General features: G+C 31.4%; 118 protein-coding genes, 4 tRNA genes and 5 pseudogenes (1 of these 127 running past the window's edge). 67 read left to right on the forward strand and 60 right to left on the reverse strand.

All coding sequences use genetic code 11. From position 1 onward, the window contains the following. Positions 1 to 90: DUF2920 family protein (locus KAR88_RS08850; protein ID WP_148562784.1), on the forward strand; the 90-nt coding region annotated here is incomplete at its 5' end. A 12-nt stretch (positions 91 to 102) separates the two neighbouring features. Beyond that, positions 103 to 1316, forward strand: a pseudogene (locus tag KAR88_RS04450) (DUF2920 family protein). A gap of 13 nt (positions 1317 to 1329) precedes the next feature. On the opposite strand, the gene KAR88_RS04455 reads toward KAR88_RS04450, so the two are convergent. From KAR88_RS04455 to KAR88_RS04480, 6 genes are read right to left on the reverse strand one after another with little or no spacing between them, the layout of a single operon-like run. Next, positions 1330 to 1551 carry an acyl carrier protein gene (locus tag KAR88_RS04455; protein WP_002777644.1) on the reverse strand — a complete coding sequence of 74 codons (222 nt, stop codon included), beginning with the start codon at positions 1549 to 1551 and terminating at the stop codon, positions 1330 to 1332. Then, positions 1551 to 2612: a beta-ketoacyl-ACP synthase III gene (locus tag KAR88_RS04460; protein ID WP_002777640.1), complete on the reverse strand. Its 1062-nt coding sequence runs from the start codon at positions 2610 to 2612 to the stop codon at positions 1551 to 1553. Before KAR88_RS04460 ends, KAR88_RS04455 begins: the two co-directional genes overlap by 1 nt. Then, entirely contained in the window at positions 2602 to 4164 is a 1563-nt protein-coding gene (locus tag KAR88_RS04465) for an HAD family hydrolase (protein ID WP_002791671.1), read from the reverse strand. Before KAR88_RS04465 ends, KAR88_RS04460 begins: the two co-directional genes overlap by 11 nt. Beyond that, on the reverse strand, positions 4161 to 4577 hold the full coding sequence (locus KAR88_RS04470; RefSeq protein WP_002791673.1) for a VOC family protein: 417 nt from the start codon (positions 4575 to 4577) through the stop codon (positions 4161 to 4163). The genes KAR88_RS04465 and KAR88_RS04470 overlap by 4 nt, the downstream gene beginning before the upstream one ends. After that, positions 4570 to 5463 carry a class I SAM-dependent methyltransferase gene (locus KAR88_RS04475; protein ID WP_002786084.1) on the reverse strand — a complete coding sequence of 298 codons (894 nt, stop codon included), beginning with the start codon at positions 5461 to 5463 and terminating at the stop codon, positions 4570 to 4572. The genes KAR88_RS04470 and KAR88_RS04475 overlap by 8 nt, the downstream gene beginning before the upstream one ends. Further along, entirely contained in the window at positions 5460 to 5690 is a 231-nt protein-coding gene (locus KAR88_RS04480) for an acyl carrier protein (protein ID WP_002781997.1), read from the reverse strand. Before KAR88_RS04480 ends, KAR88_RS04475 begins: the two co-directional genes overlap by 4 nt. A gap of 90 nt (positions 5691 to 5780) precedes the next feature. On the opposite strand from KAR88_RS04480, the gene KAR88_RS04485 reads away from it, so the two are divergent. Continuing rightward, positions 5781 to 6524: an AAC(3) family N-acetyltransferase gene (locus KAR88_RS04485; protein WP_002786088.1), complete on the forward strand. Its 744-nt coding sequence runs from the start codon at positions 5781 to 5783 to the stop codon at positions 6522 to 6524. Here KAR88_RS04485 and KAR88_RS04490 read toward each other — a convergent pair. The 4 genes and pseudogenes from KAR88_RS04490 to dcd all read right to left on the reverse strand — a co-directional run bounded on the left by KAR88_RS04490 (position 6507) and on the right by dcd (position 10561). After that, a pseudogene (locus tag KAR88_RS04490) lies at positions 6507 to 7822 on the reverse strand (DUF4910 domain-containing protein). The gene KAR88_RS04485 and the pseudogene KAR88_RS04490 sit on opposite strands and share 18 nt — an antisense overlap. Then, on the reverse strand, positions 7815 to 8945 hold the full coding sequence (pseC, locus tag KAR88_RS04495; protein WP_002831276.1) for a UDP-4-amino-4,6-dideoxy-N-acetyl-beta-L-altrosamine transaminase: 1131 nt from the start codon (positions 8943 to 8945) through the stop codon (positions 7815 to 7817). Before pseC ends, KAR88_RS04490 begins: the two are co-directional and overlap by 8 nt. 1 nt (position 8946) lies before the next feature. Then, a complete protein-coding gene (pseB, locus tag KAR88_RS04500; protein ID WP_192801879.1) occupies positions 8947 to 9951 on the reverse strand; it encodes a UDP-N-acetylglucosamine 4,6-dehydratase (inverting) in 1005 nt (334 codons plus the stop codon). Positions 9952 to 10000: 49 nt separating this feature from the next. Next, on the reverse strand, positions 10001 to 10561 hold the full coding sequence (dcd, locus tag KAR88_RS04505) for a dCTP deaminase (RefSeq protein WP_002788404.1): 561 nt from the start codon (positions 10559 to 10561) through the stop codon (positions 10001 to 10003). A gap of 158 nt (positions 10562 to 10719) precedes the next feature. Between dcd and accB the strand changes: the two genes are divergently transcribed. Further along, positions 10720 to 11175 carry an acetyl-CoA carboxylase biotin carboxyl carrier protein gene (gene accB / locus KAR88_RS04510; protein ID WP_002777628.1) on the forward strand — a complete coding sequence of 152 codons (456 nt, stop codon included), beginning with the start codon at positions 10720 to 10722 and terminating at the stop codon, positions 11173 to 11175. Position 11176: 1 nt separating this feature from the next. Next, entirely contained in the window at positions 11177 to 12508 is a 1332-nt protein-coding gene (locus KAR88_RS04515; protein ID WP_192801310.1) for an acetyl-CoA carboxylase biotin carboxylase subunit, read from the forward strand. Between the two features lie 27 nt (positions 12509 to 12535). Here KAR88_RS04515 and KAR88_RS04520 read toward each other — a convergent pair whose 3' ends face one another. Beyond that, positions 12536 to 13351: a hypothetical protein gene (locus KAR88_RS04520; protein ID WP_002777626.1), complete on the reverse strand. Its 816-nt coding sequence runs from the start codon at positions 13349 to 13351 to the stop codon at positions 12536 to 12538. Between the two features lie 64 nt (positions 13352 to 13415). Between KAR88_RS04520 and gltX the strand changes: the two genes are divergently transcribed. From gltX to KAR88_RS04540, 4 genes are read left to right on the forward strand one after another with little or no spacing between them, the layout of a single operon-like run. Beyond that, the gene (gltX, locus tag KAR88_RS04525; RefSeq protein WP_002777625.1) at positions 13416 to 14807 is read left to right on the forward strand and encodes a glutamate--tRNA ligase; all 1392 of its coding nucleotides are present in this window, start codon (positions 13416 to 13418) and stop codon (positions 14805 to 14807) included. Continuing rightward, entirely contained in the window at positions 14807 to 16042 is a 1236-nt protein-coding gene (locus tag KAR88_RS04530) for a malic enzyme-like NAD(P)-binding protein (protein WP_002782010.1), read from the forward strand. Before gltX ends, KAR88_RS04530 begins: the two co-directional genes overlap by 1 nt. After that, the gene (upp, locus tag KAR88_RS04535; protein WP_002788402.1) at positions 16039 to 16665 is read left to right on the forward strand and encodes a uracil phosphoribosyltransferase; all 627 of its coding nucleotides are present in this window, start codon (positions 16039 to 16041) and stop codon (positions 16663 to 16665) included. The genes KAR88_RS04530 and upp overlap by 4 nt, the downstream gene beginning before the upstream one ends. Positions 16666 to 16670: 5 nt before the next feature. Continuing rightward, positions 16671 to 17342, forward strand: a complete 672-nt coding sequence (locus KAR88_RS04540; RefSeq protein ID WP_002788400.1) for a menaquinone biosynthetic enzyme MqnA/MqnD family protein — start codon at positions 16671 to 16673, stop codon at positions 17340 to 17342. Here the strand turns inward: KAR88_RS04540 and KAR88_RS04545 are convergent, their stop codons facing one another. Continuing rightward, on the reverse strand, positions 17343 to 17993 hold the full coding sequence (locus KAR88_RS04545; protein WP_002777618.1) for a TrkA family potassium uptake protein: 651 nt from the start codon (positions 17991 to 17993) through the stop codon (positions 17343 to 17345). Between the two features lie 12 nt (positions 17994 to 18005). Beyond that, the gene (locus KAR88_RS04550) at positions 18006 to 19349 is read right to left on the reverse strand and encodes a TrkH family potassium uptake protein (RefSeq protein ID WP_002786100.1); all 1344 of its coding nucleotides are present in this window, start codon (positions 19347 to 19349) and stop codon (positions 18006 to 18008) included. A 140-nt stretch (positions 19350 to 19489) separates the two neighbouring features. On the opposite strand from KAR88_RS04550, the gene KAR88_RS04555 reads away from it, so the two are divergent. Next, positions 19490 to 19565: transfer RNA gene (locus tag KAR88_RS04555), tRNA-Phe, on the forward strand. 217 nt (positions 19566 to 19782) lie between these two features. Here KAR88_RS04555 and KAR88_RS04560 read toward each other — a convergent pair. After that, positions 19783 to 19858, reverse strand: a tRNA-Met gene (locus KAR88_RS04560). Between the two features lie 31 nt (positions 19859 to 19889). Next, a tRNA-Gln gene (locus KAR88_RS04565) sits at positions 19890 to 19964 on the reverse strand. 106 nt (positions 19965 to 20070) lie between these two features. On the opposite strand from KAR88_RS04565, the gene KAR88_RS04570 reads away from it, so the two are divergent. The 5 genes from KAR88_RS04570 (at position 20071) to lpxD (ending at position 24739) form a co-directional block, all read left to right on the forward strand. Then, positions 20071 to 21090 (forward strand): bifunctional 3,4-dihydroxy-2-butanone 4-phosphate synthase/GTP cyclohydrolase II, encoded by a 1020-nt coding sequence (locus KAR88_RS04570; protein ID WP_002777613.1) that lies wholly within the window; start codon positions 20071 to 20073, stop codon positions 21088 to 21090. Between the two features lie 16 nt (positions 21091 to 21106). Further along, positions 21107 to 21550 carry a GatB/YqeY domain-containing protein gene (locus KAR88_RS04575; RefSeq protein ID WP_002777611.1) on the forward strand — a complete coding sequence of 148 codons (444 nt, stop codon included), beginning with the start codon at positions 21107 to 21109 and terminating at the stop codon, positions 21548 to 21550. Between the two features lie 77 nt (positions 21551 to 21627). After that, positions 21628 to 23328, forward strand: coding sequence for an acetolactate synthase large subunit (locus KAR88_RS04580; RefSeq protein ID WP_002777609.1), 1701 nt, complete (start codon positions 21628 to 21630; stop codon positions 23326 to 23328). Beyond that, positions 23325 to 23789, forward strand: a complete 465-nt coding sequence (ilvN, locus tag KAR88_RS04585; protein WP_002782017.1) for an acetolactate synthase small subunit — start codon at positions 23325 to 23327, stop codon at positions 23787 to 23789. The genes KAR88_RS04580 and ilvN overlap by 4 nt, the downstream gene beginning before the upstream one ends. Then, positions 23786 to 24739, forward strand: coding sequence for a UDP-3-O-(3-hydroxymyristoyl)glucosamine N-acyltransferase (lpxD, locus tag KAR88_RS04590; RefSeq protein WP_002777599.1), 954 nt, complete (start codon positions 23786 to 23788; stop codon positions 24737 to 24739). The genes ilvN and lpxD overlap by 4 nt, the downstream gene beginning before the upstream one ends. A 2-nt stretch (positions 24740 to 24741) precedes the next feature. Here lpxD and queA read toward each other — a convergent pair whose 3' ends face one another. The 4 genes from queA to hemW all read right to left on the reverse strand — a co-directional run bounded on the left by queA (position 24742) and on the right by hemW (position 28045). Next, positions 24742 to 25767, reverse strand: coding sequence for a tRNA preQ1(34) S-adenosylmethionine ribosyltransferase-isomerase QueA (gene queA / locus KAR88_RS04595; protein WP_002782020.1), 1026 nt, complete (start codon positions 25765 to 25767; stop codon positions 24742 to 24744). After that, the gene (gene tatC, locus KAR88_RS04600) at positions 25764 to 26510 is read right to left on the reverse strand and encodes a twin-arginine translocase subunit TatC (RefSeq protein WP_002777595.1); all 747 of its coding nucleotides are present in this window, start codon (positions 26508 to 26510) and stop codon (positions 25764 to 25766) included. The genes queA and tatC overlap by 4 nt, the downstream gene beginning before the upstream one ends. After that, positions 26511 to 26915 (reverse strand): Sec-independent protein translocase protein TatB, encoded by a 405-nt coding sequence (tatB, locus tag KAR88_RS04605; RefSeq protein ID WP_002782021.1) that lies wholly within the window; start codon positions 26913 to 26915, stop codon positions 26511 to 26513. A gap of 62 nt (positions 26916 to 26977) precedes the next feature. After that, the gene (hemW, locus tag KAR88_RS04610) at positions 26978 to 28045 is read right to left on the reverse strand and encodes a radical SAM family heme chaperone HemW (RefSeq protein WP_002789856.1); all 1068 of its coding nucleotides are present in this window, start codon (positions 28043 to 28045) and stop codon (positions 26978 to 26980) included. Between the two features lie 94 nt (positions 28046 to 28139). Between hemW and KAR88_RS04615 the strand changes: the two genes are divergently transcribed. Genes KAR88_RS04615 through cmoA form a run of 10 tightly spaced genes read left to right on the forward strand, consistent with a single transcriptional unit; the run spans position 28140 to position 37308 of the window. Next, entirely contained in the window at positions 28140 to 28610 is a 471-nt protein-coding gene (locus KAR88_RS04615) for an RNA pyrophosphohydrolase (RefSeq protein WP_002777589.1), read from the forward strand. After that, positions 28610 to 29812, forward strand: coding sequence for an aspartate kinase (locus KAR88_RS04620; RefSeq protein WP_002777587.1), 1203 nt, complete (start codon positions 28610 to 28612; stop codon positions 29810 to 29812). Before KAR88_RS04615 ends, KAR88_RS04620 begins: the two co-directional genes overlap by 1 nt. Beyond that, a complete protein-coding gene (locus tag KAR88_RS04625) occupies positions 29813 to 30346 on the forward strand; it encodes a HobA family DNA replication regulator (RefSeq protein WP_002777585.1) in 534 nt (177 codons plus the stop codon). After that, positions 30346 to 30957 carry a DNA polymerase III subunit delta' gene (locus KAR88_RS04630; RefSeq protein ID WP_192801311.1) on the forward strand — a complete coding sequence of 204 codons (612 nt, stop codon included), beginning with the start codon at positions 30346 to 30348 and terminating at the stop codon, positions 30955 to 30957. The genes KAR88_RS04625 and KAR88_RS04630 overlap by 1 nt, the downstream gene beginning before the upstream one ends. Then, positions 30954 to 32123, forward strand: a complete 1170-nt coding sequence (folP, locus tag KAR88_RS04635; protein ID WP_002777574.1) for a dihydropteroate synthase — start codon at positions 30954 to 30956, stop codon at positions 32121 to 32123. Before KAR88_RS04630 ends, folP begins: the two co-directional genes overlap by 4 nt. Further along, positions 32124 to 34064, forward strand: a complete 1941-nt coding sequence (ligA, locus tag KAR88_RS04640) for an NAD-dependent DNA ligase LigA (protein WP_002789859.1) — start codon at positions 32124 to 32126, stop codon at positions 34062 to 34064. Beyond that, a complete protein-coding gene (locus tag KAR88_RS04645; RefSeq protein WP_002786117.1) occupies positions 34045 to 35049 on the forward strand; it encodes a hypothetical protein in 1005 nt (334 codons plus the stop codon). The genes ligA and KAR88_RS04645 overlap by 20 nt, the downstream gene beginning before the upstream one ends. Then, positions 35046 to 35795, forward strand: coding sequence for a TlyA family RNA methyltransferase (locus KAR88_RS04650; RefSeq protein ID WP_002777566.1), 750 nt, complete (start codon positions 35046 to 35048; stop codon positions 35793 to 35795). Before KAR88_RS04645 ends, KAR88_RS04650 begins: the two co-directional genes overlap by 4 nt. Next, the gene (locus KAR88_RS04655) at positions 35764 to 36600 is read left to right on the forward strand and encodes a bifunctional riboflavin kinase/FAD synthetase (RefSeq protein ID WP_002780161.1); all 837 of its coding nucleotides are present in this window, start codon (positions 35764 to 35766) and stop codon (positions 36598 to 36600) included. The genes KAR88_RS04650 and KAR88_RS04655 overlap by 32 nt, the downstream gene beginning before the upstream one ends. Positions 36601 to 36603: 3 nt before the next feature. Continuing rightward, the gene (cmoA, locus tag KAR88_RS04660; RefSeq protein WP_002780163.1) at positions 36604 to 37308 is read left to right on the forward strand and encodes a carboxy-S-adenosyl-L-methionine synthase CmoA; all 705 of its coding nucleotides are present in this window, start codon (positions 36604 to 36606) and stop codon (positions 37306 to 37308) included. 3 nt (positions 37309 to 37311) lie between these two features. On the opposite strand, the gene KAR88_RS04665 is transcribed toward cmoA, so the two are convergent. From KAR88_RS04665 to nth, 4 genes are all read right to left on the reverse strand, one after another. Beyond that, entirely contained in the window at positions 37312 to 37530 is a 219-nt protein-coding gene (locus KAR88_RS04665) for an EexN family lipoprotein (RefSeq protein ID WP_002780165.1), read from the reverse strand. A 78-nt stretch (positions 37531 to 37608) separates the two neighbouring features. Next, positions 37609 to 38241 carry a trimeric intracellular cation channel family protein gene (locus KAR88_RS04670; protein WP_002780167.1) on the reverse strand — a complete coding sequence of 211 codons (633 nt, stop codon included), beginning with the start codon at positions 38239 to 38241 and terminating at the stop codon, positions 37609 to 37611. A gap of 9 nt (positions 38242 to 38250) precedes the next feature. After that, the gene (locus tag KAR88_RS04675) at positions 38251 to 38901 is read right to left on the reverse strand and encodes a DNA/RNA non-specific endonuclease (RefSeq protein WP_192801252.1); all 651 of its coding nucleotides are present in this window, start codon (positions 38899 to 38901) and stop codon (positions 38251 to 38253) included. Beyond that, positions 38898 to 39524 carry an endonuclease III gene (gene nth / locus KAR88_RS04680; protein ID WP_002777553.1) on the reverse strand — a complete coding sequence of 209 codons (627 nt, stop codon included), beginning with the start codon at positions 39522 to 39524 and terminating at the stop codon, positions 38898 to 38900. Before nth ends, KAR88_RS04675 begins: the two co-directional genes overlap by 4 nt. Positions 39525 to 39606: 82 nt before the next feature. Between nth and KAR88_RS04685 the strand changes: the two genes are divergently transcribed. From KAR88_RS04685 to KAR88_RS04705, 5 genes are all read left to right on the forward strand, one after another. Next, a complete protein-coding gene (locus tag KAR88_RS04685; RefSeq protein ID WP_002777551.1) occupies positions 39607 to 40428 on the forward strand; it encodes a peptidylprolyl isomerase in 822 nt (273 codons plus the stop codon). Continuing rightward, positions 40428 to 41492, forward strand: a complete 1065-nt coding sequence (fbaA, locus tag KAR88_RS04690) for a class II fructose-bisphosphate aldolase (protein WP_002777549.1) — start codon at positions 40428 to 40430, stop codon at positions 41490 to 41492. Before KAR88_RS04685 ends, fbaA begins: the two co-directional genes overlap by 1 nt. Positions 41493 to 41590: 98 nt before the next feature. Further along, complete coding sequence (locus KAR88_RS04695) at positions 41591 to 43045, forward strand: MotA/TolQ/ExbB proton channel family protein (protein ID WP_002780172.1); 1455 nt, start codon at positions 41591 to 41593, stop codon at positions 43043 to 43045. Beyond that, positions 43042 to 43992: an OmpA family protein gene (locus KAR88_RS04700; protein WP_002789860.1), complete on the forward strand. Its 951-nt coding sequence runs from the start codon at positions 43042 to 43044 to the stop codon at positions 43990 to 43992. The genes KAR88_RS04695 and KAR88_RS04700 overlap by 4 nt, the downstream gene beginning before the upstream one ends. A 9-nt stretch (positions 43993 to 44001) precedes the next feature. Next, positions 44002 to 44871 (forward strand): 1-aminocyclopropane-1-carboxylate deaminase/D-cysteine desulfhydrase, encoded by an 870-nt coding sequence (locus tag KAR88_RS04705; protein ID WP_002780176.1) that lies wholly within the window; start codon positions 44002 to 44004, stop codon positions 44869 to 44871. Between the two features lies 1 nt (position 44872). Here KAR88_RS04705 and KAR88_RS04710 read toward each other — a convergent pair whose 3' ends face one another. After that, positions 44873 to 45328, reverse strand: coding sequence for a low molecular weight protein-tyrosine-phosphatase (locus tag KAR88_RS04710; protein ID WP_002777540.1), 456 nt, complete (start codon positions 45326 to 45328; stop codon positions 44873 to 44875). Between the two features lie 53 nt (positions 45329 to 45381). On the opposite strand from KAR88_RS04710, the gene KAR88_RS04715 reads away from it, so the two are divergent. Further along, positions 45382 to 46566 (forward strand): MFS transporter, encoded by a 1185-nt coding sequence (locus KAR88_RS04715; protein ID WP_025431504.1) that lies wholly within the window; start codon positions 45382 to 45384, stop codon positions 46564 to 46566. A 20-nt stretch (positions 46567 to 46586) separates the two neighbouring features. After that, the gene (locus tag KAR88_RS04720; RefSeq protein WP_002777536.1) at positions 46587 to 47243 is read left to right on the forward strand and encodes a DUF4230 domain-containing protein; all 657 of its coding nucleotides are present in this window, start codon (positions 46587 to 46589) and stop codon (positions 47241 to 47243) included. Here KAR88_RS04720 and KAR88_RS04725 read toward each other — a convergent pair. The 7 genes from KAR88_RS04725 to KAR88_RS04755 all read right to left on the reverse strand — a co-directional run bounded on the left by KAR88_RS04725 (position 47240) and on the right by KAR88_RS04755 (position 56053). Further along, positions 47240 to 47449 carry a 4-oxalocrotonate tautomerase family protein gene (locus KAR88_RS04725; protein WP_002777534.1) on the reverse strand — a complete coding sequence of 70 codons (210 nt, stop codon included), beginning with the start codon at positions 47447 to 47449 and terminating at the stop codon, positions 47240 to 47242. The two genes, KAR88_RS04720 and KAR88_RS04725, sit on opposite strands and share 4 nt — an antisense overlap. Before the next feature lie 453 nt (positions 47450 to 47902). Further along, on the reverse strand, positions 47903 to 48385 hold the full coding sequence (locus KAR88_RS04730) for a DNA-deoxyinosine glycosylase (RefSeq protein WP_002780181.1): 483 nt from the start codon (positions 48383 to 48385) through the stop codon (positions 47903 to 47905). Continuing rightward, positions 48382 to 50541 (reverse strand): polyribonucleotide nucleotidyltransferase, encoded by a 2160-nt coding sequence (locus tag KAR88_RS04735; protein WP_002841888.1) that lies wholly within the window; start codon positions 50539 to 50541, stop codon positions 48382 to 48384. Before KAR88_RS04735 ends, KAR88_RS04730 begins: the two co-directional genes overlap by 4 nt. Before the next feature lie 73 nt (positions 50542 to 50614). Continuing rightward, positions 50615 to 52663, reverse strand: coding sequence for an LPS-assembly protein LptD (locus KAR88_RS04740; protein WP_002777523.1), 2049 nt, complete (start codon positions 52661 to 52663; stop codon positions 50615 to 50617). Further along, a complete protein-coding gene (locus tag KAR88_RS04745) occupies positions 52653 to 53105 on the reverse strand; it encodes an RDD family protein (protein ID WP_002777521.1) in 453 nt (150 codons plus the stop codon). Before KAR88_RS04745 ends, KAR88_RS04740 begins: the two co-directional genes overlap by 11 nt. Continuing rightward, entirely contained in the window at positions 53102 to 54352 is a 1251-nt protein-coding gene (gene purD / locus KAR88_RS04750) for a phosphoribosylamine--glycine ligase (RefSeq protein WP_002777514.1), read from the reverse strand. Before purD ends, KAR88_RS04745 begins: the two co-directional genes overlap by 4 nt. A 240-nt stretch (positions 54353 to 54592) precedes the next feature. Next, positions 54593 to 56053, reverse strand: a complete 1461-nt coding sequence (locus KAR88_RS04755; RefSeq protein WP_002777512.1) for a hypothetical protein — start codon at positions 56051 to 56053, stop codon at positions 54593 to 54595. A 135-nt stretch (positions 56054 to 56188) separates the two neighbouring features. On the opposite strand from KAR88_RS04755, the gene KAR88_RS04760 reads away from it, so the two are divergent. Beyond that, entirely contained in the window at positions 56189 to 56746 is a 558-nt protein-coding gene (locus tag KAR88_RS04760; protein WP_002787933.1) for a methyltransferase domain-containing protein, read from the forward strand. Positions 56747 to 56868: 122 nt separating this feature from the next. On the opposite strand, the gene KAR88_RS04765 is transcribed toward KAR88_RS04760, so the two are convergent. Both KAR88_RS04765 and guaA read right to left on the reverse strand, forming a co-directional pair. Continuing rightward, a complete protein-coding gene (locus tag KAR88_RS04765) occupies positions 56869 to 57477 on the reverse strand; it encodes a class I SAM-dependent methyltransferase (protein ID WP_002777505.1) in 609 nt (202 codons plus the stop codon). Between the two features lie 174 nt (positions 57478 to 57651). Beyond that, a complete protein-coding gene (gene guaA / locus KAR88_RS04770) occupies positions 57652 to 59187 on the reverse strand; it encodes a glutamine-hydrolyzing GMP synthase (RefSeq protein ID WP_002777501.1) in 1536 nt (511 codons plus the stop codon). A gap of 136 nt (positions 59188 to 59323) precedes the next feature. Here guaA and KAR88_RS04775 point away from each other — a divergent pair, with 136 nt between their 5' ends. From KAR88_RS04775 to KAR88_RS04785, 3 genes are read left to right on the forward strand one after another with little or no spacing between them, the layout of a single operon-like run. Continuing rightward, on the forward strand, positions 59324 to 59800 hold the full coding sequence (locus KAR88_RS04775; protein ID WP_002777499.1) for a hypothetical protein: 477 nt from the start codon (positions 59324 to 59326) through the stop codon (positions 59798 to 59800). Further along, entirely contained in the window at positions 59793 to 61607 is a 1815-nt protein-coding gene (gene uvrC / locus KAR88_RS04780; RefSeq protein WP_002786130.1) for an excinuclease ABC subunit UvrC, read from the forward strand. Before KAR88_RS04775 ends, uvrC begins: the two co-directional genes overlap by 8 nt. 1 nt (position 61608) lies before the next feature. Next, complete coding sequence (locus KAR88_RS04785) at positions 61609 to 62802, forward strand: hypothetical protein (protein ID WP_002777493.1); 1194 nt, start codon at positions 61609 to 61611, stop codon at positions 62800 to 62802. Here the strand turns inward: KAR88_RS04785 and KAR88_RS04790 are convergent. The 3 genes from KAR88_RS04790 to KAR88_RS04800 form a co-directional block, all read right to left on the reverse strand. Then, the gene (locus KAR88_RS04790) at positions 62799 to 63701 is read right to left on the reverse strand and encodes a radical SAM protein (protein ID WP_002777490.1); all 903 of its coding nucleotides are present in this window, start codon (positions 63699 to 63701) and stop codon (positions 62799 to 62801) included. The genes KAR88_RS04785 and KAR88_RS04790 overlap by 4 nt on opposite strands. Beyond that, on the reverse strand, positions 63698 to 64720 hold the full coding sequence (gene hemE / locus KAR88_RS04795; RefSeq protein WP_002783662.1) for a uroporphyrinogen decarboxylase: 1023 nt from the start codon (positions 64718 to 64720) through the stop codon (positions 63698 to 63700). Before hemE ends, KAR88_RS04790 begins: the two co-directional genes overlap by 4 nt. A gap of 147 nt (positions 64721 to 64867) precedes the next feature. Beyond that, positions 64868 to 65179, reverse strand: a complete 312-nt coding sequence (locus tag KAR88_RS04800) for a hypothetical protein (protein ID WP_002777486.1) — start codon at positions 65177 to 65179, stop codon at positions 64868 to 64870. A 242-nt stretch (positions 65180 to 65421) separates the two neighbouring features. Between KAR88_RS04800 and KAR88_RS04805 the strand changes: the two genes are divergently transcribed. Next, on the forward strand, positions 65422 to 66027 hold the full coding sequence (locus tag KAR88_RS04805; protein ID WP_002792278.1) for a hypothetical protein: 606 nt from the start codon (positions 65422 to 65424) through the stop codon (positions 66025 to 66027). Here KAR88_RS04805 and pdxA read toward each other — a convergent pair. Together pdxA and KAR88_RS04815 are read right to left on the reverse strand one after the other, a co-directional pair. Then, complete coding sequence (pdxA, locus tag KAR88_RS04810) at positions 66011 to 67111, reverse strand: 4-hydroxythreonine-4-phosphate dehydrogenase (protein WP_002777479.1); 1101 nt, start codon at positions 67109 to 67111, stop codon at positions 66011 to 66013. The two genes, KAR88_RS04805 and pdxA, sit on opposite strands and share 17 nt — an antisense overlap. Before the next feature lie 2 nt (positions 67112 to 67113). Further along, on the reverse strand, positions 67114 to 67881 hold the full coding sequence (locus KAR88_RS04815; protein ID WP_002783656.1) for a pyridoxine 5'-phosphate synthase: 768 nt from the start codon (positions 67879 to 67881) through the stop codon (positions 67114 to 67116). A 55-nt stretch (positions 67882 to 67936) separates the two neighbouring features. On the opposite strand from KAR88_RS04815, the gene KAR88_RS04820 reads away from it, so the two are divergent. Both KAR88_RS04820 and KAR88_RS04825 read left to right on the forward strand, forming a co-directional pair. Next, positions 67937 to 68914 carry a Ppx/GppA family phosphatase gene (locus tag KAR88_RS04820; protein WP_192801253.1) on the forward strand — a complete coding sequence of 326 codons (978 nt, stop codon included), beginning with the start codon at positions 67937 to 67939 and terminating at the stop codon, positions 68912 to 68914. A gap of 209 nt (positions 68915 to 69123) precedes the next feature. Next, complete coding sequence (locus tag KAR88_RS04825; RefSeq protein WP_023890836.1) at positions 69124 to 69543, forward strand: hypothetical protein; 420 nt, start codon at positions 69124 to 69126, stop codon at positions 69541 to 69543. A 99-nt stretch (positions 69544 to 69642) separates the two neighbouring features. On the opposite strand, the gene KAR88_RS04830 is transcribed toward KAR88_RS04825, so the two are convergent. Genes KAR88_RS04830 through KAR88_RS04865 form a run of 8 tightly spaced genes read right to left on the reverse strand, consistent with a single transcriptional unit; the run spans position 69643 to position 77323 of the window. Further along, a complete protein-coding gene (locus tag KAR88_RS04830; protein ID WP_002781910.1) occupies positions 69643 to 70593 on the reverse strand; it encodes an SAM-dependent methyltransferase in 951 nt (316 codons plus the stop codon). After that, positions 70590 to 71411 carry a M23 family metallopeptidase gene (locus KAR88_RS04835; RefSeq protein WP_002830247.1) on the reverse strand — a complete coding sequence of 274 codons (822 nt, stop codon included), beginning with the start codon at positions 71409 to 71411 and terminating at the stop codon, positions 70590 to 70592. Before KAR88_RS04835 ends, KAR88_RS04830 begins: the two co-directional genes overlap by 4 nt. Continuing rightward, positions 71408 to 73402, reverse strand: coding sequence for a glycine--tRNA ligase subunit beta (gene glyS / locus KAR88_RS04840; protein WP_002790569.1), 1995 nt, complete (start codon positions 73400 to 73402; stop codon positions 71408 to 71410). Before glyS ends, KAR88_RS04835 begins: the two co-directional genes overlap by 4 nt. Before the next feature lie 52 nt (positions 73403 to 73454). Beyond that, complete coding sequence (locus tag KAR88_RS04845) at positions 73455 to 74075, reverse strand: HAD family hydrolase (RefSeq protein ID WP_002777462.1); 621 nt, start codon at positions 74073 to 74075, stop codon at positions 73455 to 73457. Further along, a complete protein-coding gene (locus KAR88_RS04850; protein ID WP_002781908.1) occupies positions 74068 to 74400 on the reverse strand; it encodes a hypothetical protein in 333 nt (110 codons plus the stop codon). Before KAR88_RS04850 ends, KAR88_RS04845 begins: the two co-directional genes overlap by 8 nt. A 9-nt stretch (positions 74401 to 74409) precedes the next feature. Further along, a complete protein-coding gene (locus KAR88_RS04855) occupies positions 74410 to 76032 on the reverse strand; it encodes a cation:proton antiporter (RefSeq protein WP_002792450.1) in 1623 nt (540 codons plus the stop codon). After that, entirely contained in the window at positions 76033 to 76407 is a 375-nt protein-coding gene (hspR, locus tag KAR88_RS04860) for a heat shock transcriptional regulator HspR (RefSeq protein ID WP_002777456.1), read from the reverse strand. It lies immediately after the preceding gene. A 16-nt stretch (positions 76408 to 76423) separates the two neighbouring features. Beyond that, a complete protein-coding gene (locus KAR88_RS04865; RefSeq protein WP_002777454.1) occupies positions 76424 to 77323 on the reverse strand; it encodes a DnaJ family protein in 900 nt (299 codons plus the stop codon). 205 nt (positions 77324 to 77528) lie between these two features. On the opposite strand from KAR88_RS04865, the gene KAR88_RS04870 reads away from it, so the two are divergent. The 12 genes and pseudogenes from KAR88_RS04870 to KAR88_RS04920 all read left to right on the forward strand — a co-directional run bounded on the left by KAR88_RS04870 (position 77529) and on the right by KAR88_RS04920 (position 89427). Further along, positions 77529 to 78947 carry a DegQ family serine endoprotease gene (locus KAR88_RS04870; RefSeq protein ID WP_002799293.1) on the forward strand — a complete coding sequence of 473 codons (1419 nt, stop codon included), beginning with the start codon at positions 77529 to 77531 and terminating at the stop codon, positions 78945 to 78947. Between the two features lie 82 nt (positions 78948 to 79029). Next, a complete protein-coding gene (locus KAR88_RS04875; protein ID WP_002777451.1) occupies positions 79030 to 79704 on the forward strand; it encodes a response regulator transcription factor in 675 nt (224 codons plus the stop codon). Further along, positions 79701 to 80951: an ArsS family sensor histidine kinase gene (locus KAR88_RS04880; RefSeq protein WP_002777440.1), complete on the forward strand. Its 1251-nt coding sequence runs from the start codon at positions 79701 to 79703 to the stop codon at positions 80949 to 80951. Before KAR88_RS04875 ends, KAR88_RS04880 begins: the two co-directional genes overlap by 4 nt. Positions 80952 to 81032: 81 nt before the next feature. Then, positions 81033 to 81107: transfer RNA gene (locus KAR88_RS04885), tRNA-Asn, on the forward strand. A 467-nt stretch (positions 81108 to 81574) separates the two neighbouring features. Next, positions 81575 to 84802 (forward strand): annotated as a pseudogene (locus KAR88_RS09005) (filamentous hemagglutinin N-terminal domain-containing protein). 87 nt (positions 84803 to 84889) lie between these two features. Then, complete coding sequence (locus KAR88_RS08855) at positions 84890 to 85954, forward strand: hypothetical protein (RefSeq protein WP_002786455.1); 1065 nt, start codon at positions 84890 to 84892, stop codon at positions 85952 to 85954. A 95-nt stretch (positions 85955 to 86049) separates the two neighbouring features. Beyond that, positions 86050 to 86766 (forward strand): hypothetical protein, encoded by a 717-nt coding sequence (locus KAR88_RS08860; protein ID WP_318831301.1) that lies wholly within the window; start codon positions 86050 to 86052, stop codon positions 86764 to 86766. Continuing rightward, complete coding sequence (locus KAR88_RS08865) at positions 86763 to 86990, forward strand: hypothetical protein (protein WP_031263578.1); 228 nt, start codon at positions 86763 to 86765, stop codon at positions 86988 to 86990. The genes KAR88_RS08860 and KAR88_RS08865 overlap by 4 nt, the downstream gene beginning before the upstream one ends. A 102-nt stretch (positions 86991 to 87092) precedes the next feature. Then, a complete protein-coding gene (locus KAR88_RS04905) occupies positions 87093 to 87263 on the forward strand; it encodes a hypothetical protein (RefSeq protein WP_002784451.1) in 171 nt (56 codons plus the stop codon). Between the two features lie 44 nt (positions 87264 to 87307). Beyond that, positions 87308 to 87640 (forward strand): c-type cytochrome, encoded by a 333-nt coding sequence (locus KAR88_RS04910; RefSeq protein WP_002784449.1) that lies wholly within the window; start codon positions 87308 to 87310, stop codon positions 87638 to 87640. 22 nt (positions 87641 to 87662) lie between these two features. Then, positions 87663 to 89204 (forward strand): ShlB/FhaC/HecB family hemolysin secretion/activation protein, encoded by a 1542-nt coding sequence (locus tag KAR88_RS04915; protein WP_002784447.1) that lies wholly within the window; start codon positions 87663 to 87665, stop codon positions 89202 to 89204. A 46-nt stretch (positions 89205 to 89250) separates the two neighbouring features. Continuing rightward, entirely contained in the window at positions 89251 to 89427 is a 177-nt protein-coding gene (locus tag KAR88_RS04920; protein WP_002784445.1) for a hypothetical protein, read from the forward strand. 192 nt (positions 89428 to 89619) lie between these two features. Here the strand turns inward: KAR88_RS04920 and KAR88_RS04925 are convergent. Continuing rightward, a pseudogene (locus tag KAR88_RS04925) lies at positions 89620 to 89859 on the reverse strand (ribbon-helix-helix domain-containing protein); the annotation flags it as partial. 13 nt (positions 89860 to 89872) lie between these two features. Beyond that, the gene (locus KAR88_RS04930; protein ID WP_002777416.1) at positions 89873 to 90472 is read right to left on the reverse strand and encodes a bacteriohemerythrin; all 600 of its coding nucleotides are present in this window, start codon (positions 90470 to 90472) and stop codon (positions 89873 to 89875) included. Positions 90473 to 90606: 134 nt separating this feature from the next. On the opposite strand from KAR88_RS04930, the gene KAR88_RS04935 reads away from it, so the two are divergent. The 4 genes from KAR88_RS04935 (at position 90607) to KAR88_RS04950 (ending at position 93150) form a co-directional block, all read left to right on the forward strand. Further along, positions 90607 to 91272: a response regulator transcription factor gene (locus KAR88_RS04935; RefSeq protein ID WP_002790675.1), complete on the forward strand. Its 666-nt coding sequence runs from the start codon at positions 90607 to 90609 to the stop codon at positions 91270 to 91272. Then, entirely contained in the window at positions 91265 to 92470 is a 1206-nt protein-coding gene (locus KAR88_RS04940; protein WP_002784367.1) for a HAMP domain-containing sensor histidine kinase, read from the forward strand. Before KAR88_RS04935 ends, KAR88_RS04940 begins: the two co-directional genes overlap by 8 nt. A 225-nt stretch (positions 92471 to 92695) precedes the next feature. After that, entirely contained in the window at positions 92696 to 92917 is a 222-nt protein-coding gene (locus KAR88_RS04945) for a hypothetical protein (RefSeq protein ID WP_002781237.1), read from the forward strand. Continuing rightward, positions 92908 to 93150: a hypothetical protein gene (locus KAR88_RS04950; protein ID WP_002777410.1), complete on the forward strand. Its 243-nt coding sequence runs from the start codon at positions 92908 to 92910 to the stop codon at positions 93148 to 93150. Before KAR88_RS04945 ends, KAR88_RS04950 begins: the two co-directional genes overlap by 10 nt. A gap of 35 nt (positions 93151 to 93185) precedes the next feature. Here KAR88_RS04950 and groL read toward each other — a convergent pair whose 3' ends face one another. Together groL and groES are read right to left on the reverse strand one after the other, a co-directional pair. After that, a complete protein-coding gene (groL, locus tag KAR88_RS04955) occupies positions 93186 to 94829 on the reverse strand; it encodes a chaperonin GroEL (RefSeq protein WP_057037219.1) in 1644 nt (547 codons plus the stop codon). Between the two features lie 20 nt (positions 94830 to 94849). Beyond that, positions 94850 to 95110, reverse strand: a complete 261-nt coding sequence (groES, locus tag KAR88_RS04960) for a co-chaperone GroES (protein ID WP_002777403.1) — start codon at positions 95108 to 95110, stop codon at positions 94850 to 94852. A 162-nt stretch (positions 95111 to 95272) separates the two neighbouring features. Between groES and KAR88_RS04965 the strand changes: the two genes are divergently transcribed. The 4 genes from KAR88_RS04965 to KAR88_RS04980 are packed head-to-tail and all read left to right on the forward strand — an operon-like array spanning position 95273 to position 99289. Beyond that, a complete protein-coding gene (locus tag KAR88_RS04965; protein ID WP_002786496.1) occupies positions 95273 to 97813 on the forward strand; it encodes a hypothetical protein in 2541 nt (846 codons plus the stop codon). A gap of 9 nt (positions 97814 to 97822) precedes the next feature. Then, the gene (gene ribE / locus KAR88_RS04970; protein ID WP_002777399.1) at positions 97823 to 98434 is read left to right on the forward strand and encodes a riboflavin synthase; all 612 of its coding nucleotides are present in this window, start codon (positions 97823 to 97825) and stop codon (positions 98432 to 98434) included. Continuing rightward, positions 98398 to 99078 carry a laccase domain-containing protein gene (locus tag KAR88_RS04975; protein ID WP_002784370.1) on the forward strand — a complete coding sequence of 227 codons (681 nt, stop codon included), beginning with the start codon at positions 98398 to 98400 and terminating at the stop codon, positions 99076 to 99078. The genes ribE and KAR88_RS04975 overlap by 37 nt, the downstream gene beginning before the upstream one ends. Positions 99079 to 99082: 4 nt before the next feature. After that, on the forward strand, positions 99083 to 99289 hold the full coding sequence (locus tag KAR88_RS04980; RefSeq protein ID WP_002784371.1) for a hypothetical protein: 207 nt from the start codon (positions 99083 to 99085) through the stop codon (positions 99287 to 99289). Here the strand turns inward: KAR88_RS04980 and KAR88_RS04985 are convergent. Further along, positions 99286 to 100446, reverse strand: coding sequence for a M23 family metallopeptidase (locus tag KAR88_RS04985; RefSeq protein WP_002777393.1), 1161 nt, complete (start codon positions 100444 to 100446; stop codon positions 99286 to 99288). The two genes, KAR88_RS04980 and KAR88_RS04985, sit on opposite strands and share 4 nt — an antisense overlap. A gap of 159 nt (positions 100447 to 100605) precedes the next feature. Between KAR88_RS04985 and KAR88_RS04990 the strand changes: the two genes are divergently transcribed. Genes KAR88_RS04990 through KAR88_RS05000 form a run of 3 tightly spaced genes read left to right on the forward strand, consistent with a single transcriptional unit; the run spans position 100606 to position 103495 of the window. Further along, the gene (locus tag KAR88_RS04990; protein WP_044278711.1) at positions 100606 to 101298 is read left to right on the forward strand and encodes a plasminogen-binding N-terminal domain-containing protein; all 693 of its coding nucleotides are present in this window, start codon (positions 100606 to 100608) and stop codon (positions 101296 to 101298) included. Then, positions 101295 to 102677, forward strand: coding sequence for an FAD-linked oxidase C-terminal domain-containing protein (locus KAR88_RS04995; protein ID WP_192801872.1), 1383 nt, complete (start codon positions 101295 to 101297; stop codon positions 102675 to 102677). The genes KAR88_RS04990 and KAR88_RS04995 overlap by 4 nt, the downstream gene beginning before the upstream one ends. A gap of 11 nt (positions 102678 to 102688) precedes the next feature. Beyond that, a complete protein-coding gene (locus KAR88_RS05000) occupies positions 102689 to 103495 on the forward strand; it encodes a YihY/virulence factor BrkB family protein (protein WP_002784376.1) in 807 nt (268 codons plus the stop codon). Here KAR88_RS05000 and KAR88_RS05005 read toward each other — a convergent pair. The 4 genes from KAR88_RS05005 to KAR88_RS05020 are packed head-to-tail and all read right to left on the reverse strand — an operon-like array spanning position 103439 to position 107366. Then, on the reverse strand, positions 103439 to 104698 hold the full coding sequence (locus KAR88_RS05005; RefSeq protein WP_002777385.1) for a ComEC/Rec2 family competence protein: 1260 nt from the start codon (positions 104696 to 104698) through the stop codon (positions 103439 to 103441). The genes KAR88_RS05000 and KAR88_RS05005 overlap by 57 nt on opposite strands. Next, positions 104698 to 105255: a DedA family protein gene (locus KAR88_RS05010; protein WP_002781270.1), complete on the reverse strand. Its 558-nt coding sequence runs from the start codon at positions 105253 to 105255 to the stop codon at positions 104698 to 104700. Before KAR88_RS05010 ends, KAR88_RS05005 begins: the two co-directional genes overlap by 1 nt. A 10-nt stretch (positions 105256 to 105265) precedes the next feature. Then, the gene (rny, locus tag KAR88_RS05015) at positions 105266 to 106819 is read right to left on the reverse strand and encodes a ribonuclease Y (protein ID WP_002790090.1); all 1554 of its coding nucleotides are present in this window, start codon (positions 106817 to 106819) and stop codon (positions 105266 to 105268) included. Continuing rightward, positions 106740 to 107366 carry a 5-formyltetrahydrofolate cyclo-ligase gene (locus KAR88_RS05020; RefSeq protein WP_002777380.1) on the reverse strand — a complete coding sequence of 209 codons (627 nt, stop codon included), beginning with the start codon at positions 107364 to 107366 and terminating at the stop codon, positions 106740 to 106742. The genes rny and KAR88_RS05020 overlap by 80 nt, the downstream gene beginning before the upstream one ends. A gap of 80 nt (positions 107367 to 107446) precedes the next feature. Between KAR88_RS05020 and KAR88_RS05025 the strand changes: the two genes are divergently transcribed. Both KAR88_RS05025 and ftsY read left to right on the forward strand, forming a co-directional pair. Next, positions 107447 to 108004, forward strand: coding sequence for a TlpA disulfide reductase family protein (locus KAR88_RS05025; RefSeq protein WP_002777379.1), 558 nt, complete (start codon positions 107447 to 107449; stop codon positions 108002 to 108004). Continuing rightward, positions 108004 to 108870: a signal recognition particle-docking protein FtsY gene (gene ftsY / locus KAR88_RS05030; protein ID WP_002777377.1), complete on the forward strand. Its 867-nt coding sequence runs from the start codon at positions 108004 to 108006 to the stop codon at positions 108868 to 108870. The genes KAR88_RS05025 and ftsY overlap by 1 nt, the downstream gene beginning before the upstream one ends. On the opposite strand, the gene KAR88_RS05035 is transcribed toward ftsY, so the two are convergent. From KAR88_RS05035 to KAR88_RS05050, 4 genes and pseudogenes are all read right to left on the reverse strand, one after another. After that, on the reverse strand, positions 108867 to 109811 hold the full coding sequence (locus KAR88_RS05035; protein WP_002788128.1) for a GTP-binding protein: 945 nt from the start codon (positions 109809 to 109811) through the stop codon (positions 108867 to 108869). The genes ftsY and KAR88_RS05035 overlap by 4 nt on opposite strands. After that, positions 109804 to 110139 (reverse strand): hypothetical protein, encoded by a 336-nt coding sequence (locus KAR88_RS05040; RefSeq protein WP_002777373.1) that lies wholly within the window; start codon positions 110137 to 110139, stop codon positions 109804 to 109806. Before KAR88_RS05040 ends, KAR88_RS05035 begins: the two co-directional genes overlap by 8 nt. A 41-nt stretch (positions 110140 to 110180) precedes the next feature. After that, complete coding sequence (locus tag KAR88_RS05045) at positions 110181 to 111062, reverse strand: polysaccharide deacetylase (RefSeq protein WP_002790083.1); 882 nt, start codon at positions 111060 to 111062, stop codon at positions 110181 to 110183. Positions 111063 to 111064: 2 nt separating this feature from the next. Next, positions 111065 to 111920: pseudogene (locus KAR88_RS05050) on the reverse strand (carbon-nitrogen hydrolase family protein). Positions 111921 to 112055: 135 nt separating this feature from the next. On the opposite strand from KAR88_RS05050, the gene radA reads away from it, so the two are divergent. The 3 genes from radA (at position 112056) to KAR88_RS05065 (ending at position 114424) form a co-directional block, all read left to right on the forward strand. Continuing rightward, complete coding sequence (radA, locus tag KAR88_RS05055; RefSeq protein WP_002777369.1) at positions 112056 to 113396, forward strand: DNA repair protein RadA; 1341 nt, start codon at positions 112056 to 112058, stop codon at positions 113394 to 113396. Between the two features lie 150 nt (positions 113397 to 113546). Next, on the forward strand, positions 113547 to 114227 hold the full coding sequence (locus KAR88_RS05060) for a F0F1 ATP synthase subunit A (protein WP_002777368.1): 681 nt from the start codon (positions 113547 to 113549) through the stop codon (positions 114225 to 114227). Beyond that, a complete protein-coding gene (locus tag KAR88_RS05065; RefSeq protein WP_002777366.1) occupies positions 114224 to 114424 on the forward strand; it encodes a hypothetical protein in 201 nt (66 codons plus the stop codon). Before KAR88_RS05060 ends, KAR88_RS05065 begins: the two co-directional genes overlap by 4 nt. Positions 114425 to 114433: 9 nt before the next feature. Here the strand turns inward: KAR88_RS05065 and metF are convergent, their stop codons facing one another. Further along, on the reverse strand, positions 114434 to 114524 hold the final stretch of the coding sequence (metF, locus tag KAR88_RS05070) for a methylenetetrahydrofolate reductase [NAD(P)H] (RefSeq protein WP_192801300.1). It continues 758 nt past the right edge of the window; only the last 91 of its 849 coding nucleotides appear in the window; its start codon lies off the right edge, out of view; its stop codon occupies positions 114434 to 114436.

A 114524-nucleotide genomic window follows, 5' to 3' on the forward strand; every position in this document is an offset into this window, starting at 1 on the left:
ATGCAAGAAAATTCCATCTCTTATCCTTGTGGAAATAAAGTGTTTACTTTTAAAGATGTAGAAAATCAGTTAAAATTGATCATTAATTAAAAAGGAAAATATATGCTCATAAACCAAAGCTTTGAAATCGATTCTTGTGATGATGTAGAACTAGGTATTAAAAGAACCAGTAAGCTTGAATACCGTATAAGTTATGATGATGAAAAAGAGATTAAAGCTATAGTTTTTATAATAGGAGGTTATGGAGCCAATGCAAATATATATTTTTTAGACTCTTATAGAAATTATATTGCTAAAAATTTTGATGTTGTAGCAGTGCATGTTTTTTATCATTGTTTTTGTGCAAGACAAAGTATTGATCAAAAGTATAATCCAAAACTTATTCCAAACAAAGATGATTTGGAGCGTATTAATAATATTTTAAAAAATATTAATTTGGGACATTTACTAGCTAATGAAGATAATTTTGAACAAATTATCCCTTTTATCGAGCAAAGAGCTGGAGAAATTAAACAAGCAGGTTTGGTTGATGAAAGCCAAAAAATAGGACTTTCTTGTGATTTTATCCCGCCTAATGGAGATTATCAAAATTTTGGCATTATGGCAGCTATTGATCATATCAATGCTTTAAAAGATCTAGTTAAACGCTTTCCAAAACTTGCAGATTTACCAAAAATTTATGGGGGGGGTCTTATGGAGGATACCTATCTTTACTCATAGCAAAAATAGCTCCTTGGTATGTGGATGGCGTGATTGATAATTCGGGTTCGGCTGTTCCACCTTTAAATTATATTTTAGGAAGAGAAATGGAGAGCGGTTGTGATTATGTTTTAAATAGTTCGCATATTTTAATACAATGTTTTCTAAAAACCCACTGGACGCGTAAAGAAAATTCACCTTATTTTTTTAATAATGAAAATTATTTTATTAGAACATTGTTAAATAAGGATCATTTGATTTTGCAAAGTCAAAAAAATAAAAATATTATTTATGTGAGTTATCATAGTAAAGAAGATCCTTTAACTCCAGCAAATTTTAAAGAACAAACCATGCAAATATTAAAAATTTTAGGTTACGATGTAAGCTTAAATTTGATAGATGAAAATAAAATTGATGGAAAATTTATTAAAAATTTAGATCATGGTTGTGGTATACCTGATAAAGCCTTATTTAGAAAAGAACTTCCTTTAATGCTTGAAAAACTACAAGGAAGAAAATCTTTCATGCAAGAAAATTCCATCTCTTATCCTTGTGGAAATAAAGTGTTTACTTTTAAAGATGTGGGAGATAAATTTGAATTAGAGATAAAAGATTAAAACCTTTAAGGTTTTAATCAAGCTTTGCTAAATTGATTAAATCACTCACTTTTTGACAATTTTTCAAGTCCTCGGCTGTGATTTTTAAAGCAAAAAGATTTTTATAAAGCACCATCACAGATACAAAAGCCAAACTATCCCACTCATCTATATCATCAAGTAGCATATCTTCATTTAAGTCTTCATCTCTATGCATAGCTTCTTTAAGCTCTTCTAAAAATTCAGTTTTTGTCATTATTTCTCCTTTGTGTAAATTAAAATATCTTTTGTGTATAAATCTTTGAAATTCAACACCGCACTTCCCCAGCTAAGCCCTGCACCAAAAGCACTTAAACTCGCTTTAAATTCTTTTGGAGTATCTAGTTCGCAAAGTAGGGCAGGTAGTGAACAAGCGCTTAAATTAGCGTATTTTTCCATGATAAAATTAGGAACTTTATCATCATTAAGTTTTAATTCTTCTTTAATACAATCAACCAAATACGCATTAGATTGATGAAAAAGATGAAAAGCAATGTCTTTTTCTTCTACCTTGGAAAATTCTAAAATTTCTTTAAAGCTTTTAGGTTCGCATTCTAAAGCCATATTAAAAATATTTGCTCCGTCCATATAAAGATTTTCTAATTGTCTAAACTCCTCAGTTTGCATGAGTGAATCATCGTTGAAAATATCTGCTTTAGGTATTCTCATCGCACCTTTTGGAATGATGAGTTTATCAAAATGTCTTCCATCGCTTCCAAGCTCAAAAAAAGCTTCATTAAAATCCGTTTTTTCAATTAAAGTTGCACTTACTCCATCGCCAAAAATAGGGGCTAAATTCATATTTTTAGGGTGGATGAATTTGCTTAAAGTATCTCCACAAATGAGTAAAATTTTACCTAAGCCACTTTGTATTAAAGAATGAGCGACAAATAAGCCGTATAAATACCCTGCACAAGCTTGCCCTAAATCAAAAGCTATGGTTTTAGAGCTTAAATTTAAAAGCTGATGTAAATAACAAGCCGTAGAAGGCATGAAAAAATCAGGACTTTGAGTTACTACGATGAGTGCATCAAGACTATTTTTATCTATATTTAAACCTTGTAAAAGTGTATTGGCTGCGTGTTTACCAAGATCGCTTACACAAGTGTTTTCATCACAAATATAACGTGTTTTTAAGCCTATGACTTTTTTCATTCTTTTAAGGGTTTTAATATCATTTGAAAAAACGCTTTCTAACTCATCATCAATGCAAATTTTATGTTCAGGTACGCTTACGCAAATGCCTGAAATTTTGGCTTTATCAAATCTAGTTTTCATGGATTATAAGTCCTTTAAAGTTTAAATTTTGAAATGAAACAAGGGCTGAGTTTTTTTCAATTTCTTTAGAAATTTGTTCTAAAAAGCTCAAAAATGGCATATTTCTTTCGCCTTTTTGATAGTAAAGCCTTGCATTATTGTTTTTAAGATCAAAGAAATGTAAAGCTAGTTCAAAGGCTTTAAAAAACATTCTAGTTTCAAGTTTTCTACCTAAAGCCCTACAAGAAATGCAAAGATCATCGATAAATAAATTTCCTTCTTTGCAAGAAAAAACAAAAATAGCGATAATCCCACTATCGCTTAATTTATCACTCATGCTCACACTTACAATGAGTTCTTTTTGCATGTGTTGTGCGACTTTTTCTTGATTTAAGCGTGTGTAATTAGCGATAAATTGATTGGTTTTGCCTAAAAGTTCGCTAATGCGAGGGATATTTTGCAGATCATTTTTGCTAAAATTTAAGCTGATTTCAAGATTTTGAAAATATTCTTCATCGCTTAAGCTTTTAAGCTCTTCTCTTAAAGCATTGGCTGCTATATCTTTGGCACGAATTTGATCTTCTTTGGTATTTGAAAGTTTTAAAAGATTAGGAAAAAGTTTGATTTTATAAAGTATATTTTCATCGCATAAAAGTGTTTTAACGCCTGTAAATTTCGTATTTTCAAGCTCGGCGATATTATCATCTATAAAAAGCATAGCGTTAGTATTTATATTAAATTTTTTAGCAATTTTTAAGATATTTTCACCTTTTGGCTCCCAATTGATCATTCTAGCATCAAAATCATCCCATTGTAAGATGAAATCTTTCCTTATTTCAAAAAGTTTTTTTGCGTCTTTTTCTTCATTTTTTGAAGCTAGGGCAAGTAAAAACCCTTGTTTTTTAAAAGTTTTAATTTTTTCTTGTAAGGTTTTGTGCAAAGGACTTAAATTAAGATTATCTATACCCTCTTCACCTAAAATTCCTTGATACAAGGTATTATCAAGATCAAGTACAAGAGCTTTAAGAGCGGGTTTTACAAGTGCAGGGATGAGACTAAGTCCTAAAATTTGTGCTAAAAAAATCAAGGCTTTATTATTAAGCTTAGAGCCTGTAAGTTCTTCTTTAGCTAAGTCTAAAATATCTTCTTCATCAAAATACTCTTTTATGAGTTTTTCTATGTTAAAAATTTCACAATTTAAAATTTTTTTATCTGTTTTAAATTCTCCTAAACTAAGAACTAAAATAGGGTTTTGTGAAATTTTTCTTAGTTCTAAAAGTCTTTCTTCTATAAAATTTTGCACATTATTTTTATAGCGGGTTAAATCTAGCCATAAAAGTTCTAAACTAGCTTCTTTAAAGTTATCAAAACTCAAGCTATCATCATAAGAGCTGAAATTAAACTCAGCTCTTAAATTAGCAAAATGTAAAAAAGGAGCAATGATACTTTGCACTCCTTCAAAAGCATGATTTCTATGGACATTAATAAGAAGATCTTGACTTTTGTTAAAGTCTAATTCTTTGGCGAATTTTATAAGCTCATTGCGTTTTAAATGGGGTGAAAAAAGATTCATTTTAGCTCCACAAGTTCGATTAAAAGCCTATTTGGCATCATGATAAAACAAAGTTTAGCAAAATAGCTTGCTTGCATAATAGGAACAATACAAATGCCTCCTTGTTGTTCCAAAAGAATTAAATCTTGGGCGATGTTTTTACTTTCATAGGCTAAATGATACATTTTGGTATTATTTTTTAAATAGCTATCTAGCGGTCCTTTATCGTTTAAATTTTGCAAAAGTTCAAATCTATACTGTGGAAATGCTTCATTACAAGGAATGATAAATTCGCCTCTTACCCCTTGTTTTTCATCTATAAATTCTGATTCTTTATAAAAACCTAGTTTAAAAAAACATTCCCTTTCTTTTTCTAAATTTTTACAAGCCACGCCTATATGATGAAGGGGTAAATTGAGTGTTGTATTAAGCATTTAAAACTACTGCCATAGTGATAGCATTTTTAAATTTCAATGCTTTTTCTAAACTATAATCATTTGCCATAAAACATTCATAAGTCTTAAGCTTTAAGCCTGATTTTTCTATCAAATCTTTAACTTCATCAGGATGGGAAAATAAATAAATATGATCAATAGCAGGAGCATTGATAGGAATAGTTGCAAAAATTTCCCCTCCATCGCTAAGAAGTTCTTTAGATCTTTTAAGGAATTCAAGAGGTTTTTCTACGTGTTCTAGCACTTCTCCAATCACTATCAAATCAGCTTTTTTATCAAAATCATAAGTAAAAAAATCTTGACATAAAAAATCACATTTTGTAATCAATCCCCCTACTTGTTGTTTTACCATTTTTTGAGTAAGTTCGCAACTTGTTGGAGAGATATCAAGTCCATAAAAGGCGGAAAATTTACCACTTTTAACTGCTCTTGCAAAATATTCTCCATGGCCAGGGCCTATTTCAAAATAAGTTGTTTTTGGAGTAAAATTTTTTAAATATTGTGAAAAGTACTTTCTCACTTTAATATGAGCTATCCAAACAAAAGAAGAAAGAGCTAGGCCTATCATGTATTGTTTCATATAGCTTTCATTAAAATAAACTTTATCCTTAACTTCATCAAAGCTAGAATAACGATAAGCCCCATTTTCTATGAAAAATTTTGTTTCTTCTAAAGTATCGTTAAGGATCAATAAATAACAATCGCATTGTTCTTCTATGCTGATACCATCTTGAATATAATAAGAAATTAATTTATCAAATTCCTCTTCGTCTTCTTGTGAAAATTCAATTTTTTTAAGATATTTAGAATGGATAGGATTTTTTTGAGCGATGGCTTGAAATAATTTTTCAATATTTTCTTTCATTTTTCTGCCTTTAGGGTTTGAATTTTTTCTAGTAAAGCGCTTTGAGATTTTAAGAGACTTAAATCTTCTTTGTTAAATTTGATTTCAAATTCTTCTTCTAAACTCATGATGATATCAATATGAGCTAAAGAAGTCCAGTTCTTGCAGTTTTCCATGCTTAAATTTGTATTTTCATCTACTTTGGTTTCAAGTATATTTTCTAAAATTTCATAAAATTGTTTTTCCATTGTATACCACTTTCTTAAGAATGTTTAAAATTAATATATTGTATCATAAAATTTTTCATTAATTATAAAATATTTTATTTAGGTTTTAACATGGAAAAGATAATACGATTTATAAATTTCTTAGAGTTAAATAAAGATGATTTTATTTTATTTACAGGGAATTTGATGCAATTTTTGCAAAATATAGATGGAGATAATAGAAAAAAATTAAATTTTTTATTAGATTGTATGAAAGATAATGTAGATACACTAGCTATTCATACTTTTAATTGGGATTTTTGTAAAGGTTTGGCATATGATATTTTAAATTCTAAATCACAAACTGGAGCTTTAGGTAATATAGCTCTTAAAAGAGATGATTTTAGAAGAACAAAACACCCTATTTATTCTTTTGCGGTTGCTGGAAAATTTCAAAAAGAACTTGTTGTGCTTGAGAATAAGGGAGCTTTTGATAATAATTCTCCTTTTGCTTTTATGCATAAAAATAATGCAAAAATGATTATTGTAAATTTGCCTTTGCAAGATTCTTTTACTTTTGTGCATTATGTGGAAGAGTGTTTAAAAGTCGATTATCGTTTTAACAAAAGTTTTGAGGCTTTATATACAGACGAAAAAGGATTTACGCAACTGAAAACTTATGATATGTTTGTTCGTAAAGATGGAGTTTTAACAGATGTTAATGGTTTGGAAAATCTTTTTATAAAAGAAAATGTGATGGAGCTTAAAAAATTTGAAAATCTTTGTATTAAGAAAATCGATTTATCTAAGGCATATGATGTAATTGTTAAGGATATTGAAGATAATCATGCTAAAAATTTAATGAATTATGCTTAAAAGTTTATATTCTAAAATTTTTTCCAAAAGTTCTTTAAATTCATAAGCTTGCATATTTAAGATATTGGCTATATCGATGATATCATTCTCTCCATCACAGTAAGCTAGAAAATTACAAGCTAAAGGAATGTCATTGGCAGTGCTAAGGGTATGATATAGTCCTCTTTTGCCAAGATTGGGCTCGCATACTATGGTGTTTTTATATACGGCGTTGATTTCTAGATTTAAAATCATTTCTTGTATGCTTTGAAGTCCACCCATTAAACCTTTTTCAGAGATAAAATTGAGATCATCTTTGCTGGTGTGGTATTGTTCGTATTCTAGGTATCTTGTGCGACATACTCCTACAATGCCAAGATTTACAAGCGGAGCATTGTATTGTCTTTCATCGCTTCCACGATCCAAAAAACTAAAAGCTTTGAAATTTTCTTTATTTTTAAGCGTATGCAAGGCAACTTTATCGCTTAGAGTGTTTTCTTTAGGTGTATGTATGAGTGAGTAAGCATGATCATCGCCTAAGCAAGAAAGCACAAAGCCTGCTTTAACATATTTTTTTAAATGCTCTAAATGTTTGCTAAGATAGACTATAGACCCTATGGTTTCAGGGATGATGACAAAGCGGTAATTATATTTTCTTTCTTTTAAACTCAAAAGCCATTTTGCTAGGAAAATAGCCACCACAGGGCCACTAAGCTCATTATTTGCCATGGAAGGATGACAAAGATAGGTTGAAATTAAAATTTCATCTTTTGAATTTTGCGTACTAGGTAGGATAAAATCAGCATAATCCAAAACCCCATTTTCATCATGTTTCGCATTGATATAGACTTTGTATTTGCCTTTTTTGAGTTTTTTTCTTTCATTATGCGTGAGACAAAATCCCCAACGTCTTTTGTAATAACTCGTTACATAAGGAATAGCATCGGGCATTTCTTCTATGGAGTAAAGATGATCTTGAAGTTCTTCTAGTTCGATTTCTTGATCGATAGCTTCGCTATAATTTAGAAGGTGTAAGTTATGCTTTTTAAAATCACAAATTTTTTCTCCTTCTGGAGTGATAATATAGGCTTCTTTGGCGTTCCATTCATCAGGGACTATCCAGTCAAAAACCTTTGTACCACTTTTTATAGAGTGAAATTTGAGTATCCCCCCCCCAGAGTTTTATTTAAAATTTCTAAACTAGCTCTAAAACCTTGTCCTGTGATACTTCTAGGGATGGGAAAAAGTTCACAAGCTAGTTCATACATAGCCTTTCCAGTTTGGCTAAAATCTTGGCTTCTAAAGTCTAGCTTATCCACAATATCCCTTTTTAACTTTTTCAAGAATGCTAAATAAAGTATCTTTTACAAATTTTGCATCTTTTAGATTCATTTCTTGATGACAAGGTATGCTAAGCTCGGCTTTGTAAAAATTATCCGCATTTTGGAGTTTGATTTCCCCTAAGAGTTTTTTATAAAAACTAAACTCATAAGTTGGTTTATAATGTACCTGCACGCCAATTCCTGCATGAAGTAAGCTTTCAAAAAGTTCTTCTTTTTGACAATAAAATTCAGGAAAAAGCAAAATAGGATATAAATGTCTCGAGCTTTTTTTATAATTTTTGATTTTTATCGTGGAAAAATAAGGATTTTTTTCAAATTCTTTATCGTAAAAACTTGCGATTTCTTCTCTTTTTTCAAGATTGTGATCGAGTTTTTTAAGCTGGTTTATCCCTAAAGCACAAGCAACATCGCTTAAGCGGTAATTATAGCCAAGTTCTACCATATCGCTATCCCAAAGCCTTTTTTTAATTATGCCATGGCTTCTTAAAAGCTTGATTTTGGTGATAAGCTCTTCATTATCACTCACCACAGCCCCACCTTCAAAAGTAGTGATGGGTTTAACAGGATGAAAAGAAAAGATAGAAAGATCGGCTTTTTTTCCTACTTTTTCACTTTTATATAAGGCACCTAAAGCATGGCTTGCATCATCGATTAAAGGGATATTGTATTTTTTAGCAAGGCTTGAAATTTCATCTATTTCAACGCTATTTCCCCCAAAATCCACCACGCTAATAGCTCCTATATTTTTACTATTTTTTAAAAGTCTTGCTTCTAGTTTTTTTTCATCAATATTGCCATCGTTTTTAATGTCGATAAACTCTACCTTAGCTCCAGCTATTAAAGCCGCATTAGCCGTAGCAGCGAAGGTTAAAGGAGTGGTTAAAACGATTTTTTCTTTGATGCCTAGTGCTGTATAGGCAAGATGAAGGGCTGAAGTGGCTGAGTTTAATACACAAGCGTGTTTTACGCCCACATATTCACAAAGGGCTTCTTCAAATTCATCTACCTTTTTACCCCCTGTTAAAATTTCATCTTTTAAAGCTTTTGTAAGCGCATCTATATCGCTTTGATCGATGTTTTGATGAGAATAAGTAAGCATTTTAAAAACCTTCGGTGTGATTGATGATTTCTAAAAGTTCTTTTTCGCTTGCCCATAAAGGATTATTATCCGAACTATAAGAAAAACCATCTTTTACCTTTTGTCCTTTTTCGCCTAGGGCATTGATACTAAAGTCATTATCTTTATCTACAAGTTTAATGCTAGGGCTTATGGCATAGTAGTTTTCAAATTCATAAGTTAAATGACTATCATCGCTTGAAATCATGATTTCATGTAGTTTTTCTCCTGCTCTGATACCTATGATTTTATGACTTAAATTAGGAGCTAAAGCATGAGCTAGATCGGTGATTTTCATCGAAGGAATTTTAGGGATGAAAATTTCTCCTCCGTGCATTCTTTCAAAATTACTCAGCACAAATTTCACTCCATCTTCAAGGCTGATCCAAAAACGAGTCATTCTTGTATCGGTGATAGGAAGTTCTTTAGCACCTTGCTCAATAAGCTTTTTAAAGAAAGGTACTACCGATCCTCTTGAACCTACAACATTGCCATATCTTGTAACACCAAAGCGTGTTTGTTTGTTACCTGCTATATTGTTTGCAGCGACAAAAAGCTTGTCGCTTGCAAGTTTGGTTGCACCGTATAAATTTACAGGATTGCAAGCCTTGTCTGTGCTAAGAGCGATACATTTTTTAACCCCATTTTCAAAGCAAGCATCGATCACATTTTGAGCGCCATGGATGTTTGTTTTTATACATTCCATAGGGTTATATTCAGCAATAGGCACATGCTTCATCGCAGCAGCATGTATAACAAAATCCACATCACGCATAGCAGTGCTTAAACGCTCTTTGTCTCTTACATCTCCTATGAAATAACGCATGCAAGGAGCGTTAAAAACGCTTGCCATTTCAAATTGTTTAAGCTCATCACGAGAATAAATGATGATTTTATTAGGTTTATAATTTTCTAATAAAACCTTAGTATAGGTTTTTCCAAAAGAGCCTGTTCCGCCTGTGATTAAGATATTTTTTTTGTTAAACATTTTGCCTTCCTTTGTTTAAGTTTTTTTAAAATTAAAGCAATAAGTGTTCCTATTTTAAAATTCTTGGTAAGGTTATACCCGTTTGAGCTTGATACTTGCCTTTTTTATCTTTATAAGTGGTGTCACATTTTTCATCGCCTTGCAAAAACAACACTTGCGCTATACCTTCATTGGCATAAATTTTTGCAGGTAAAGGCGTAGTATTTGAAATTTCTATAGTGATATGTCCTTCAAAACCTGGTTCAAAAGGGGTAACATTGACGATGATGCCACATCTTGCATAAGTGCTTTTGCCAAGACAAATAGCTAAGACATCATCAGGCATTTTAAAATACTCTATAGTTCTAGCAAGTGCAAAAGAATTTGCAGGAACTATACATACATCACCTTCAAAATCCACCACATTTTCTTCTAAAAAATTTTTTGGATCCACTACAGTTGAATTAACATTGGTAAAAATTTTAAACTCACGCCCTACGCGTATATCATAACCATAGCTTGAAAGTCCATAGCTTACCACACCTTTTCCTATATTTGCTTCGCAAAATGGTTCGATCATCTTGTGTTCTAATGCCATTTTTCTTATCCAATTATCCGCTTTTAAGCCCATTTAATATACCTTTATTTTTAAACATAATTTTTTTTGGATTATAGCTTATTTTTTATATTTTATGAAACTTTTAAGCGTGAAATTTTATTTTTTAAAGTTAAATTTCAAGTTTTTTAATATAATACTAGATTAAGTTCTTAAAATCAGGAGACGAAAATATGACAAAAGAAGAGATTAAAGAATTAGTAAATTTGTTTGCCGAGGCTAATATCAGTAAAATAAAAATCAAAGAGCAAGATGGATTTGAAATCGAACTTGAAAGAGATATGTGTTGTGATGTTCCAGCTCCTTTGGCTTGCCCACCTGTTCCAGCTCCACAGCCTATTAATGTTAATGTAGTTAATGAAGCACAGCCTTCAAGTGCAAAATCAAATAAACCAAGTATAAACAGCCCTATGGTAGGAACTTTTTATCAAGCTCCAAGCCCAGGTGCAGCTCCTTTTGTAAAAGTGGGCAGTTCGGTTAAAAAAGGCGATACTATTGCTATCATCGAAGCGATGAAAATCATGAATGAAATTGAAGCTGAATTTGATTGTAGAATAGTAGAAATTTTAGTTGCAGATGGTCAGCCTGTAGAATTTGGTATGCCTTTATTTACGGTGGAGAAATTATAAAATGGAAATTAAAAGCATTTTAATTGCTAATCGTGGAGAAATAGCACTGCGTGCTTTAAGAACGATTAAAGAAATGGGAAAAAAAGCAATTTGCGTTTATTCTGAAGCAGATAAAGATGCTTTGTATTTAAAATACGCTGATGCAAGCATTTGTATAGGCAAAGCAAGAAGTTCTGAAAGCTATTTAAATATCCCAGCTATTATTACAGCAGCTGAAATTGCAGAAGCGGATGCGATTTTTCCAGGTTATGGATTTTTAAGCGAAAATCAAACTTTTGTTGAAATTTGTGCTAAACACAATATCAAATTTATAGGGCCTTCGGTTGAAGCTATGAATTTGATGAGTGATAAATCAAAAGCTAAGCAAGTTATGCAAAGAGCAGGAGTTCCTGTTATACCAGGAAGTGATGGAGCTTTAGCGGGTGCTGAAGCGGCTAAAAAACTTGCTAAAGAGATCGGTTATCCTGTGATTTTAAAAGCAGCAGCTGGAGGCGGAGGTCGTGGTATGCGTGTGGTTGAAAATGAAAAAGATCTTGAAAAAGCATATTGGTCAGCTGAAAGTGAAGCGATGACAGCTTTTGGTGATGGGACTATGTATATGGAAAAATATATACAAAATCCACGCCATATAGAAGTGCAGGTTATAGGAGATAGTTTTGGCAATGTGATTCATATTGGTGAGAGGGATTGCTCTATGCAAAGACGCCACCAAAAACTTATAGAAGAATCTCCAGCAATTTTACTCGATGAAAAAACTCGCGCAAGACTTCACGAAACAGCAGTAAAGGCTGCTAAGGCTATAAGCTATGAAGGCGCAGGGACTTTTGAATTTTTGGTGGATAAAAATTTGGATTTTTATTTTATAGAGATGAATACGCGTTTGCAAGTTGAGCATTGTGTGAGCGAAATGGTGAGCGGGATTGATATCATTGAACAAATGATTAAAGTAGCTGAAGGCTATGCTTTACCTTCTCAAGAAAATGTGAAGTTAAAAGGACATTCTATAGAATGTAGAATCACTGCTGAAGATCCTAAGACTTTCTTGCCAAGTCCAGGTAAGATTATCAAGTATGTTCCACCTGCAGGGCGCAATGTTAGAATGGAAAGCCATTGTTATCAAGACTACAGTGTGCCGCCGTATTATGATTCTATGATAGGAAAACTTGTGGTTTGGGCAGAAGATCGCAACAAAGCCATTTCAAAAATGAAAGTAGCTTTGGATGAGCTGATTATAGGTGGGATTAAAACTACTAAAGATTTTCATCTTGCAATGATGGATAATCCTGATTTTATTAGTAATAATTACGATACCAACTATCTTGCTAGACATTAATCAAGATGGATTTTTTCCATCTTGATTTTATCTTAAATACTCTATATTGATTTTTGAGCGTAATTTATCGAAATAATCTTGTATATAATTTTGTCTTTGCTCGCTTACATAAGCATTGAGTATTTCATTTTTAATTTGATAATATTCTGGAGTTTGTCCTCCGTTTTTATCCTTTACTTGATAAATTTCATAACCTTTTTGCGAATTTAAAACCGGAGAAAAGCTTCCTATGGGTATAGATGATAAAAGTCCTAAAAGTCTTGGATCTGAATTATTAGGAGTGAGGGTGGCTTTTTCTGCTTTAAGTGCAGTTTTTGTGGTAGCTTTTATATTTTCTAAATCTTGTGCATTGTTAGAACGATAGATATTTACATTAATTTCGGTAAAGAGTGTAAATTTATTTTTATTTTGTTCGAAAAATTTTTTAGCTCCCTCATCGCTAAAATCGGTTTTAGCTGTGCTGGCAATTTTTTCATAAAGTTTTCTTTTTTCAAAATCTTTTTTAAAATTGCTACGAAATTGTTCGTAATTTTGCCCCTTAGCTTGTAAATCTCTTTTAAAGTCTTCAAGTGAAATTTTATTTTGTGCTAGCATTTTACCAATGGCATTATCAAGCTCAAGCTCACTCGTATAAATTCCAAATTGTTTTATTTGTGAAAGCTCCATTTTTTCATTAATCAAAATCCCCAAGGCTTGATTTTTAGGTATATTTAGGGTTTTCATGGTTTGTTCTATATCATAGGTTGTGATAGGCTCTTTATCTACCACTACAGCAATAGCATTTATAGTATTTGCATGAGTTAAGCTTATAAAAAATACAAAACTTAGTAAAATTTTTTTCATTTCAAACCTTTATTTAAGTGTAAATATCGCATTATATCAATTAAAATTTAAGAAAAGGCAAAAAATGACAGGAAAACTTACGACTCGTTTCGCTCCAAGCCCTACAGGATATTTGCATATAGGTGGTTTAAGAACCGCTCTTTATAGTTATTTGTATGCAAGAAAAAATAAGGGCAATTTTTTACTTCGTATAGAAGATACGGATTTAAAAAGAAATTCCAAAGAAGCTACGCAAGCTATCATAGAAGCCTTTAAATGGTGTGGTTTGGATTATGATGGTGAGGTAACTTACCAGTCTGAACGCTTTGATCTTTATAAAAAATACATACAAAAACTTTTGGATGAGGGCAAGGCTTATTATTGTTATATGAGTAAAGAAGAGCTTGACGAACTCCGTGCTAAACAAGAAGCGGCCAAAGAACGCCCAAGATATGATGGCAGATACAGGGATTTTACAGGAACTCCACCATCAAATATAGAACCCGTGGTGCGTATAAAAGCTCCTCAAAAGGGTGAAATTTGCTTTATAGATGGTGTTAAAGGGGAAGTGAAATTTAAAGTAGAAGATATTTTAGATGATTTTATCATAGCAAGAAGTGATGGAAGTCCTACTTATAATTTTACAGTTGTAATTGATGATGCTTTAATGGGAGTAAGCGATGTGATTAGAGGGGATGATCATCTTTCAAATACTCCTAAACAAATCGTGCTTTATGAGGCTTTAGGATTTGAAATTCCTAAATTTTACCATGTGGCTATGATACATGGAGAAGATGGTAAAAAGCTTTCAAAACGACACGGAGCAACCGATGTGATGGAATACAAGGCTATGGGAATTTTACCTCAAGCTTTGCTAAATTTTTTAGTGCGTTTAGGATGGAGCCATGGCGATGATGAGGTTTTTTCTTTAGAAGATCTTAAAAGGCTTTTTGATCCTAATCATATCAACAAAAGTGCTTCTTGTTATAATTTTAAAAAACTTGAATGGCTCAATGCTCATTATATCAAGACTTTGCCTTTTGAAGAAATCAATCGTCAGTTAAAAGATCTTGGTTTTGATCTAAGCGTTTATACAAAAGCAGGATTTTTACTCGATTTATTAAGAGAGCGCGCAAAAACTTTACTTGAAATTATTAGCGGAGCTAAAAGTATCGTTGAAGCGCCACAAAATTATGATGAAAATGCTATAAATAAATTTATAAACGAAAACAATCTTTTATTGCTTCAAAACTATGCAAATGAGTTAAATGAAGAGAAAAGTGCAAAAGATTTTGAAGAATTTACTAACGAATTCTTACAAAAAAATGAGGTAAAATTAAAAGATTTGGCTCAACCTATACGCATAGCTCTAACAGGAAGTGCGGTTAGTCCTAGCATTTTTGAAGTTTTAGAGTTTTTAGGGGTCAATGAATGTAAAAAAAGAATAAAAAAATTTTTAGATTTTAAAGGAAAATAATGAATTTAAAAGAAGAGGCTTTAAGATATCACTTAGGAGGCAAGATAGATATAAAGCCGTCAAAACCTATGAATTCAAGTCATGATTTATCTTTGGCTTATAGTCCAGGTGTTGCAGAACCTTGCATTGAAATTGCTTCTAATAATGAGCTTGCTTATACTTATACAAACAAAGCGAATTTAGTAGCTATCGTTAGTGATGGTTCTGCGGTTTTAGGTCTTGGAAATATCGGCGCGCAAGCTTCTAAACCGGTTATGGAAGGTAAGGCTTGCTTGTTTAAAAAATTTGCTGATGTAAATGCGTATGATTTAGAAATCGAAGCACACAGCATTGAAGAAATTGTTGCTTTTTGTAAAGCCATAGCACCTACTTTTGGCGGAATCAATTTAGAAGATATTTCAGCACCTAAATGTTTTGAAATCGAAGCGGCTTTGCAGGATTTAGGAATTCCTGTAATGCACGATGATCAGCATGGAACCGCTATTATCTCAACCGCAGGGCTTATGAATGCTATGGAGATAAGTGGTAAAAAATTTGAAGAGATTAAAGTTGTTGTAAGTGGAGCAGGAGCTGCGGGTATTGCTAGTGCTAGAATGTATAGAAATTTAGGTGTTAAAAATATCATTCTTGTAGATAGTAAGGGTGTGGTCAATAAAAAAAGAACAGACTTAAATCAATACAAGCTTGAATTTGTAAGCGATACGCAAGCAGATACTTTAAAAGAGGCTATGAAAGATGCGGATGTATTCTTGGGGCTTAGTGCACCAAAGATACTAGATGATGAGATGATTTTGTCTATGGCAAAAGATCCTGTTATCTTTGCCTTGGCAAATCCTATTCCAGAGGTGATGCCTGAAGATGTGGCAAGGCTTAGAAAAGATGCTATTGTAGGAACGGGAAGAAGTGATTATCCTAATCAAATCAATAATGTTTTAGGCTTTCCTTTTATTTTTCGTGGGGCTTTAGATGTGCGTGCGACAAAAATTACTGAAAATATGAAAGTAGCTGCAGCAAAAGCTTTAGCAGATTTGGCAAAATTACCTGTAAGTGATGCGGTTAAAAATGCTTATAAGATAAGCCATTTAGAATTTGGAAAGGATTATGTTATCCCAAAACCTTTTGATGAGAGGGTTAAGGCTGTTGTAAGTACTGCGGTAGCTGCTGCGGCTGTAAAAGATGGGGTAGCTTTGCTTAAGGAATTTGATGAGAAAACATATTTTGAGAGTTTAAAATGAAAAATATTCATCACATATGCCATCCTTTGATAGAGCATAAATTAGGGTTTTTGCGCGATAAAGAAACTAAACCTTTCCATTTTAGAATGCTCATTGATGAGATTTCTACTTTCTTGCTTTTTGAAGCGACTAAAGATTTATGTTTAAAAGAAACACAAATTCAAACCCCTGTTGCTAATGCTAAGGTAAAAAGATTAGATGAAAAGATTATGATATGCCCTATTTTAAGGGCAGCTTTGGGTATGCTTGATAGTATTTTTAGACTTATTCCTGATGCTAGTGTAGGATTTTTGGGTTTTGTTAGAAATGAAAAAACTCTCAAGGCGGATTTTTATTTTCAAAAACTTCCTAAAGATGCAAAAAAACGCACCGCTATTGTTATAGATCCTATGTTTGCTACAGGTGGGACTGCTATAGAGGCTTGTAATTTTTTAAAAAGCCAAGGAGTTAAAAAAATAAAATTTATATCCATACTTGCTGCTTTACAAGGTTTGCAAAAATTTAGCCAAATGCATGATGATGTAGAAGTTTTTGTGGCTTGTATTGATGAAGGTTTAAATGAAAAAGGTTATATTATCCCAGGGCTTGGAGATGCAGGAGATAGAGTGTTTAACACTCTTTAAAAGAGATGATTTTTGGAAAAATTGATTATATTAATCTTTTACCTTTGCATATATATCTTAAGAAATATCCTTTACCTAATGGTTTTAAAGCAAGTATGGAGCATAAAAAAGGAGTTCCAAGTAAGCTAAATAAAGATTTATTTTATAGAAGAATTGATGCAGCTATTGTTTCAAGTATAGAAAGCGCTAGAAAAAAATATAAAAATTTAGATTTGGGTATTTGTGCCAATAAAAGAGTTTTAAGTGTTTTAGTAGAAAAAAATACACCCAATGCTAAAGATCCAAGCTCGGCAACTTCTAATGCTTTAGCTAAGGTTTTAAAACAAGAGGGGAGGGTGATTATAGGTGATAAGGCTTTAAAACTTTATTTACAAGATCCTTCTAGGTATACTGATTTGTGCACAAAATGGCATGAAAAAACAGGCCTGCCTTTTGTTTTTGCTAGGTTTTCATGTGTGCAAAAAAAAGCTTTATATAAACAAATCTTAAAAAAATTTCCAAAAACAAAGATTAAAATTCCTTATTATATACTCCAAAATTATGCTAAAACAAGGGATTTAGATATAAAAGATATTAGATATTATTTAGATGAAATCATATATCATAAAATTTCCACCAAAGAAAAAGCAGCCTTAAAGCGTTTTATAAAGGTTTGCAAGGCTTTAAATCTTACTTAATTAATGCTCAAATTCTCTAAGCTCTTTAACCGTTCCAAGTAAGATTACAACATCACCACCATAAACAGTAGTTGTTTCTAAATCAGGCAATATTTCCCAGTCTGTATTAAGTTTTTTATAGCTAATAACTCTCATATTTTGTGCAATGTGCTTTAATGAATTTCCTGCTAATTTGTCATCTATAGTGATTTTAATAGCACGGATAGTATTAGCCGATAGATCAAAAACCTCATAATCTGCATCTTTGGTTAAAAAATCTTTTACAAGCTTTTTAGCACTTTCTTTTTCAGGATAGATTACTTTTGTAGCCCCAAGTTTGGATAAAATTTGCCCATGAATGTTAGAAGTGGCTTTTGCGATAATATTATTTACTCCTATATCTTTAAGAGCCATTAGAGTAAGTATGGATTTTTCAACATTTTCACCTATGCTTACAATCACGACTTCTACATCATGAAAACCCGCTTCTTTGAGTGCTGAAATATTGGTAGAATCCAAGATATAGGCATAGCTTGGTGAATTTTGTATACTTTTTAAAGCTTCTTCATCTTTATCGGCTATGATTACAGTATGTCCTCCAGCAAGAAGCTCATCTGCGACTACGGATCCAAATTTTCCAAGTCCTATAACCCCGTAACTAAGCTTTTTCATTATATTTAACCTTTATAAATAGATTTTTCCTTTAGGAAATTTGATATGTATCGCTTTATCTTGCTGAAATACAGAAAGTAAAAACGCAAAAACACCAATCCTTCCGCTTAACATCATAATAATAATAATAATTTTGCTTGGATTGCTAAATAAAGCACAAAGCGAAAGATCTCCCCCATCTCCTACCGAAATTCCCACTGTTGCAAATGCTGATGAGGTTTCAAAAAGCAGATGGATAAAATTAAATTCTGATTCTAGCAAAGAAAGGAAAATAACCGCTATAACTATATAAACAGCCGAACCCACTGCTATAATAAATGCTCTTGAAATGATCTCTTGTGGAATTTCGTGGTTGAAAATTCTTACCCTTCCATTGCGAATGCTCCAGTAAGCATAAAACAAAAGCACCACAACAGTTGTGATTTTCATTCCCCCTGCTGTTCCACCCGGTGCTCCTCCAATCACCATAAATAAAGAGCCAAAAAATAAGCTTGCATCATGCAAGCCACTCATATCGAGTGTATTAAATCCTGCTGTGCGGTAATTGATCGCAATAAAATAAGAACTCAAAATTTTATCAAAAAGAGAAAAGCTACCTATGGATTTTGGGTTAGCATACTCTAAAAGAAAGATAATAAGTGTTGAAGAAATGATAAGAAAAAGGGTTGCCATAATAACTACTTTGGTATGTAGGCTTAAATTTTGCAGTCTTTTTCTTTGAAAAAAATACAATTCAACTAAGACAAAATATCCAAGTCCACCAATGATAATAAGAGAAGTAAAGATGAGATTAATAGCTACATCGTGCTTATAGGCAAGAAGTCCATTTTCAAAAATAGTAAAACCTGAATTATTAAAAGCACTGATTGAATGAAAAAATCCAAACCATAAGGCTTTACCAAAATTCATCTCAAGTGCAAAACGCATGGTAAGAAGTATAGTGCCTATAAGTTCTATTGTAAAAATAAATAGTAAAACTTTTTTAAAGAATTTAAAAAGTCCTTCCATGGAAGGATAAAATAAAGATTCTTTAAGTAAGTTTCTACCATTAAAACCTACTTTTTTGCGTATAATCAAGTAAACAAAAAGCCCTATACTCATATAACCTAAGCCGCCAATTTGAACTAAAATTAAAATAATAATTTGTCCTGCCAAGGTAAAATCAACTGCTGTATTTTTAACAATAAGTCCAGTCATACTCACAGCTGAAGTACTAGTAAAAAAAGCATCGATAAAACTAATAGGACTTGTATGAGCCCAACTTGAATGCAAAAGAATAGCGCCAAGTAAAGCAATGACAATATATCCTGCTAGCAAAATTTTAAAAGTTCGTCTGTCTAAGCCAAATTGTTTCAAAAAAATCCTCATTGGTTTTTAATTTTAAACCGACTATTCTATCGGATTAAAACTTTAAGGCAAATAAAATTTTATTTTTATATTTAAACTTAAATTAAAGAAAAAAAAGTATAATTACACTTTATTTTTAAAGATGACTCGGTTGGATAGCTCAGTCGGTAGAGCAGCAGACTGAAAATCTGCGTGTCGGCAGTTCGATTCTGCCTCTAACCACCATCATTTTATTTTTTATTAAAAATGACTTTAATTTCTTCCTAAGTTCTTCATCAAATTTTATTTAAAAATTTATATCATATTATATCTTATGTGTTAGTTATAAATTTATTTTTTATATTATTTTATAATGCGATTTTTTTTAGTTAAAAAATAAAATTCTAGAAAATTAAAATAAATCATTTTTGCATATTTAAGATTTAAAGTTATGGATAAGTTTTGGTTGCGAAGGGGAGATTTGAACTCCCGACCTTCGGGTTATGAGCCCGACGAGCTAACCACTGCTCTACTTCGCGACAATCAAATTTGTGTTTGAAGTTTAGTTCGTGGATGGGGTAAAGGGATTCGAACCCCTGAATGACAGGACCAAAACCTGTTGCCTTACCGCTTGGCGATACCCCAATATTTAATTTTTAAAAAGTAAAAACGAGATTATAATCAATTTTAATTTATTTGTCAAGCAAATGAAGTTATAATTTTAAAAAAAATAATATTTTAAGGATTATAAATGAAGTTTGTAAGCATTGAACAAGCAATTAAGGATTTACAAGAAGGAAAAATGCTTGTAATGGTAGATGCAGAAGATAGAGAAAATGAAGGAGATTTGATTTTTCCAGCTCAATTTAGCACTAAAGAAAAAGTAAATTTTATGATAAAAGAAGCTAGAGGGGTTGTGTGTGTAGCACTCGCAGAAGAACTTGCAAGAAAATTTGAACTTCCTTTGATGGTGCCCAAAAATACTTCAAATCATGAAACAGCCTTTACAATCACAGTGGATGCAAAAGATGCAACTACAGGTGTAAGTGCTTATGAAAGAGATATGACGATAAAAATTTTTGCAGACGATAATGCAAAAGCGAGTGATTTTGTACGCCCTGGACATATAAATCCTTTGATAGCCAAAAAAGGCGGTGTTTTAGAGCGCACAGGCCATACAGAAGGAACGGTTGATCTTTGTCATTTAGCAGGGCTTAAACAAGCTTGCGTGATTTGTGAGATTGTTAAAGATGATGGAGATATGGCAAGAAGAAGTGATTTGGAAGAATTTTGTACTAAGCATAATCTAAACATGATAGCTGTTTCTGATATCATAGAATATCGCTTAAAAAATGAAAGTCTTATTAAATTACAAGAAAAAAGTGATGCTATTTTAGCAGGTTTTAAAGCACAAAAATTCATTTTTACAGATCATAATAATGCTCAGCATATAGCATTTGCATTTAAAGAAATTCAAAAATGTGAAAATGTTAAATTTCATATTAGCGGAAGTGATTTTGAGCTTTTAACCTCTGATAAATTTTCTAAATTATTAGATCAAATTCGTTTTTTGAGTGAAAATGGAGGAGTGATAGTTTTTATGCAGGGTGAAAAATCAAGTGTAACTCAATTTAAAAATTATGGTATAGGTGCGCAAATTTTAAGATATTTTGGCATAGAAGAGATTAAGCTTATGTCGCAAAGTTGTGATAAGGATTATATAGGCTTAAAAGGCTTTGGTTTAAATCTTAAAATTTGTAATTTTAACTAAAATAAAAGGATATACAATGAATTTAAAAGAGCAGATATTAAATGATATCAAAGAAGCGATGAAGCAAAAAGATGATTTTAAACGCGATACTTTAAGAACGCTAAATGCCGCGTTTAAACAGGTCGAAGTAGATGAAAGAATAGAGCTAAGTGATGAAAGAATTTTAAAAATTATCGCAAGCGAGATTAAAAAGCGCAAAGATGCTATCGAGCTTTATTCTAAAGGTGGAAGAGAGGATTTGGCACAAAAAGAACAAAAAGAAATAGCACTTTTTGAAAGTTATTTACCTCAGCAATTAAGCGATGAGGAATTGCAAGCAGCTTTAAAAGAAATGATTGCAAATTTAGGGGTTAGTTCTTTAAAAGATCAAGGTTTGGTGATGAAAGAAGCAAAGGCTAAATTTGGAGCAAGGGTGGATGGAAAAAGATTAAATGTAACACTTAGAGAGCTTTTAAATTAAAATTTTCAAACTTTTTTATATTTTATCTAAATAAAAGATTGAATTATTGTTATAATTTGATTTTCAAAGGAGGCCTTATGAGAAAAATAAGCGGTTCGGCAATGATTTGCGAAGCTTTAAAAGAAGAGAATGTTAAGATAGTTTTTGGTTATCCTGGTGGAGCAGCCTTAAATATTTATGATGAAATTTATTTGCAAAAGTATTTTAAGCATATTTTGGTGCGTCATGAGCAAGCTGCTGTACATGCAGCCGATGCTTATGCAAGAATGAGCGGTGAAGTGGGTGTAGCTGTTGTTACAAGCGGACCTGGTTTTACTAATACCATCACAGGACTTGCGACAGCTTATAGTGATTCTATACCTTTGGTTTTGATTTCAGGTCAAGTTGCAAATTCATTAATAGGCACCGATGCTTTTCAAGAAATTGATGCGGTAGGAATTTCTCGCCCCTGTGTAAAACATAATTATTTAGTCACTTGCATAGAAGAATTTCCAAGAATATTAAAAGAGGCTTTTTACATAGCAAAAAGTGGAAGAAAAGGTCCTGTGCATATTGATGTACCAAAAGATGTAAGTGCAGCCCTTGGTATTTGGGATTATCCAAAAGAAATTTCAATGAAAACTTATAAGCCTATTTATAAAGGAAATTCAAAACAAATTAAAAAATTGGCTGAAAATTTAGAAGAAGCTAAGCGTCCTCTTTTTTACCTTGGAGGCGGATGTATAGCATCAAATGCGGCTAATGAGATCAGAGAACTTGTTAAGATTACTCAAATTCCAGCCGTTGAAACCTTAATGGCTCTTGGAACTTTAAGAAGTGATGATGAGCTAAATCTTAAAATGGCAGGAATGCATGGAAGTTATACAGCTAATATGGCTTTGAGTGAATGTGATTTATTGGTAGCAATAGGCGCGCGTTTTGATGATAGGATTACAGGTAAAACAAGTGAATTTGCCAAGCATTCTAAAATAGTGCATATTGATATAGATCCAAGTTCTATTTCTAAGATTATCAATGCGCATTTTCCTATAGTTGGAGATATTAAAGAAGTTGTTAAAGAGCTTTTGGAAGAATTGAAAAAAAATCAATTTAAGTCAAATATCCATGAGTGGAGGCAAACTCTTAAGCGTTATGATGAGCTTTATCCTTTAGCTTATGAAGATAGCGATGAGGTTTTAAAACCTCAATGGGTAATACAAGAATGTGCAAAACTTGCTCCAGATGCAAGGATAATCACTGATGTAGGACAACATCAAATGTGGGTTGCACAATTTTATCCTTTTAATTACCCAAGACAGCTTGCAACCAGTGGCGGACAAGGAACGATGGGGTATTCTTTACCTGCTGCTTTGGGTGCAAAGCTTGCGGTAGGAGAAGAAGTTGTTATAAATTTTGTGGGTGATGGTTCTGTTTTAATGAATATTCAAGAACTGATGACAGCTTATGAAAATGGTATTAAAACCATAAATATTATTTTAAACAATTCATTCTTGGGAATGGTTCGCCAATGGCAAAGCATGTTTTATGAAGAGCATTTTTCGGCTACAGATTTAAGCTTGCAAGCAGATTTTATAAAGATAGCTGAAGGTTTTGGATGTGAAGGATATAATATAAAAACAAAAGATGAGTTTCGCACAGCATTCAAGCAAGCTTTAGAGTCCAATAAAACAAGCTTGCTTAACGTATTTATAGATCGCTTTGAAGATGTGCTTCCTATGGTGCCAGCGGGTGGGGCTATTTATAATATGATTTTACCAAAATTAAAGGATAAGCAATGAGACGTGTTTTATCGGTTATAGTTTTAAATGAACATGGTGTGCTTTCTCGTATCGTAGGACTTTTTTCAGGTAGGGGATATAATATCGATAGCTTAACCGTCGCTCCTTTACCAGGTGGAGAATTTTCTCGTATCAATATAGTTACTTTTGGAGATGAGCGTGTTTTTGAGCAAATAGTAAAGCAGTTGCATAAACTTATACCTACTTATAAGGTAATAGAAAGAGATGAATTTATAGAAAAAGAAATGGCGCTTGTAAAAATTCCACTCAGTGAAAATTTAGGTGGACTTGATGCCGTTTTGAAAGCTTATAATGGTACTATTGCAAATAGCAATGAAAATTTTCTTTTCTTGCTTGTAGCTGATGATACAAATCGTATAGAAAATTTTCTAAAAACAATTAAAAAATACAATCCTAGCGACATTGTTCGCAGTGGATCGGTTTTAATGGAGCTTAAATGAGATTAAAAGAAATAGCGGAATTTTTAAGTTTAGAATACGAAGGCGAAGATATCGAAATAACGGCTTTAAATTCTTTATTGAGGGCGAATTTTACCGAGCTTACTTATTGTGATGGTGAAAGAAATATTAAAGATATACCCAACACAGGAGCAGCAGCAATTTTGGTTGCTAAAGAATATGAAAATTTAGTGCCTAAAGATACAAAAGCTCTCATTACTCAAAGTCCGCATTTGTGTTTTGCTTTTTTGAGTAAAATTTTTGCTAAACCTTTATTTAGCAACGCAAAAGAAAAAGTTCAAAATATAGCAAAAAGTGCAAAAATCATGCCAAATGTTTATATAGGCAATAATGTCAATATAGGCGAAAATGTTGTCATTATGGCAGGAGCTTATATAGGAGATAATGTTAGCATAGGCGAAGAAAGCATTATCCATCCTAATGTGGTGATTTATAATGATAGCAAAATTGGCAAAAAATGTCATCTACTTGCAAATTGCGTAATAGGAAGCGATGGATTTGGTTATGCGCACAATAAAAATGGAGAGCATTATAAAATCTATCACAATGGTAATGTTATCTTAGAAGATTTTGTTGAAATAGGAGCTTGCACAACAATAGATAGAGCAGTGTTTGATAGCACTATCATTAAAGCAGGAACAAAAGTAGATAATCTTGTCCAAATAGGTCATAATTGCGATATAGGACAAAATTGCATTATCGTTGCACAAACTGGAATTTCGGGTTCAAGTGAGCTTGGACGCAATGTGGTTATGGGTGGACAAAGTGCAACGAGCGGCCATTTAAGAATAGGAGATTTTAGCACTATTGCAGCACGCGGTGGTGTGAGTAAAAATCTTGAAGGCGGTAGGGTTTATGGGGGTTTTCCTATAATGCTTCAAAAAGATTGGCTTAAACTTCAAGCAAAAATTGCTATGAAATTTAAAGAATAAATTTATAAAATAAGCATAGCATCGCCATAAGAGTAAAAACGATATTTTTCTTTTATGGCAATATCATAAAGCTTAAGACAATTTTGCCTGCCTATAAATGCTGAAACCAACATAATCAGAGTTGATTTTGGTAGATGAAAATTAGTTAAAAGATAGTCCTGTCTTAAGGGCGGGTTGTGAGGATGCAAAAAAAGATCGCAAAAGCCTTGGTTTTGTTTGGTTCTTGCGTAGTATTCTATAGTCCTTGTTACTGTAGTGCCTACGCCTAAAATCTTTTTTTGGGAATCAATCACTTCACATGCCTTTTTAGGAATATCAAAAAATTCACTATGTATTTTGTGATTTTCTAAATTTTCACATTCTACACTTTTAAAAGTTCCTGCACCAACATGCAAAGTTAAATGATAAATTTCATGTCTTTTTTTTAAATTCTCAAGCATATTTTCACTAAAATGTAAGCTAGCTGTAGGAGCTGCTACTGCCCCTAAATTTTTAGCAAAAATACTTTGATAATCTTCTAAATCACTTTTTTCATCACTTCTTTTGATATAGGGAGGCAAGGGCACATGTCCTATTGTATCAAGGAGTTCATAAAGCTTGAAGGTATTTAAAACTTCATCATTTTGAAAAAATTGCACCTTGCGTAAGCCATCATCTAAAAGTTCTATAACCTTGGCTTTTAAATTTTGTTCAAAAGATAAAATTTCATCTTTTTTAACACGCCCTTTAATTTGTGCTAAAAAAAGCGAATCTTGTGAATCTAAACAGGGTTGATGTAAGAAAAGTTCTATTTTTCCACCGCTTGATTTATTTCCATAAATTCTTGCTTTAATCACCTTAGTATCATTAAAAAAGAGAGCACAATCAGGTAAGAAATCTTGTAAATTTTTAAAAGTAGTATGAGAAATTTGATTATTTTTTCGCTCAAAAACTAAGAGTTTAGCATCTTCTTTAGGATGCACAGGATAAGTAGCTATAAGTTCATTGGGTAAGGTATAATCATAGCTTGAAAGAAGTAAATCTTTCATTTATCGCTTTCTTCTTTTTCTTCATCTTTTGGAGCAGGATTTACTTTTTGAACGATTAAAATAGAAAGTCCATAAAGTCCGCAAAGTGGCCCAGCCATTAAAAATTGAGATAAGACATCAGGTGGAGTCATAAAGGCTGAAAATACAAAGATAGCTAAAACAGCTATGCGAAAATGGCGTTTTAAGAAACTATCATCAATAAGTCCAATTTTAGCAAAGAAAAATGCTATAACAGGCATTTCAAAAGCCAAGCCAAAAGCAACAACTACTTTTGTAAAAAAGTCCACATAAGTTCCTATGGTGATTACAGGATTAAAATCTTCACTTAAACCAAAATTGATTAAAAATTTAAAAGCCAAAGGCACTACAATAAAATAGCAAAAGCAAGCCCCTAAAGCAAACATAATGCTTGCAAAGCTTACAAAAGGCACTACAAGACGCTTTTCATTATCATAAAGACCTGGAGCTACAAATTTCCAAAACTGCCAAAAAATAACAGGTAAAGAAAAGATAAAAGCAGCAAAAAAGCTTACCTTCATAGCTGTAAATAAAGCCTCTTGAACTTCGATAACATTGACATGTTTAGCTACTTCGGGTAAAGCTTGAATAAGAGGTGCTTTTAATACATCTAAGATATAGCTACGAAAAGCAAAACATACTATAAACATTACAATCACACAAGCAACGCTAATAAAAAGACGCTTTCTAAGTTCTATTAAATGGGGTCTTAATTCTTCAAACATTTATTTTTCTACTTTTTCTTGATTTTCAAATGGATTGAGTTTGGGTTTTTGATTTTCATTTGGATTTTGTTCGTTTGGGCTAGGGGTGGAATTTTCTCTGCTATCAAAAGTCAAATCCACTTTAGTTTTATCCAAAATATCTCTTTTTAAATCATCAAATTCTTCAAAACTAAGTTTTTTACGGATGTTTTCATTTGCACTTGAAAATTCATCTTTGTATTTTTTAGCTTCTTCCTTTAAATCATTGATACGAACTTCTTTTTCTATGCTTGATTTTGCATCATCGATATTGCGTTTTAAAGCCTTTAAAATTTTTGCTATTTGCACTATGGCTTCAGGAAGTTTATCAGGCCCTAAAACTAAAATTGCTACTATTAAAATTACAATAATTTCACCAAAACTCATAAACAATACTCTTAAAAATTTGAAATTTTATAAAAGGAACATTTTACTTAAAAAAGTTGAATTTAAGATGAGAGATATAAGGCAAGCTCATCGCTAATTAAAAAATTAAGATTATAATAACGCCCTTTTTCAAATTTGAGCTTTTTTTCTCTTGCAAGCAAATTAGCCTTTTCTTTTTGAATTTTACTTAATTTGCATTCTTTAATACCCACTATACTTCTTAGTCCTAAAAATAAATGTTCTAAATTCAAATCTTCTTGATTTAGTTTTTCAACATCTCTAAATATAGGGTTTTGAAGATAGGATTTTAAATTTTTAGCCGTATAAAAACGCTCATTTTTATAGCAACTTACCGCACTCAAACCACAACCTAGATAATCCAAACCCTTCCAGTAGGCTAAATTATGTTTGCAAATTTGGGCATTATTTTTAGCAAAATTGCTGATTTCGTATTGTAAAAATCCAAGATTTTGAAGTTCTTGGATGAAAAATTTCATTAAATAGGGTGCGTTTTTTTTAAAATGTTCCTTTTTTGCAAAAGCACTCAGTGGTTCTATGGTAAGATTATAAGCACTTAGATGAGTGATTAAATTTTTAATTTGTTTTAATTGTTCAAGTTCAAATTCAAGCATTTTTTTATCGTCTAATTTTGTATCATAAATCAAGTCTAAATTAATCTTTTTAAATCCCAATTTGTTCACATTTTCTAATGCTTTAAAAATCATTTTTTGATCGTGAATTCTTCCTAAAAATTCCAGCTTTTTAGGATGAAAGCTTTGTGCTCCAAAAGAGATACGATTAAGCCCTAAATTTTTCATTGTTTTAAGCCATTCTATATCGGCTGAATTGGGATTGGCCTCGCTTGAAAATTCTATATTTTTACTTAAAAAAGGTTCTAAAAGTGTTAAGATCATTTCAAAATTTTTTGCACTAACAGCACTTGGGGTGCCTCCTCCTATAAAGAGGGTTTTAATGCTGTTTTTTTTGATATTTAATTTTTGCAAGTGAAAAGAAATATCTTCATATAAAGCCTCAAAATACCTATTTTCATAATCATGTTTTTTTAGACTCGTAAAAGCACAATAATGGCATTTGCTTTCGCAAAAAGGGATATGAATATATAAATGCATAAAAACCTTAAAATTTATAATGTTATTTTCTTATTTTAATGAAATTTTGATTTCATTTAGGTTAAAATTATAAGCTTAAAATTGAAGGAAAAAAGTGGAAAAAGAAAAAAAATATAGACCCAATGTCGCTGCTATTGTTTTATCAAGCGCTTATCCTTTTGAGTGTAAGCTTTTTATAGCTAAAAGAAGCGATATGGATAATATTTGGCAGTTTCCACAAGGTGGTATCGATGAGGGAGAAGACCCTAAAAGTGCTGTATTAAGAGAGCTTAAAGAAGAGATTGGCACAGACGAAGTGGAAATCATAGCTGAGCACCCTGAATGGTTGAGTTATGACTTTCCAGAAAAGGTTGCTAAAAAAATGTATCCTTATGATGGACAAAGCCAAAAATATTTTTTAGTACGATTAAAACATGGCGCTAAAATTAATATTAATACAAAACATCCTGAATTTGATGCTTATCAATTTGTCGGAGTAAAACAAGTGTTTGAAATCATAAATCATTTCAAAAGAAATATTTATGTTAAAGTTATTAAATATTTTGAAGAGAAAGGTTATATTTAATGCTTATAGTTCAAAAATATGGCGGAACAAGTGTCGGCACTTTAGAACGCATTGATGCAGTAGCAGAGCGTGTCATAAAAAGTGCAAAAGAGGGACATCAACTTGTGGTTGTAGTTTCAGCGATGAGCGGAGTTACAAATACTTTAATAGAGCAAGCAGAATATTTTAGTAAAAATCCTAATGGCAAAGATATGGATATGCTTTTAAGTAGTGGTGAGCGCGTAACGAGTGCTTTATTGTCTATTGCACTAAATGAAAGGGGATATCCTTCTCTTGCTTTTTCAGGAAGAAAGGCAGGAATTATTACAGATAGCGTTTCTACAAAGGCTAGAATTTCTTATATCGACACTCAAGCAATCACCAAGGCTTTAAATGAAGGAAAGATAGTTGTTGTAGCAGGCTTTCAAGGAGTTGATAAAGAGGGTGATGTTACAACTTTAGGGCGTGGCGGAAGTGATTTGAGTGCGGTTGCTGTTGCGGGAGCTCTTAAGGCGGATTTATGTGAAATTTATACCGATGTGGATGGAGTTTATACTACAGATCCAAGGATTGAACCAAAGGCAAAAAAACTTGATAAAATTTCTTATGAAGAAATGCTTGAACTTGCTAGTTTGGGGGCTAAGGTTTTACAAAATCGCTCGGTTGAACTTGCAAAAAAATTAAATGTAAAATTAGTTACTAGAAGTAGTTTTAATGATAATGAGGGTACAATGATAACAAAAGAAGATGGAATGGAACAAGCTTTAGTTAGCGGTATTGCTTTAGATAGAAATCAAGCAAGAGTAACTTTAAGAAATATAGAAGATAAACCAGGGATTGCAGCTGAAATTTTTTCTGTTTTAGCGGATGAAAATATCAATGTAGATATGATCATACAAAATGTTGGGGTAGATGGAGCTACAAATTTAGGATTTACCGTGCCTCAAAACGAGCTTGATTTGGCAAAAAATGCTATGCAGAAAATTTTAGGTTCTAAGACAACTATAGAAAGTGATAGTGCTGTGGTTAAGGTTTCTATAGTGGGCGTGGGTATGAAATCACATTCGGGTGTAGCAAGTAAAGCCTTTAAAGCTTTGGCGGATGAGGGTATTAATATAGGTATGATTTCTACAAGCGAGATTAAAATTTCAATGATTGTACATGAAAAATATGGCGAGCTTGCGGTAAGAGCCTTGCATGAGTGCTATGGACTTGATAAATAAATGAGCGATTTTTTAAGTTTTACACTTGAAAATATCCGCAATGGCGGAACATTTATGGCTTGGATGGAGTCCCGTCGTTTAGAATGGGCTCCTTTAATGGCCGCAAGATTAAGATACCTTTTAGAGGGGCGAACCTTTGTTTTAATGTGTGATGAACAAAGGGCTTGGTATGAAGAATACTTTTTAGCAAATATAAATTCCAAAACTACTCGCCCCATGCTTCCTTTTGTGTCTTTAAAATCTTTATGTAAAAAAAAGATACAAAATATCGAAGATATAGCCTTGCTTAATGATTTACTTGATATTTCGTTTCCTAATGGCTTTATTTATTTTTATATAGGAAGTGCAAGCGATAAGAAATCATTAATCGCTAAATCACGCGACGATAGTCTTTTATGGCTTTTTGATGAGCAATTGCAAGATAGTTTTTATTTGAATTCCAAAGATAAAGATTTGGATGTCAAGCTTATCACTCTTTATAAACTTTTTGATACGAGTTTGGATGCGATTTTATTTTCCAAAGTGAGTCTTTAGTGTTTGTAAGTAAAATTATCATCACTGATGATTTTGACGGTATTAGAGCTGAACTTTTAAAACAATTTCATCCTAATTCTTTGCGTTTTATACCTAAAGAAGTTGCAAGTGAGTTTTTAATCGATGATGCTAAGGCAGTTGAAAAGGAAAGTTATATCGCAGAAACAAGTGAAAAAATCATTGTTTTAATGGCGAATTCTTTTAGGATAGAAGCTCAAAATTTTTTACTCAAGCTTCTTGAAGAGCCACCAAAAAATATCAAATTTCTCATCGTAGTTCCTTCTAAAAATTTACTTTTGCCCACTATAAAATCGCGTCTTATTTGTGAAAAACGCAACAAAATAAAGGCTAAAAATACTTTAAATTTAAAACTTAATAAAATGGATTTAAAGACTTTGTTTGAGTTTTTACAAGAAAATGAAAATTTAGATAAAGCAGAATTAATGGAAAAAATCGCACTGATTGCAGAAGAAAGTGTTAAATTTAAAGATTTTAATGCCGATGAGCTTGAATTTTTTTATGAAAGCTATGAGCTTGCAAAATTAAATTCCAAAAGCTCTTTGATACTGGCTACGCTTTTATTAAATTATTATACAAAGAATGAAAAATGAAATTTTTTAAAATCAATCCAAACACTGATTTTAACTTACTTTGCTCTTTTATAAATCCTCATAAAATGGGGCAAAAAATTATGAGTGAAAAAACTCAAATTCATTTTATTTTGATTAAAGATATAGCTACTCCTGCGGCAAATATTTTAAAACAAGATGCCTTAAGGGTGGGAGCTGAGCTTATAACACACAAGGAAGTCATCACTGCTAAAATCACATATTCTAATGCACTTTTAATGGCCACAAAAGAACAAATTCAAAAACTTATAAACAAAGAAAAACTTCAAGATTTTGGGCTTAAAAATTTAGCTAGGTTTTTAGAAAATGATTTTTCAAAACCAAAGCAAGCAGAGCTTATGGCGGTTATAAATGTCAATGAAGATAGTTTTAATGCTGATTCTAGGGTGAGTTATAAAGATTTTGAAGAAAGATTAAATGAAATTTTGGCCTTAAATCCCGAGTATATTGATATAGGAGCGGTAAGCTCTAGGCCAAAAAGCGTGTATTGTGGTAAGGAAGAAGAGTTTAGATATTGTGGTAAGGAAGAAGAGTTTAGAAGACTTAAAAATGTGCTGGATTTAATTTATGATAAAAATTATTACGAAAAAGCCATTTTTAGTTTGGATAGTTTTGATGAATATTGCTTAGAATACGCTTTAAACAAAGGCTTTAAATTTATCAATGATATCAGCAGCTTAAGAAATCTGAATTTAGCTAAACTTGCAAGCAAATACAATGCAAAATACTGCCTTATGCATATGCAAAATGATCCTTTAACCATGCAAGATGATCCAAGATATGATGATTTGCTTGATGAAATGAGTAGTTTTTTTAAAGAAAAACTTGAAATTTTAGATACTTTAGGAGTGAAAGAAAGCATTTTAGATGTGGGAATTGGCTTTGGCAAAAGTGCAGAACACAATATGATTTTAATCAAGCATTTAGAACATTTTTTGCAATTTAAAAAGCCCTTGCTTATAGGAGCAAGTCGCAAAAGTGTGATCAATGCGTATTATGAAAGTGAAGTTAAAGATCGCTTAGCGGGGACTTTGTATTTGCATTTAAAGGCTTTTGAAAATGGCGCGAGCATTATAAGGGTGCATGATTTATACGAACATAAACAGCTTTTTGCAATGGCAAATGCGATGCAAAGCATAGGAGTTTAAATGACAAAAAAAGAGTATTTAGAAAAAGTTGCCTTGGCTGCTTCTTGGATGAGGGCGTATTATGAAAAAGATGAACCCTTGGCTAGCGATGAAGAATACGATGCTTTAATCAGAGAATTAAGAGTTTTTGAAGAACAAAATAAAGATGAAATTTCAAAAGACTCTCCAACGCAAAAAATAGCTCCTACTATACAAAGCGAGTTTAAAAAAATAGCTCATTTAAAGCGTATGTGGTCGATGGAAGATGTGTTTGATGAGAGTGAGCTTAGGGCTTGGGCAAAACGCGCAAAATGTGAAAAAAACTTTTTTATAGAGCCTAAATTTGATGGAGCGAGTTTAAATTTGCTTTATGAAAATGGTAAATTAGTAAGCGGCGCCACTAGAGGCGATGGCGAAGTGGGTGAGGATATAACGCTTAATGTGCTTGAAATCGACAATATCCCAAAAACTATAAATTATAAAGAAAAGATAGAAATTCGTGGAGAAGTGGTGATTTTAAAAGATGATTTTGAGAAAATCAACGAAAAAAGAGCCCTTTTAAATCAAAGCTTGTTTGCAAATCCACGCAATGCTGCAAGTGGGAGTTTAAGGCAGCTTGATACAAGTATCACTAAAGAAAGAAATTTGAAATTTTATCCTTGGGGAGTAGGGGAAAATACCTTAAATTTTACCAAGCACAGCGAAGTGATGCAATTTATCAGAGAGCTTGGTTTTTTAAAGGATGATTTTATTAAGCTTTGTGCTAATTTAGACGAAGTTTTAAAAGCTTATAACGAGCTTTTAAGCCTAAGAGATAAAAAGCCTATGATGATGGATGGAATGGTGGTAAGAGTAGATGATCTTGCGCTTTGCAAAGAGCTAGGTCATACTGTGAAATTTCCAAAATTTATGGCAGCTTTTAAATTTCCAGCCTTAGAAAAAACTACGCGTTTAATAGGGGTAAATTTGCAGGTTGGAAGAAGTGGGGTTATCACTCCTGTGGCGGTTTTAGAGCCTGTAAATTTGGATGGGGTTATCGTAAAATCTGCCACACTTCATAATTTTGATGAAATTGCAAGACTTGGAGTGTGTATCAATGATGAAGTAAGTGTGATAAGAAGTGGTGATGTGATACCAAAAATTACCAAAGTTTTTAAAATAAGAAATAATTTAAGAACTAAAATTATAAAACCTACTGTTTGTCCCGAATGTTTAAGTGAACTTTTGGATGAAGGTGCTTTCCTAAAATGCCAAAATTTAGACTGTAAAGCAAGGCTTGTAAATTCCATCATTCATTTTGTTTCTAAAAAATGTTTAAATATCGACGGACTTGGAGAAAGTATAGTCGAACTTTTATTTAAAGAGAAAAAAATAACCACTCTTGAGAGCATTTTTCATCTCAAATTTAGCGATTTTGAAGGCCTAGAAGGTTTTAAAGAAAAAAAGATCAATAATATTTTAAATGCTATTGAGCAAGCAAGGGATTGTGAGCTTTTTCGTTTTATTACCGCCTTGGGGATCGAGCATATTGGAGAAGTGGCTGCTAAAAAGCTAGCTTTAAGTTTTGGTAAAGAATGGCATAAACAAAGTTTAGAAGCTTATGCAAATTTAGAAGGTTTTGGTGAGCAAATGGCTCTTTCTTTGTGTGAGTTTTCTCGTGTAAATAGTGCAAGAATTGATGAGTTTTATAAGCTTTTAAATTTAAAAGAGCAAAAGGTGCAAATTCAAGAAGATAGTGTTATTTTTGGCAAGACTTTCGTGATCACAGGCGCGCTTTCACGCCCTAGAGATGAGTTTAAAAATCTAATAGAAAGTCTTGGAGGTAAGGTTAGTGGATCGGTTTCTAAAAAGACTGATTATGTGCTTTTTGGTCAAGAAGCAGGTTCTAAACTCGACAAGGCTCAAGAGCTGGGTGTAAAATGTATTGATGAGAATGAATTCAATGAGCTTATTGAAAAATAATATTCAGCTATTTGTTTTATTGAGTATTTTTGCATTTTTATTTTTTTGGCAAAAATTTGCTTGGGTTTCGCTTTTTTTAATCCCTATTTTTTTAGCATTTTTTTTGGAATTTTTTTATTTTTTAAGGCTTAGAAAAAATATCATAAAAGAAGCAACGATGATTAAAGATAGTTTGATTTATCGTGTGAGTGCGGGAGATTTTTATATCTATAGCTTGAGTTTTTTTATGGCCTTGTTTGCACTTGCTTCTTTGTTTTTAAATTTGATCAGTTTTGAAAAACAAGATGGATTTTTTTTGTTTGTACTCTTGCCTTTATTTTTATTTTTTTTCAAGCAAAAACTTCAGTTGCAGTTTTTAGATAATGCTTATAATGATTTTAGAATAATCATTTTATCAAGCTTGATTTTAGCTTTGTTATATGCGATTTTTAATGGGGTGGTAAATCCTATACAAAGTTTTAATCTTGAAGATTTTAATCAAAGTATTATTTATTATAAAAACTCAAAGTTTTTTATTTTTGATTTAATTTCTCAAATTTTAACACTTATAAATGCTTTAAAAGAATATTTTTTATATTCTTTGGGGCTTTTTTGGTTTAGGGTTTTAAATTTTATTTTTGATTTTATTAATTTTTTTATTTTTTGCTCCTTTGTGGCCTATCTTTATAATTTTGCTTTTAAGGCAAAAAAGAAAACTTATGTTTTTGTCTTTTCATTTTTTATAACTCTAGCTTCATTTTTTATCATAGAGGATAAAAACCAAAATCCAAAAGCTTATCAAAAAGAGCTTGTTTTGATGATGAATAATCTTTCTTTTTTAAAAGAGCAAAATTTAAGTATGCTTCAAAATGATAAAGATAGACTAGTTAAAAATTTAAAACAAGTGCAAGAACTTTTGGATAAAAATGCCTTTGAGATAGGAATTTGGTGGTTTTCCAAAGAGAAAGAAGAATTGCAAAAAGCCTTAAATGAAAGTCTTCAATGAGATATGATATTTTTGTAGCAAAGCGTTTAAATCTTAGCAGAAATAAAGCTTTGGAATTGATAGAAAATGAAGAAATTTTACTTAATTCCAAGCCTTATAAAGCTTCTTTTGATGTGCAAAATTTGCTTAAAAATAAGATAGCAGATCAAGAAGAGCTTTTAAATTCTAAAGAATTAAATTTAGAGCTTTTAGGCGAGCTTTATGTTTCTCGCGCGGCTTTTAAGCTCAAATATTTTTTAGAAAATCATAATATCAATATAGCAAATAAAACCTGCCTTGATATAGGTTCAAGTACGGGTGGTTTTGTGCAAATTTTATTAGAACACAAGGCTTTAAAAGTAAGTGCTTTAGATGTGGGTGATAATCAACTCCATCCTAGTTTACGCGATGATAAAAGGATTGAAATTATTGAAAATACAGATTTAAGAACTTTTAAAAGCGAGCAAAAATTTGATTTCATCACTTGTGATGTTAGTTTTATTTCTTTAGCTTATTTGCTCTCGTATATCGATAATTTAGCTTTAAAGGATATAGTTTTGCTTTTTAAGCCTCAATTTGAAGTTGGCAAGCAAGCAAAAAGAGATAAAAAGGGTGTTTTAAAAGATGAAAAAGCCGTGTTTAAAGCTATGAGAGAATTTGAAAATGCTTGCGCGCGTTTAGGTTGGATCTTGCAATGTTGTGAAGAGTCTAAAATCAAAGGAAAAGAGGGTAATATTGAATATTTTTACTACTACACTAAAAAATAATATTAAAACTTTAGCCATAGGATGTTTTGATGGAGTTCATTTAGGACATAGAAAACTTATAGAATGTTTAGATGATTCTGGAGCTCTTTTGATTATCGATAAATTTAAGGGTAAAAAACTTTGTACCAATCAAGACAAAGCATTCCTAGCTCAAAAAGAGATTATAGAGCTTGATTTTGAAAACATCAAAGCTTTAGATGGTAAGGATTTTTTACAAGCTTTAAAAGAAGAATTTGTAAATTTGGAGCGTATAGTTGTAGGTTTTGATTTTTCTTTTGGAAAAAATAGAAGTTATAAGGCAAAAGATATAGAAGCCCTTAGTGGGATTAAAACAACGATCATAGATGAATTTAAGCTAGATGGAGTAGGTGTTCATGCAAGCTTGATTAAAGAGTATTTGACGCAAGGTGATATCAAAAAGGCAAATTCTTTTTTGGGGCGAAATTATGCAATCAAAGGCAAGCTCATAAAGGGTCAAGGGCTTGGCTCAAAAGAGCTTTTTGCAACTTTAAATTTAGAATGCGAGGAATATTTTTTACCTAAAAATGGCGTTTATGCTAGCATCGTGAGTTTTCATGATAAGCGCTATAAGAGTGTAAGTTTTGTGGGTGTGCGCTCTAGTGATATGCAATTTGCCATAGAAAGTCATATTATAGAAAAATTTGATGAAAGCTTAGCTATAGGAGAAGTTTTGGAGCTTGAATTTGTAGAATTTCTAAGAGAAAATCAAAAATTTAACGACCTTGCCCAACTTAAAGAACAAATTTCAAAAGATATAAATCAAGCTAAAGAGTGTTTAGGATAAAAAATGAAAGATGAACTTTTTAAAGAAAAGCTAACCAAACAATTTGAATTTGATAAGAGTGTCGCAAGTGTTTTTGATGATATGATTAATCGCTCTGTGCCTTTTTATAGGGAAAATTTAGAACTTTGTGCAAATTTGATAAAAAAATTGACTAAAGAGGGAGCAAAGGTTTGTGATTTGGGTTGTTCTAGTGCGAATTTTTTAATTTTTTTAGCCAGCTTAAGAAAAGATCTTAAGCTTTTTGGTGCGGATAATGCACCTTCTATGCTTGAAATCGCCAAATCAAAAGCACAAGCTTATGGCTTAAATATAGAATTTTTTGAAGCGAATTTGTGTGATTTTGTTTTTTTTCAAAGTGATGTATTTGTAGCTAATTATACTTTGCAATTCATCCGTCCGCCTAAAAGACAAGAACTTGTTAATGAAATTTATAAGAATTTAAACAAAGGTGGTATTTTTATCATGAGTGAAAAAATTCTTTATGAAGATGCTTTTTTGTCTAAAAATATGATAGAACTTTATGCAGATTATAAAGAAAGACAAGGTTATTCTAAAATCGAAATTGCAGCCAAAAGGGAGGCTTTGGAAAATGTTCTTATCCCTTATAGTGAAAAAGAAAATTTAGATATGCTTAAGAATGCAGGATTTGAAAAAATAGAAAGTGTTTTTAAGTGGGTTAATTTTGAAACCTTTATAGCCTTTAAATAAAAATTATCTTGTTTGTGTATCATGGCCTTCATCCCAATCTTCTTTTGGGATAGCAACGCTATGAGCATTTACACAATCTTGACTGATGATAGATTTCAAACGACATTCATCACTTCTTTTTTTGGCTTCTTCGGGATGAGCTTTGTAGTATTCTACACTTTTGGTTTGTTCACAAGCTGTAAAAAATAAACAAATAAGGGTAAGTAGTATTGCTTTATTCATAGTATTTTCCTTAAAAAGCATAATTAAACTTTTATCACGCTTCTTTTTATCTTAGCAAATTTTTATAAATACAATTCATTATTTTTCCTCATTATAAGAAAAAATGGGTAAGGACCATTGGTATTTGATCGCTAAAAGCCTAGCTGTAACTCCTACAAATAGCGTTACAAGCGTGCAAATTAAAGCATGCAGTTGAAGATAAACCATTAAAGTATAATAAATTGCCCCTGCTATGATTGCGATTCCTGCATAAATTTCTTTTTGGAAAACTAAAGGAATTCTCATGCATAAAATATCTCTTAAAATTCCACCAAAAACACCTGTAATCACTGCTGCAGAGATTGCGATGATAAAGCCATGGTTTTGTTCTATTGCAATTTGTGCGCCAAGTATGCTAAAGACTACAAGTCCTATGGCATCAAGTGTTAAAAATAAACTTTCTAATCTGCTAACAATGCGTGGAATTTTAGTGGCAACAAGAGCACAAAGGCAAATTAAAACAATATATTCAGGATGTTTAACCCAAGTAAGTGGATAATGACCTAAAAGCACATCGCGTATGCTTCCACCTCCTATGGCAGTTACTAAGGCTATGAAAATTACTCCAAAAAGATCCATTTTATGTCTGCCTGCAGCCAAGGCACCTGTCATACCCTCTGCTGAAATTCCTATAATGTAAAGTATGGTTATGGTTAAAGCACTGATTTCCATTCATAGCCTTTAGAATTTATTGCAAGAAATTTTATAATCATTGATTTCTTCGCTCTGGATATTGTTATTGGGTACTTCATAACATTCTTCAAACCGAGAAGTTTTGATAATCTTAACATAAGAACTCGGTATAGCAATGCCATTTTTAATAAATTTAGGATTTTTACCATAAAGTATTAGATTTAGCACTTCAACGCTTTGGAATTTAAAAGTAAGACTTCTTTCTCTTTGTTCGATTTCATTCCAAACCGTTGCATTAACTTGTGCATTTTGTGGAGTGATATTACTCATCAAAAAAACCGATGTTTGTGCTGCTTTACTAAAGCGAAAAGAAGCATTTGAGGCTATATGTCCTCGGGTATAACCACTATTTTTATAATCACTCCAAGTACTGCGGTATTTTTTAGGGATATTTGTGTCATCTTCAAAGCGAGCTCGTTTTTTGATCTGTTTTTCTTTTAGATTGGACGCTTCGACTTTATAGGCTACGGCTTTAGTGCCTTTGAGTTTATAATCATAACAATTGGTATAAAAAAATTTATCCAAAACAACAGAGCAATTTAAAGGATTAAAATAAGGCGCAAAATCTTTATCGGGCTTATAAGCTTCTAAAGCAAAAACATGAAGTGTAAATGCTAATAAAAAGATGATAAGTTTCATTCAAGTTCCTTGTCTTTACTTTTGCAAAGATGGTTTAAAAAACATTCTTTACATAGAGGTTTTTTAGCCTTGCAGGTATAGCGTCCAAAAAGCACCATGGCTTGATGAAGATAGTTAAGATTGTCTTTAAATATGCGTGTTAAATCCTCTTCAGTCGCTTCAGGAGTCTTAGCCTTGCTAAGTCCTAAGCGGTGAGAAACACGAAAAACATGAGTATCTACTGCCATGCAGTTTGCACCACACCATTCGATCAAAACCACATGGGCTGTTTTTTGTCCTACTCCTGCTAAGGATTTTAATTTTTCTTCATCCAGTGGAATTTCGGCGTTGAAATTTTCACGGACTGATTGAGCCATTTTGATGAGATTTTGGGCTTTGTTATTATAAAAAGAACAACTTTGTATATAGGTTTTAAGGCTTGATAAATTTGCATTTGCAAGACTTGTGATATCAGGATAAGCTTTAAAAAGCTCAGGGGTGATAAGATTAACCCTTTTATCGGTGCATTGTGCAGAAAGCATCACACAGACTAAAAGTTCATAGAGATTTGAAAACTTTAATTCTGTAGTAGGCTTATCAAAATGTTTTAAAAAAAGTTCTTTGATTTCTGAATTTCTTTTCATTTTTTTATTTTAATTAATTAGCTTTAAACCAAGTTGAGATATAATTGATTTTAATCTATTTTATTAAAAAAGGAAGTCTAAAATGAGAAAAGTTTCTTTAATTGCCGCAGCTTTAATTGCAGGTGTAACTTTAAATTTAAATGCAGCTACTATAGCTACTGTAAATGGTAAAAATATAAGCGATACTGAAGTGAGTGAATTTTTTGCACCGATGCTTAGAGGAGAGGATTTTAAAAGCTTGCCTGATCATCAAAAAAAGGCTCTTTTGCAACAATACATCATGCAAGATTTGATACTACAAGATGCTAAAAAACAAAATTTAGAAAAAGATCCTCTTTATAAAAAAGAATTAGAACGCGCAAAAGATAGCATACTTGTTAATGTTTATCAAGAAAAAATTCTTAATTCTATTAAAGTTGATTCTTCTAAAGTTAAAGCATTTTACGAACAAAATAAAGAAAAATATATCAAACCTGCTGCAGTTCAAGCTAAGCACATTTTAGTATCTAGCGAACAAGAAGCTAAAGATATCATTAAAGAACTCAAAGGTTTAAAAGGTAAAGCTTTAGATGATAAATTCAGCCAGCTTGCTCAAGAAAAATCAATCGATCCAGGTTCAAAAAATCAAGGTGGAGAATTAGGTTGGTTTGATCAATCAACAATGGTAAAACCATTCACTGACGCAGCATTTGCACTTAAAAATGGCACCATTACAACCACTCCTGTAAAAACAAATTTTGGCTATCATGTAATCTTAAAAGAAAATTCTCGTGCAAAAGAACAAATCAAATTTGATGATGTTAAAAAAGGCATTGAAAATGGTTTGAAATTTGAAGAATTTAAAAAAGTGATCAATCAAAAAGGTCAAGATTTGTTAAACAATGCTAAAGTGGAATACAAATAATGGGCTTGTTAGACATCGTAAAAGCAGGGGTTGTTAGCGGAGATGAGCTTAATAAAGTTTATGAATACGCTAAAGCACAGGGTTTTGCTATCCCTGCCGTTAATGTAGTGGGAACTGATTCGATCAATGCTGTTTTAGAAGCTGCTAAAAAAGTAAATTCTCCTGTTATCATCCAATTTTCTAATGGAGGAGCGAAATTTTATGCAGGAAAAAATTGTCCACAAGGTGATGTATTAGGAGCGATTAGCGGGGCTAAGCATGTGCATTTGCTTGCTAAGGCTTATGGTATCCCAGTGATTTTACATACAGATCACGCTGCTAGAAAGCTTTTACCTTGGATAGATGGACTTATAGAAGCAAATGCTGAGTACAAAAAAACTCACGGACAGGCTTTATTTAGCTCTCATATGCTTGACCTTAGCGAAGAGGATTTAGAAGATAATCTAAGCACTTGCGAAACATATCTTAAAAAACTTGATTCTTTGGGAATTTCACTCGAACTTGAACTTGGTTGCACTGGGGGAGAAGAAGATGGAGTGGATAATACAGGTATTGATAATTCTAAGCTTTATACCCAGCCTGAAGATGTAGCACTTGCATATGAAAGACTTGGGAAAATCAGCGATAAATTTTCAATAGCAGCCAGCTTTGGAAATGTACATGGAGTTTATAAACCAGGAAATGTAAGTTTACAACCTGAAATTCTTAAAAATTCACAAAAATTTGTAAAAGAAAAATTTGGCCTAGAAGTTGATAAGCCGATCAATTTTGTTTTCCATGGTGGAAGTGGAAGCGAATTAAAAGATATCAAAGATGCGGTGAGTTATGGTGTAGTAAAAATGAATATCGATACAGATACTCAATGGGCATTTTGGGACGGAGTTCGCGAATATGAAGCAAAAAACCGTGAATATTTGCAAGGCCAAATTGGCAATCCAGAAGGTGAAGATAAGCCTAATAAAAAATACTACGATCCGCGTGTTTGGCTAAGAAGCGGTGAGGAAAGTATGATAAAGCGTTTAGAACTTGCTTTTGAAGATTTAAATTGTATAGGAAGAAATTAAGCCTTTGGCTTAAATCTTCCAAATTTTATTTTAAAGATTTTTTAAATTGCTTGATAACAATCTTTAAAATAGAATTTAGCTAATGGGGTATTAGTGTTATGGATATAAGATCGGATGAAATTTCAGAACTCATTCTGCCAGAAAGTAAAGAGAAAAAAGGATATTTGGTTTATTTAAAAATTATTTTTATACCCGCTTTACTTTATGTTTTTATTTTATTGGGTTATTATGATATTATAAATTTTAAAGTCGAATTGCACACTGTTGTTATGATAGGCTTTATTTTTTTCACAGCCCTTGTGTTTGCAAGGCATAGTTCTGAATACGCATACAGCATTTTTGAACAACAAAAAGATGAATTTAAACAAGCCTTAAAAAGACATATTATGAAGCATTTTCTTACTATAGGTAAGGATACAAAATCTAATGCAAATTTTGATGATTTTGCTTATGCTTATGTTAGGGGTGCAAGGAATGAAAACTTTGCTAGTATTGGTGCAGCTATTTTTCCTATGATGGGAATTTTAGGAACTTTTATCAGTATAGCCTTGTCTATGCCTAATTTTAGCTCTAGCGATACAGCAGCCTTAGAGCAAGAGATCGCTCTTTTGCTAAGTGGTGTAGGAACTGCTTTTTATGTTTCAATTTATGGTATTTTTCTAGCTCTTTGGTGGATGTTTTTTGAAAAATTTGGAAAGAGTAAGATCGAGCGTTTGTTAAATCGTCAAAAAAATTCTACAAGTGGATTTTTTTGGACAAAAGAAGAGCTTGATCAAAGATATTTGAGTGAAAGCTTGCAACATTTTGAAAAAATCAGTGCCATTTTTAAACAAGTAAGCAATCAAGATTTTTTTGCAGAGCTTGATCATACTATAGATAGAAAATTTGGAATTTTTCAAGATATGCTCAATGTAGAAGAAAAAGCTATAAGATTGAGTGGGGAGCATATTAAGCAAACTATGGGTGAGTTAAGTAGAGCACAAAGAGATCAAAGAGATCTTGGAAAAATGTATGGCGAAATGCTAAATGGTATAGGAATGCTTAATCAAAATTTAAAAGAAATCAATATGCGAATGTCTGAACAATATAACCGCCTTCTTGATATCAGTAGTGAAAAAATTCAGCATTTTGATAAAACCTTGCTTGCTTTTGATGAAAAAGTAGATCGTTTTGGTAAAAATTTTGAATTATATGAAAAAGCCATTTTAGAAAGTCAAGAAAAAGTTTTTGAAGGTTTTAAAGCAAGTCTTTTTGAGGGTATGCATAAATTTAAAGAAGTTTATGAAGAAGAAAAAAGTATCGATGCGAAAATCAAAATGATGGATAAATTAAAGCAAGAAATTAAGAATTTAAATGAAGAAACAAATGAAGTGATGGCTAAAATAGGTAAAATTCCTAATCCTGCTCAAGAAGAGCAAGATAATATAGAAAATGAAATTCTTTCAAGCGAAAAGATAACTGAAAATACAGAGCAAACCAAAGAAAATCAAAATGATAGCGACACTTTAGATTCTAATAAAAATTTTAATAAAGAAGAAAAAGAAGATAAATGAAAAATGAGCAAGAAGAAGGTAATTTTTGGATAGCCTATGCTGACTTGATGGCAGGGCTACTTTTTGTTTTTATCCTGTTAATAGGTGCTATTGTAGTTAAATACGTTTTAACTCAAAGCGATCTAAGAGAAATTAAAGATAATCTTAACAAACAAGAAGCACGCTTAGAAGAAAGCAAGGAAGAGCTTAGAAATAAAGAAGCTATTGTTTTTAAATTAAGCTCTGATTTAAACAATGCTTCAAGTGCTTTAAATCTTATAAATTCTCAAAAAGCAGAACTTGAAGCAAATATCACTAATTATGAGCAATTAAGCAAAGAGCTTAATTCATCTATAGATAATAAAGATAAGCAAATTTTGATTTTGCTAGGTCAGCTAGAAAAGAAAGATGAAGAAATTAGAAATTTGCAAGAAAGCTTTGATAAAGCAAAAGAAAAGGTTCAAAATTTAAGTTTGATTCGCGAGAATCTAAGTAAAGAGCTACAAGCTAAACTCGATAGCAATATCACCATAGATCAAAAAACAGGTTCTATTTCTTTACCTTCTGAGGTATTGTTTGATAAGGATTCTTATACGCTTAAAAATGAAGCTAAGGCGAGTTTGAGAAAAATTTTAAGTGAGTATTTTAATGCTATTATCAATGATCCAAAGATTTTGTCTAATATTGAAAATATTATCATTGAAGGGCATACGGATAGTGATGGATCTTATATTTATAATCTTGATTTATCCCAAAAGCGTGCTTATGAAGTGATGAATTTTATCTATACTTTTTATAAGGATATAAGATTGCAAAAACTTTTGATGGCAAGTGGCAGATCGTTTTCTGATCCTGTTCTTGTAAATGGAGTAGAGGATAAAGATAAAAGCCGCCGTATAGAGATTAAATTCAGTATTAAAAATGATAATGCTTTAAAAGATGTTGAAAAGTTTTTTGAGTTTCACTAAGAATTTTAAATGCTAATTTCTCCTATAGAAAAAATTCAATTTCAAGGATTTGAATTTTATATCAAGCGTGATGATTTGCTAGGAGAGATCAATGGAAATAAAGCTAGAAAACTTGCTTTTTACCTTTCTCAAAATTATAATCAGAGCCAACGCTTTATAAGTTATGGTGGCATTCAAAGTAATGCTTTAGTAGCACTTAGCATATTTGCAAGTAAAAGAAATTTAACTCTTATTTATGCTTGCGAAAAGATTCCTACTTATCTAAGAAATAATCCTTGCGGTAATTATAAATTAGCCTTGGAAAATAATGTTTATTTTATTGAAAATCATAGTGATAAAGACTTAAAAACATTTGCACTTTCTTTGTGTGAAAAAGATGATGTTTTTATAGAGCAAGGAGTTGCTAATTTAAATGCCGAATCAGGTTATATTCAACTAGCCAAGGAAATAGAAAGTCAAAGTAAAAATTTAGGTTTAGATTTTGATATTTTTCTACCCTCTGGCACAGGAACTTCGGCTGCATTTTTAGCTAAAAATTCCAAATTTAAAGTTTTTACTTGTGCTTGTGTTGGAGATGAGTGCTACCTTAAAACTCAAATTTTAAATCTTATTAAAAATTATGATTTTTCGAATTTAGAAATTCTAAAAAGTGATAAAAAATATCATTTTGCTAAACTTTATCTAGAATTTTATCAGCTTTATAAAGATTTAAAACAAGAATGTCAAATAGAATTTGACTTGCTTTATGACATGCTAGGATTGAGCATAGCCTTAAAAAGAGAATGGAAAAATCCCTTGCTTTATATCCACCAAGGAGGAATTTCTGGAAATTCCTCTATGTTAGAAAGATATATATTTAAATATTGTAAAGATAAATGATTTATTTTTGTAGATGGCTTAAAAGATTTTTACACGCTAAAGAAATGATTTGATAGGTTTCATCAAAATTCCCACTATACCATGGATCAGGGACTTCATCATATCCTAAATGAGAAGCAAAATCAGTGATTTTTAAAAGTTTATTTTGAGTATTTTTATAATTTTTTTGAACATTCTTAAAATTAGAATTATCCATGGTGATTAAAAAATCACTTTCATCACAAAGTGCTTGAGTGAGTTTTTTGCTTGTAAAATTTTGATATTTTATATTTAAGCTTTTAAGTTTATTTTGAGTGCCATAGTGCATATTTTCTCCATCGTGTTCTCCTGAGGTTCCAGCACTGGTTATAAAAAATTCTTTTTCTAAATTTGCTTTTTTAACAAGATCTTTCATAACAAATTCAGCCATGGGGGAACGACAAATATTTCCAAGACATACAAAAACTATCTTTTTCATTTTCATCCTTGAAATTTAATTGAAAATTATAAAAAATATCATACAATAATTTTATGGAAAATTTCAATAGGACTTTATGGGTATGTTGGTTTGGCGTCTTTACTACAAGTATGGGACTTAGTCAAATTGCTCCAATCTTGCCTTTATATATCAAAGAATTAGGACATACAGATACTAGCGAAATCGCATTTTACTCAGGATTAGCTTTTGGAATCACACCGCTTGGAATGGCTATTTTTTCACCTTTGTGGGCATATTTGGGTGCAAAATACGGCTATAAAAATATGCTACTTCGAGCAAGTTTAGGAATGTCAGCTTTAACGCTGTGGCTTAGTTTTGCTCATGATGCTATGGAAGTGGTTTTGATACGAGGTTTAACGGGTATTGTATCAGGATTTACCGCAGCAGCTGTTGTTTTTATCGCTGTAATAGCACCCAAAGAAAAAGTAGCTTATGCTTTGGGGACACTTTCTACTGCATCTATCAGTGGGAGTTTGTTAGGTCCTTTATTTGGTGGAGTTGTGGCAGGAATTTTTAGCATTAGTGCAGTTTTTGATTTGGTAGCCTTTTTGCTTGCTTGTTCTTTTGTGACAATTTTTCTTTTTATTCATGAGAGAAAAATTCAAAAAGAAGCAAAAAAAAATACTCAAGAATTTAAAGAAAATAAAAAACTTATTGTTATTATTTTTATCACAACTTTTATCATTCAGTTTGGAACTTTTGGGGTTATGCCTATTTTAAGTCTTTATGTAGAACAAATTTATCAAGGTGAAAATTTGGCTCTTTGGGCAGGTATAGTTGTAGCTGCAAGTGGGATTAGCAACCTTTTCTTTGCGCCAAAACTTGGAAAAATAGCAGATAAAATCGGCCCTAGTAAGGTTATTTTTAGCGCTTTGATATTTTGTGGAATTTGTTTTTATTTACAATCCTTGGCTACCAATGTTTATGCACTTATTTTCGTAAGATTGCTTATAGGAATAGGTCTTGGAGGACTTTTGCCTTGCGTGAATGCTTTGCTTAAAAAAGGTGTTAGTGCTAAAAATTTAAGCCTTGTATTTGGCTTTAATCAAACTTGTCAGTTTTTAGGAAATTTTTGTGGTGCTTTTGGAGGAGGATTGATAACAGCGCATTTTAGTGTAGAACTTGTTTTTGCTTTTATTTGCTGTATTTTTATTTTAAATGCTATAATTTTTTTGATATTTGAAAGAAATTATATTTTTTCTAATCAAGGTTTATAATTCTTTAGAAAGGTGATTTTATGGAACTCATTTTACTTAGTTTGATTGTTATTTTGCTTGTATTTGTCATTATAAAGCAGTTTAAAAATAGCTCTAAAATAGAAGAGAAGGACATTCATATTAGCAATGATATTACCCAACTTAAATCCATAGGAGAGCTTAGTGTTTTTCAAGTCTTTAGTAAAGAAATTGTTACTAAAAAAGATAGTGCTTTTAACGGAATTTGGAAAAGTATTTTGGGTTGGTCTTTAAGCGAAAGACAGATTGCTTTGATTTTTGAATTTGAGATCACATTTTTATATGATTTAAGAGATAAAAATTTTGAAATCATAGTTTTAGATAATGATCATTATAAGATTATTATGCCTGAATGCAAATACAAGCACAGCATTATAGATATGAAATTTTATGATGAAAAAAATGCTAAATTTTTGCCTTTTTTACTGCCTGATTCTATTAATAGCACAGGACTTAGCTTTAGTGAAAATGACAAAAATAAACTTATAAGAGAAGCCAAAGAAGAGGTTAAAGAATTGTCATTAAATCTTATTAGAAATTTAGAAAGTAAAATTCACAAAAGTGCTAGAGATACTTTAGAAGCTATAGCCAAAGGTTTTGGAGCAAAAAAGGTAGAGTTTGAATTTAAGGACAATACTCAAAAGCTAGATATAAACTAGCTTTTTTCTTTTCTTACTTGAGTGATACTTTTTCCACCTAAGCCGTAATTGTCTGTATCGATTTCATCAATGATTACTACGGTTGAGGCTTTGTTTTTGTTTAAAACTTTAGCGAGTAAATCTGTAACTCCTGCGATAAGCTCTTGTTTTTGTTCGCTTGTAGGTTCACCGTTTTCTTTGGTAATGCGTATATTTACAAAAGGCATTTAAAACTCCTTTATATATTTTTTAATAATTTTAAATAGAAAACATTAATACAAGCTTATTAGAAAAGCTCATTTTTTATAAAAATTATTTTGATAATTAATATTAAATTTATAAAAACAAGATTATAATTTAATATCAGTATTAAAATATAAATTCATCTATAGTTTAAATTTATATAAATAAAAAATGACTCACTATCACAAAAGCTGATTAAAATTTGCTAAAAGGATGTCATAAATCTTAAAATGTTTGATTTTTTTATAAATTATATGATTTTTTGTGCTAAAGATCTTTCTAAATTGTTTTTAGGAACTTTAGCTTTATTTTTATTTGCCTTTTTTGGATTTATGTTTTTTATATGCGAAGGTGTGTTTTTATATGTATTACTTTTTTGTGAAATAATTTTATTTTTATATATGCTTTTGGGTATTTTTTACATACGTAATCAAAAATTATTTTATAAAATTTTTGATTATTTTATAGCTTTGCAAAAGTTGTTCAAAAGAAAAATTTAAATTTGCAGGAGAGCTTGAGGGTAGGGCTATGGCTTTTAAATGAGGATGAAATTTAGTAAAAAATCGATAAGCACTTTTCCCTGTGGTAAAAATAGCTTGGATTTGTGCTTGAGAAAGGATTAAATTTAAATCATTAGCCTTTGCGTAACTTATGGTTTTATCATCTGAATTTTTAATCTTACAGCTTTGAAGCACATCCCAAATGGCGATATTTTTTTCTTTTAAAAACGCTTGTTGTTTTGTTATATTTTCTAATCTTGTATCAAAAAGTGTTTCTAGTATAGGCCAAAAACGATTTCTTGGGTGCTGGTAGTAAAATCCATCTTCTCTTGATTTTACCGAGGGAAAAGATCCTAAAATTAAAATTTTAGAATCCTTATCAAAAAAGGGTTTAAAAGGATGAGTTAAAAACTCACTCACTCGCATAAATCCACAGAGATTTTGCCATTTTTAATCTCACTTACTTTTACTTTTAAAATTTGATTTTCACTTAAATTGAGATTTTTACTTTTAGAATTATGAAGCAAGCCATCAATTCCATTTTTAAGTTCTATAAAGGCTCCAAAATTCGTGATTTTTTTGACTTTTCCTTCAAATTCTTCGCCGATTTCAAAGTTTGATAGATCTTTTTCTTTAAAGCCTTTTTTATTATTTTTTTGAGAACTTGTGATATTGATAATATAATCTTTTGCGGCTTTAATTTGTTCGTTTTCATTGCCCGCAATTTTTACTTCACCCTTTTCACGATCTAAGTCTATAGAAACACCAAATTTTTCAATAATTTCTTTGATAGTTTTTCCAGCTTGACCTATGATATCGACTATTTTTGAAGGATCAACATTGAAAAGCTCGAGTTTTGGCAATACCTCTTCATTAACAACAATTTCCTTAAGTGCTTCTTCCATGATATTTAAGATATGAATTCTACCTTCTTTAGCTTGATACAAGGCTTCTTTGAGTATTTTTTGATCAATACCGCCCAATTTGATATCCATTTGTAAGGCTGTGATACCGTCTTTGCTACCTGCTACTTTAAAATCCATATCCCCATCATGATCTTCTAAGCCCATGATATCAGTTAAAATAGCATATTGATCGCCTTCAAAAATAAGCCCCATAGCTACTCCTGCTACAAGTTTTAAGCTAGGTACTCCCGCTGCTCTTAAGGCTAAAGACCCTCCACAAACCGTTGCCATAGAACTAGAGCCATTGCTTTCTAAAATTTCACTTACCAAACGGATAACATAAGGATAATTTTCATCTATGCTTGGATAAAGGGCTCTTTTGGCTAAGTTTCCATGTCCTAACTCTCTTCTTCCAGGTGCTTTGATAGGGCTTGCCTCGCCTACTGAAAAACCTGGAAAATTATAATTAACCATAAAGCGTTCATTGATAGGATTTTTTTCGGTTAACACATCAACCATTTGCGCATCATTTTCACTACCTAAAGTCGCCACAACCAAAGCTTGAGTTTGTCCGCGTGTAAAAAGGCAAGAGCCATGTGCATTAGGTAAAATATTTGTTTCTATGGCAATAGGACGCACTTCATTTAAATTTCTACCATCTGCTCTTTTTTTTGTATTTAAAATTTGGCTACGAACGATTTTATGTTTGACTTTTGCTAGGGCATTTAAAATACTTTCTTCATCCCATTTTGTCGCGCTTTCAAAATTTAATATTTTTTCAGCAATTTTATTTAACTCACTCGCTCTTTCACTTTTTGCCATTTGATTGATAGCCTGTACGATTTGATCGTGAAAATTATTTTCTATAAAGGCGAGAAGTTCGAAATTTTCTATTTCATCTTTGAAATTTAAATCGCTTGATTTTTTATGTTTCAAAAAAGCTTCTTCATAAGCATTAGAGCCATTTAATATAGCTTTTTGGGCTAGACTTAGCGCTTCTAAAATTTCATCTTCGCTAAGTTCATTCATGCTTTGTGAAGTTGTTTGGGTTAAAACATCTGCATAAGGAGCTTCGATAAAGATTTCATCTTCTTTTTGATTAGGTAAAGCACGCATTTCTATCATTAAAAGCTCATCTTTAACCCCTGCTACATAAAGATCAAGGGTGCTATTTTTAAGTTCTTCATTGTTTGGATTTAGGACAAATTTTTCTTCTATGCGACCTATGCGAACTCCACAAACAGGAGCTTTCATAGGAATATCACTAAGATAAAGTGCTACGCTTGCTGCATTTAGACTCATAACTTGAAGATCTACTTGAGGATCAGCAGAAAGAACCATTACGACAATTTGTGTCGGGTAGGCATATCCTTTTGGAAAAAGTGGACGCAAACTTCTGTCTATAATGCGTGCAGTTAAAGTTTCTGCATCGCTTGGTTTGGTTTCTCTTTTAACATAGCCGCCCGGGATTTTTCCTGCTGCATAGGCTTTTTCTATATACTGAACAGTTAGAGGCAAAAAGTCTTCTTCAACAGGCTTTTCCTCTCTTGCAACCGCGGCTAAAACGACACTTTTTCCTTGTCGCATAAGCACAGCACCTGCAGCTTGTTTAGCTACTTTTTCTATATCGAATACTTCTAAATTGCCATTGATTTCTATACTGTATTGCATCATTTGTCCTTTTTTTCCATATAATAAATTTGTCAAACTTTTAAAAATATTTAGCAAATCTCATTCCTTAATTTTAAATTTTACTCTCCGTTTCTGCTAAAGAAAAATCGTATTTAACTCCACCTAAAGGATAGAAGTTAAAAATAAAATAAATACCGCTTTGATTTTTAGCAGTAATTCCCGCACTTGTAAGTTGCGGATCAATTCTTTCTCTATACATTAAAGAATAATTCCAACATTTGCGTTGAAAAGTATATCCAAGCTCCCACATATTAGCATGCGCTCTTTGGGTATCAAACCAAATTCCTCCAAACAAATGATAATTTGCATTTGCAAGGTAATTTGCGCGCGTGCCTATAAAACTATATTTTCCATACTCATCGTTTTGATAAGCATGCGAAAAACTCCAATTGAATTTAGGGTTAGGATTGATCTCCATTTGACTGATGATATTTGTAAAACGATCTTGAAGATCAGAGTAAATAATCTCACTATTAAAACTGATATTGTTATTATAATAATAGCTTAATAAATTGCTTATCTCATCAAACTCACCTTGCTTGTTTAAATAATCAATATTAATTCTATGTTTGATTTTTTTTTGACCTTCATTATTGTAAAAGTATTGAGTAGTATAAAAGCCAAGATGTTCCTCTTCTTTGTCAATTTCTTCAAGATAATCTTCTGAAATACTTCCTGATTTGGCTCCTGGAAGAACATATTTTAACCCAAAATTAAGAGTATGAAAAAAATTATCATATGCTTTAGATAAATCAGTATAAAGATTAAAATCGTGCGTATTTCTAAAATAATGCTCATGATCTTTTTGAGGATAATGACTATAGTTTAAAAATGAAGCATAAAAGCGTTCGGTAAAAGTAAAATGCAAGAAGTCATCAAAAAAAGCATTATGATAAGAAATAGGCAAATTTAAATTCAATTGATTTGCATAAGGGCCTACAGGGCGATAAAAATTATGAAAAGATGCATCAAAAGAATAACGCAAGCGTTCATCAAAAAAATTATTCAAAAAACGATGATATTGAAAGCTTGGATATTCTTGTAAGGTATTATCGTTATTTAATGCAGAAGTATCGATATAATACTTTGCATAAGCTCCATAATAATTATTTTCATCCGCTAGAAAATAATTGATTTTTGAAGTAACTAATGAATTTAAATCACGATAATCCCTGCTGCCAAGATTAAGATAATCTATATCATTAAGATAGGTAGCATCTATCCATAAGCCTTCTTGAAAATTATCGCCCAACAGGGTTTTAATTAAATCATTTCTAGCATATTTTAATTCTGCGCCGTAATGACTTTGGTTTTTTAAATTTTCATCATGATAATAGGATGAATTTTCTCTAAAAGCTCCTAAATTTACCTCTCCTATAGAATAAGGAGAGTCGATAAATCTTAAGGTTGAGTAAAGCCCAAAACCACGATCGGTTCTAATTTGAGGATTTAATTCTAGATCCCAATTTTCATAAGGTGCGATATAAATAGGCTGTTCATAATACAAACCTTCGCTGTTTTTTAAGACTATTTTTGGGATTAAAAGTCCGCTTTGGCGGTGGGTATCTGCACTAAAACCAAAATAGGGTAAATAAAATATAGGAAAATCTTTAACATATAATTTTGCATTATATAAATGAACAAAATTATTTTCCCTATTGAGCCATCCTTTAGAAAAGCGAATTTCCCAATCAGGATCTTCGACATTACAACTTGAAACAGCTGAAATTTCGCTTTTGAAAACATTCTCATCTAAATAGCTAGTCTTGCTTTGAAACCATACTTCTAAATTATTATTAGAAAAGAAAAAATTATTAAAATTAGCTTCATTTGAATTTAAATTGATTTTAGCATAGTTTGAATGAGAGCGTTCATTTTGTCCTCTTAATATATTCACATCACCAAAAAGCTCTAAATCTCCGGTTTTTTCATTGTAAATAGCCTTATTGGCAGTGATAAAATAAAAATCTGAAAAAATAATCACATCATCGTTTGCAGTGAGTATATCCCCTTGTTTTTTAGCATCAAGTGCATAGATATCAACTTGAGTGGCATTGAGTAAAGTAAGACTAGCGCTTAAAAATAAAATTTTACGCCACATTAACTACTATTGTCCTTGCTAGATAATCTTCCCAAGTTTTGCGTAAATCATTGCTTAAAGCCCAAGCAAAGCCCAACATAAATGCCATATCGCTTATTTGCCTAACGATTGAGCGTATACAGCTTTGGTTTAAATTGGGTTTGTCTAATAAGTCTTCATCTAAAATAATGATTTTGCATACCATTTTTCCTAAACTTGCCCCATATAAATAAGTAAAAATTGTTTGGTAAGTAATATGAAGCAATAAAAATCCTAAGTAAAAATCGCCCAAAATTTGAGCTGTATCAAATAAATCCTTAGCATTAAGTAATTTATCATAAAAAATAACAAATACAATCAGCGAAAGTACAAGATTATCGATAAAATATGCCAATATCCTTTTATTGAAACTAGCAATGGTAAGATTTTCTCGCTCAAGACGCGTAAGTAAATCTTCTTTCATTGAATAACCTGATGAGCGATATCTTTTCTAAATTGCTTGCCTTTAAAATGAACATTTTCACAAAGCTCGTAAGCTTTTTTCTGTGCCTCTTCTATGCTTGAGCCTGTACCAACGCAAACCAATACACGCCCACCATCTGCCATAAGTTTACCATCTTCTAAACTTACTCCAGCATAAGAAATATGTGTATTTTCAGGAATATTTGTTATAGAAATTTCACTTTTTGGAGAGCTTTTGTAAGGATAGTTTTCACTCGCGCATACTACGCCCACTGCATAATCTTTTTTAATTTTTATCTTGGTGTGTCTTAAACGCTTTTGTGTAGTGGCTAAAATAAGTTCTAAAGGATTTTCAATCAAAGGCATTAAAACTTCACATTCAGGATCACCAAAGCGCACATTAAATTCCAAGACATAAGGCTTATTGCCTACAACCATAATACCTATAAACAATACCCCGCAAAATTCACTGCCTTCTTTTTTCATACCTGCAAGAGTTGGGATAATGATATCTTTTTGTATTTTTCTAAGCAAGCTTTCATTAGCTAAAGAACTCGGAGCATAAGCTCCCATACCACCCGTATTTGGTCCTTTATCCCCATCTAAAAGTTTTTTATGATCTTGTGCAGCAGGTAAAAGTACAAAGTCATTGCCATCACATACCGCAAAAATACTAAGCTCAAAGCCATCTAAAAATTCTTCCACAACGATAAGTTTACCCGCTTCTCCAAAGCTTTCTCCACTTAGCATTTTAGAAGCCTCTTCTATGGCTTCTTCGTGAGTTTTTGCGATAATTACTCCTTTGCCAGCACAAAGCCCATCGGCTTTAACGACTATAGGAGGAGTTAAGCTTAATATAAAGTTTTTTGCTTTTTCTATATCATTTGTGTTTAAAAATTTTGCTGTTTTAATACGATATTTTTTTAAAAAGCTTTTCATAAAAGATTTAGAAGTTTCAAGCATAGCTGCAGCTTTTGTAGGTCCAAAAATAGGAATATTGTGTTGTTTAAAAATATCTACAACGCCTTCAGCTAAAAAACTTTCACTACCTACTATGCATAGATCAAATTCTTTTTCTTTTGCATAAGTGGCTAAAACTACAGGATCTTTAAAATTGAGATTGGTTCCAAGACTTTCGGTAGCACCATTACCAGGAGCAAAGTAAAATTCTAAATTTTCATCCACACGCTTTAGCGCTAAAGCGATAGAATATTCACGAGCACCGCTACCCAAAATCATTATTTTCATTTATTCTCCTTGTATAAAACCCAAACAGCCGCTTAATAAAGATTGACCCCAAAAAGTCAAAGAAAACCGTTAGGCGATTTTTAAAGGCTGTAACTTCTCGCTTCTTTCGAAACTCAAACGACGCCACAGAACACGGTAAATCGCACAATCACAGTTAATAAAAATATGTTGGATCACTTTAAATATCACGAACTGTTTAGGCAAGCAAATTATAGCCTTATTTAGCTTAAAATTCTATGTTTAAATCAGTTTAAATTTGGTTTTTCCTATTTTATCAAAATGTTTTCCTTCTAAAATAATATCTGCTACACTTTCCCATACATGTTTTTCATCGATAAACACTATATCAAAACTATTATCACGCATTAAAGACTGATAATTGACTTTTTTAGGGGCGTACTTTACTATGAAATAAGGATTTTGCGCAAAGGTTTCTATTTTTAATTTACAAAGCAAATCCAAATCCGAAGTCACGACTAAAAATTTTTTTCTTTGTTCTTTGGTAATTTTTTGGATATAAACTAAAAGTTTTTGATCAAAAGGATTTAGAGCGGATTTATTTAAGCGACTTAAGTAATGTTCTGCAAAAGAAAGAGAACAGAAAGAATTTTCTATATTACTCATAGTAAAATAAGAATTTTTAACCCCTGATGATTTTAAGGACAGGTGCCAAATTTTAACATCCATTATCGTAGCACATAAATTAAGACCTGTAATTATTTTTTTAAAGAGTTTTTCGCGTGAAAGCTTGAAAGCATTTTCAAAAATATTATAATTTTTCTTATAAAAATCCTCTTGTATAGCACCCAGTCTTTTAAGGGTTGTTCTATAATACTCCGCTTCTTTTTGAAGTTTTGCTAATTTTTCTTGTCTTGCTTTGAGTTTTTCAGGATCTGCATTGGCCGCATTGCTTTTAAGTTGAATTTCAGATTGTAAAGCTTTCATTTGTGCTTCAAGTGAAGCAAGGCGGTTTTTTCTTGTATCTATAGTGGCTATTAAAGCTTGGTAATGGCATTGTAAAGATAAGAAAGTTTCATTAAATATTTTAGTGATATTGGGTTTTTTATCTGCTATCATTTGTTTGTAAGAATTTTCTAAGTGCATCATAATGCTTTTTAGGGCGCTAAATTGGGTTTGATCTATACTATTATCCATAAAAATTAAAGTATCATAAGCTTTAAATAAAAATCTCTTAAGAATGAGATAGTCCAAAATACAAGGAATATCTTTTTCATCTTGTAAATTGGCTTGCAAGGCTTCAACAGATAAAATTTCATGGGCAAAATATTTTTGTATGGCTTGAGGAATAGTAAAAGATAAGGGAATTTTTTCTATAGAATCAAAATCAATGCTTCTATAAAGTTCTGTAATATACGCACTTCTGCGAGAATTTTGTAAATCTTCAAGCTCATCATCACTATCGGTTTTCCAAAAATCATGTTCAGTGATAAAATCACCCTCTTTAAATTCTTGAAATTTGGAAGGTTTTATCCCTGTGATAGTTTTGCTTACAGGCACAGGAGCGCCGTTTTCAGACTTTTTATCACTAGAGAGCGTGCGAAATTCAACAAGCATCCCAACACTTGGCATACTTTTTTTATCATTCCAAATTTGACGACTAAAGTCAAAAAAAGTATTTGCTGAATTCGTTACAGTTCCACGCCCTGTGGAATCCATATATATAGCTATTTTTCCATGCATATTTCATCCTTGAAAGTTTTTAAAAGATAATTTTAGCTTTATTTTTATAAAAATTTTATAAGCAAAAGAATAAAATTACATGTTTGATTTTAAAATTCTTTTTAGTTATATTTTTTTTACCGTAGGAAAAATTGAATGTTTTTTTATGAATATCTTAAAAATCCAAAACAAATCGGTGCTTTTTGTTCTAGCTCTCAAAAGCTAGGTTTTGTTATGACTCAAAATATTAATTTGCGTCAAGCAAACTATATCGTAGAGATTGGACCTGGCACAGGTGTTTTTACTGAAAATATTTTAAAATATAAAAATAAAAAAGCACAATTTTTTGCTATAGAAATCAATAAAAATATGGCAGATAAGCTTAAAAGAAAAATTGTAAATTTGGATATAGAAATAGGGAGTGCTGAAAATTTACCTTATTTTTTAAGGCAAAGAAATATCACCTATGCAGATGTGATTATAAGTGGAATTCCGTGGAGTTTGCTTAGGGATCACGAGCAAGAAAAGCTTTTAAAAATCATCCATAAAAGTTTAAAACCTAACGGATATTTTAGCACCTTTGCTTATGTGCTACCTACTTATTCAAGTTTAAAATTTCGTCAAAAGATATTTTCTCTTTTTGCAGAGGTGAGAATTTCAAAAGTTGTTTGGCAAAATTTGCCACCCGCTGTGGTGTATTATTGTAAGAAGTAAATTTTTATCCCCATTTTTTTGATAAAACACAACTTAATGCTTTATTACACGGATTGTCCTAAAAATAAGCACGCATTGTAAAATTTTTGGATTAAAGCTTGATAATTTTAAATAAAGCTATATTATAATTCTTTCTTTTTAGCAATAATGAGCAATTCTCGATCACCTGTAGTTTCTTCTATATAATCTTCTATGGAAGATAAGATATCAAATCCGTTTTGCTTTAATAATTTATGTACTTTTTCTAAACCTAAAGCACTATGATAAAATGATTCTTTCCACATTGTGCTTATAATTTCGCCATCATTTTTTCCATGAGTAAATAAAAACAATCCACCAGATGTCAACAAAGAAGAAATGATTTGATAAATACATTCTTGTTTATCATACCTAATGTGCCAAATAGAATCAAATGCGATGATTGCATCATATTTTTTATCTGTTTTGAAATTTAAAATATCCTCTACTAAAAAAGTGGCATTATGTAAGTTAAGTTTTTGTGCTTGTTTTATCATTTCTTCTGAAATATCTATCCCTGTAACTTGAAATCCTTGTTTTGATAAATATAAAGCGATAGGATATCCAGTTCCACAACCAATATCTAGCACTCTTGAATTTGGACTTAAATTATTTGCGAAGTCGACAATGCATTGATTGATTGAGGTATTTTTGCGAAATTCACTCCACTTTTTACAAATTTTATTGTATGAATCTTTTATGCTATTTTCCATCCATATTCCTAAAAATTTTAACACTCTTTGATTTTTATAATAAAATTAATACATTTAATATAAGCTTTTTCTATGACTTTATATGCTAGTTTTTTATGTATTAAAAATTTGTTAATGAGGGTTTTAAATTCTTGAAAACCTGTATATTATTATCAGGTTTTCAGATTTTTTAATTTATTCCCATTCTATAGTTGCAGGTGGTTTACTTGAGATATCATAAACTACGCGGTTAATACCTTCAACCTCATTGATAATACGACGCGAGATATTTTCTAAAATTTCATAAGGTATGTGTGAAAAAGTCGCTGTCATTCCATCACTTGCATCAACAACACGAACACAAATGGTATTATCATAAGTTCGGTTATCTCCCATAACACCAACGCTTTTTACATTTAACAATACACAAAAAGCTTGCCAAGTTTTATTATACCAACCTGTGCTTCTTAGTTCTTCAAGTAAGATTACATCTGCTTTGCGTAGTAATTCAAGACTTGGGCGATTGACTTCTCCCATGATGCGTATAGCAAGACCAGGGCCTGGGAAAGGATGGCGATAAACTATTTCTTTGCTTAATCCAAGCTCGATACCTAAAGCACGCACTTCGTCTTTAAAAATTTCTTTTAATGGCTCAACAAGTTTAAGATTCATCTTTTCAGGCAATCCACCTACATTGTGGTGGCTTTTGATAGTTTTGCTTGCACCTATAACCGAACTTTCTATGATATCAGTATAAAGTGTGCCTTGAGCTAAAAATTTCACATCTTTGTGTTTTTTAGCTTCTTCTTCAAAAATTTCTATAAAGGTATTGCCTATGATTTTGCGTTTTTGCTCAGGATCAGTAACTCCTGCTAAGCGATCTAGGAAAATCTTGCTTGCATCAATGCTTATAAGATTAATCCCTAAAGTGTTTTTAAACATAAATTCAACTTGTTCTTTTTCGTCACTTCTTAAAAGTCCATTATCTACAAAAACTACTATAACTTGATCTTTGATTGCATTTGCTAGTAAGGCTGCTACGACACTGCTATCTACCCCGCCGCTTACAGCACAAAGAACTTTATCTTTGCCCACTTCTTCGCGAATTTTTTCAGCTTGAGTTTTTGCAAAAGATCCCATATTCCAAATACTTTCGCAATTGCAAGCATATTTTGCAAAATTTTTCAAGATGCTTTTGCCAAATTCACTGTGTTGTACTTCAGGGTGAAATTGCAAGGCAAAGAATTTTTTCTCTTCATTTGCAAAAACACAATACGGACTATTTTCACTTGTTGCTAAAACTTCAAAACCTTGTGGTAAATTTTCAACCTTATCAGAATGACTCATCCAAACGATTTGTTTTTTAGGTAGATTTTTAAACAAATCGCTATCTTTTTGAATTTCTATACTTGCTTTGCCGTATTCTTTGTGTCCTGCTGGAGCAACATTGGCTTTATAATGATGAGCCATGAGTTGCATACCATAACAAATTCCAAGTATGGGTAAGCCTAGATTAAAAACCTCTTTATCACAAAAGTACGCATCTGTTGCATAAACACTTGCAGGGCCACCACTTAAAATAATACCCTTAGGTTCTTTCGCTTTGATATCTGCTAAACTTACATTAAAAGGCAAAATCTCAGCATAAACGCCTTGCTCTCTCAATCTTCTTGCTATAAGCTGAGTATATTGCGATCCAAAATCTAAAACTAAAATATCTGCTTTTTTCATTCTACCACCTATTTAATTGTTCGTATTTTTTAATGCTTTTTATTGAACCATTTTGTTCGTAGCTAGTGTATTGTGGGTTGCCCTTATAGCCACATGCACACAAAAAAATTAAGAAAAAAAATGCTAAAATCATCTTATGGAAAAATTTCAAAGTCCAAAGATAATTAAAAATACTAGCGCCATTCTTAATGACTTGATGAGTAAGTCTCATTATCGACCCTTAAAAACCTTATTTTTTTGTAAAGATTTTTTAAATTCTTTTCCGCCTGCCAAACAGCGTTTAATCGCTAGAATTTATATAAAAAATCATATTTTAAATATAGTGACTTTAAATTCAGCCGCTTACCAAGAATTAAATCACGATAATAGCAAAATTTATATTAAAGTTCTCATAAAAAAATACGGAAAAATGTATCCTTTGAGTGGATTTTCAGATATAAAAGATTTAAAAATTTTTACACAAAAATACAATAATACAATAAAAAATAATGAAAATTTCACGGCTAAAAAACCCTATATAGAATTAAGCCTTGGAAAATTTGAAAATAAATTTGAAAATAAAATTTTAGCAAAGAAATTTGAAGAAATAAGGCAGATGATAAGAAATGGCTGAAATTTTACTTAAAAATACTCTCAAAGAAGAGCTTCAAACCCTACCTGCAAATGCTGGAGTGTATCAGTATTTTAATGCCGAAGGAAAGCTTTTATATGTAGGCAAGGCTAAAAATCTTAAAAACCGCGTAAGATCTTATTTTGCTTTTACCCCAAATTTACGCGCCAATCCAAAAAATTCTTTAAGAATTCAAAAAATGATAGAAGAAGCGGTGCATTTGGAATTTATTACAACAAATTCAGAAGCTGATGCTTTGATTTTGGAAAATTCTTTTATCAAGCAACTTCATCCAAAATACAATATTTTACTAAGAGATGATAAGACTTATCCTTATATTTATGTAGATTTTAATGAAGAATTTCCGCGTTTTGAAATCACTAGAAAATTAGTTAAAAAAAGTAAAATCAAATATTTTGGCCCCTTTTTTAAAGGAGCTAGAGAGCTTTTAGATGCGCTTTATTTATACTATCCTTTAAAGCAAAAAGCAAGTTGTAAATCTCCTTGTATTTTTTATCAAATTTCTCGTTGTCTTGCGCCTTGTGATAAAAAAATTACCCAAGAAGAATATCGTTTGATTTTAGATAAAGCTATCAATGCTCTTTTAAGCCCTAGTATTTTAGTGAAAAATTTGGAAAAACAAATGTTTCATTTAGCCCAAAATGAGAATTATGAAGAAGCGGCAAAAATAAGAGATCAGATTGCTACGATAAGGGATTTGGAAATTAAAGTTGAGATTGATATCGCTAAATTAGAAGACTTTGAAATTTTTGCTTTAGCTTGTGAAAGCTCTATGCTTTCAACTTTGCGTTTTGTGGTGCAAAATGGAAAAATCATCAGCGCTAATTCTAAAATCACTCCGCTTAAAAACAATACAGATTTTGATAAAAATGAGATTTATAAACAGCTTATTTTAGAAAATTTTAGCGTAGACATTCCTTTGGTTGCAAATACTGTTTATGTTTATGAGGATTTTGAAGACAGGGAGCTTTTAGAAGAAATTTTAAGCCAGAGATTTGATAAAAAAATCAGCATTAAAGTTCCTAAAATAGGGGAAAAAAGAAGAATTTGTGATTTGGCATTTCAAAATGCGTGTTTAAATATACAAAAAGAGCAAAAAAATAGTGATTTTAATATACAAAAAGAACTTAAAAATTATTTCGAGCTTGAAAATCTGCCAAATTGTATAGAAGTTTTTGATAATTCTCATTTGCAAGGTGTGGCGAATGTAGGAGCTATGATAACTTATAAAATGGGTACTTGGGATAAGTCAAATTATAGAAAATTTCATTTAAAATACAAAAATGATTATGAGCAAATGCGTGAAGTTTTAACGCGTAGAGCATTAGAATTTGACAAAATGCCTGCTCCTGATTTGTGGCTTATAGATGGGGGAAAGGCTTTGCTTGATTTAGCTAAAGAAATCATCTTAAGTAGTGGGGCAAATGTTGATATTTTAGCAATCTCAAAAGAAAAAATCGATGCTAAAGCTCACCGCGCTAAAGGAGGGGCTAAAGATAAAATTCACTCTTTAAAAGGAGAATTTGCCCTAAGCATTAACGATAAAAAATTACAATTCTTACAGAAATTAAGAGATGAAGCACATCGTTTTGCCATAAGTTTTCATCAAAACACTAAGAAAAAACAAGATTTATCAAGCTCTAAGCTTGTAAAATCAGGACTTAGTGCGGGAGTTATACAAAAACTTTTGGCGTATTATGGAAGTTTTGAAGCTATTTATGAGGCAAATTTTGAAGAATTGTGCCAATTAGTAGGAAAAAAATCAGCACAAAAAATAAAGGAAGATTGATTTGTTATTGGTTTGGATTATTTTTATTTTTAATATTATTTTGGCTTTTTTAAGTATAGATTTTACAAGAATTCATGAAAGCCTTGAGCAAATTAAACTTACTTTTTTTGCTAGTATTTTTATTTTGTCTTTAACTTTAATATTTTTCCTTTTTCGAAAAAAACGAGCTTTGGCTAGGAAAGATCAAAAAATTTTATTAATTAAAAATGAATTTATACATGCTGAAGAGATAGATATCGAAACGAGTTTGGATTTGATTCGGGAAAAAATAGCACATTTAAATCAAGATTTATTTAAGATTTCTCATGAAAAAGAAACTTATGCAAAATTGCTAGAGGATAGTTTGTATCAAATTGGCAATATTGAGGGCGTTGTAAGATGTTTAGATGAAGAAGAAGCAAGCAAGGAAATCAAATCACTTGTTTTAAATGCATTAAAACATCAAAAAGAACAAATTAGACTTGGACTTAATCAAGCTTTAGAATACCATAAAAGCATAGGGGTGGCACAGGGCAATGTTTTGCAATTTGAAGCAAGTGCTGCGATAGTAAGTGATGATGGGCTTGAAGCATTTTTGCTAGCAAATTTGTTGTCTTATTTTGGCATAGAAAATACTATTTTTAAGAGTTTGAGTTTTGATATCAATGATTTTCATGTGGTTTTCATTAAGGATAAAATTTTAGAGCAAAGTTCTAAGAAAGCTGATGATTTTATCGTGTTTGGGCGTAGTAAAAACTTATATTATGAGTATTTTTTAAGCCTACCTTTTGAAAAAAAAGAGCTTGAAAATATTTTGCAAAGAAAACTTGATAAAATTTGTGCTTTAAAATTTCAAACTCCTTATCAAAATAATGTTTTGCTTTTTAAACAAAATGAGTTTGATGCAACTTTGTTTTTTAATATCATAGAAAAACAATGCTCCCAAAATATGCGCGTGAATTCTTTTAGTGAATTGAAAAAAGAATTAAAAAAAGAAGCTTATCGTTTGATATTGCTTGATTATGAATTGATTAAATTTGATCTTGAGCAGATGCGTTCTATTCTTAGCGCTTATAAAAAGCAACACCCTCAAAGTCATATTATATTCTTTTCTAGGGAGAGGGTGAGGGATTTTGATTGCGTAAGCGAGGTTTTAAATGATATCAGCAGAAATGATCTTATAGCTTTGATTAGAAAATATTTGCCTAAAAATTAGGCTTTATAGAATTTAACTCCTGCTAGATTAAGAATCTTTATTTTTTCTTCTTTTATAAGCTTGTCTAAAAGAAGTTGAGAAGTTTTATCTAATTTATTTTCTATATCTATCTCACTTTGTGAGCGTAGATGAAGCATTTTTAGCAATTCTTCTTCATTAAAATTTAACTTTTCACCCTCATAGTGTCTTTTGGGCAAAAGCACGGGAGTGGAAGTTATGAGTTTGGAAAGTTCCAAAAGTCTTTCTTCGCTTATTTTTTTAACCGCATAAGCTGGGGGTCTATCAATGGTGCTTAAATCAACTCTTAAGGGCGCTATTTTAGCTAAAGCTTGATTTAAAGCGATAAATTCTTCTTCATTGTCATTAAGATCTTTTACGACAAGGATCTCCATTACAAGATCACCTTTAAATTGGGTTTTAAATTCTGCCATTTTTTCTATCATTTTTTCTAAGTTAATATTTTTTAAAGCCCTATCAATACGGTAAAAGGTTTTAGAAATAGCACTGTCTAGGCTAAATTTAACCACATCTAACTTTAATAAGGTATTGAATTTGTCTTGATCTAAAACCACGGTGCCATTGCTTAAAATGAGCAATTTTTTATCTTTAGCAATCTTGCGTAAGGATGAGATCAATTCATCTAAATGAGGATAAAGGCTTGGTTCCCCATTGGCTGTTAAGGTAAGAAAGTCAAATGGGACATTTTTTTCAAGAGCGCCTTGAACTTCTAAAATGATTTCTTCTACGCTTACAATCTCATCTTGTTTTTCTTGAGGTTTTTGAGCCTCAAGTTCGCAATATACGCAATCAAAATTGCATTGTTTCTTGCTAGGGCTTAGATCAATACCTAAAGATCTTCCAAAACGTCTTGAATTGATGGGGCCAAAGAGAATTTTCATTTGGCTGAACTTTCTTGCACAAGCTGGATAAAGTATTTTGCATTTTCAACAGGAATGTCAGGCAAGATTCCATGACCTAGATTGAAAATATGAGCTTTATTTTGCATAATTTCAAGAATATTTTCTACGCCTTGTTTGATAGCTTTTTTATCATAAAGTCTGCAAGGTTCCATATTGCCTTGTAGGGTGTATTGGTGGGATAATTTATCGCGTGCTAAATCAAGAGGAGTACTCCAATCAACTCCAAAAACATCAAAATTTCCATCGATTTTATCCAAATAGCCACTAATGCCTTTAGGAAATAAAATTACAGGTATGTGAGGGTATTTGTTTTTAATAAAATCAGAAATTTCAAGCATATACTTAAATGAAAAATCAAAGAATTTATCACATTCTAAAGCACTCGCCCAGCTATCAAAAATTTGCACCGCATTTGCACCTGCTTTGATTTGTTCTTCTAAGTAAGATTTTAAAACTTGAGTGAGTTTATTTAAAATTTCATGCAAAAGTTCTGGATTTTGATAAAGCATTTTTTTACATTTTGCATAATTTTTACTTCCGCTTCCTTCTATCATATAAGTTGCTATAGTCCAAGGACTGCCACAAAATCCTATCAAAGCTTTATCAAGCGGTAATTTTTCGCGTGTTAGTTTTAAAGCATCATAAACATAGTTTAGTTTTTTATAAGCATTTTGATCATCTAGCTTGTTAAGGTCTTCTAAGGTTGAAATAGGTGTTTGAAATACCGGTCCTTCGCCTTTTTCAAAGCGTAAATTCATTCCCATTTCAAGAGGGACTACTAAAATGTCTGAAAAGATAATCGCCGCATCAACTCCTAAAATATCAACAGGTTGTAAAGAAACCTCCGAAGCTCTTTTGTAGTCTTTACATAAGGATAAAAAATCTCCCGCTTCTTGTCTAACTTTCATATATTCAGGCAAATATCTTCCTGCTTGACGCATCATCCAAACGGGTGTATAGGGTGTAGGTTTTTTAAAGCAAGCGTCGATAAAAATCATAATTTTCCTTTGTTTTTTTCATAAAATTATAACAGAAATTAATAAAAATAAATGTGTTTTGTTGTATGAAAGATTTGTGATTGTCTTATTTTGGTGTTTTATAAATTTATACGAGAATTGAAAAATTCTCGCAATGAAATTTTAAATTTATATTTTAGCAGTATTTCCCGCATCAATGGTTGCAAAAAGTTTATTGAGTAAATCTTCTTCATTTTTTTTGTATTGATCTTCTCTCATTTTTTGCCAAGCATAAGATTTAAAATCTTCTTTAACAGCACTAAGATCAAGATCTTCATTAGTAAATTCACTTGAACTTGTCTTTTTGTCTTCTTTTTCTTCTTTGTTTTTAACTTCATTTAGAGTAGCTTGAAATTCATCTGCTGAAGTGCTTTTTTCCTTAACCTTGGTTGTAGCACTAAACATAGAGCTTGAAGTTGTTTGGATATCTTTTACCACCATTTTCTCCTCCTTTTGTTTTTTTGATTTTAAATTAGATAAGCAATTTTTATTCCAATTTAGAAATTTTGGATAATTTTTTAGAAAATTTTTGATCATTTATCAAAAAGTAAAAGGAGTTTTCACAGTTTTGTTAATTTGTTTGAAATAAATCTGTATTGTGATGGTTAAAAATTTGTATTTTGATTTTTTTAAAAAAATTAAAAATATTTTTGTTACAATAAAACAAAAAATAAGGAGAGGCAATGAAGATAATTTTACTAACAATTTTAAGTTTTCTTAGCTTATGGGGCTTGAGTTTTGATGAGCTTATATATAAAAATGAAGTTAGAGCGAGTTTTGATTGTTCTAAGGTTAAAAATAATGGCAAAAATGATGATGAGTTAATCATATGCAATAAAATAGGCGCTATTAATGAATTTGAAAATAAAAAACTTGCTTTGATGGATAATATCTTTATAAGTTTATATCAAGAGCTTTTAAAAAATGCAAATGAAAATATAAAAGAAGATTTTAAATTGGTTGTGAAAAAAATGTTTAGAGAAAGAAAAAATTGTGCCAAAGTTATATCAAACGATCTTTTGCAAGCAGATCAAGATCCTCAATCGCCTTTTGTTTACAAGACTGATTGTATAGAAAAAACTTATGCTAAAGTATTTTTAGAGCTTATGCAAAAAGCTAAAAAAGATACTCAAAGCAAAGAAAGATTAAAGCAAATTTTTAATAATCAAGTAGATAGATATGAAAATTTAATCCAAATGAGCATTCAAGATCCTATAGATTTGGAAATTTTTATAGACAATCTAGCCCAAGAGGGCTTGATCGATGATAATGCTAGATTGAAGCTTTAGAAGGCAATTCTAAAGCAAATTTAGCTGCTTCAAAATAGCTTTTAGTACTGATTTTGGCATTTTTATAGGCCTTATCAAAGGCGGTGCCATGATCAACACTTACGCGTATAATGGGCAAATTTAAACTCACATTGATACTTTTTTCAAAATACAAAGCCTTTAGGGGTGCTAAGCCAAGATCGTGATACATGGCTATTAAGCGATTGCATGCTTTTAAATTTGATTTTGTAAAAGCTGTATCTGCGACTAAAGGGTAGGGCAAATAAACACCTTTTGTATTAAAATTTAAAAGCAATTCTTTTTGTAATTTTTCATCTTTTAGAGCTTTTTTAAAGAATTTTTCATCTTTTTTAGAATTTAAAAAAGCATTAACAAAAGCGATAGCCTTTTGCATAAGCTCTTCTTCTTTGCCTCCTATCACCCCATAATCTCCTGCATGTGGGTTAAAACCTAAAAGTCCGATTTTTTTAAAGCGAGTTTCTTGATAAAAGTCTTTTAAAAAAATACTTAAATTTTGAAAAGTGATTTTTTTGCTTACTTTTGCTAAGGGTATGTGCTCGCTAAAAAGTCCTACAAAAAGTTCCTTACATCCTAGCATCATGATGGCATTTTTTTTAAAAAAGAATCTTAGTGCATCAGTATGTCCTTTAAATTTAAGCCCCGCATCCTCCCAAGCTTTTTTATGTATAGGTAGAGTAAGTAGGGCGTGTGCGTGGTTTTTATAAACAAAATAGCTTGCCGCCTTAAAGCTTAAGAAGCTATATAGGCCACTTTTTGCATCTATTTCTCCTGCTTTAATGTCAAAGTTTTCATCCACTTTTAAATTTAAAGGCAAGCCAAAAGAATAAATTTCAAGAGAATTATGCTTTTTAAGCAGTGTAAATTCATAATTTTTAGCATCTTTAAAAGCTACGATTTTTGCATTTAAAAGCTCTAAATTTAAAAGTTTTAAAGCTTTTTGAAGCAAGCTTTCATGGATAAAATAATAAGGAGTGCAAATTTGGCTTAATTTTTCATGTGAGCGTGCTAGAATTTCAAGCCCTATGCCATTGATATCGCCTATGCTAATGGCTAATTTTTTCATCTTTAAAGCAGTGCTTTCATTTCTAAAATCGCATTTTGTAGTCCTACAAAAACCGATCTTGCTACAATACTTTGGCCGATATTAAGTTCGCAAATTTTTTTGATATTTGCTATTTGGCTTACATTTTTATAATTTAGCCCATGCCCAGCAGCGACTTTTAATCCAAGCTCCACTCCTTTTTTAGCACAAATTTCTATATTGTTTAACTCCTCTTCAAATTTACTTTGTAATGTTTTTTTGCTTAAATCAAATTCTTTTAAAGCAAAGGCTGTATGAGAGATATTGCTAAAAAGTGCGTTATGCAAATTTGCATAATGTCCTGTGTGAAGTTCTATAAAATCAGCTTTTAATTCATATGATTTTTGTATATCTTCTAAGCTAGGATTGATAAAAAGTGAAACCTCGATTTGCGCATTTTGAAGTTTTTCTATACTTTCTTTGATTTTATTATGATTTAAATTTAGCCCCCCTTCTGTGGTAAGCTCTTCTCTTTTTTCAGGCACTAGGGTGATACGATGAGGTTTTAATTTAAGTGCTAAGTTTAGAATTTCATCATTTAAAGCACATTCTAAATTGATAGGACTTTTGCAAAAGCGTATGATATTTTCTAAATCAAAATCTTGAGCATGACGACGATCTTCTCTTACATGCAAAGTGATTTGATCTCCAAATTTAGCAGCTATAAAAGCGGCTTCTAAAAGATCAGGATCATTTACCATTCTAGCTTGTCTTAATACTGCAATGTGGTCGATATTTACACCTAAAAGCATATTTTTCCTTTAGAACTTTTTTGCTATTATACTATAAATTTAAATAAGGATAGTGATGTTAGGTATAGATCTTGGCTCAAATACTTTAAGAGCGGTTTTTATAAATGAAAAATTTGAAAAATTGGATGAATATGAATTTATCATAGGTTCGGCTAAAAGCTTAGATAAAACTGGAAAGATAAGTGATGAAGCCATAGAAAAACTTCGCAATGCACTTCAAGAAATAGCTAAAAAATACGATTTAAGCCAAGCAAGAGCAGTCGCAACTGCAGCTTTTAGAAAAGCAAGCAATACGAATGAAATTTTTACTCGTTTAAAACAGGAATTTCAAATTGATTTTAAAGTGATAGATGCCAAAATTGAAGCTAAAATCAGCGTTTTGGGTATGAAAAGGGGGCTTTTAAATTTAGGCTTAAATTTGGATTGTGGGTATTGTGATTTAGGGGGCGCATCTTGTGAATTTTCTTTTAGGGATAATTTTCAAAGTTTTGATTTTGGTACTATCAGTTTTTATGAAAAATGCAAGATAAAAAAAATCGCAAATTCTTTTTCTTTTAAAAAAATACTTCAAAAATATCCTAATTTTCCTTATAGATTTAAAGATAAAAAGCTAAAAATTCATTTTTTAATTCACGATAATTTTTTAAAAACCATGGCTTTTGAGGCCTTTGGGCAAAGCAATGGTTTAAAAAAAGCATTAAAACAAAGCAAGATGAAAAATATCGTTTTAAATTCAGGTGTCCCTACGGCTTTAGCGGCTTTAAAAAAAGGCTTAAATTATGAAAAATACGAGGCAAAGAAAATCAATGGTGCAAGATTAAATATCAATGATTTTTTAACTTTTGGGCAAAAACTTTGGTATATGGATGAAAAAAAGGCAAGTTTTTGGGTAGGAAATACGCGAAAAAATTATTTAGTTGCGGGATGTTTTTTGCTTTTTAGTATTTTTGAAAGAGAAAAACTTATAGTGATTGATGAGGGTTTAAGGGAGGGGCTTTGTATGGCTGATTTAAATTTAAAAGATTACCAATGAAAATTACCATAGCAATTATTTTTTACTTTATTTACCCTAATCTTTTTAAGTACATGTGCTTTTAAAGAAAAAAAAGCAAGTGAAATAGAAACTCTTGCAAGTAATTATGGTGGAATTTATATCTTTGATAAAAAAATAAGAGAAGAGATATTGGAAAATGAAAGAAAGAAAGGAGAGGCAATGAAAAAAATGTCTTTAGGGGATGATTTTTGGGATCAATTAAAAGTCATAGAAAAAAATTCCCCCAAATCCTTTCTAATGGTTGTAAATATTATCGTAATGATTATAATTATAAAATAGGAGAATCAAACTTCAACTTCAAAGATAAACCCGAATTTGCATACTATGAAGATCAATTTAAAGCATATATGGGTGAAGAAAACTATAAAAAATTAAGACCTTATTTAGGTATGACAACTTATTATGTGTGTGAGGGTAAAAAATATCCTGTTGTTTTTTCTACCATGATAGATTATAAAGTAAAAAACTATGGTTTATTTGGAGATGAAGGAAGAGGATTTAGCTTTTCAAGCATAAGTCGTAAAAGTGCAGGCGGAGGATCTTTTCATTATTTTACCAATGGTAAATTTATAAAAAGTGATGAAAAATATACAGGACAAAGTTACTGATGAATCCTAAAGAACTTATCTCTCAAATCAAAGACTATGCTAATATAGCAGATGCTAGTTATGCAATGCTTGATTTGAAAAATAAAGAAAACAATCATGCTAGAATTTAGCAAATTCAAAGAAGTGAAATTTTTCATCAAAATTAAAAAATAAAATTTTACTTTGTGAAAGAAAATTTTCATAAGTCTTAAGATTTTTATCTTTGATGTATTTTAATAATTCTTCAAAACCAAAATCAATCAAGGCTTGGTTTTGTTTTTTTAGAGCTAAGAGTTTAAAATCATGTTCTTTTATAAGCTGTTGAATTTGATTAAAATTGACATTGTAGGTTAAATCGCTTTTACCAAAAAAATCTTTTAAAGTGATTTCAAAAGGATTAAAAACTTCATGTTTTTGATAAATTCTAATGCTAAATTGTTGGGGGTTAAACACGCCATAATCAAAACTTGCAAAGATAAATTTTTTAGAAGCTTTATCCAAATCTTTAAAAAATTCTTCCAATTCTAGGCTTAATTCGCCTTTTTTTAAATTTAAAATTTCGCATTTTTCTTTTAATTTAGCCTCCATAGGCTCAAAAACAAGTTTAAAATCTTTAATAAAGGCCATTTTATCATCATCTATCAATTCACAAGTGAAACTATCAAAAAGCTCATTGCAAAAGAAAAAGGCATTTTCAAAATGACATTCTTTTAAGCTTCTCTTATGTGTAAATTCCACGCCTTCTAAGGTCTTTTTTTGTAAATTTCTTAATTTTTCATGAGGCTCTATGATAAAAAAAGAAAGCTTGGAAAAAATTTCAGGCCTAAATTCAAGCAAAGCGGCTAAAAAATCTCTACTCAAATAGCCCTCATTGGCTCCTATTTCTACAAGTTCTAAGGGAAGTTTTAAGACTTTTTTATCTATAAGATCTAAAAAATGCTTTGCTAAAAGAGTGCCAAAAAGATTTCCCACGCTTACTGCGGTAAAAAAATCTCCATTTTTGCCTATACTAACAGCGTTTTTATAATAACTTTCATGCAGCCAAGCGTGAAAAAATTCGCTAAATTTCATTGAAAAAGTGTATTAAATTTAGAGATAAAATCCAAAGGATCTACTTGTTTACCTCCAGCTAAAATACCAAAATGTAAGTGTGGCCCACTAACCCTTCCTGTAGCTCCACTTAGCCCCAAAAAATCACCTTTTTTAACCTTTTGTCCTACCTTAACTTCGATTTTAGAAAGATGATAATACTGCGAGTAAATGCCAAAACCATGATCAATGACTACTGATTTTCCTGCAAAATAGCGATCTTTTGCTATTTTTACTACACCTGAATTAGCCGCATAGATGGGGGTTCCTACAGCGGATCTAAAGTCTGTTCCGCTATGATAGCTTGCAACTTTTTCATTAAAGGTTCTTGCTTTGCCAAAATCACTCGTAATAAAAGAATTTAAAGGCGTATTAAAAGAGCCATCAAATAAAGCTTTTGGAGTATAAGAACTATAAATTGCATTAGCTTCTTTAAATTCTTTAGCAATGCGTTCTTTAACAGCTTTAGGTGGAAAAACTTTTTTATTCTCTACGCTTAATTTTTCACTTTTGTAATTGCCTTCCAAAGTTTTTATAAAAATTTCTTCTTTTTTGTTTTTATAAAGAGCGGTAAGCTTAGTATTTTGAGGAGGATTTTTATAAGGCAGTGAAAATATAGCTAAAATTTTCTCTTGATTTTTAGGATGAGGAAAGGTAGCTAAAATTTTATCTTCGTTTTTCAAAGAAATAAAATCTTTTTTATCCAGTTCCAAAAATAAAGCTTGTCCTTTAATAAGCTCGAAATTTTGAGCTCCAAAGAGCCAAAGAGCAAGACTTAAAAAAAGAAAAAAAGCTTTCATAGGCTTAGCTCTTTAAGATCGGCAATTTTTAGAAATTCTTCGTAAATTTCATAGATAAGTGCTTGGCGATTATTTTTAAGTTTTTCATCTTTGGCATTGATCATTACTTTATCAAAAAATTCGTCTATAAAAGGTTTAAGTGAGAAGAGATTTTCAAGTTTTTCTTGTAAAGAGTGTGCTTGAATTTTTTCCTTAAAGGCTTTATAAAGTTTATTTTCTGCTTCTTCAACAAAAAGGTTTTCATCGACTTTGTGCGAAGTTTTATTAGCGATATTGGCCAGTCTTTTAAAGGTAGTGAAATTTTCTTGAAAATTAGCTTTTTTGCTTAATTCTATAAGGGCTTTTACGCTTTGATTGATGTGGATAAGATCTGTGCTTTTAGAGCTTAAAACCGCTTTGATAAAAGAAGCATTAACGCTATAAAAGGTATAAAGTCTTTCAAAAATAAAATCTTTTAAAATTTGCATATCAAAGTTTTTATAATGGCTTGCTAGTTTTTCTAGTAGTGCTTGAATGTCAAATTCTTTGTTTAAATTTAGGGCAATTTTGATTATCCCATTAGCAGCACGCCTTAAGGCGTAAGGATCTTTTGTACCGCTTGGAATTTTACCTATGCTAAAAAGTCCTATGAGAGTATCAAGCTTGTTTGCAAGGGCAACTATGCTTGAAAATTCAGTGCTAGGAAGTGGAGCTTGTTCGGAATTTGGTAGGTATTGCTCCTTTATAGCAAGACAAATTTCATAATCTAGACCCATTTTTTGTGCATAATAGCTTCCCATAATGCCTTGCAAATCTGTAAATTCATAAACCATTTGCGTTGCTAAGTCAGCTTTTGCGTATTTGATCGCAGTGCTTATATTTGCGATTTTATCATTGTTTAGCATTTGACATAAAACTTCAGCGATTTTTATCTCTCTTAGACTTTTATCTTGCATTGTTCCTAAGCCTTCAAGATAAGTCATTTTAGCGAGTTTTTCAGGATTTAAGCCACTTTGCAAATCGTTTTGATAGAAAAACATTGCATCACTAAGTCTTGCGCGCAAAACTCTTTCATTACCGTGAATGATTTTTGAGTAATCTTCGCACACTGCATTGCTTACAACGATAAAATGATTACTTAAACCTTTTTCATTAAAGACTGCAAAATAGCGTTGATTTTCTCTCATGGAAGTAATGATAACTTCGCTAGGAATTTGAAGATATTCTTCTTCAAAACTTCCTAAAAGTGCATTAGGGTATTCTGTGATAGCAATAACTTCAGCCAAAAGCTCCTCATCTTCGCCTATTTGGATATTGTTTTGGCTTTCTAGGAGTTTAAATTGCTTGAGTATTCTCTCTTTTCTTTGGAGTGGATCTAAGATAATGTAATTTTTTTCTAAAAGGCTAAAATATTCTTTTGCGTTATTAAATTCTTGCAAGTCATAGCTTACACTTCTGTGTATAAAAGTTTTTTTAGCACTCTTAACACCATAGCTTTCAAATTCGACTAAATTATCATCTAGGATGCAAACTATAGAGCGGATTGCACGGATAAATTCAAAAGAATTCGCACCCCAACGCATGCTTTTACCAAAGTTAAGACTTTTTAAAAATTGATGAATCATCTCTCCTAAAACTTCTTGGCTTTGCAAACCTTTAATGGCTTTTTGATGATACAAGACTTCTTTACCTTTGATCTCTTTAAAAGAAAGCTCATTTTCGCTAATGCCTGCTTTTTGTAAAAAGCTTTGTCCTGCGGCTGATAATTGACCATCCTTATAAGCGACATTTTTAGGTGCACCTATAAATTCAGCAAAGCTATCTTCTTGTTTGCTTGCGAAATTTTTATGAAAAATCACCAAGCGACGCGGAGTGTAGTAAAATTTAAAATCACTCACCAAGCGATAATCTTCTAAAACATCTTTCCATTTTTTTTCTATATTGGCTAATTCTTTTAGTAAAGGAATAGCGGGTAGTTCTTCTGTTCCGATTTCTATTAATAATTCACTCATATGTACTCTTTTAAAAATTTATTTTATTTTAACTCAATTTTCATTAAAAAACTTATAAATACTTCTCTAAAAAGTTTTTAAGTTCGTTTGCATTGCTAAATTCATTTTCTTGTAAATCCTTTTGATACCATTTCGCATGAAAATAAGGCACATTAGCATTTTTCGCACATTCTCTATCTTTTTGACTATCACCTATAAAAACACTTATTTTGTGGGGCGCTTCAGACTTTAAAAGATCTAGCATCATAGGATGGGGTTTGGGTTCTATACCAAGACTTACACCTAAAATTTTATCAAAATAAGGAATGATTTCATGTTTTTTAAGTATGCTAGAAAGCGAGCTTTGAGGCGCATTAGTGGCGATAGCTAAAAAACAATTTTGCTCTTTTAAAAATTCCAATATTTCTTTAACCCCTTCAAATAAAACCACGCTTTGCTCATAGTGTTTGATGAAATATTTTTCAAAACCATCTTTAAAGCTAGAATGATGGAAATTATCTATACTATAAAGCTCTTTTGCCCAGTCTACATTTGGAGTATTGATGGTTTGCATGATTTTCTCCCTAGAAAGTGGGCTTAAATTTAGTTCATTTCTTATCTCATTGACAGCACAAGATATAGCATTTGCACTGTCGATTAAGGTGCCATCCATATCAAAAAATACATTAATCATAATAATCCTTCAAATAAGTTTTATGTTTTTCTTTCTTTTCACCTTTTTTAAGTTTATCTAAAGCATTTGCAAGGCTTAGAAGTTCTTCTTTTTGTTTTGAAAAATCAAGGCAATGATTTACAAAATTTTCTAAGCTTTTATTATAGCTTGAATTTAAATTTACCGCCTCGCATTTTTCAACTATTTTTTTATTTTTTTCCATTCTTTCTTGAAATTTCTCTTTATCAAAATTTTCTTTTTTTAAAGCCGAAATAGCTGCATTTGCAAATTTTTCCAAGGCTCTTAAATATTTAACCCTTAGAGTTTTTTCATCTATTTTTGCCAATACCATCCTTTAAGTATTTTTGTGAATTCTGCATTCTAGAGCCTCTTGGACTAAATTTCTTGCGATGACTTTTTCAGATCTTACAATGCGTATGTTTTCATCGATACTTGAAAAAAGTATCTTTTCAAGACTACCATTAACATGGATAATTGTATCAATAGGCTTTGGATAAGAAGCTAAAACCTGACAAATCATTTCGAGTTTGGCTTCGTTGGTTATGGTTACGATTGCTACTGCGCATTCTGTTATATTGGCTATCTTGAGTGTTTCTTCTTGGGCAGCATTGGCAAAAACGACATTTTCACCCCGACTTATGCCAAGTTCTACCAAATTTAAATCACTTTCTAAAACCAAATAAGGAACACCAGTATTTTTGATTTTTTGCACTATCTCTTGTCCTAAGCGTCCGTATCCAAAGATTACAAGATGATTTTTTAGGGTGCTGTGAGTGCTTTGCTGAACAACATTAGTGTTTAAAGTCATATCTTCTACTACATTGGCTATTTTTCTTATATTGTTTAATACAAAAGGGGTGATAATCATAGTTACAATAGAAACAACAATCAAAATTTGAGCAGTTTCAACATCTAGCATACTTTTTGCTTGCAAGAGCGAGAAGATTGCCAAAGCAAATTCTCCAACTTGAGCGATAGAAAAAGCAGTTTTTAAAGCCACTCTTTTTTTGGTATATAAAAATAAAAAACCACATACTATGCCAAATTTTAAACCCATTATAAGTAAGGTTAAGACACAGATAATAAACCAATTTTGTGCTACGATATGAAGCTGAATTTGCATTCCTACGGTTATAAAAAATAAGCCTAAGAGTAAATCTCTAAAAGGGATTAAGTCTGCTTCGATTTTATGTTTATATTTAGTTTCTGCTATCAAGGCTCCTGCGATAAAAGCTCCTAAAGAATAAGAAAAACCAAAATAATTTGCCAAAAAGCTTGCCCCAATCACCATAAAGAGTATAGTACTGATAAAAATTTCTTGCGAGGAAGCGCGTATAATCAGTCTAAATATCCTATCGACTAAGTATTTACCTATAAAGAAAAGTAAAGCGATTAAGATAACTGCTGAAAGAAGAGTTGTAAGGAGTAATTGTCCTATGTTTTGATTATTTGAAGAGAAAATATCCACAAGCAATAACAAAGGAATCACAGCTATGTCTTGAAAAAGTAAAATCCCTAAGGCTTTTCTTCCGTATTGCTCATTAATATCGCCATTATCATTTAAAATTTTAAGCACCACTGCGGTTGAAGAAAGAGCTAGAGCAAAACCTACTATGGTTGCGCTTTTATCACCAAGTCCTAAAATTCCTATAGCTAGCAACATAAAAACAAAGCCGCAAGTAAGCATTTGTAAAGAGCCATTTAAAAATACCTCTTGTTTCATGGCTATTAAATGCTTAAAAGAAAATTCAAGCCCTATAGTAAACATTAAAAATACTATACCAAATTCAGCAATATGTGTAATCTCACCCTTGCCACTTAGATGATAAATTTTAGAAATAATCTCTCCTGCAGCAATGTAACCGATAATAGTAGGAATTTCAAATTTCTTGAAAATAACATTAAGAACGATAGCTAGAGCAGCTGTAATTAAAAAAATTTCTAAAAAATTATCCATCTATTTTTTTTCATAAAAAATTAAATCAAAACTATTTTTATGTTTTACAACTGCTTTTGAGCTTGCATTTGGATTTTGTTGTTTGCTAAGCTCTAAGCGTAGCTCATCGATTAAATTTTCAAATTCATGAAGTTGATTTTTAAGCTTTAAAATCACATCTACTCCTGCCAAATTTACCCCCATATCGCGCGTTAAACGCAAGATAAGCTTGATACGATCGATATCCCTTTGAGAATAGAGCCTTATTTTTCCATCAGTTCTACTAGGTTCTATCAAACCTTCTCTTTCATATTGTCTTAGGGTTTGTGGATGTATGCTTAATACTTTTGCTACGACACTTATTAAATATACGGGTTCATTATAATGGTGTTCCATGACTTTACTCCTTTTTTTATGATAGTTTTTCTTTTAGCATTTCGATTAATTTCTCATCTAAGGTTTCAGTGTTTGGTAAAACAACATTTAATACCAAATACATATCTCCATAGATGTCACTTTTGCGATTTTGCACCCCATAGCCTTTAAGGCGAATTTTTTGTCCGTTTTTAGAATTTGCAGGTATGGTTATGGTGGCTTCTTTTTTGTTTTCCTTAAGAGTATTAACGGTGACTTTTCCACCAAATAGGGCAGTTTTTAAAGAGATATCAACTTTTTGATATAAATCATCATCTTCTCTTTGATATATTTCACTTTCTCCTAATTTAACTTTAACAATCAAATCCCCGCGTGTTCCATTGCGGCCATTTTTACCCTTGTTACGAATTCTAAGTTTTTCTCCTTGTTTGATCCCATGTGGAATCTTAAATTTGATCGTTTCTCCTTGAAGATTAAAGCTATATTCTCCACCTACCACTGCTTTTTCAAAAGGAATGCTAAGTTCTATAGTAGAATCCAAATCCTCTTCTTCAAATCCGCCAAAACCTCCAAAGCCGGTGTTAAAGCCTTTTGATGAAAAACCATTAAAACGACTTCCTCTAGAAGAGCCTCCACCAAAGCCTCCACCAAAGAGATCTTTTAAGATATCATCTAAATTGACCCCACCTGTATTTTTTGAGAAATCGTGAAAACTTTGTCCTCCAAACATGGAGTCTCCGTATTGATCGTATTGTGCGCGTTTTTTTTCATCACTTAAAATTTCATAAGCGGCATTGATTTCTTTAAATTTTTCTTCAGCGCCTTTTTCTTTATTGATATCAGGATGATATTGTCTTGCTAAACGACGATAGGCTTTTTTTATTTCATCTGCGCTAGCATTTTTAGATACTCCAAGTGTTTCATATAAGCTATTCATGTTATTCCTTAAAAAATATATAATTGTTTTATTTAATAGAAATTATATCAAAAACTTTAGCCTAAGTCAATCAAGTTTTATAAATTTTTATCACTCAAGCTTTCATTTACAATTTTGTAAATTTTCGGTTTTATACTTATGAAATGCGTAAAATATTTTACAAATTATATGTTTTAAGAATAATATAAATAAAAAAGGAAACAAAATGAAAAAGCTTATTGTATCATTGAGTTTAGCAAGTGCTTTATTTGCTGCAAATATCAATTTTAATGAAACAAGTATAACAAGCAATCGTGTCAATCCTGCGGCTGGAGATGTAGTTCTTTCTTATCATAATTCGATAAGAGATGCTAAAAAATCTGTTGTAAATATCTCTACTTCAAAAACCATTACAAGAGCCAATCGTCCAAGTCCTTTAGATGATTTTTTTAACGACCCTTATTTTAAACAATTTTTTGATTTTGATTTTCCACAAAGAAGAGGAGGAAATGATAAAGAAGTGGTAAGCTCTTTGGGCTCGGGTGTGATTATTTCGCAAGATGGTTATATCGTTACAAACAACCATGTAGTAGATGATGCAGATACTATCAGTGTAAGTTTGCCAGGCAGTGATACAGAATATAAAGCCAAGCTTATAGGCAAGGATCCAAAGACGGATTTAGCAGTGATTAAAATAGAAGCAAACAATCTTTGGGCTATTACTTTTACAAATTCAGATGATTTAATGGAAGGAGATGTTGTTTTTGCCTTAGGAAATCCTTTTGGTGTTGGATTTAGTGTTACAAGCGGGATAATTTCTGCTTTAAATAAAGACAATATAGGCTTAAACCAATATGAAAATTTCATCCAAACAGATGCTTCAATCAATCCTGGAAATTCAGGCGGCGCTTTAGTCGATAGTCGCGGATTTTTAGTAGGAATAAATTCAGCCATTCTTTCTCGTGGGGGTGGAAATAATGGCATCGGCTTTGCAATACCTTCGAATATGGTGAAAGATATAGCTAAAAAGCTTATTGAAAAGGGTAGGATTGATAGAGGATTTTTGGGTGTAACTATTTCTGCTTTACAGGGTGATACTAAAAAAGCTTATAAAAATCAAGATGGTGCTTTAATTACCGATATACAAAAGGGTTCAAGTGCTGATGAAGCAGGACTTAAGCGTGGGGACTTGGTAACTAAGGTAAATGATAAAGTGATTAAAAGTCCAAGCGATCTTAAAAACTATATAGGCACTTTAGAGATAGGTCAAAAAATTTCACTCAATTTTGAAAGAGATGGGGAAAATAAAAGGGTTGATTTTATCCTTAAAGGAGAAAAAGAAAATCCTAAAGCCGTTCAAAATGATTTGATCGAGGGTATGACTTTAAGAAATTTAGATCCAAGATTTAAAGAGCGTTTGCAAATTCCAAAAGATGTAAATGGGGTTTTTGTAGAAAGTGTTAAAGATAAGAGCAGGGCTAAGGATTCAGGATTTAAAGAGGGTGATATCATTATAGGCGTAGGACAAAGTGAAATTAAAAATTTAAAAGATTTAGAACAAGCCTTAAGACAAGTGAAGAAAAAAGAATTTACTAAAATTTGGGTTTATCGTAATGGTTTTGCAACTTTGTTGATACTTAAATAATTTTTATGAAAGGGTTTCCCTTTCGTTATATAATTTAGTTTAGAATTTAAAAACTAAGATTAAATACAGTAAAAGGAATGCAATGACAAATATCCTTATGATAGAAGATGATTTAGAGCTTGCTGAAATTACGGCTGAGTATTTAGAAAAATTTGATATGAAAGTTGATATCGCACACGAGCCTTATATAGGTCTTTCAAAACTTGCTTTAAAAGAATATCAGCTTATAATTTTGGATCTTTCCTTGCCAGGACTTGATGGACTTGAAGTGTGTGAGGAAATTCGTAAAAAGTATGATACGCCTATTATTATCTCAAGCGCTAGACATGATATTACAGATAAGGTTAATGCTTTAGAATTGGGCGCGGATGATTATTTGCCAAAGCCTTATAATCCTAAAGAACTTCAAGCGCGCATTAAAAGCCATTTAAGACGCATTTCAAATACAAAAAGCGCCATAGCAAAAAGCGTTAAAGATCTTGTTTATGATCAATACAAGCATATCATCACAATGAAAGGACAAGAGCTGACTTTAACCAATGCGGAATTTGACATTTTAAGCTATTTGATCAAAAAAGAAGGCGGTGTTGTCAGTCGCGAAGAGCTTGTTTATAATTGTTCTTCAATCAGTGAAGACTCAAGCAATAAAAGCATCGATGTAATCATCAGCCGTATTCGTCAAAAAATGGGTGATGATCCAAAAACTCCAAAATATATCCATTCTATCAGAGGTATAGGCTATAAGCTGACTCAATGAATCGTTCATCTATTTTTTATACCATAACTTTTATTTTTATTTTTGCTGGTGTCAGTGTTATTCTTGGGTTTTTGTGGCTTATAGAATACGATCAGCAAAATTATACTAGAGAATTAAATACCAAATATTCTTTAATAGCCAACGCAAGGCTTTTAAATTTTGCAGGGATAATTAGTGAAAGAGAATTTGAAGAACAAACGAAAAATTACAATAAAATGGAGCCTATCTTAGAGGTTAGACAAATTCGTAGAATTCTTTTTGGCGGGGAAGTGTTAGCTAGAGTCGAGGTCAATAATGGCTTGATCGAAATCATCTCTTATGATAGACAAGTGTATTTAAATATCATTTTTGATGGCAAGGTAAATCTTTACAAAGATCAAGACTATCAAACCTATAGATATTTTATCATTAAAGCCATAGCTGTAGCCGTGATTTGTATACTTGTGTTGCTCTATATTTATATATTTAAAAAACTGAAGCCTTTAAAAGCTTTAAAGAAGCAAATTGATAAATTTGCACAAGGAAAGCTTAATGATATAGAAGATGTAAGCACGGGGGTGGATGAAATTTCTCAAGTAAGTGAGGCTTTTTATCAAGCGATCGTTCAAATTCGTAAGCTCAATCAATCACGCCAATTTTTCTTAAGAAATATGATGCACGAGCTTAAAACCCCGATTACCAAAGGGCTTATAACTCTTGAAATGCTAGAGGATAATAAATACAAAGAAAGATTAGAAAGTATATTTAACCGTCTTGAAATTCTTATCAATGAATTTGCGGCCATAGAGCAGATTACTTCAGGAGCAGCATTTATCAACCGCAAAAAATACAATATTTTAGATGTTTTGGATGAAGCCAAAGAAATTGCTATGCGAGATGATAATAACATACGCATTTTTATGGATGAAAGCTTTTTTGTAAATGTAGATTTCAAGCTTTTTACCACTGCGATTAAAAATATGATTGATAATGGTATTAAGCATTCTGAAAATGGCTTTATACAAATCGATATAATGGATGATTATATTTGTTTTAAAAATAGAGGTCCTGAATTAAATAACACTTTAGAGTATTATACTCAAGCTTTTACCCAAGGAGGCTCGAAGCAAAAATCAAGCTTTGGACTTGGACTTTACATAGTCAATACTATTTTAGAATCTCATGGAATGAAGCTTGATTATGATTATGAAGAGGGTGTAAATTTATTTTATTTTAGAAATTTAAAGAGTATTATCGTTAAAGAATAAAATATTTTTTGCATTTTTTTAAAAAAATGCTTGACAAAGTTTTAAAAATCAAATATAATTACATTTTACTTTTTAAGATATTCCGGATTAGCTCAGCGGTAGAGTAGTCGGCTGTTAACCGATTGGTCGTAGGTTCGAATCCTACATCCGGAGCCACTTCTAACTCTCTATAAAATCATATTTTATTTTTTAATAAATCCAAATATTAAGTTATGGAATTAAGTATATTTTATCATACCAAAACCCAATGTTATAATCATATCAGTTTTTTAATTTATTTTTTATCTTTTAAATAGCAAATTTTGATATAAATTCTTAGTATTTGAAATATGAAATTTATTTATTTTATGTTTGTATTTTCATTATGAAGCATGGTGTAAATTTTTGCGTGTGATGCTTGAATTATAAGCATTATAAAATACTTAAATTTTAAGATATTATAGAATTTTAAATATAAAGATATTATTTAAGAGTAATTTTGTATTAAAATTTCACTCAGAACATCTCATTTTTATTTTTTTAATAAAACAATAAGTATAATCCGAACCATAAAAAAGAAGGGGAATATAATGTTAAAAAGTCCTGATCGTATATTGTGTATTTAAAAAAAAAAGGGGGGGGGGATGAACATAACTAATCTTTTAAACATAAAACATTTTTTAAATACTTCATCATACTTTACTAATCATCTTAGCAAATCTTTAAGAGTTATTGTAAATATTTCTGTAATTACAAGTTTGGTTTTAGCTCAAAGCTTAACAGCATCAAATTTACCTAGCGGAGGTAAGTTTATCAATGGAACTGGAAGTATTGCTACAAATGGCAATATAATGAATATCACAGGAGATAAAACACACAATGTGATTGCTTGGGGCGGTGGATTTAATATCGGAAAAGACAATACTGTTAATTTCACTACAAATGGCAAAAACTATTTAAATCTAGATTATACCAACAAAGCTTCTCAAATTCTAGGAACTTTAAATGGTGGAACTAACAATGTTTATATTGTAAATCCTAGTGGGGTATTAGTAGGCGAAGGAGCTACAATCAATGCCAATAAATTTGGAGTTTCTATAACTCCAATGGGTATAGATGCAATCAATACTTTTTCAGTCGATGGTTCTTTTTCTCCAGTTTTTAATGCCAATAAAGGCGATGTGGTTAATATGGGAACTATTAAAGCCAATGAAATTGTTTTAGTAGGAAACAAGGTAGAAAATATAAAAGGAACACTTCAAGCAGATAAAGTAGATATCAAGGGAGATAAGGTTTATTTAGAAGATTTTGGAATCAACTCTACTCATTTAAAAGCAGAAATTGGGAGTGAAGGCTTTTTTAAATATGAGGTAAAAGATGTATATGATGCCTATAAAGATGATTCAAATTTAGTTGATAATTATGAGTTTACTGGTACTGCTACTACTAATGGAAATTTTAAAGAATACCTTTACATTGGATCTCAAAGTGCAAGCAATGAAGAGATGATTAATTCTTGGAAAGGATTTGCAAAATTAGTCAATGAGGGGATATTTGGAGAATTAAAATTTAAAGATGTATATTTAGGCAAAGATATTGATTTTGCAGGTGCTAGTACAATCAATCCTGTGGGGTTTGGTAATGGTTTTGTAGGTAATTTTTATGGTAATAACCATACACTTTCTAATATACAAATTGATGTTGCTGATAAAACTTATGTAGGATTATTTGGTTATATTAAGGGTGGGAGTGTGCAAAATTTAACTATTGATGGATTGCAATTTCCCAAATATGCCTTTTCTTATAAATACCTAGGAGGACTTGCAGGGCATATAGAAAATGGAACTTTTTCTAATATTGCTTTAGATACCATAGAAGGCTTTAATGGCGAAAATAGTTCTTCTGGTGGTTTCGCAGGAGAGATAAATTCTGGGACTTTTAATAATATCAGTTTCAAAAATCTAGGCAACATTGGAGTTGCGAAATATGCAGGTGGCTTTGCTGGTCAAATTAACGGTGGAGATTTTTCAAGTATTATTTTAAGTAATATAGAAAGTATTTATGGTAAGAATAATGGTGGGGGTTTTGTAGGATATACAACGGGCAATACAACTTTTGATGGCATCGGTTTAAAAGATATAAGATTTATTAAATCTGGAGCTTTTACAGGTGGTTTTGCGGGAATGACATAAGGTAATGTGATATTTGAGAATATTGTTCTAAATGATTTAGAAGAGATTAGTGGTAGTCATGCAGGTGGCTTTGTGGGAGGTGTTCTTAATAATGAGAATGGTATAGCGAGCTTATCAAATATCGTTTTAAACAATATTGAAAGTATTAAAGGTATTGGTTTTATAGGTGGCTTTGCCGGATGGATAAACAATGGAACTTTTGAAAATATTGCTTTAAATAATATAAAAAATATTAGTGATAATAATTATGCAGGTGGCTTTACAGGATATGCAGGCGCTGGAACTTATAAAAATATTATTTTAAATAACATAGGAGAAATTAGCGCCAATGGTACCGCTAGTCTGGATGAAAAATCTATTTATGCAGGTGGATTTGTTGGAAATATAGAGAATGGTAGTAACATTGCCAATTCTAATATTTACTTCTATGGGTTATTAAATTCATCGTCGAACAAGAATTATATTACCCACAATGAAAATATCCTAAATCTATCAAATACAACTGATTTTCAAACTTTTATTAATCAAAGCAAAATTGCAGGTTTGGAGTATCTTACAAATACTTCCACTAGCAACTCCCATCTTCATATGATAAATGGTGGTAAAATAGGAAATGAGAAATTCAAAATCACCTTCGATAAGGATAATTTTACTTACAATACTCCAAAAATATCAGAGGTAGATCCCGACGGATCAGGATCAAGCTCTTCACCTACAGCTCCAAACGAAGGAGAGCTTTCAAGTATTACTCTTGAACAGAGTGATTTTGAAGATGAAATTTTAAAAACCATCATCGATGAAATTTTAAATGAGGATTATGTGTTAAATATAGATTCTATCGATTTTAACAAATTCAATGAAGGTGATGTGGCTATTCTTTTATATCTATTAAAAAATACAAGCGATAAAAAGCTAAAAGAATCTTTAAAACAATCCTTAGAATTCTATACTGAATTTAACAAAGGAGGATTAAAAACAGAATTTGAAAAATGGTATGGAAGTGATGAAAGTACTTACAAAACCTCTATGGGTAAATACAATTATATCATTGAGAGTCTTGCCAATCTAAAAGAGTATGTAAACACTATTTTAAAACCTGAATTAAAAAGTATTAAAAACAATCTCAATCGATTGGAATTTTTAAAAGCTGAAATAAAAAGATTAGAAAGAGTCTATCAAAAAGCTATGCAAAATGATTTACTTCCTTATGATCAGTTAGAAGTTGTCTATAAAAACACACAAGAAAAAATCGATGCTTACTATGCTGAAGCACAGGGTTTATTGGATATTCTTAAAAACAAAAATAAACCTTTTTTAGACGATTTAATTACTAAAGAATATTCATTTGAAGATAAATATACTGATATTCAAGGGACATTTGCTATCGCAGGAAGTAGTATTGATGCTAATGCCATCGAAAATTTGGCAGATAAACCTATTTTATCTCTTCCAGAAAATGAGAATTCAGGAGATAGCCAAACTACAAACAACACAGATAGCACAGATATAGTTAATACTTTTTCTAAACAAGTAAAACTTACCTCTACAGAGTCTATTCTTATTCTTCCTGCAGAAGAAACACAAAGTCATATCAAAGAAGACGAAAGAGAACGAGGAAGAGTTTGCATCACAAGTGACAATGCAAAAACTAATAATCCTTGTATAGCAATCACATTTTAATCACAAAGAAAGTAAAAGCTTTCTTTGTGAGATAAACAAGATTTTAATCAAATATAATTTCAATTTATTAAGTTGAGGGGGAAAATAATGCAGGTGAAATTTTTTCTAAAAAATAGAATATTTTTATCTTTTGCGAGCGTAGCTTTGATATTTAATAGCGTATCGTATGCAGCAAGTCAAGCTATATCTATAGGCGATAAAAGATTTCAAACTCCAAGGCATAGTTTTTCTAATGAGGAAGTTTGGGATTTTGATGACAAAACCTTTAAGCAAATCAATGGCACTAATTATTATGGTGTATTTAAACAAGGACTTGTAAGCGACATCACTTTAGAAGTTTTTAACCCTAAGCAGTCTTTACAAGGCGCTAAGCTTGAAATTTTAACTCTTAATCATTCCTCAGAAGAAATCTTGGAAGTGCAAAGTATGCATGCTGCTAACCCTATGGATAAAAACTTGCATCCTATAAAAATCCTTCCTTTTTTAGTGGCCGGGAGTTCTCTAAAGGGAGATTCTATCAACAATAAACTTCTTATTAAAGAGGCAGAATTAAGCTCTGCGGTTTTTCTAGAGCCAAGCAACATAAAAACAAAAAATCCTCCAAAAAAAGAAGAGAAAGATAAAATAAATTATGTTATTAGTGGTGGGCTTGCTAGAGAAGGAAATGCGAAAAATAATACCTTAGAACTTCTTGATGGAAGTTATATAAATATGGGAGTAGAAAATATTTATAATCTTAAATTAAACGGAGCTCCTTATGCTGTAGGAGGGCTTGCTATCTTTGGTGATGCGATAGGAAATTCTTTGCTTGCCCAAAAAGGCTCTAAAGTAGATATTCACACTGCCTCTTTTTATAGAGATATGGTAGGGGAATTTATTCTTGATGAAAGGATAACCCATCTTGTTGGAGGATTAGCCTATAATGGAAAGGTTGAAAAAAATAAACTTAATCTTAATGGGGTGGAATTCAACATCCATGCTCCAAGCGGTTTGTATTCTTCTTTTGCTCCTGTTCATATCGCGGGAGCTTTTGTTGATGGGAATGGTAAAAAAGCTTATGATGCAACCAAAAACACCCTTGTTATAGATAATTTTCTTTTAAATTTAAGAGCGGATGGAAAAACTCCCATTTTTTATAACGCTATTTTTTAGCAAATTTCTTTGGAGGAAAGACAAATAAAGGGGATGCAAATGCAAACTCCATTGTCTTAAAAGATGTTCCTGCGCTAAAAAGAATAAGTAAAAAAGTGAAAGTACAAGGGATTTATGATTTCTTTAGTGGATACACACTTGATGGAGAGGCTAATTTTAATGTGATTGATTTTAAAGATTCTCAAGCTTCTCTACCACTTTTTATTTATGCAACCACACAAGAAAACTTTGAAGGATCTATCCATTATCCAGAGTATGCAAAACACAATAAGATTAGCTTAAATAATGTCTTTGGAAGAAAGGATATTCGCTCTGGAGTAGAGGCTATGAATGTAGAAAACAATCAAGTCTTCTATCACAATGTAGAAGCACAAGCTTCTGGAGAGGGAGTTAATAGAGAAAGCAGTGTGTATATTAGAGCAGCCAATCTTGCAAAGAATAATCTCTTTAAAGCAAGCAATTATTGGGCGACTTCTATGCTTAATATTTATGGTATTCGTGAGGTGGAAGAATCTAAAAATAATCAAGTTATTTTTAATAATGTAGGCTTTAATACTGATAGAATTTCTGAAGGTTCGGAATTGATTTTAATAGGTGGAGTTGGCAAGAGAGTACATCACAATCTTTTAAGTATTCAAGATTTAGAAATTGGAGCTTATGATAAAGAAAAAGATTTTATCTATATTGCAGCAAGTGCAATTCCTGATGCCAATAGCAATCTAGCACTCTCTTATGGCAATACACTCTATATTGGTGGAGATGTTTCTATCCATGAGCGATCGCTTTTAAATGTGCTAAGTGTGGGAGTGTGATTAGAATTCCAAACTATACAAATAATAAAGCCGATGATATCACACTGCCTGCACCTTCTTTGGCGCAGCTTACAAAAGATAACCATTTGATTTTAGAGCAAGCTCTGAGGGCTAGAGTAGTTAATAACTTTGAACATTATAGTTTAATTTATCATTCTAATAATCAAGATAAACCTTTTATTGAAAGTTTAGAGACTCCTATTAATCTCTCTGAAGAATCCTAAATCACTCTACTTTTAAAAAAGGGAGAAAAAGCTCCTGAAAAAGGAAGTAAAATTGCATTAATTTCAAGTCAAAATGGTTTTAGTGGTATTAATGGCAATGCTATGAATAAAAGCCAATTAAATCAACTCTTAGGGAGGATTTCTAAAAATCCAAAAACACTTAATTATAAAAAGATTCCTCAGCTCCAACAAGAAAACCTAAGGGTTGTTCCTTTAACTTTATCTTTAGATAATAAAGGAAAAGTGATTTATGGAGAAATCCAAAGTGATTAAAAATCAATAACTTAACAAAGAAAATTTTAAAAGAAGGACAAAAAATGAAAAAAATATTAGTGGGTTTAAAATTGTGTGTAGGAGTATGCATAGCGAATGATATCCTAATCAAAAAGGGAGAGAATCTTTATAAAAAATGTATTGCTTGTCATGGCGTAAATGGAGATAAAATAGCTCCTGGAAGCAAGGGTAATATCAAAATCGGAGGATTAAATAAAGCCTATCTCATAAAACAGCTTCAAGGCTATGCTGTAGGGAAAGCAGATAATGGGGGAGCAAAAGTTATCATGTATGCTAATATGAAAAATTGGAAATTTACCACTTCCGATATTGAAGCAGTGAGTGCTTATATCGCCCAATTGCCTAAAGCAAAATAAAAAATACAAAGCAAGGAAATTTATGGAAAAACCTTTTTTAAAGAGTATCATTCTAGCTTCTTGTCTTTTAACAAGAGCACTTTCGCAACAAAACAAAGAAAATGCAGAAGCTTTAGAGCAAATGATAGAGATTTCCCATTATAAAAATGTCCCTCAAAACGAAAACATTCAAAATACTCTAAAAAGTAAACAATCCCCTTTAGATATTAAAATGGATAAACAAGATTCTTTACAAGAGGATACTAAGAAAGTCTTAGATAAAGAGGGATTAGTAGCACCAAGCTCTGAAGAATTTCGCTTTAAATATAAATTCTTTGTGGATACTAAAGAGGATGGAAAAACACTCACTTTAGAAGATCTTGGAATCAATGAAGTATGGCTTAGAGAATCTATTATTGCTCTAAAAAGATCGGATTTAAATGTAGAAACCTTGCAAGAAATTGTCAATATCGTTTCTTATTATTTTCAATACCATGGTTATCCATCGGCAACTGCCTATATTCCTCAACAAGAGATCACAGATTCAATCCAAATTAATATTATGCTAGGAAAACTTGGAGAATATCAAGTTAAAAATTATTCTAAGCATCTAAAAGAGAGTGCTATTAGCTCTAAGCTAAAAGAATCACTCCAAGGAAAAATTTTAAGAACTAAAGCATTGGAAGATGCGATTTATAAAATCAATGAAATGTCAGGAATTAAAGCAAGCGGAAGTTTAGTTGCTGGGAGTGAGTACGAAACTACAGATGTGATTATTACAATAGAAGATTCCAAAAAAGCAAATGCGATACTTTTCTTTGATAATTATGGAAGCAAGGGCTCTGGTGTTTATAGAGCTGGTGTGAGTGGCGCTTTAAATAATCTCTTAGGATATGGAGATTCTCTTAATTACTTTGCACAACTTTCTGATGAAATGCAAAAAAGTTATGGATTTACTTATAATTTTTTCTTAGGAAATCTCAAAGTTTCTCCTAGAGTGAATAAAAGCAATTATGAATTAGGAGAAGAATACGAAAGTTTAGGTGCTTATGGAAGTTCTTTAGATTTAGGGGTGGATTTATCTTATCCACTCTTTATCAACACAACTAATTCTCTATATCTTACTGGAGGTTATGTTTATAGAAAGCTTGAAGATATTTATGGAAGCTTTGGAATTGATTTTAACAAAGAAAGCAATGCCTTTTATTTAGGAACTGAAGGAACTATAGGTTTAATTCCTAATAACATTCTTAGCTATAACACGCAACTTACTTATGGGGATATAAAGCCAAAAAGTGTATTTTTAGAAAATAGTCCTGTCATGGGAGAATTTTGGAAATTTAATGCAGCTTCGAATAATGCTTATTATTTTAATAATAAAATTTCACACATTCTTAATATTAGCTATCAAAAAACTATCGGAGATTATCAGCTAGATTCTAGTGAGACTGCGACTTTGGGAGGAGCTTACGGCGTTAGAGCTTATCCTAATGGATTTGGAGAGGCAGATAGTATGATTTTAACAACAATTGGACTAAGATTTAATATATTTAATCCTAATTTTTACATTACCCCTTTTTTATGAATTTGCCCATGGATGGAATGAAGATTATTTAGATAATGATATCAATATGGCGGGTAGAGAAGGAAAAAATGATATTTTTGTGGATGCAGTGGGGTTGGAATTGCTTTATATTAAACCCAATGGATTTTATATTAAACTAGATTTAGCAAAGGCAGCTTATAAATACGAAGCAGATGGAAAAAGAAGAGATAGACTCTATACAAGTATGGGATTTTATTTTTAAGGCTTTTAAATCAATTTTACAGCCAAGAAACTTTATCGCATTGTGATAAAGTTTCTATAAAAGTTTTTATTCAGGTTTTTTGAGGTTCTTAACGATTTTATCTATCTTTTTACTTGCTTTTGAATAATCTCCGTCCTTTAGTTCTTCTAAGGCTTCGATAGCAAAATCAAAATCACCTAAATCATCTGATTCCTTTTGAAGATTTTCCACAACCTTATCTATCTTTTTACTTGCTTTTGAATAATCTCCGTCTTTTAATTCTTCTAAGGCATTGACTGCAAAAGAAAAATCTTCAATTTCGTTAAGATAGGCTTCTAAGGCTTCTCTAACTATACTTGATTTAGGCTTGGAAAGATTTTTACTCAAATTATCTAAGCGTTTTTTAAGTTCTAAAGGCATTCTAAGGGAATAATTTCTAGTTTCTTGTTTCATTAACTTAACCTTTCTAGGAATGTTTTTGAAAAAATGTAATTGCTTGCTTACAGATTTTGCAAGTGAATTTGTGCCCTTGTAATTCAATTTTTTGATGGATACCATAAGGGACATCATGTACTTTACCTGGGCAATTGCATTTATAAAGATAAAATTGCGGCTTGTCATCATCACTATCATCTGCTGCTTCAAAGCTGACATCTTTACCTTCATCTGTTGCTAAAGAAGAGCTTCTCCATTTTTCTACCTTCATGTCTTCATAGAGTATGTGCTCTAAAAGCCATTTTTTCGCTATGATGTAAAGTTTTTCCTTAAGATCATTTGTAGATTTGATATCTTTAATAAGATTAATCATAGTTTGTATGATTTCTTTATGAATTTTTTTATGTTCTTCAAATGCTGGATAAGCAATGAGTTGCATATATTTTTCTTCATCATTAAAATGATCTTTCATGTAATTGAAAAATTCAGCCAAAAGCTCTTTTACTTCATTTTTGCTTACCGATCTATCAGAAACAATTTCAACCTTTGCTGCAAGCTCAAAAAGTTTTTTATGCTGATCATCAATTTTGGCATTGTGCACACTAAAACTGCTATCCCATTTTGGAAGCATTTTGACTCCTTGAAAAATTTATTTGCATTAAAGATTATAACATAAAAATAAGTTAAATATAAATTAATTTGTATTAAACCATTTTTTCAATATTTTTTGATACAATTTCAAGAAATATCAAAGAAAGGTGTCTTGTGGCAGCTAGAATTCTGCTTTTAGAAGATGATTTAAGTTTAAGTGAGATTATAGAAGAATTTTTAATCGATGAGGGTTATGAAGTTTATTTATGCACCAATGCTAAAGAAGCTTTAGAACTTGCTTATGAAAAACATTTTGATTTGTGGATACTAGATGTTAAGGTTCCTTTGGGTGATGGATTTTCTTTATTAAAAGAATTAAGAGCTTGTGGAAAACAAACTCCAGCTATTTTTATGACTTCTTTAAATACGACAGAAGATTTGAAAGAGGGTTATAATGCAGGTTGTGATGATTATATACGCAAGCCTTTTGAGCTTGCAGAACTTTCAATTCGTATTCAAGTTTTGTTAAAGAGAGCTTTTTCTCATAAAAATGAAGATTATGAAGATTTGGGGAATGGGTTTAAATTCAGCTTTACCTCACAAATTCTTTATCATTTTGATAAGGCTTTAACTCTACCCAGTAAAGAGATCAAGCTATTATCTTTGCTTTTAAAAAATAAAAATAATTTTTTAAGTACAGAAAGAATCTTTGAAGAGCTTTGGGAGTATGATGAAGAACCTAGCGAGCTTAGTTTAAGAGCGTATATTAAAAATTTACGCAAAATATTAGGAAAAGAAAAAATTATCAATCAAAGGGGTAGAGGATATTGCTATGGCTAAAAAAGTCATTAGGCAAATTTTATTGATTTATTTAACTACTACGGGTATTTTTTTAGCAATCTTTTTTACCTTATGGTATCAAAAATTATATGAAGAATTAGTGGTTGTAAAAGGTACTTCTTTAAGAGAAAATCATAGAAATATCATTATAAATATCCTAAATTCTCGTTTTGTTCCTATGAATGAAAGTGCTAGCAATATTGCTCAAAGTACTGGACTTAAATTTGCTATTTTTGATAAAAAACAAGCTATTTTTGATAATTTGGATTTTGATTTTAGAAAAGCAAAGGTTGAACTTAAGGGCAGGGGAATTTACGATGGAAAAGTATTTTTTCTTGATCGTATGAATACAGATAATTATTTTTTAAAACATACAAATGAAGATAATGCAAATACTGAAAGTAGATTGAAAATTTTAATTCAAGGTGAGGATGTTAAAAAGGATCTTATTTGGATTAGAATAAAGGTTTTTTCTTTTGCTATTATGGCTTTTTGCATATTGGGTTTGATAGCTTATATTTTAGTAAAAATTGCCCTAAAGCCACTAGAGGATAAGATTATCACTCTTAATCGGTTTATCAAAGATTCAACCCATGAGCTTAACACCCCTTTAAGTGTGATTTTGATGAGTATAGAACAACTTGAAAATCAAAAACTAGAGCATAATACCAAATTCACAAGGATAAAATTAGCTGCAAAAAGTTTATCTCAAGTGTATTCAGATCTTGTTTTTTATAATTTTCCCAATACCTTAGAGCTTAACAAACAAGAACTTGACCTAAAAGCATTGATTGAAGAAAGGCTAGAATATTTTAAAATATTTTTTGAGCAAAAGAAAATCAGTCTAAAGCTTAATTTACATCAAGCAAGTATTTTCGCTTCTAAAAACCAAATTTCTAAACTCATAGATAATCTTTTAAGTAATGCAATCAAATACAACAAAAAAGGTGGGGAAATTTCGATAGAGTTAAAAACAGGTTTTTTAAGTATCGCAGACACAGGTTGTGGAATTTCAAAATCAAATCTTAAGCATATTTTTGATAGATATGCGAGATTTAATACCGATCAAGGAGGTTTTGGCATAGGGCTTTCTTTGGTGAAAAAGATTTGCGATGATAATGATATTAAAATCATTTGCGAATCTGTAGAAAATCAAGGGAGTGTTTTTGAGTTAAGCTGGAGTGCAAAGAAGATTTGAAAAAGGACAATAAAATTTTTGCATCCACTTGCTTGAAACTCTCTATAAACATTTTCTCATTTTATAATAGTTATTATCAATAAAAATTTATTTTTCTATAAAAATAAGTTTATTAAAAAAGCTTTATTATAGATATTTAATCTTATAAAATAAAATAAATTTTTGATAATTAATATTAAATTTATTAAATATAAAGTAGAATTTCACAAATTACAAAGGAGAGAAATGAACCATGAAAAAAGTTTGATTTATCTCATAGCTTTATGTTTGTCTTATACAGCTATGCAAGCTGTTTGTAAATATGCCGAAGAACAAAGAGAAGATAGGGCTGTGCCTATTGCTGCTTTAATAAGGCTTGGTATGGGTTATGGCATTTCGTATGCTAATGCACCAGGTGTTGGAGAGCAAACATACATAGGAAGACCACCTTTTGGGGGATGTCATTGACACACAATGATTTAAGCAATCTTTGTATCTTAATTTCACTTTTATTTTTAGAGTATATTTTGATAAATGCGAAGACTTTTAGGCAAATGACTCGCTTTGCAAATTTTTATGGCGTGATTATGGTATTGTCTTTTATCGTATCTTGGCAGATTTTTAATGCGTATTTTAATTTTCTTGTTTTTTTGATTTTATTTTTTGTATCTTATAAAATTTGGCAGTTTAAAAAGAAATAATCAGCAAGGAATTTGCTGATTATTCGTAGTAGGGCTTACATCATTCCGCCCATGCCACCCATTCCGCCCATGCCACTCATATCAGGCATTGCAGGTTTATCTTCTTTGATCTCGCTGATTGTTGCTTCTGTGGTTAAAAGCATACTAGCTACAGAAACTGCATTAAGTAAAGCTACTCTTTCTACTTTAACTGGATCGATAATTCCACTTTCAAGCATATTTACATATTCGCCTTTTGCAGCATCAAAACCTGTATTTTCATCCTTAGCATTTTCAACGCTGTTTACAACTACACCTGCATCAAATCCTGCATTTTCAGCGATTTGTCTTAAAGGTGCTCTTAAAGCTCTTTCAACTATAGCCGCGCCGATAGCTTCATCACCTTTTAAATCAAGATTGATTTTAGCTTTAGCTTTAGCTTTGATTAAAGCTGCGCCACCGCCTATTACTATACCTTCTTCAACTGCTGCTTTAGTTGCACTTAAAGCATCATCAACGCGATCTTTTTTCTCTTTCATTTCAGTTTCAGTTGCCGCACCTACTTTGATAACTGCAACACCACCGCTTAATTTAGCAAGTCTTTCTTGTAATTTTTCTCTATCATAATCAGAGCTTGTTTCAGCTATTTGAGCCTTGATTTGATTTACTCTTGCATCAATATTTGCTTTTTCGCCTGCGCCATTTACGATGGTTGTGTTATCTTTATCGATGATTACGCTTGAAGCTTGTCCAAGATCTTGTATTGTAGCGCTTTCAAGAGTTCTTCCAAGCTCTTCAGAGATCACTTCACCACCTGTTAAAATCGCTATATCTTCAAGCATAGCTTTTCTTCTATCTCCAAAACCTGGAGCTTTTACAGCAGAGATATTTAATACGCCGCGTAGTTTGTTTACAACTAAAGTTGCAAGTGCTTCACCTTCGATATCTTCAGCGATGATTAAAAGTGGTTTCCCTGTTTTTTGAATTTGTTCTAAAACCGGTAACAAATCTTTTAAATTTGCAATTTTTTTATCAAAAAGCAAGATATAAGGATTTGAAAGTTCTACCGTCATTTTTTCTGCATTGGTTATAAAATAAGGGCTTAAATAACCTCTGTCAAATTGCATACCTTCAACTACATTTAATTCATCATTGATTGATTTTGCCTCTTCAACAGTGATAACACCATCTTTGCCTACTTTTTCCATAGCATCAGCAATTAAATTTCCGATTTTTTCATCAGAGTTGGCTGAAATTGTAGCAACTTGTGCAATTTCTTTTTTATCTTTTACTTCGCGAGAAAGTTTTTTAAGTTCTGCTACTATAGCTTCGCAAGCCTTATCCATACCGCGTTTTACTTCGATAGGATTTGCACCTGCTGTGATATTTCTTAAACCTTCTTTGAAAATTGCATGAGCTAAAACCGTTGCAGTAGTTGTTCCATCGCCTGCTTGATCAGCTGTTTTACTCGCTACTTCTCTTACGAGTGAAGCACCCATATTTTCAAGACTATCTTTAAGCTCTACTTCTTTAGCAACACTTACGCCATCTTTAGTAATGCTTGGAGCACCAAAGCTTTTTTGGATTAAAACATTGCGTCCTCTTGGTCCCATAGTAACTTTTACTGCATCATTTAATTTTTTAACACCTTCATAAAGTTTGTTTCTTGCTTCATCTGAAAAAATAATTTCTTTTGCCATTTTTTATCCTTTTTTATAAATTATTTTAAAATTCCTAAAATATCATCTAAATTTAAAACTAAATATTCGCTATTATCAATTTTGATTTCTGTTCCGCCATATTTAGCAAATACGATTTTATCACCATTTGCAATATCAGTGATTTCTTTACTTACTGCTACTACTTCACCCATTAAAGGCTTTTCTTTAGCATTATCTGGTATAATTATACCTGAAGCTGTTGTTTTGGTTTCTTCTACGCGTTTTACTAAAACACGCTTTCCTAAAGGTTGAAAATTCATTTTGTCCATCCTTAAAAATATTGATTTTTAGCACTCTTTAATTTTGAGTGATAATATCATACTATAAAAAATGAATTTTGTCAATACTTTGAGTAAAAATATTTATAAAACTTTAGTTAATTAGACTAAAGTTAATTAATAAAAAAAACTAAAGGATTTAAAGTGAAGAAAATATTTTATGGAGTAGCGGCTTTTATTGTGGTGCTTTTAATCGCACTTTATACCTTGCTTTTTACTAGCCTTGGTAATAATATAGTCGCAAATTTTATTCAAGATAAAATCAAGCAAAGTACAGGTCTTGATGCCAATATTACTCAGTTTGTTTTGTGTTTTTCAAGTCTTGATATTGAGGCAAATTTAGCCAATATGGCCGATTTAAAACTAGAAGGAAATTTAAGTCTATTTAAACTTGGCTTTGATCTTGATTATATTATCAGTTTGGATAAAAATTATGCTAAAAATTTAGGTTTAAATTTAAATCAAAATTTGGCTTTTTTGGGAAAGATTAATGGTAAATCGAGCGATTTTATGATCGATGGCAAGGGGTATTTGTTTGGCTCTAATGTGCTTTTAGATGCAAGAGTTTATAATTATTCTCCTATTGCTTTAAATTTAAGCGCTAACGATCTTCAAATTTCTGAATTGCTAGCACTTTTTGGACGAGGAAATTTAGCCAAAGGAACTATAGATATAGCAAGTAAAATTTCTGCTAAAGATTTAAAACCTGATGGAAATGCTATCATTAAACTTGATAATACTTATATAAATTATGCAGAAATTAAAAAAGAATTCAATATAGATTTACCTGAAAATTCCAATCTTAAAGCTGAAATTTTAGCAAATATTAAAGATGATACAGTCTATACAGTGAGTAAAATTTATAATAGTTATTTAACTTTACAAACTCAAAAAACCCTTTATAATCTTATTCAAAATACCCTAAATACGGATTTTGATCTATCAGTCCCTAATCTTGCAAAACTTGAAAAGCTTACAAAAACAAAGCTAAATGGATCTTTAGGAGTAAAGGGTGATGCGAGTGTAGCTAATAATGCTTTAACTGGTTTAAATGCTAATGTTATAGGGCTTGGCGGAGAAGTGAAGGCAAATTTAAAAAACAATCAATTAAATCTTAATGCAAGCAATGCTAGCTTGGAAAAAATACTAGCTCTTATAGGCTATGGTGGTATTGTTTCTGGAAATTTAAATGCAAATCTTGTAAGCGAGGGATTGGATTTTGCAAATTTCAATGCAGATGTAAAAATCAATAATGCAAAATTAAATAGTGCTGAAATTAAAAAAATAGCCAAGCTCGATCTTCCAAATACAAATTTTAGTCTTGATGCCAAAGCTAAAGCTAAAAATGGCAATATATCTTATAATGCGCTTTTAGCGTCTAATTTGCTCAATATTAAAAAACTTGATGGAACTTACAATCTTAAAAATGCAGAATTAAACACAGACTTAAATGCTTTTATTGATGATTTATCTCAATTTAATGCCATAGCAGGACAAAAGTTACAAGGCAAGGCAGAACTTAACGCAAAAGCACATATTATAGGCGCTCAAATTCAGAATTTAAATGCTAATGCAAATATAGCAGGTGGATTAATCAAGGCAAATTCTAATGGAAAAAAATTAGACTTAGATATAAACAAGCTTGATCTTTCCAAGGTTTTTACTATTGTAGGTATGCCAAATTATGCAAGCGGGATAGTTAATGCTAGTGCGCGTTTAGATGATATAAATTTTAACAATCTTAATGGCAAGATAAATGCAGAAGCTAAAGGTATTTTAAATGCTGTAGTTTTAAGTCAGATAATGGATAAAAAATTTCCAAGCAATACAAATTATGATTTAAATATCAAAGCAGATTTAAAAAATAATATCGCTGATTTTGAGGGTGTTTTAAATTCTTCTTTGGCTAATCTTAGTAATTTTAAAGGAAAATTTGACATTAACAAAATGGTGTTAAATTCGGATTATGTTTTAGATATTGCTGATTTTTCAAAGCTAGGTTTTTTACTCGATAGAAAACTCAAAGGAAAGGCGAGTTTTAATGGAAAAATTGGTTTTGATAAAACTTTAAATTTTACTGCATTGAGTAAAAATTTATTTGAAGGAAAACTTGATAGTACTTTGAAAAATAATATTTTAAATGCAAAGTTAGAGGGAGTGGATTTAAGTACTTTGGCAAGTGGACTTGATTTTATAGATATATATCAAGGCAAGGCAAATTTAGATGCTAAGTATAATCTTATAAGCGAGCAAGGAGAGGTTAATGCAGATATGAAAGAGGGTAAGCTTAAACCTAATGCTATCACTGCAGCTCTTAAGCTTATTACTTTAAAAGATATCACTACTGATGTTTTTCATACTGCCAATGCTAAAGCGCTTATTAACAAAGAAAACATCAAGCTTGATTTAAATATGCAAGCGGATCGTTCTTATGTCCTTGTTTCTTCAGGTATGCTGAATTCTAAAAGCGGAAGCTTGAATTTGCCTTTTGATATCAAGATAGATAGAGCCAATTTTAAAGGCAATATAACAGGAACAACACAAAAGCCCCAAGTTAAACTTGAAGCGGGTAGTGTAGTAAATTCCATTAAAAATATTGTAGGCGATAAAGCCCAAGATGGAGTTCAAAAAGCAGGAGAAAAAGTAGATGAGGGTATCAATAAATTATTGAATAAAATTTTTTAAGGTTAAGTGATGTTTAATGGACTTATAAGAGAGATTGCTAAGGTTAAATCTTATCAAAATAATGTTTTGAATTTAAAGGCAAATTATCGCCCTAATTTGGGCGATAGTGTAGCTGTTAATGGAGCTTGTTTGAGCGTGACTAAACTTCATAGCGATGGTTTTGAACTCGAACTTTCACACGAGAGTCGCAAGCACATAGCAGTACAAAATTTAAAAGATAAGGTGCATATAGAACCTGCTTTAAGGTATGGAGATAGGATAGATGGACATTTGATGCAAGGACATATTGATTTTATTGGTAGGCTTGAAAAGATTGAAAAAGATGAAAATGGGGTTGATTTTTATATAGCTTTGCCTAAAGAAGCGATGAAATTTATGGCAAGAAAAGGCAGTATAGGTATAGATGGGGTTAGCCTTACGATCAATGAAATTATAGAAAATGGCGTTAGATTAACCATTATACCTATTACTTTTAAGGAAACACTTTTTAAAGAATATGAAATAGGCCGAGAAATCAATATAGAAAGCGATTTGCTTGCTCGTTATATTTATGCACAAATGCAAGATAAGGATAAGGGACTATCATGGGAAGAAGTGGAGAGAATTGCTTATCTTTACTAAAGAATCAAAAAGTCAGTGTTTTTTGCGCTTATGATAAAGACTATAATATCTTTAGAGCCAAAGTTCATAAAGAAAATTTATTTTCTCATTTGGGTTTTAAGGATATTGAAAAATGTGTTTTTATGGATCAAATTCACTCCAATAAAGTTGAAATTTATGATGAGAATTTAAAAAATCTAAGTTGCGATGGCTTGATAAGTATAGAAAAAAATACCGCACTTTGTGTTTTAAGTGCTGATTGTTTGCCTTTGATTTTATGGCATGAAAGTGGCATTATAGCGGCACTTCATTCAGGAAGAAAAGGGAGTTTTGAAAATATTTTAAAAGAGTGTGTGGATAAAATTTATACAAAAAATCCTAATTTAGACATGCAGAAATTTCATCTTTTTATCTTGCCTAGTATTTGTGCTAAAAACTATGAAATAGATGGAGAAATTTTAGAATTTGCAAGAGTAGAATTTAAAGATTTTTTAGATGAAAGAAAACTTGATTTAAAAGCTTTGGTAAAATTTCAGGCTCAAAATTTAGGTATTAAAAATATTATCGACAGTAATATTTGTAGTTTTGATGATAAGACATTTTACTCTTATCGTCGCGATAAGACTTTAAAACGCTTTGTGAGTGTTGTTTATCTAAAGGGTTGATTTGATGTATGAAAAAAAAGATTTAAGAGTATTAAAAATTATTCAAAAAGCTAGAGAGTTTGGGGATGGGGATTTGCTTAATGAAGCTTTAGTAAATCAGCTTGTTAATGCTGAATTTAAAGAGATAGAAAGCAAAGAAAGAGAAGGGCTTATAGCTCTTCTTAATTCCTTGATAGAAGCTAAAGATAAGGCTTTGCTTAGCAATCCTTAAAATTCTATATAATTTTCAAAATCTTCTTCTTTAGGAGGATTTGGCTTATTAGCAGCTAAGGCTTCGTTTATAATTCCTTCATATTTTACTATAGTGCTTTTAAATTCTTCTTTGGCTTTTCCGCTTAGCTCTGATTTAGCGATTTTAACTACTGAAGCAGGATTGATGGCTTTATTGTTTAGATAAACACCAAAATGTAAATGTGGGCCTGTACTCATGCCTGTTGAACCTACATAACCAATGAGTTGACCTTGATTTACTTTTTGGCCCTTCTTAATTTTTGCAAAACGACTTAAATGAGCATATAAAGTCATATAGCCTGAATCATGCTTTACTTGTATGACATTTCCATATCCTCCTTTAGTGCCTACAAAAGTGATTGTCCCTTTGCCTGCACTTTTTACAGGTGTTCCAGTAGGCGCTGCATAGTCTATACCAAGGTGTGCACGATAGCGTTTGAGTATAGGATGATATCTTGCAGTACTAAAAGTTGATGATATTCTTGTATAATTTACAGGTTTGGTTAATAAAAAAGCTTCCACTTCTTTTCCATCGCGATTGTAAAAAATATCATTAAAAGCGAATACTTCTTGTGCATTTTTGTTAATTTCTACTACAGCCATTTTTATAGCAATATCCCCCCAAAGTTTTCCCATGCGTCTTTTTTGCTCATAATAAAGAGTAACCTTATCGCCTTTTTGGATATTGCGAAAGTTAACACTTCCTCGAAAGGAGCGCACCATAGCACGAGCTAGAGTACTGCTACCACTTTCTTCATAAACATCTTGATAGGCTGAACTTTTGATTGTTAAATGTAAAATTCTATCTTCTTTTTGATAAGAAATAGGAGAAAAGGCAAGGGTGTATTGATTGTTTTTATCTTTATAAATATGAATTTGTAAATCATCACTGATAGGGATTAAAACTTGTTCTATATTATTATTTTCATCTTTTAAAACTTGATATTTTACTTTATAAGCTATATCAGAGGCAAGTTCTTGATCTTCTCTATCAAGCCCATAATAAAGCGATATAGGGATAGAATTTCTTTGCAAGAATTTAAGCAAAGTATCGCCATTATCCCAAGTAAGTTCTTCAACGCTAAGTGCGGCAAAACTTTGAATAACAAATGCAAATAGGAGTAAGAGTTTTTTCATATAAAGACCTTATTTTTTCGAGGATTTTTAAATTTTTAAAAGCTATATTTTACTTTATAATTCTTACAATTGCTTAACAAAAAAGGATTATAATACATTAAATTGATTTTTTAAGGAGTTAGTTTGCTTAAATTTCTAGCATTTATTTTAAGCTTAAGTATGAGTCTTTTTGCAATAGATTTAAATTTAAAGCCTGTAAAAATGGAACTTTTAAAGGTTGAAGATATTTATGGTTATGTTGAAGATAGTCCTGATATAAAATTAAATTCAAGCGGTGTTGTTATACAGCGTTTTCAAACTTCAAAAAGCATTATAGCAAGAGCTAGTGTTATAGCTAAAGAAAAGGGTTTGGCAAAATTAAAATTCAGTGTTTTTGCTGATCTTGAGCAAGATGCCTTGCCTTTGCCAAATGTTGTACCACAAAAGGGTAATGAGGTGGTTTTAAATTTTCTTTATGATAGAGGTTTAGTGATTGCTCCAGATGAACAAACTTATAATGAGCTTGTATTTAGCTTTCCAGAAATTTATTTTACTCATATTGATATGCTAGGAGCACAACTCATCCGCTCTTCATCTCTTGCTCCAAAGCGTAGTGATTTTAGAAAATTTTGTGCCGATAATGCTGTGGGAATTTTGATTTTTGCTTTAGAGGATAAGGCAAAGATAGTTGATTGTCAAGATTTTAGTGAGCTTTATGAATTAACCATATCTAAACCAAGCAGTATACAAGTTCCTTTTTATTCTCGTATAGGTGGTTATAAAAGTAATTTTTTTGATTTTAATTCCCAAGAAGTGGGTAATTATTATAGATATTATGATGCTTTAATTAATATTCCTAAGGTAAGCCAATGAAAAAAGAATTTGAACAATATTTTATAAAACTTCTAGGTAGTGAAAATGCTTATTTTGATGATATTCATAAGCGTGCTTATAGTTATGATGCTACAAAAAAGCATTATTTGCCCGATGGGGTGCTGTTTCCAAGAAACGAGGAGGATATTTCTAAAATATTAAAATTTTGTAATGAAAATAATATCATAGTCATACCTCGAGGCTCAGGATCTGGTTTTACAGGAGGAGCTTTAGCTGTTAATGGCGGGGTGGTGCTTGCTTTTGAAAAGCATATGAATAAAATTTTAGAAATTGATCTTGAAAATTTAGTGGCTGTTGTGCAACCTGGGGTTATTAATATACATTTACAAAAAGAAGTGGCTAAATATGGACTTTTTTACCCACCTGACCCTGCTAGCATGGAGTATTCAAGCTTAGGGGGTAATGTAAGCGAAAATGCTGGGGGAATGAGAGCTGCAAAATATGGCATTACAAAAGATTATGTGATGGCTTTAAGGGCTGTTTTGCCTAGCGGAGAAATCATTCGTGCAGGGAAACGCACTATTAAAGATGTAGCAGGTTATAATTTGGCAGGAATTTTAATCGCTAGTGAAGGTTCTTTGGCAGTTTTAAGTGAGCTTACTTTAAAATTAATACCTTTGCCTAAATTTAAAAAAACTGCTTTTGCTATTTTTCCAAGTGTAAAAAGTGCTATGAATGCGGTTTACAAAAGTCTTGCTAGCGGTGTAAGTCCTGTATCTATGGAATTTTTAGATAATCTTAGCATTAGAGCGGTTGAGAGCAAATTTAATAAAGGTTTGCCTATAGAAGCTGGAGCTATTTTGATTGCTGATGTGGATGGTAATGTTAAAGAGGCTATTGATGAGGATTTAAGAAATTTAGAATATTATTTTTTAGAAGCTGGTGCTAGCGAATTTAAAATAGCAAAAGATGAACAAGAAACCGCAGATATTTGGTTTGCTAGAAGAAATTGTTCTCAAAGCATTGCCATGTATGGAACTTTAAAACTTAATGAAGATATTACAGTTCCGCGTTCTAAACTACCTACTTTACTTGAAGGTATAGATGAGATTTCTAAAAAATATGGTTTTAAAATTCCTTGTTTTGGACATACAGGGGATGGAAATGTGCATACTAATGTTATGGTTCCTGATAAAAATGATAAAGAGCAGGTGAAAAAAGGCTATGAAGCTGTGGAAGAGATTTTTAAATTAACAGTGAAACTTGGAGGAACTTTAAGCGGAGAGCATGGTATCGGACTCTCTAAGGCTCCTTTTATGAAATTAGCTTTTTCTGATGCCGAAATGAATTTAATGAGAAATATTAAAAAAGCTTTTGACCCAAATAATATTCTCAATCCTTTTAAAATGGGGCTTTAAAAAGGAAAAGATTGAAGAGAATTTTTGCTATTTTATCCAATTTGCGAGATAAAGAAATTTTAAATTATGCCGCAGCGCTTAGTTTTTATACTATTTTATCTTTGATACCGATTTTGTTTGTGTGTTTTTCTGTTTTTACGCAAATTTCAAGTTTTAAGGCTTATTATGAAAAAGCCAAGCAAATCATTTTTGCTTTTTTAATACCTGCACAGCAAGATATAGTTGCTGCTTATCTTGACACATTTTTAAATAATAGTGTAAATTTGGGTATAGTGGGTCTTATAGCGATGACCTTTACTTCTTTGGCTTTTTTTTCAGGCTATGATTTTGTAATCAATCGCATTACAAAAAGTGAGCCAAAAGGACTTTGGCAAAGTATTAGTTCTTACTGGACGCTTTTAACCCTTGTCCCACTAGGCTTAGGACTTAGTTTTTATATATCGGGTTTGATTCAGCAAGCTTTGGATGATTATAAAATAGGTTTTAATTTTTTTGAAATTTTGCCTTTTGTGATCATTTGGGGTTTGTTTTTTATATCTTATTCAAGTTCTATTCAAAAAGGAACTCTTAAAAGCTTGATATTCGTTTCTTTTGCGGCGGGAGCTATTTGGTATATAGGAAAGAATTTGTTTGTATATTACGTGGTATATAATAAAACATACGCTAGCGTTTATGGATCTTTTTCTACTATTTTATTCTTTTTTATTTGGATTTATATTTCTTGGATTGTTTATCTTTTTGGGATTAAAATTTATTATTTTTTAAATCATAATCATGATAAAGGGGATAAAATTCGCAAAAATACAAAAAAGAGCTAAAATTTTATAACGCATAGCTATGAAAGAAAGTATGAGATAGGATATTAAAGCCCAAGTTGGTATTTTAATATTTAAAGCATAAAATTTAAGATTAAAAAAGTCAATCAATACAGGATCTAAAAGATTTCCATGTGCTATAAAATGCAAACATAAAACCAAAGGATAAAAGACTATAAAAATTCCACTCAAAATAATGGCTAGGAATTGCTGATAGCTGATAAGAGGAAAGAAATAAAGCACAGGAGTAATCATACAAAAAAATGTCCATATATTTACTAAGATGATATTTAAGAAATTGTTAAATAATTTTGAAAAATGGTGCAAATATAAAAAAATATAAAAAACTCCTAGGCAAGAAAAGAAAAATCCTATACTCAATAAAAGCCTAGGATAAAGGACTATACAAAGATATATACTTATAAAAAGGGTAAAAAAGCTTAGAATTTTGATATTTTTACAAAGCAGATAAAAACCCCAAAGAGCCATGATTAAAGAACGAACATAAGAAGGCACAAAGCCTATAAGATAAGCATAAGCAAAAAGCAAGATAAAAATAAAAATGCTTAAATCAAAGCGTAAGCTTCTATAGGGAAAATATCTTTTTTGAAAAAAACTATACAAGGGTGCGAGTATAAAAAATACCAAAGTAAAAAGTAAACCTATATGATAACCACTGATTGCTATTAAATGAGCAACACCATAATGATTAACATCGTTTCTAAGTTCTGAGGAGATGGGTAGGGCAAAAAATAAAGCTCCGTAAAATTCTTGTATTTTTTCATTTGTATGTTGGTTTAAAAAATAAGAAATGAGAGTATTGTTTTTAAGATATCCTAATACTTCAAAACCATAGCTAGGAGCATAAAAGCTTTTTCCAAGATAATCCTTAAAGGAAATATTATTTGTGATTATTTTTAAATTCAAAAGCTGATTTTTGCTTAAATTTAAATCCTTAAAGCTTGTAGTATAAAGGATAAAATCCTTTGTTTTAAGTTTTAAAACCCAGTATTTTTTATTGTTTTTATTATGTTTTGGATAATACTGTAAAAGCAAGGCATTTTCTACTAGATAATGTTTCTTTTCTTTAAGGTTTAAAAAATGATTATATTCTAAAAATATATTAAAAACAAAAACAATAAAGCCAAATAAAAATAAATAACGGAATTCTTTAAGGTTTAGATATAAAGAATTCCAAAAAGACATTATTTTTTAGAAAATTTAGCCAAATAAAACCAAATAATTCCAACCAATACGATTAAAAATAAAGGTGCAATATAAGGATAAGAGCTTAACTTATTAAAAATTGCTTCTATGGCAAAACCAAATGCATAAGCGCTATATCCTAAAAGCACTGCCCAAAGTAAACTAGCAAAAGTATTGATGATGAAAAAATTAATAAATTTATATTTTGCTATGCCTGCAGCTATGGGGATAAAAGTTTTTAAGCCGTAGACAAATTTTTGAGTTATAAGCAAAACGACTCCATGTTGTTTGGTTTTCATCATAGCAAGGGCAAGTTTTCGGCGATGATTTTTAAAATAAGGCATAATATCTTTTTTATAGTATTTTCCAAGTATAAAAAGCAAGGTAGAACCCAAAGTATTAGCCACAAAAGCTATGCTTATACATAAAGCCAAATCCATTTTTCCTTGAGAGCTTAAAACTCCAGCGGCTAAAATTCCTACCATTCCACCACCTAAAGAATAGAAAAATAAAACTATATAGCCGTATTTTAGTAAGGTATCTATCATATCTTGCATATTAGCTCTCTTATTTGGCGTATTCTATGGCTCTTAGTTCGCGTATGACATTTACCTTGATTTCTCCAGGGTATTGCATTTTTTCTTGAATTTCAGCAGCTATTTCTTTGGCTAAAAGCACGCTTTCATCATCATTTACAAGTTTTGCATTTGCAATGACACGAATTTCTCTTCCCGCATTAATCGCATAAGCATTTTTAATACCTTCTTTGCTTTTAGCAATCTCTTCAAGCTCGCTTACTCTTCTTAAGAAAGCTTCTAAGACTTCGCGTCTAGCACCCGGTCTTGCAGCGCTGAGTGTATCGGCTGCGCAAACGGCTGCTGATTCTATGCTTGTAGCTTCTTCATGTCCATGGTGAGCATAAATAGCATTAATAACCACAGGATGTTCTTTATAGCGTTTGCAAAGTTCTGCTCCTAAGTCTACATGAGAGCCTTCAAAATCATGCGTTAAAGCTTTGCCTATGTCGTGTAAAATTCCTGCGCGTCGTGCTAAATTTTCATCCCCTCCACACTCAGCAGCGATGATTCCTGCCAAATGAGCTACTTCTAAAGAATGTGCTAAAGCATTTTGTCCATAGCTTGCGCGGTATTTAAGCTTTCCTATAAGTTTGGTGATTTCTGGATGGACCTTAGAAAGCCCTAAGTCCATCAGTATAGTTTCACCTTCTTCTAAAATAGCATTATCAAATTCTTTGCATACTTTTTCGTGAATTTCTTCTATGCGAGCAGGCTGAATTCTTCCATCTTCTACTAAAAGTTCAATCACCTTAGTTGCAATAGCACGGCGATAAAGATTAAAGCAACTTACTATGATAGCTCCAGGTGTATCATCGATGATGATATCTACTCCTAAAACCATTTCTAAGGTTTTAACATTGCGTCCTTCTTTGCCTATGATACGCCCTTTTAACTCATCGTTTTTGATGTTGACAACATTAATAAGTCTTTCAGCAGCAAATTCTCCTGCAAAACGAGAGGTTGCTTGTGCTATGATGTAATTTGCCTTTCTTTTAGCCTCATTTCTAGCCTCTTCTTCATATCTCCTAACGATATGAGCAATTTCATTGCGCGAGTTTTCTTCTACTTTTTCAAGAATGATATTTTTTGCTTCATCTTGAGTGAGCCTTGCTGAATGTTCTAAAATATTTAAAACATCATTGAGTTTTGTTTGGTATTGTTTTTTAAGCTTGTCAGCATCTGATTGTAAATCAAGCATTTGTTTTTTAGAGCGTAATAATTCTTCTTGATTTTCTTTTAAGCTTTCTTCTTGAAGTTGAAGTTTTTGCTCTTTTTTGGATAATTCATCAAATTTTTGATTGAATTCTTTTTGAATTTTGTGAGTTTTATCCTCGTATTTTTTTTTCACTTCAAGTTCGGCATTAAGGATTGAATTTTTGGCATCTTTTAAAATCAGTTCAGCTTCGTATTCTATAGCTTTTGCTTTCGCTTTTGCCTGCTCAACAAAAATTTCATATTTAGCATCATTGATTTTTTTTGCAACTAAATATCCTATTCCAAGACCGACTATAGCGGTTATAAGTGCGATAAGTGATTCTATCATATTTGTTGTCTTTCTTGTAGTATTTTTTATAAGGGTTGATATAAAATTCACCCGCAATATCATGCTCTTGGGTTAATTTTTTTTCACTTATAGCATTGATACTTTGAGCAAAAATTACAAGAGGTTTATAGTTTAAATTTTCAAAAAATCTATCATAAAAACCTTGCCCATGTCCTATTCTTTTTAATTCTCTATCTACTCCTATCACGGGTATGATAGCTATATCAATTTTAGTTTTCAAAAAGGAGTCCATGGGTTCTAATACCCCAAACCTTTTTTTAATAAAAGGCAATCTTAATTTTACAATTTTTAAACTTTTATCTTGCATAAATGGGACAAAAAGTTTATGATTTTTACTAAAAATATGTCTAAATTTGAGTAAATTTGGCTCATATCCTAAAGGAATGAAAATTAGAATATTTTTCGCTTTTGTTTTTTTAATCAAGTTAAAACATTCCTTAAACACTATGAAATCTTGCTTGAATTTAAGTTTTTTGTGTTGCGCGAGACGGTTTTTTTGCAAAGTCCTAAAAGATGTTTTTTGCATCGTGTGCCTTTTTAAAAATTATTATCTTAACTATGATATAATTTTAACATTTTTTACAAAGATACAAGGAAAATAATAGAATGAAAATTAAAAAAGTATTTACACTAGCTATACTCTTGAGTTTTTTTGTTGCTTGTAGCAATGATAAAGAAAAAGATCAAAGTGATATGAATGCAAGCGTTCAATCAAGCTTAAGTCAAAGTGAGAACTTGAGATTTAATCTCAATTTAATAGACGGAAATTCAATTTTTATAAAAAAAGATAATGAAAATTTAAATTTTGCTGATGGAGATAAAGCAACTTTGTTTGTGTTTTTTACTACTTGGTGTTCCCCTTGTATTGCAGAGATTCCGCATCTTAATAAGCTTCAAGAAAAATATGAAGAGCAGTTTAATATAGTGGGTGTTTTACTTGAAGATAAGAGTGATGAGGAGCTTAGAGCTTTTGCTCAAAAAAATCAGATTTTATATAAAATAGCCAATGGTGAAAATAATTATCTTTTAGCTAAAATTTTAGGCGGAGTTAATGGAATTCCTACTATGTTTTTATATGATAAAAACTCTCAGCTTATAAATCAATACTTAGGATTGATTCCAGAAGAAATGTTAGAAATTGATATACAAAAGGCGATACTTTAATGTTTGATTTTTTTAAAAAAGGACTTGCAAAAACCCTTGAAAGTATAGTGGGTGTTAAAGGTGAAAATAAAAAAATTACCAAAGATTTACTAGAGGAAATTTTACTTGAAGCAGATGTGGCGTATGAGATCGTAGAAGAAATCATTTATTATTTACCACCCAGTGATGAGGTTAAAAAAGAAGATTTAAAGCGTGTGATGGGTTCTTATTTTCTTTACGAAAATAAAGAATTCTTAGATGAAAAGCCTTTTGTGGAGCTTATTTTAGGGGTAAATGGCGCGGGTAAAACCACGAGTATAGCTAAGCTTGCTAATTTATACAAAAGCCAAGGTCAAAAAGTGATTTTAGGCGCTTGTGATACTTTTAGGGCAGGGGCGATAGAGCAGCTAAGACTTTGGTCTGAAAAAGTAGGGGTAGATATAGTTTTAACCCAACAAGGTCATGATCCTTCGGCGGTTGCTTTTGATACTATTAGCAAGGCTAGAGCTAAGGGTTTTGATAAGGTTATCATCGATACAGCGGGTCGTTTGCAAAATCAAAAAAATTTAGCCAATGAGCTAGAGAAAATCGTTAGAATTTCGGCTAAAGCTATGCCTCATGCCCCGCATAGAAAAATTTTAGTACTTGATGGTACTCAAGGCAATGCCGGCATTTTACAAGCTAAAGCTTTTAATGAACTTGTTCAGCTTGATGGAGTTATTATTACTAAACTTGATGGCACAGCAAAGGGTGGAGCGCTTTTTAGTATAGCGCGTGAATTAGAACTTCCTATTTTGTATATAGGGGTGGGTGAAAAAATGCAAGATTTGATAGAATTTAATGCACAAAATTTCTTAGACACACTTTTAGAGGGTGTTTTTGATTAATTTAATTGTTCAAGCCTTAAAAAATTTTCTAAAGATTCCTTAATCTTATCTAGCTTTAAATTTTTCGCTATAAATACCAATTGCGAAGGATGATTAAGCCTTGAAATTTTAGTATGCGTAGGATGATAAATCAGATGTCCTACTCCATTAATGTTGGTTAGATAAGATTCCTCTGTATTGATAAGTCCTTTTACTCTTAGAATTTTTGATCCGTGTTCATGTAAAAGCATGCTAAGCCAAATGCTAAAAATATTCCAATTTATAGCCTTGTCAAAAATAAGAGTTATAGAACTTATGTCATCTTTATGGCTTTTTATTTCTATATTTTTAATTTCTCTTTGAATTTTATGATGGCTAGAAAGCATATCGAAATTAAAATTTTCTTTGCTTATGATTTGTATATTAGGATATAAAGTGTTTATCTTTTCTTCCAAGCTTTGGGTATGGGGATTAAGATCTTTTTTTGTGAGTATTAAAAAATCAGAGCTTAATATTTGATTGCAAGCTTCTTCATTTTGTAAGTGATTAAGCCCTTCAAAAGCGTCAATACAAGTGATAATATTGGCTAATTCAAAATGGTTGGCTAAAAACACATCACTTTGAAAAGTAAAGATAATAGGTGCAGGATTTGCTAAGCCTGAGGTTTCTAGTATGACTCTTTGAGGTTTTTTACCTTTGTTTTCAAAATTGTCAAGCAATTCTTTAAATTTCTTTTGCAAATCTTCTCTTTTATTGCAGCAAGCACAACCTGCATTTAAAAATAAAGTTTGCTCCTCGATAAAATCTGTTTGTACGAGTTTATGATCTAAAGAAACTTCCCCTAGTTCGTTGATTACAAGAGCGATATCGTTAAGAGCTTGATTGGTTAATATTTCTTTTAAAAAGGTTGTTTTTCCACTTCCTAAAAAACCGGTAACAACATGAACGGGAATTTTAGCCATGCTTAGCTCTTAAAAAATGAAGTAGATTTTCATCTAATACATCAAATGATTTTTTTTCAAGCTCGCTAGCCTTAATCCACAAATCGCCTAAATCATTAACGATAATATCACGCCCTTTTTTATTGCTTAGTATGTATTTTGAATTTTGCCATTCTTTAAGTTTTAATCCATAAAATTCTAAAATTTCATTTAAAATTTTGACTTTTTTAAGTCTTATCCTTAATCTTTCTTTTTGTTCTTCACCTACGCTAAGTTCGTGTTTTTCTTCTTTAAAATTTAATTCACTCCAATGTAAAGTGCTTATCATTTCGCCACATAAAATACACATTTTTATCCTTTTGAATTCACAAGGCTAAAAGCCTTGCAAATTTATTTTTTTCTTGGAAAGCGTTTTGAAAAATCATCCGCCATATCGTTTAAATTTACCCATTTTACACCTTCGTATTTATTGATATGTTCAATAATTCTTTCATGCATGAGTAAAACTTGAGGTCTAGCGCTTACATCAGGATGTATAGTCATAGGAAAAATAGCATAATCCATTTCTCTATAAACCCAATCAAACTGATCTATCCACATTTGGCCTATATCTCTTGGAGAGACAAAACCAAAGCTATTTGGAGATTTTTTTATAAACATCATAGGAGGAAGATCGTCTAAATACCAATTTGCAGGAATTTCAATCAAATCTGTTTCTTGTCCGCGTACCAAAGGCTTCATCCATTCTTTGGCATCTTTACTATAATCAATTTTAGTCCATTTGTCTCCAACACGCACATAATAAGGTGTGAAGTCATTATGCATTAAAGAATGGTCGTATTTGATGCCGTGTTTAAGCAAGAGCTCATTGGTGATATTTGAAAATTCCCACCAAGGTGCCACATATCCACTTGGTTTTTTTCCGCTGATTTTTTCTATAAGTTCTATACTTTTAAGTAAAACATCTTCTTCTTGTTTAGCACTCATTGCAATAGGATTTTCATGTGAATATCCATGGGCACCTATTTCATGTCCTGCATCCACTATCATTTTCATTTGTTCAGGAAAGGTTTCTATGGAATGTCCTGGAGCAAACCAAGTTGCAGGAATATTATATTTTTTAAAGAGTTTTAAAAGCCTAGGGATACCCACTTCACCTGCAAAAAGACCTCTTGAAATATCATCAGGAGAATCCTCACCTCCATAGCTTCCTAGCCATCCTGCTACCGCATCAATATCCACGCCATAAGCAACTAGAATTTCTTTTGCCATTTTTACTCCTTTGTATTAAGATGGATGTTTGTTAATATTTCTTGATTTAATTTGAGATTTAAATCCTTAAGATAAGGTAAATTTTTTCTTTGAATTTGAACTTCTTCAAGATCAAGTTCAGCTATGATAAAACCTTCTTCTTCTAAGATCTCTTTTATAATTTCTCCTTTAGGATTGATAATTTTTGATTTTCCAGCAAAGGTTAAAGTTTCATTATTTATCTTAGAAATTTCACTTCCAGATCGGTTAGCAGCCAAGACAAAAACACCATTTTCTAAGGCTCTAGATCTACTTGCTAGATCCCAAACATAAGTTCTTGCTTTTCCAAAAGCTGAAGGAAAGCAAATGATTTCAGCTCCTTGAAGCGCTAAAAATCTAGATCCTTCGCTAAAGCCTATTTCATAACAAATTTGCAAACCTAATTTGAGTTTAAAATTTTCAAATTCTAGTTCAAAAATAGGATATTTATCTCCTCTTGTAAATCTTTCTTTTTCATTACCCCAAAGATAAATTTTTCTATAAACACCTAAAAGACCTTTGTGACTAATGATGTAAGCACTATCATAAAGTTGGGTATCTTTTTCTATAGAACATGCTACGATATAAGCTTGATAGTTTTTAGCTAATTTTTGTAATGCATCAAGATTAGGATGTGCTTGATGTAAATTTAAGCTAAATTTTTCATCTTGATCTTCCACACAATAAGCACTATCGTAAAGTTCAGGCAAAACTATCAGTCTAGCAAGCACCTTGCTCTAATGCAAGATGGACAAGCTTTAAGGCTTTATCGAGATTGTTTTGAACCTCGTAAGATTTTGGAGCAAATTGGATTAGGGCGACTTTTAGTAATTTTTGCATACTCTAGCCTTTTTTATTTTATTTATATTATAATCATATAAAACTTAATTTTATTTGACTTTTTGTTAAATTTTAATTTAATTTTTGTTATAATGTGAAAAATTATTGCAATAAATATTCTTTAAAGAAAGTATCATGGCTAAAAATAAAATTCTTTTTGAATGCCAAGCTTGCGGAAATCAGCAAAGCAAATGGCTTGGAAAATGTCCTGAGTGTGGTTCTTGGGATAGTTTTATAGAATTAAAATCTGAACAAATTAAAGTTTTAAAAGAAATCGCACAAGCAAGTACAAAAGCAAGCGAGGCTATCTGTATAGAAGATGTGGAGCTCGAGCATTTTTCAAGGTGTAGCACTGATGATGATGAGCTGGATTTGGTTTTAGGTGGAGGGCTTGTTGAGGGTTCTTTGGTGCTTATAGGTGGTAGCCCTGGGGTTGGCAAATCTACACTTTTACTAAAGATTGCTTCTAATTTGGCTAAAAAAAATAAAAAAGTTCTTTATGTAAGCGGAGAAGAAAGTAAGGCGCAAATCAAATTAAGAGCCGATCGTCTTGAGGCTAATACTCCTAATTTATTTTTACTTACAGAGCTTTGTCTTGAAAATATTTTAGAAGAATTGCATAAGAAAAATTATGAAATTCTTATCATCGACTCCATACAAACCTTATATTCAAACAAAATTGCTTCAGCAGCTGGAAGTATCACTCAAGTGCGCGAGATCACTTTTGAACTTATGCGAGTAAGCAAAACTTACAATATCAGCACTTTTATAATAGGACATATCACCAAAGAAGGAGCCATAGCAGGCCCTAGGGTTTTAGAGCATATGGTCGATGTGGTGCTTTATTTTGAAGGGGATGCAACTAAAGAAATCAGGCTTTTAAGGGGTTTTAAAAATCGCTTTGGTGGCACAAGCGAGGTGGGAATTTTTGAAATGACTCCTAAGGGTTTAATTAGTGCAAAAGATTTAGCCAATCGTTTTTTTACGCGAGGTAAAGCTACTTCAGGCAGTGCTTTAGGTGTTGTAATGGAGGGTTCTCGTGCTTTGGTTTTAGAGGTGCAAGCTCTAGTGTGCGAGAGTTCTTATCCTAAACGCAGTGCCACAGGCTATGAAAAAAATCGTCTTGATATGCTTTTGGCTTTACTTGAAAGAAAATTAGAAATTCCTCTTGGTCATTATGATGTTTTTGTAAATATTAGCGGTGGAGTAAGGGTAAATGAAACTGCGGCTGATTTGGCTGTGGTTGCGGCTATTATTTCTAGTTTTAAAAATCGCCCTTTGAGTAAGGATTGTGTTTTTATAGGGGAATTGAGTTTAAATGGAGAAATAAGAGAAGTTTTTAGTCTTGATACCCGTTTAAAAGAAGCTAAAATGCAAAAATTTAAAAATGCTATTATTCCATCTAAACCTTTAGAAGATGTAGGGCTTAAATGCTTTGTAGCCAAAGAGCTTGCCCAAGTTTTAGAATGGATGTGATATTGCTATAAAGCCTTATATTTTTTGTTTTAACATCAACAAATTTAGAGCTATTTTTTTATTAAATTAGGAGTGAATATTTTGTTAGTTTTCATTAAAATATAAGCAAGATGATAATATAATTAGAGTTTAAAAAATAGCGAGGAAATTATGAAAGATTTATTTTTATTCAGTTCTTTACTTGACTCAAGTCATACTTTTTCTTATTTTTTTCATTTAGGTTTGGTAGCTTTGATTGCTGTCATTTGTGCTTCAATGGCTACTCGTTCTATGCAACTTGTTCCACGCGGTATGCAAAATTTAGGTGAAGCGTTTTTAGAGGGTGTTTTGTCAATGGGACGCGACACTATGGGAGATGAAAAAGGTGCGAGAAAATATCTTCCTCTTGTAGCAACCTTGGGAATTATAGTTTTCTTTAGTAATATCATCGGTATTATACCAGGCTTTCATGCTCCAACAGCAAGTTTAAATTTAACACTTTCTTTGGCTATTATTGTATTTGTTTATTATCATTTTGAAGGAATTCGTACTCAAGGTTTTATAAAATATTTTGCTCATTTTATGGGTCCTATTAAATTCCTTGCTCCTTTGATGTTTCCTATCGAAGTAGTATCTCACCTTTCTCGCGTTGTTTCTTTATCTTTTCGTCTTTTTGGAAATATCAAGGGTGATGATTTATTCTTAATGGTAATTTTGGCTCTTGTGCCTTATATTGCACCGCTTCCTGCATATGTTCTTTTAACTTTTATGGCATTTTTACAAGCATTCATTTTTATGATTTTGACTTATGTTTATCTAGCAGGTGCAACGATAGTTGAGGAAGGTCATTGATTTATATCTTAGAATTCTTCAAAGGTGCGTCCTTAGCTTTAATGCTTTTTGGCGCACTTTTTTTCTTTTTTAAATTTCATTCTTTTTTATATTTTTTCTTAGGACTTCTTCCGGGTTTGCTTTTATCTTTAGTTTTTGTTTGTCTTATAGAAAATTATGAATTAAAACTTAAAATCAATCAAGATAAAAGCAAGTAAGTTTTATTTTTAAGCGTGAAGTTCTTCTTTTAATAAATATTTTACGGCTTCATAAATTTTTATAGCTGCTTTGGATTTATTCATGGTATAAAGATGAATT

Origin of the sequence: Campylobacter sp. JH23 (assembly GCF_017846595.1) — a bacterium.
Lineage (GTDB): Bacteria > Campylobacterota > Campylobacteria > Campylobacterales > Campylobacteraceae > Campylobacter_D > Campylobacter_D coli.

Coding starts and splice junctions, on each gene's coding strand:
- KAR88_RS04455 (WP_002777644.1), bottom strand. CDS start 1,551: ATGACAAAAACTGAATTTTTAGAAGAGCTTAAAGAAGCTATGCATAGA.
- KAR88_RS04460 (WP_002777640.1), bottom strand. CDS start 2,612: ATGAAAACTAGATTTGATAAAGCCAAAATTTCAGGCATTTGCGTAAGC.
- KAR88_RS04465 (WP_002791671.1), bottom strand. CDS start 4,164: ATGAATCTTTTTTCACCCCATTTAAAACGCAATGAGCTTATAAAATTC.
- KAR88_RS04470 (WP_002791673.1), bottom strand. CDS start 4,577: ATGCTTAATACAACACTCAATTTACCCCTTCATCATATAGGCGTGGCT.
- KAR88_RS04475 (WP_002786084.1), bottom strand. CDS start 5,463: ATGAAAGAAAATATTGAAAAATTATTTCAAGCCATCGCTCAAAAAAAT.
- KAR88_RS04480 (WP_002781997.1), bottom strand. CDS start 5,690: ATGGAAAAACAATTTTATGAAATTTTAGAAAATATACTTGAAACCAAA.
- KAR88_RS04485 (WP_002786088.1), top strand. CDS start 5,781: ATGGAAAAGATAATACGATTTATAAATTTCTTAGAGTTAAATAAAGAT.
- pseC (WP_002831276.1), bottom strand. CDS start 8,945: ATGCTTACTTATTCTCATCAAAACATCGATCAAAGCGATATAGATGCG.
- pseB (WP_192801879.1), bottom strand. CDS start 9,951: ATGTTTAACAAAAAAAATATCTTAATCACAGGCGGAACAGGCTCTTTT.
- dcd (WP_002788404.1), bottom strand. CDS start 10,561: ATGGGCTTAAAAGCGGATAATTGGATAAGAAAAATGGCATTAGAACAC.
- accB (WP_002777628.1), top strand. CDS start 10,720: ATGACAAAAGAAGAGATTAAAGAATTAGTAAATTTGTTTGCCGAGGCT.
- KAR88_RS04515 (WP_192801310.1), top strand. CDS start 11,177: ATGGAAATTAAAAGCATTTTAATTGCTAATCGTGGAGAAATAGCACTG.
- KAR88_RS04520 (WP_002777626.1), bottom strand. CDS start 13,351: ATGAAAAAAATTTTACTAAGTTTTGTATTTTTTATAAGCTTAACTCAT.
- gltX (WP_002777625.1), top strand. CDS start 13,416: ATGACAGGAAAACTTACGACTCGTTTCGCTCCAAGCCCTACAGGATAT.
- KAR88_RS04530 (WP_002782010.1), top strand. CDS start 14,807: ATGAATTTAAAAGAAGAGGCTTTAAGATATCACTTAGGAGGCAAGATA.
- upp (WP_002788402.1), top strand. CDS start 16,039: ATGAAAAATATTCATCACATATGCCATCCTTTGATAGAGCATAAATTA.
- KAR88_RS04540 (WP_002788400.1), top strand. CDS start 16,671: ATGATTTTTGGAAAAATTGATTATATTAATCTTTTACCTTTGCATATA.
- KAR88_RS04545 (WP_002777618.1), bottom strand. CDS start 17,993: ATGAAAAAGCTTAGTTACGGGGTTATAGGACTTGGAAAATTTGGATCC.
- KAR88_RS04570 (WP_002777613.1), top strand. CDS start 20,071: ATGAAGTTTGTAAGCATTGAACAAGCAATTAAGGATTTACAAGAAGGA.
- KAR88_RS04575 (WP_002777611.1), top strand. CDS start 21,107: ATGAATTTAAAAGAGCAGATATTAAATGATATCAAAGAAGCGATGAAG.
- KAR88_RS04580 (WP_002777609.1), top strand. CDS start 21,628: ATGAGAAAAATAAGCGGTTCGGCAATGATTTGCGAAGCTTTAAAAGAA.
- ilvN (WP_002782017.1), top strand. CDS start 23,325: ATGAGACGTGTTTTATCGGTTATAGTTTTAAATGAACATGGTGTGCTT.
- lpxD (WP_002777599.1), top strand. CDS start 23,786: ATGAGATTAAAAGAAATAGCGGAATTTTTAAGTTTAGAATACGAAGGC.
- queA (WP_002782020.1), bottom strand. CDS start 25,767: ATGAAAGATTTACTTCTTTCAAGCTATGATTATACCTTACCCAATGAA.
- tatC (WP_002777595.1), bottom strand. CDS start 26,510: ATGTTTGAAGAATTAAGACCCCATTTAATAGAACTTAGAAAGCGTCTT.
- tatB (WP_002782021.1), bottom strand. CDS start 26,915: ATGAGTTTTGGTGAAATTATTGTAATTTTAATAGTAGCAATTTTAGTT.
- hemW (WP_002789856.1), bottom strand. CDS start 28,045: ATGCATTTATATATTCATATCCCTTTTTGCGAAAGCAAATGCCATTAT.
- KAR88_RS04620 (WP_002777587.1), top strand. CDS start 28,610: ATGCTTATAGTTCAAAAATATGGCGGAACAAGTGTCGGCACTTTAGAA.
- KAR88_RS04625 (WP_002777585.1), top strand. CDS start 29,813: ATGAGCGATTTTTTAAGTTTTACACTTGAAAATATCCGCAATGGCGGA.
- folP (WP_002777574.1), top strand. CDS start 30,954: ATGAAATTTTTTAAAATCAATCCAAACACTGATTTTAACTTACTTTGC.
- ligA (WP_002789859.1), top strand. CDS start 32,124: ATGACAAAAAAAGAGTATTTAGAAAAAGTTGCCTTGGCTGCTTCTTGG.
- KAR88_RS04645 (WP_002786117.1), top strand. CDS start 34,045: ATGAGCTTATTGAAAAATAATATTCAGCTATTTGTTTTATTGAGTATT.
- KAR88_RS04650 (WP_002777566.1), top strand. CDS start 35,046: ATGAGATATGATATTTTTGTAGCAAAGCGTTTAAATCTTAGCAGAAAT.
- cmoA (WP_002780163.1), top strand. CDS start 36,604: ATGAAAGATGAACTTTTTAAAGAAAAGCTAACCAAACAATTTGAATTT.
- KAR88_RS04665 (WP_002780165.1), bottom strand. CDS start 37,530: ATGAATAAAGCAATACTACTTACCCTTATTTGTTTATTTTTTACAGCT.
- KAR88_RS04670 (WP_002780167.1), bottom strand. CDS start 38,241: ATGGAAATCAGTGCTTTAACCATAACCATACTTTACATTATAGGAATT.
- KAR88_RS04675 (WP_192801252.1), bottom strand. CDS start 38,901: ATGAAACTTATCATCTTTTTATTAGCATTTACACTTCATGTTTTTGCT.
- nth (WP_002777553.1), bottom strand. CDS start 39,524: ATGAAAAGAAATTCAGAAATCAAAGAACTTTTTTTAAAACATTTTGAT.
- KAR88_RS04685 (WP_002777551.1), top strand. CDS start 39,607: ATGAGAAAAGTTTCTTTAATTGCCGCAGCTTTAATTGCAGGTGTAACT.
- fbaA (WP_002777549.1), top strand. CDS start 40,428: ATGGGCTTGTTAGACATCGTAAAAGCAGGGGTTGTTAGCGGAGATGAG.
- KAR88_RS04695 (WP_002780172.1), top strand. CDS start 41,591: ATGGATATAAGATCGGATGAAATTTCAGAACTCATTCTGCCAGAAAGT.
- KAR88_RS04700 (WP_002789860.1), top strand. CDS start 43,042: ATGAAAAATGAGCAAGAAGAAGGTAATTTTTGGATAGCCTATGCTGAC.
- KAR88_RS04705 (WP_002780176.1), top strand. CDS start 44,002: ATGCTAATTTCTCCTATAGAAAAAATTCAATTTCAAGGATTTGAATTT.
- KAR88_RS04710 (WP_002777540.1), bottom strand. CDS start 45,328: ATGAAAAAGATAGTTTTTGTATGTCTTGGAAATATTTGTCGTTCCCCC.
- KAR88_RS04715 (WP_025431504.1), top strand. CDS start 45,382: ATGGAAAATTTCAATAGGACTTTATGGGTATGTTGGTTTGGCGTCTTT.
- KAR88_RS04720 (WP_002777536.1), top strand. CDS start 46,587: ATGGAACTCATTTTACTTAGTTTGATTGTTATTTTGCTTGTATTTGTC.
- KAR88_RS04725 (WP_002777534.1), bottom strand. CDS start 47,449: ATGCCTTTTGTAAATATACGCATTACCAAAGAAAACGGTGAACCTACA.
- KAR88_RS04735 (WP_002841888.1), bottom strand. CDS start 50,541: ATGCAATACAGTATAGAAATCAATGGCAATTTAGAAGTATTCGATATA.
- KAR88_RS04740 (WP_002777523.1), bottom strand. CDS start 52,663: ATGTGGCGTAAAATTTTATTTTTAAGCGCTAGTCTTACTTTACTCAAT.
- KAR88_RS04745 (WP_002777521.1), bottom strand. CDS start 53,105: ATGAAAGAAGATTTACTTACGCGTCTTGAGCGAGAAAATCTTACCATT.
- purD (WP_002777514.1), bottom strand. CDS start 54,352: ATGAAAATAATGATTTTGGGTAGCGGTGCTCGTGAATATTCTATCGCT.
- KAR88_RS04755 (WP_002777512.1), bottom strand. CDS start 56,053: ATGCATGGAAAAATAGCTATATATATGGATTCCACAGGGCGTGGAACT.
- KAR88_RS04760 (WP_002787933.1), top strand. CDS start 56,189: ATGTTTTTTTATGAATATCTTAAAAATCCAAAACAAATCGGTGCTTTT.
- KAR88_RS04765 (WP_002777505.1), bottom strand. CDS start 57,477: ATGGAAAATAGCATAAAAGATTCATACAATAAAATTTGTAAAAAGTGG.
- guaA (WP_002777501.1), bottom strand. CDS start 59,187: ATGAAAAAAGCAGATATTTTAGTTTTAGATTTTGGATCGCAATATACT.
- KAR88_RS04775 (WP_002777499.1), top strand. CDS start 59,324: ATGGAAAAATTTCAAAGTCCAAAGATAATTAAAAATACTAGCGCCATT.
- uvrC (WP_002786130.1), top strand. CDS start 59,793: ATGGCTGAAATTTTACTTAAAAATACTCTCAAAGAAGAGCTTCAAACC.
- KAR88_RS04790 (WP_002777490.1), bottom strand. CDS start 63,701: ATGAAAATTCTCTTTGGCCCCATCAATTCAAGACGTTTTGGAAGATCT.
- hemE (WP_002783662.1), bottom strand. CDS start 64,720: ATGATTTTTATCGACGCTTGCTTTAAAAAACCTACACCCTATACACCC.
- KAR88_RS04800 (WP_002777486.1), bottom strand. CDS start 65,179: ATGGTGGTAAAAGATATCCAAACAACTTCAAGCTCTATGTTTAGTGCT.
- KAR88_RS04805 (WP_002792278.1), top strand. CDS start 65,422: ATGAAGATAATTTTACTAACAATTTTAAGTTTTCTTAGCTTATGGGGC.
- pdxA (WP_002777479.1), bottom strand. CDS start 67,111: ATGAAAAAATTAGCCATTAGCATAGGCGATATCAATGGCATAGGGCTT.
- KAR88_RS04815 (WP_002783656.1), bottom strand. CDS start 67,881: ATGCTTTTAGGTGTAAATATCGACCACATTGCAGTATTAAGACAAGCT.
- KAR88_RS04820 (WP_192801253.1), top strand. CDS start 67,937: ATGTTAGGTATAGATCTTGGCTCAAATACTTTAAGAGCGGTTTTTATA.
- KAR88_RS04830 (WP_002781910.1), bottom strand. CDS start 70,593: ATGAAATTTAGCGAATTTTTTCACGCTTGGCTGCATGAAAGTTATTAT.
- KAR88_RS04835 (WP_002830247.1), bottom strand. CDS start 71,411: ATGAAAGCTTTTTTTCTTTTTTTAAGTCTTGCTCTTTGGCTCTTTGGA.
- glyS (WP_002790569.1), bottom strand. CDS start 73,402: ATGAGTGAATTATTAATAGAAATCGGAACAGAAGAACTACCCGCTATT.
- KAR88_RS04845 (WP_002777462.1), bottom strand. CDS start 74,075: ATGATTAATGTATTTTTTGATATGGATGGCACCTTAATCGACAGTGCA.
- KAR88_RS04855 (WP_002792450.1), bottom strand. CDS start 76,032: ATGGATAATTTTTTAGAAATTTTTTTAATTACAGCTGCTCTAGCTATC.
- hspR (WP_002777456.1), bottom strand. CDS start 76,407: ATGGAACACCATTATAATGAACCCGTATATTTAATAAGTGTCGTAGCA.
- KAR88_RS04865 (WP_002777454.1), bottom strand. CDS start 77,323: ATGAATAGCTTATATGAAACACTTGGAGTATCTAAAAATGCTAGCGCA.
- KAR88_RS04870 (WP_002799293.1), top strand. CDS start 77,529: ATGAAAAAGCTTATTGTATCATTGAGTTTAGCAAGTGCTTTATTTGCT.
- KAR88_RS04875 (WP_002777451.1), top strand. CDS start 79,030: ATGACAAATATCCTTATGATAGAAGATGATTTAGAGCTTGCTGAAATT.
- KAR88_RS04880 (WP_002777440.1), top strand. CDS start 79,701: ATGAATCGTTCATCTATTTTTTATACCATAACTTTTATTTTTATTTTT.
- KAR88_RS08855 (WP_002786455.1), top strand. CDS start 84,890: ATGCAGGTGAAATTTTTTCTAAAAAATAGAATATTTTTATCTTTTGCG.
- KAR88_RS04905 (WP_002784451.1), top strand. CDS start 87,093: ATGAATAAAAGCCAATTAAATCAACTCTTAGGGAGGATTTCTAAAAAT.
- KAR88_RS04910 (WP_002784449.1), top strand. CDS start 87,308: ATGAAAAAAATATTAGTGGGTTTAAAATTGTGTGTAGGAGTATGCATA.
- KAR88_RS04915 (WP_002784447.1), top strand. CDS start 87,663: ATGGAAAAACCTTTTTTAAAGAGTATCATTCTAGCTTCTTGTCTTTTA.
- KAR88_RS04920 (WP_002784445.1), top strand. CDS start 89,251: ATGGCGGGTAGAGAAGGAAAAAATGATATTTTTGTGGATGCAGTGGGG.
- KAR88_RS04930 (WP_002777416.1), bottom strand. CDS start 90,472: ATGCTTCCAAAATGGGATAGCAGTTTTAGTGTGCACAATGCCAAAATT.
- KAR88_RS04940 (WP_002784367.1), top strand. CDS start 91,265: ATGGCTAAAAAAGTCATTAGGCAAATTTTATTGATTTATTTAACTACT.
- KAR88_RS04945 (WP_002781237.1), top strand. CDS start 92,696: ATGAACCATGAAAAAAGTTTGATTTATCTCATAGCTTTATGTTTGTCT.
- KAR88_RS04950 (WP_002777410.1), top strand. CDS start 92,908: ATGTCATTGACACACAATGATTTAAGCAATCTTTGTATCTTAATTTCA.
- groL (WP_057037219.1), bottom strand. CDS start 94,829: ATGGCAAAAGAAATTATTTTTTCAGATGAAGCAAGAAACAAACTTTAT.
- groES (WP_002777403.1), bottom strand. CDS start 95,110: ATGAATTTTCAACCTTTAGGAAAGCGTGTTTTAGTAAAACGCGTAGAA.
- ribE (WP_002777399.1), top strand. CDS start 97,823: ATGTTTAATGGACTTATAAGAGAGATTGCTAAGGTTAAATCTTATCAA.
- KAR88_RS04975 (WP_002784370.1), top strand. CDS start 98,398: ATGGGAAGAAGTGGAGAGAATTGCTTATCTTTACTAAAGAATCAAAAA.
- KAR88_RS04980 (WP_002784371.1), top strand. CDS start 99,083: ATGTATGAAAAAAAAGATTTAAGAGTATTAAAAATTATTCAAAAAGCT.
- KAR88_RS04985 (WP_002777393.1), bottom strand. CDS start 100,446: ATGAAAAAACTCTTACTCCTATTTGCATTTGTTATTCAAAGTTTTGCC.
- KAR88_RS04990 (WP_044278711.1), top strand. CDS start 100,606: ATGAGTCTTTTTGCAATAGATTTAAATTTAAAGCCTGTAAAAATGGAA.
- KAR88_RS04995 (WP_192801872.1), top strand. CDS start 101,295: ATGAAAAAAGAATTTGAACAATATTTTATAAAACTTCTAGGTAGTGAA.
- KAR88_RS05005 (WP_002777385.1), bottom strand. CDS start 104,698: ATGTCTTTTTGGAATTCTTTATATCTAAACCTTAAAGAATTCCGTTAT.
- KAR88_RS05010 (WP_002781270.1), bottom strand. CDS start 105,255: ATGCAAGATATGATAGATACCTTACTAAAATACGGCTATATAGTTTTA.
- rny (WP_002790090.1), bottom strand. CDS start 106,819: ATGATAGAATCACTTATCGCACTTATAACCGCTATAGTCGGTCTTGGA.
- KAR88_RS05020 (WP_002777380.1), bottom strand. CDS start 107,366: ATGCAAAAAACATCTTTTAGGACTTTGCAAAAAAACCGTCTCGCGCAA.
- KAR88_RS05025 (WP_002777379.1), top strand. CDS start 107,447: ATGAAAATTAAAAAAGTATTTACACTAGCTATACTCTTGAGTTTTTTT.
- ftsY (WP_002777377.1), top strand. CDS start 108,004: ATGTTTGATTTTTTTAAAAAAGGACTTGCAAAAACCCTTGAAAGTATA.
- KAR88_RS05035 (WP_002788128.1), bottom strand. CDS start 109,811: ATGGCTAAAATTCCCGTTCATGTTGTTACCGGTTTTTTAGGAAGTGGA.
- KAR88_RS05040 (WP_002777373.1), bottom strand. CDS start 110,139: ATGTGTATTTTATGTGGCGAAATGATAAGCACTTTACATTGGAGTGAA.
- KAR88_RS05045 (WP_002790083.1), bottom strand. CDS start 111,062: ATGGCAAAAGAAATTCTAGTTGCTTATGGCGTGGATATTGATGCGGTA.
- radA (WP_002777369.1), top strand. CDS start 112,056: ATGGCTAAAAATAAAATTCTTTTTGAATGCCAAGCTTGCGGAAATCAG.
- KAR88_RS05060 (WP_002777368.1), top strand. CDS start 113,547: ATGAAAGATTTATTTTTATTCAGTTCTTTACTTGACTCAAGTCATACT.